This window comes from Micromonospora sp. NPDC057141 (assembly GCF_042670805.1).
Lineage (GTDB): Bacteria > Actinomycetota > Actinomycetes > Mycobacteriales > Micromonosporaceae > Micromonospora.
On record NZ_JBHUVA010000005.1, the window covers coordinates 13498 to 104537 of the forward strand.

A 91040-nucleotide genomic window follows, 5' to 3' on the forward strand; every position below is an offset into this window, starting at 1 on the left:
CGTAGCCCCGACCGGATTCGAACCGGCGCTACCGCCTTGAGAGGGCGGCGTCCTGGGCCACTAGACGACGGGGCCAGAACTTTCCTGCTTCACCGCCCGACTGGACGATGCCGCTGTAGTCTAGCGACGGGCCCCGGGCCACCGCGCAGGGGGTGGACTCTCGCGTCACGGCACAACGGCACCGGCGGCGCAACGGCAACGGCCTCCCGGGAGAACCTGACCCGGACGCCAAACAGCCCGCCTCACCGCAGTGAGACGGGCTGGACGGAACTGTAGCCCCGACCGGATTCGAACCGGCGCTACCGCCTTGAGAGGGCGGCGTCCTGGGCCACTAGACGACGGGGCCAGAACTTTCCTGCTTCACCGCCCTACCGGGCGGCGCCGCTGAACTTTACCAGAGATCATTCTGGCCCGCTCGCGCGGGCCGGAGCGCCCTCCGACTTGATCCAGCGACCGACATTCTCGCGAACACCGGTTGCTGGGGTACCAGGACTCGAACCTAGACTAACTGAACCAGAATCAGTTGGGCTGCCAATTACCCCATACCCCATAGGCACCGCGCGGTGCCGTTCGGCACCTTGCGGCACCGGAGAGAAACTTTACCCTCCCGCCCCCCACAGGCCAAATCGGGGGCCCGAAACCGCATCTGGCCTGCGGCTTCGGGTTTCCCGACGACTCAGGTGACCGGGACGACCGGGTTGCTCAGCTCCCCGATCCCCTCGATACGCACAGTCACCGTATCCCCCTCCGTGAGCGGGCTAACCCCCGCCGGAGTGCCCGTGAGCACCACGTCCCCGGGGAGCAGCGTCATCACGTGCGAGACGTACGACACCAGGGCCGGCACGTCAAAGAGCATGTCCCGGGTACGGCCGAGCTGCCGTACCTCCATCTCCTCCGGATTGCGGCCGACCTCGCACCGGATCTCCAGGTCGGTCACGTCGAGCCCGGTGGTGATCCACGGTCCGATGGGACAGAACGAGTCGAAGCCCTTGGCCCGGGTCCACTGCCCGTCGGAACGCTGCAGGTCCCGCGCGGTGACGTCGTTTGCGCAGGTGTAGCCGAAGATGGCCCGCTCGGCGGCGGCCCGGTCGGCCCGGCGGGCCCCCGGCGCGCCGATCACCACGGCCAGCTCGGCCTCGTGCTCGACCTGCTTGGAGAAGATCGGCAGCCGGATGGCGTCCCGTGGCCCGATCACTGAGGTGGACGGCTTGAGGAACAGCAGCGGCTCCCTGGGCACCTCGCTGCCGTGCTCGGCGGCGTGCTCGGCGTAGTTGCGCCCGACGCAGACCACCTTGCTGGGCAGGATCGGGGAGAGCAGCCGGACGTCGGAGAGCGCCCATCGGGCACCGCTGAACTGGATCTGGCCGAACGGGTGGCCCTCGATCTCGGCGATGGTCAGGCCCTCCGGACCCGCCCCCGGTTCGCCCTCGACGACCCCGAACGACATTCCCTTGGCATGAGCGAAACGAGCGATACGCACCAGGCCAATCTAGCCCCGCCCGCGCGGGCCGACGCGGGCACCGGCCGACGACCCCGGTGCGCGGCGCGCCAGCGTACGCCGTGCGCCGCCGTCGGGGGCGGGGTTCGCCGCTTCGTACCCGCACGGCGGGTCGCCGCCCCTAGCGTCGGCTACCGGAGGTTCGTTCGCATGCCTGCATCGAGACGACACCACAGGGCCCTCGCAGTGTTCGTACACTGCCTCGGCATTCTCGCCGCCGTGCCGGCGCTGCCCACGGTCGCGCCGCAGCCGGCGGCTCCGGCGGCACCCCGGGAGGCGTTGCGCCCGGCGGCGGTCACCGTGCCGCCGACGCCGACCTCGACGCCGACGCCGACGGGCACCGCGGCGACGCCCGCGGCCCCCGCGCCGCCGCCGCTGGTCTCCCCGTCCGTGATCGTGCCGACGGGGGGCGGGCCGCGCCCGGTGACGGTGGAGGTCACGCCGGCCGGCACGCCGACCCCGGGCTACCAGGTCCAGGTGCGCAACGCCGGCAGCCTGCCCGTGGCCACCACCGTACGTCAGGAACTGCCGGCCGGGACGTCGGCGACCTGGGTCACGCCCGGTGGACGGACCACCCGCTCGGCCACCGCCACCGAGGTGACCTGGCAGCTGCGGCTCCCGGCGCGCAGCACCACGACCCTGCACACGGCGCTCACCACCGCCGCACCGGGCCGCGCCCTGTCCGCGCCGGCCTGTGCCTTCGCCGCCGGCGGCGACCGGCCGTACGACTGCGCGACCGCGACCTGGGATCACGCCACGGTCCCGGCGGCCCAGGCCACCGACGCGCCGCCCTGGCGACGGCCCGCGGCGCTGCTCGCCGCGCTGGCCGGGGTGCTCCTGCTCACGGTCGGCGGACTCTGGTGGTGGCAGCGGCACCGCCGCGCCCGGGCCACGGCCGGGTCCACCGGCGCGGGGACCGTCTTCGCCGGCACGGGCGCGGGATTCGCCGGGTCGGGCGGGCCGGCGGCACCCGGCCCGGCCGGCGGGCAGCCCCGGCCGGTCGCGCCCGTCGCCGTGGCCCGCCGCCGCGGGCCCCCGGCGTGGCTGGTGGTGGGGGCGGCCGTCGCGGTCCTGGCCGGCGTGGTCCTCGCCGCGACGGTGACGGCCACCCGGCGGGTCGCCGCGATCGACACGACCAAGCAGCCGAGCAACGGCGCCTGGGTGGGCACGAGCACCACGGGCGCGGTCGGCGTGCCGCTGCGGGAGCAGGCGCTGGAGTTCACCGTCTACCGGGTCGCCTGCCCGGCGACGCCATCCGCCGCCGGGCGGCAGTGCCAGGCCACGGTCGGGGTGCGCAACCTCACCCCGGAGCAGCAGACCTGGCACGGCCAGATGCAGCGGGCGTACCTGCCGGGCGGCACCTGGGTCAGCACCGACGAGGCCGCCACCCGGCTGGCCAACCAGGGGCGGGACGTCTTCGGTCAGCCCCTCGCCGCGGGCAGCCGGCTGGTGCTGCCGTTGGTGTTCACGGTCGACGGCGCGGACCGACCGAAGCAGCTGGAGCTGCGCAGCGGCGTGTTCTCCGCCGGGGTCCGGGTCGACGTGCCCTGACGCGGGGCCGCCGGGGGCAGCCGGGCGGCGGTCGTACGCTGGTCGGGTGACCGCCGCCCTCGCTCCCGCCGCGCCGCTCGACCTGGCCGACTGGCAGGCGCGGCGGCGGGCCCACGAGGAGCGGGTCGACGCGTGGCTGGCCCCGCACCTGGCCCGCCGCCGCGCCGGGCGCCGGCACCCCGTGGAGGACTTCCTCTTCACCTACTACTCGCACCGTCCCGCCCAGCTGCGCCGCTGGCACCCGGGCGCGGGGGTGGTGCTGCGCGGCGCGGACCCGGCCGAGTTCGGCCGGGACTACCGCGCCACCGCCGCCGGGCTCACCCTCGACACCGGTTCGGTACGCGCCCGGCGGGCCGAGTCGGTCGGCTGGATCCGTGCCCTGCTCGCGGCGACGGCGGGCCGGCCGGCGCACCTGGGCTGCTTCGGGATGCACGAGTGGGCGATGGTCTACCGGCAGACCCAGGAGGAGGTACGCCACAACGCCTGGCCGCTGCGGCTGAGCCCGGCGCGCACCGCCGAGGTCGTCGAGGAGCGGGGCGTGCGGTGCAGCCACTTCGACGCGTACCGCTTCTTCACCGCGCCGGCCCGGCCGCTGAACGTGCTCGCCCCGACCAGGGAGCGCCAGCACGAGCTGGAGCAGCCGGGCTGCCTGCACGCCAACATGGACCTGTACAAGTGGGCGTACAAGCTCTCCCCGCTGGTGCCGAGCGAGCTGGTGGCGGACGCGTTCGCGCTGGCCCGCGAGATCCGCGCGCTGGACATGCGGGCCAGCCCGTACGATCTCGCCGCGCTCGGGTACCCGCCGGTGCGGGTGGAGACGCCGGAGGGGCGGGCCGAGTACGCCGCCGCCCAGCGGGGCTTCGCCGAGCGGGCCGCCGGCCTGCGGGCCCGGCTGCTCGCGGCGCTGGGCACCGCCTGACCGTCCCCATTTCGCACCTTTCATCACCTTTCATGCTTGTCGTTCGTTGGCTCCCTGTACGCGCGAGACCGAGGAACGGGAGCACCATGACCAGACGATCACTCGCCGGACGGGCGCGGGGCCTGATCCGACGCGCCGCGCCCGGCATTCCGCGCTCCCGGCGGGAGGCACAGACGTCGCTGGAGGCCCTCGCCACCCTGCGCGGGCAGGGCTGGCACCGGTCGGTGGGCGCGGCCCCCGTCGACGGCCGAGGCGAGCCGCTGCCCTGGCTCAGCTACGCCGCCGTGCGGTGGCTGGACGAGGTGCTGCACCCCGGGGTGCGGGTGTTCGAGTACGGCTCGGGGTCCTCGACGTCCTGGTTCGCCCGGCCCGGCCGGGTCGGCGAGATCGTCTCCGTCGAGCACGACGCCGCCTGGTTCGCCCAGCTCCCCCAGCCGGCCAACGGGGAGATCCGGCACGTGCCCTGTGCCGACGGCTGGTGGGACGGCTCGGCCGACTCCCCGTACGTGGCGGCGATCGCCGACGGGGCCCCCTGGGACGTGGTGGTGATCGACGGCGCCTCCCGCACCGTCTGCGCCCGGGTGGCGCCGAAGCACCTCGCCCCGTCCGGCCTGGTGGTCCTCGACGACACGGACCTGCCGACGACCGACCCGGCGGCGGCGGAGCTGGCCGCCCACGGCCTCGGCCGGCTCGACCTGTGGGGCTTCAAGCCCGGTGTCCAGCGGATGACCTGCACCTCGGTCTTCAGCTGGGACTTCAACCACTGGCTGTTGCCGGGGCGGACCCACCTCACCCGGTGACGCCGGGCCGCTGACCGGGCGCCACCGGTCCACACGGCCCCCGCTGCCCGCCCCGCCCCATCCCCTCCTACCCCACCCCCTCCCACTCTTTCTCCGCCCTTTGCTCTGCACCCACAGACGCAGCGGTCACCAAGAGTGACTGTTGCGCATTGGGGTGCAGAGCAAAGAGGCGGAAACGAAGGGTGGGCAGCGGCACGCCGGTCACCGCGAGTGCGCGACCGACCCGCCTCAGGGAGTGACGCAGCTCGCCTGCGGCACCGGGTTGGTGGACCCTGAGCTGCCGAGGAACCCGAAGGTGGCCTCGGCACCGGGGGCGAGAGCGCCGTTCCAGCTCACGTTCCGCGCGCTGACCGTGGACTCACTCTGCGTGACCTCGGCGTTCCACGCCTGGGTGATCCGCTGGCCGGCGGCGTAGGTGAACCGGACGGTCCAGCCGCCCAGCGCGGCGGTGCCCGTGTTGCGGACGGTCACCTCGCCCTGGAAACCGCCCTGCCACTGCCCCACGATCCGGTAGGCGGCCGTGCAGCCGCCGCCGGGGGTCGAGGTCGGGGTGACCGGCGGCGACAGCGTAGGCGTCGGTGTGACGGGCGGGGTGGGCGTCGGCGTGGCCGTCGGGGTGGCGCCGGTCAGCGCGGCGACCACCGCCGGATACCAGCGGTCCGACATCTTCTGGTCACCCGCGGCGTTCGGGTGCACCCCGTCGTAGGTGTCGGCGGCAGTGCTGAAGCCCGTCCACTGGTCGACGACCACGATCGGGGACTGCGCCGTGGTCTTCCCCGCCGCCCAGCCGTCGATCGCGCTGTTGAGCGCCACCACCCGCTGCCCGCACTCGGCGCAGGTGGCGGGGGCCATCGGGATGATCTTCGCGACGATAACCCGCATCGCCGGGTTGCTGGCCCGCATCTGGTCGACCAGCTTGGAGTACGCGGCCAGGATGGTCGCCGGCGCGATGTTGCTCCACACGTCGTTGGTGCCGAAGTGCATGAGCACGACGTCCGGGTCGGTGGCGGAGAGCCAGCCCGGCAGCAGGTTCTGGTTGGCGACGTTCGTCACCAGGTACCCGCCGTGGCCCTCGTTGTCGCCGTCGTACGGCTGGCCGCAGCCCTGCGGGCCGAGGGTGCCGACGAAGTCGACGTTCGTGTGGCCGGTGGACTGGAGGCGGTTCCAGAGGATGGAGCGCCAGCAGCCGGGCGAGCCGGTGATCGAGTCGCCGAGCGGCATGATGCGCACCGGCTCGGCGGCGGCCGGCAGGGCGGGCGGCGCGGCGACGAGCCCGAGCAGCAGCGTCAGCGGCACGGCCGCCAGGGCGGCGAGAACGGCGGAGAGGAACGGCTTTCGGAGCATGGTGGAGGGACTCCTGTCACGTGACGTCGTACGCGGTCGGTGACGGCCCTGTTGCTCCCGGATCCATTCCAGCAGACCCCGGTGTTCGGCTCAACCTCCTCCCGCATAACACCCCCGCCGGCGCGTCACGGGTGGCCGCGGTGCGCCGCCCACTCGGGGGCGAGGATCGACATGACCGTGGCGTCGATCCAGTCGTCGCCGTCGCGCAGGACCTGGCGCAGCACCCCCTCGGCGACGAAGCCGACCTTCTCGTACGCCCGGCGGGCCCGGGGGTTGAAGGCGAACACCTCCAACGAGACGCGGTGCAGGCCGAGCCGCTCGAAGCCGTACCCGACGATCAGCCGGACCGCCTCCGTGCCCAGCCCCCGGTCGCGGCCGTGCGCGGCGAGCAGGGTGCGGAAGTTGCAGCTGCAGTTCGGCTCGTCCCACTGGTTGAGGACGACCTCCCCGACGCACCCGCCGGTGGCGCGGTCGACCACGGCGAGGTCGAGCCGGTCGGTCTGCACGTTGCGGCTGCCGTACCACTCGCGCAGCCGCTGCTCGTCGGGCTCTGCGGGCGGGCTGCCGGTCAGCCGGCACACCTCGGGGTCGGCCACGGCGGCGCGGAAGGTCGCCACGTCGTCGGCGACGAACGGGCGCAGGAGGACACGTTCCCCGGTGAGGGTCGGTTTGACGGAGAGGTCGGGCGTCGGTGCGGTGCTCATGACCGGGCAGGCTACGGGGCGCCGGCCGCGCACCACCCGCCATTTCGCCCCGGCCCCACCGCGCGGCGCGGTCAGTCGCCGTCGACGCGGCGGTCGCGCTTGCGCTGCGCCTGGCGCTTCTTGTCGGCGAGGCGGCGTTCCTTCGCGCCCCGCGACGGACGGGTCGGGCGGCGCGGCGGGGGCGGCGCGGCGACCGCCTCGCGCAGCAGGGCCGCCATCCGCTCCCGGGCCGCCTCCCGGTTGGCGAGCTGGGCCCGGTGCTCGCTGGCGGAGATGGTGAGCACCCCGTCGACGAGCCGGCCGGCCAGGCGGTCCAGGGCCCGGGCGCGCAGCGGATCGGGCAGGCTCGGCGAGCCGGCGACGTCGAAGCTCAGCTCCACCCGCGAGTCGGTGGTGTTGACGCCCTGCCCACCCGGGCCCGACGAGCGGGAGAACCGCTCCCGCAGCTCGGCGGCCGGCACGATCAGCCGGTCGGTCACCCGCAGTCCGTCGTCCACGCCAGAAGGCTAGCGCCCCACCCGGGCACCGTGGGTGGCCGTGGGGCGCCGAGGGGCCCGGCGCCGGCCCGGATCAGCCCGAAGGCGACTCTTCCGTTCCGCCCGGCATCGCGGCCCAGCCCAGGTCAGCCGCCCTTTCCGATGATCGCGTCGGCGCTCTGCTGCACCTGCTCGATCGGGATGGCGAAGCCGATGCCGATCGAGCCGTTGCCGTCGATGGTGGCGATGGCGGTGTTCACGCCGACCACCTCACCTCGGGCGTTGACCAGCGGGCCGCCGGAGTTGCCCGGATTGATGGACGCGTCGGTCTGCACGGCGCGGTGCCGGTTCGCGCCGAGGCGTACCTGACGGTCGAGCGCGCTGACGATACCCGCAGTGACGGTCCCGGCCAGCCCGAGCGGGGAGCCGACCGCCAGCACCGGCTCGCCGACCCGGGTGGTGCCCGGCTTGGCCAGCGGCAGCGGGGCCAGGCCGGCATCCGGCGGCACCCGGAGCACGGCCAGGTCGCTGCCCGGTTCCCGGCCGACCACCTCGGCGGCGAACCGCCGGCCGTCCGGCAGCTCCACCGTCACCGCTGCGCCACCGCCCTTGGCGAGGATGTGGTCGTTGGTGATCAGGTGCTGCTGGTCGTCGATGGCGAACCCGGAGCCGGTCGCCGAGCCTCCGGTGGCGCCACCGACCAGCACCGACACCACCCCCGGCACGGTCCGCTCGGCGGCGGTCACCAGCTCCGCCGGCACCGGCGCGGCCGACGCCGCCTCCGGACCCGGTGCGCCGTCCGAGTCGGCGACCCAGGCGCCGGCCGCCGCCCCGGACAGGGCGGACAGCGCCACCACCCCGGCGGCGGCCAGCAACCGGCCCTGCCAGCTCCGCCGCCGGTCGGCCCCGCCCCCACCGGGTACGTCCCGACGGCCACTCCCGTCGGGGTCGAGCTCGGGCGAGACGAACCACGGCCCGCGCGGCTCGCCCAGTCCGGTCTGTACTGCCATCCGCTGCTCCTCACGTCCAGGTCACTCCGGGAGGTCCGGCCGGCTCAGGCCGGCCGGTCAGGCCGCCGTCTTCAGGGCAGCCGGGAGAACCACCGCATCGATCCCGCCGCGGCACCCATGGCCAGCACCAGTCCGAGCCCGATGAACCGGGCGGAGACGTCCTGCCGCTGGGTGCGGTAGCCGACGGAGGTGCCGATGTCCTCGTACACCGCCCGCAGCTCCTCGCGGCTGGTCGCCTCGTGGAAGCCGCCGCCGGTGGAGTCGGCGACCGCCCTCAGGGTCTGCCCGTCCACCGGCACCTGGATGGGCCGGCCGCCACGGTCGACGAACCCGGACGGGGTGCCGAACGAGATGGTGTGCACCGGCACCTTGGCGTCGACGGCCTCGGCCGCGGCCTCCATCGGGTCCATGCCGGAGGTGTTCGCGCCGTCGGAGAGCAGGATGATCCGGGCTGGCGGCAGGTCCTTCGCGGCCTGGCTGTCCAGCCCCTTCACCGCGCCGAGGGAGGTGTTGATCGCCTCCCCGATGGCGGTGCCCTGCACGCCGGTGCTGCCCTCGGCGAGGCGTTCGATGCCGTCGTGCAGGGCCTCCCGGTCGGTGCCGGGCGGCACCATCACGGCGGCGCTGCCGGCGAACGCGACCAGCCCGACGTTGAACTCGTCGGGCAGGCCGTCGACGAAGCGCCGGGCCGCGTCCTTGGCGGCGCTGAGCCGGTCCGGTTCCACGTCGGAGGCGAGCATCGAGGTGGACACGTCGACCGCCACCATCACGGTGGCGCGTTCCCGGGGCACCCGGACCTCGGCGCTGGGCCGGGCGAAGCCCACCACCAGCAGCGCCAGCATGGCCAGGAACAGGCCCGCCGGCACGTGCCGCCGCCACGCCGGGCGGTGCGGGGCCACCCGGTCGAGCAGCCGCAGGTTGGTGAAGCGGACCGCGTACCGGCTGTGGCGGCGCTGGGCGAGCAGGTAGCCGACGGCGAGCGCGGCGACCCCGAGCAGCAGCCAGAGCCGCAGGGGCGACTGCCAGGTCACGCGGCACCTCCCGACAGCGCGCCGGGGCGGGGCGTCGGGCCGTGGCCGCCGCTGGCCGCCGGGGCCAGGGCGAGCCGGCGCTGGGCGTGCACGTGCCGGACGATGTCGGCGCACCAGTCCCGGTCGGTGCGCAGCGGCAGGTGGGCCGCCCCGCACCGGCGCAGCACCTGGCGGACCTGGTCGCGCTGGGCGAGGGCCGCCTCGGCGTACCGCTCGCGCAGCCGGCGGTCGCCCGTGCAGACCTCCCTGCGCCGGCCGGTCTCCGGGTCGACCAGGGTGATCAGGCCGACGTCCGGCAGTTCCAGCTCGCGCGGGTCGGTCACCTCCACGGCGAGCACCTGGTGCCGGACGGCGAGGCGGCGCAGCGCCGCCTCCCAGGGCGGCGGGTCGGCCGGGTCGTCCGGCAGCCCGTCGAGGAGGTCGGAGACCACCACGACCAGGCCGCGCCGGGTGGCGACCCGCCCCACGGCGGCCAGCCCATCGGCCAGCCCCGGCGCGGCGGACGGGTCGGTCCCGGCGGCGCGGGGCGCGGCCAGCAGGGTCCGGAGCAGCCCGAGCAGATGGGTACGCCCGCCCCGGGCGGGGAACCGGCGCAGCCCGTGCGGGCCGAGCAGCTGCGCGCCGAGCCGGTTGCCGGAGCCCGCCGTGAGAAAGCCGACCGCCGCCACGGCGGCCACCGCCAGCTCGCGCTTGTCCAGCTCGGCGGTGCCGAACTCCATGCTGGGGCTGGCGTCGACCAGCAGCCAGGTGGTCAGCTCCCGGTCGGCGTCGACCTCGCGGACGTGCGGGACGGCGGTCCGGGCGGTGACCGCCCAGTCCATCCGGCGTACCTCGTCCTCGCCGGGCCGGTACTCACGGCTGCCGGCGACCTCGCTGCCGGGGCCGGGCAGCAGGCCCCGGTGCTCGCCGTGCAACAGCCCGTCGAGGCGACGGGTGACGGTCAGCTCCAGCCGGCGCAGCCGCCGGTCCGGCGCGAGGTCGGCCAGGGTCGGATCGGGCGGCACCGACCCGGCGCCCCCGGCGGCCCGCGCTCCCCCGATGGCCCGCGCGCCCCCGGCGGCGCCGGCGAACGGGGCGGCCGGGCCCCTCACGCCGCCGCCAGGTCGGTGGCGTACCCGGTGTGGTGGGCGGCGATCCGGGGCGGGGGCACGGCCTCGATCAGCCGGCGGACCACCACCTCGGCGCCGACCCCGTCGGCGACCGCGTCGAAGGTGAGCACCAGCCGGTGGGCCAGGACGGCCACCGCCAGCTCCCGGACGTCCTCGGGCAGCACGTGGTCGCGGCCCCGCAGCAGCGCCTGGGCCCGGGCGGCGGCGACCAGGCCGAGGGTGGCCCGGGGGCTCGCCCCGTACGCCAGCAGCGGCGCGATCTCGGGCAGCCCGAACCGGCCCGGGTCCCGGGTGGCCAGGATGAGCCGGACGACGTACTCGGCGACGGCGTGGTGCACGAAGACGTCGCCGGCCCGCCGCTGGAGCGCCCGCAGCCGGTCGGGGTCGAGGACCCGGCGCGGGGTGGGCCGGTCGGTGCTCATCCGGTAGAGGATGGCCAGTTCGTCGGCGTCCCCGGGGTAGTCGACGACGATCTTCATGAGGAACCGGTCCCGCTGCGCCTCGGGGAGCTGGTAGACCCCCTCCGACTCGATCGGGTTCTGGGTGGCCAGCACGAGGAACGGCGCGGGGACGGGCCAGGTGCGCCCGCCGATGGAGACCTGCCGCTCGGCCATCGCCTCCAGCAGCGCGGACTGCACCTTCGCCGGGGCCCGGTTGATCTCGTCGGCGAGCACGAGGTTGGCCATGATCGGGCCGAGTTCGACGTCGAAGTTCTCCTTCGACGCCCGGTAGATGCGGGTGCCGACGATGTCGGAGGGGACCAGGTCCGGAGTGAACTGGATCCGGGAGAAAGTCCCGCCGACCACGGTGGCGAGGGTCTGGGCGGCGAGGGTCTTCGCCACGCCGGGGACCCCCTCCAGCAGGCAGTGGCCGCCGGCGACGAGGGCGGTGAGCAGGCGCTCGACGAGCCGATCCTGCCCGACGATCACGCGTTTGACCTCGAAGAGGGTCTGTTCCAGCTCGACGCCGCTCGGATCGGGATCGACCGCGGTGGGCAGGCTGGCCAGGGTGTCCGAGATGTCCGTCACGGTGCTTGCTTCCCGTGCCGGTGCCGGGGCAAACGTCGGAATCCCAGCCCCTTACCGGCCCGAACCGGGACGAGAGGTGTCAACCCTCCCGAAGACCGCAGCGGTCGCGGACGGCACGGGGGTGCCGGCCCCGTCGCCGGGACCGGCACCCCCGTCTCGCGTACGGGTCAGGGAGTGAACACGGCCAGGTGGAACGGCCGGTCCGCCGGTGCGCCCGTGGAGTCGTACGTCTGCACGAAGACCCCGTTCGGCGTTCCCAGCCGCGGCGCGACCGAGATCTCGCCGGCCGGCGGGATGCAGCAGGAGTCCGTGGTGCCGATGGTCGCCACGAAGGCGGCGCTGGTCAGGCTGCGGTTGAAGATGACCTGGTACTGGCCGGGGCCGTACTTGGTCGCGGAGACGGCGTCCCGCCAGCGGAGCAGGGTGCCGGTGCTGCTGACGACGGCGAACGACGTCGAGCCGTTGACGTAGGAGGGGCTCACCCCCTTCTTCAGCGCCGCCTTGGCCGCCGCCGCCTCGGCCGGCGTCACCTGCGGCTGGCCGGACGACGGCGCGGTGTTGCGATCGCCCGGCTGGCCCGTCTGGGCCGCGGGCTTGACCGCCGTGGTGGTCTGGGCGGCGGCGATCCCGCCGCCGGCCAGCGTCAGCACCAGCGCGCTGAACGTGACCGCGACCGCCCTACGGGAAATGAATCTTGCCATGACAGGTCCCCCTTTTGTTGACCGTGTCGACACGACCGACTCGCGAAACAACGAGCCGGTTTTATCCGAGCCTGCCAGCACCGCGAAATGTCGCCGCAGCGACCACCCTAGAGCGGGCCAGAGGAGCACTCACACCCACCTTGAGCAGCTATTACTACCGTCCGAATCGGGGCTGGAACCAGGTGGAAAGTAGCACCGGCGAAAGCGCTGGGTCAATGGCAGGAGGCGGCGTTTCAGATTGCTTCAGCCCGCCCCGTAAATTGCGAAACATGAACGCTCGACAATTCATGATGCCGGCTGGCCGGGCGCCGGCGGCGGCGCCGGTCGAGTGGTGCCGCTACGGTGTCGACCGTGCTCACCTACGACGACGCCCGCGCCGCCGCCGGTCATGCCGCCCGGATCCGGACCTGGCTGTGCTGGCTCGCCGTGGCCCCCGGACTGGTGTGGGCGGCGGTGCGCCTGCCCGGCCTGGAACGGGGGCCCGCGGTGCAGGCGGTCGCCTTCACCCCGTACGTCGCGGCCTGGACGCCCGTGCCGCTGCTGCTCGCGCTCGCCCTGCGACGCCGCCGGCCCGCGGTGGTCGCGGCCCTGGTCGCGGTGACGCTGCTCGCCGTCGTCGCACCCCGGGTGGTGGCCTCGGCGCAGCCGCCGGCCGGTGGGCCGGCGCTTCGGGTGCTCACCGCCAACCTGCTGGCCGGTGCCGCCGACGCCGGCACCGTGGTCGGCCTGGTGCGCGACCACCGGGTCGACGTGCTGGCCGTGCAGGAGTTCACCCCGGGCGCGGCGGCCGAGCTGGACCGGCTCGGCCTGGCCACCCTGCTGCCGCACCGGCAGCTCAACCCGCAGGTCGGCACCGTCGGCTCGGGGCTCTACGCCCGGTTCCCGATCGCCGGGGGCGGCGTCCGGCACCATCGCGGCGGCTGGGGCTTCACCCAGGCGTACGGGACGATCACCCCGCCCGGCGGGCCACCGGTACGGGTCGAGTCGGTCCACCCGGCGGCCCCGCACGCGGTCGACCAGGTCGGGTTCTGGCGCACCGACCTGGCGGCGCAGCCGCCGGCCACCCCCGGCGCGGAGCTGTCGATCCTCGCCGGGGACTTCAACGCCACCCTCGACCACGCCCCACTGCGCGACCTGCTGGCCACGGGATACGTCGACGCGGCCGACGCCACCGGCACCGGGCTCGTCGGCACCGGGGCCCGTACGACGGCGACCCGATCCCGCCGGTGACGATCGACCACGTGCTGGTGGACCGGCGGATCGCCGTCCGGTCCGTGTCGGTGCGCGCGGTGCCGGGCAGCGACCACCGCGCGGTCCTCGCCGAGCTGCGCCTACCCGCCGCCTGAGCCCCTCCTTACACGCGGGCGCGGTCCAGGCCGTAGGTGAGGGCGTCGACGAGGGCGTGCCAGGACGCCTCGACGACGTTGGGGTGCACGCCGACGGTGGTCCAGTCACGGCCCGCCCCGTCGGCGGTCTCCACCAGCACCCGGGTCACCGCGCCGGTGCCGTGGCTGCCCTCCAGGATGCGCACCTTGTAGTCGGCCAGCTCGAAGTCGCGCAGCTCCGGGTAGTGCCGGGACAGGCCGACCCGCAGCGCCTCGTCGAGGGCGTTGACCGGGCCGTTGCCCTCGGCCGTGGCGATCAGCCGCTCGCCGCGTACCCGGATCTTGACGGTGGCCTCGGAGACCACCGCGCCGTCCTCCCGGTGCTCGACCAGCACCCGGTACGACTCCAGGGCGAACGGCCGGGCCGGGGCGGCGTCGGGCAGCTCCGAGCGGACCAGCAGCTCGAACGAGGCGTCGGCGGCCTCGAAGGACCAGCCGCCGGCCTCCAGCTCCTTGACCCGCCTGGTCACCCGGGACAGGGTCTCCGGATGGCCGGCCAGGTCCAGGCCCAGCTCGCGGCTCTTGAGCTCGACGCTGGCCCGGCCGGCCATCTCGGTGATCAGGATCCGCATGTCGTTCCCCACCACGGCGGGGTCCACGTGGTTGTAGAGCAGCGGATCCACCTTGATCGCGCTCGCGTGCAGCCCCGCCTTGTGGGCGAAGGCGGCGGCCCCGGCGTACGCCTGGTGGGTGTCGGGGGCGATGTTGGCGATCTCGGCGATGGCGTGGGAGACCCGCACCATCTGCTCCAGGCAGCCCTCCGGTAGGACCGGCAGCCCGAGCTTGAGCTGGAGGTTGGCGACGACGGCGAAGATGTCGGCGTTGCCGGGGCGCTCGCCGTAGCCGTTGGCGGTGCCCTGCACGTGCCGGACCCCGGCCTCGACGGCGGCGATGGTGTTGGCCACCGCGCAGGAGGTGTCGTTCTGGGCGTGCATGCCCAGGCGGGCGGGGTCCACCCCGGTGCGGGCGACCAGATCGGCGATCGCGGCGGTGACGCGGGAGGGCAGCATGCCGCCGTTGGTGTCGCAGAGCACCATCACCTCGGCGCCGGCGGCCAGCGCGGTCTGCACCACCTCCGCGCCGTACGCGGGGTCGTGCCGGTAGCCGTCGAAGAAGTGTTCGCCGTCGACGAAGACCCGCCGCCCCTCGGCGACGAGATGGCGCACCGTGTCCCGGATCATCGCCAGGTTCTCCTGCGCGGTGGTGCGCAGCGCCCGCTCGACGTGCCTCAGGTCGGCTTTGGCGACCAGCGCGACGGCCGGGGTCTGCGCGTCGAGCAGCGCCCGCACCTGCGGGTCGTCGGCGACGGCGACGCCGGCCTTGCGGGTGGCCCCGAACGCCACGAGCAGGGCGTGTTTCAGGTCGAGTTCGGTGCGGGCTCGGCGGAAGAACTCGGTGTCCTTGGGCACCGCGCCCGGCCAGCCGCCCTCGATGAAGCCCACGCCGAACTCGTCGAGCAGCCGGGCCACCGCGAGCTTGTCGACCACCGAGTAGGTGAGCCCCTCGCGCTGGGCGCCGTCGCGCAGCGTCGTGTCGTACACCTGGAACGTCATGGGGAGTCCTTTCGGGCGCGGGCGGGACGGGTGGGGTGGCGGAGGGGGACCAACAAAAAGACCCCCCGCGGATGCGGGAGGTCTGCGCGCTCGGCGGTTCGGGGCCGGGCGCGCTAGTTGCCGATAATGACGACGGTGCTGGTCACGGTCGCCACTCTGCCACCCGCACCCGGGTTCCGGGAGGCAAAATCCACATGGCGGGACGGTCACGGAGGGTGGCATACCGCACGGCGGGTCGCACGCGGGTCAGAACTCGCCATCGGTGATCGACTTCACAAGTCATCCGGCCGCTATCGAGCCGAAACACCGCTGCGGCAGTATCTGGAACCGATCCAGTTACCGGCCCCGTGCCGCTATCAAGGAGGACCCCGTGCTCACTGTCGGTGACCGCTTTCCCGAATACGAACTCACCGCCTGCGTCTCCCTGGACGCCGACCGGGCGTTCGAGTCGATCAACCACAAGTCGTACAAGGGCAAGTGGCGGGTGGTCTTCTTCTGGCCGAAGGACTTCACCTTCATCTGTCCGACGGAGATCGCCGAGTTCGGCCGGCTCAACGGCGAGTTCGCCGACCGGGACGCCCAGGTGCTCGGCGTCTCGGTGGACAACGAGTTCGTCCACTACGCCTGGCGCAAGGACCACCCCGACCTGCGCGAGCTGCCGTTCCCGATGCTCAGCGACATCAAGCGCGAGCTGACCGCCGCCTGCGGCGTGCTCGGCGCCGACGGCGTGGCCCAGCGGGCCACCTTCGTCGTCGACCCGGACAACGAGATCCAGTTCGCCATGGTGACCGCCGGCTCCGTCGGCCGCAACGTCTCCGAGGTGCTGCGCGTGCTCGACGCCCTGCAGACCGACGAGCTGTGCCCGTGCAACTGGAAGTCCGGCGGCGCGACCCTCGACGCCACCAAGCTGCTCGCGGGCGCCGGGGCCTGACGATGGGCCTCGACGCGGTCAAGGTGGCCCTGCCCGAGTACGCCAGGGACATCAAGCTCAACCTGGGCTCCACCGTCGGCACCTCCACCCTCAAGCCGGAGCAGGCGTGGGGCACCGCGCTGGCCTGCGCCGTGGCCGCGCGTAACCCGGTCGTGCTGCGGGAGATCGCCGCCGAGGCTGCCACCCACCTCACCCCCGAGGCGGTCGAGGCGGCCAAGGGCGCCGCGACGATCATGGCGATGAACAACGTCTACTACCGGGCCAAGCACCTCATCGGCGACGAGCACTACGCGTCGATGCCGGCCCGGCTGCGGATGCAGATCATCGCGCGGCCGGGCGTCGAGAAGGGCGACTTCGAGCTGTGGTGCCTCGCCGTCTCGGCGATCACCGGCTGCGGCGTCTGCCTGGAGTCGCACGAGAAGACCCTGCGGGCCACCGGGTTCACCCGGGAGCAGGTGCACGAGGGGCTGCGCATCGCCGCCGTCGTGCACGCCGCCGCCGTGGCCCTCGACGCGCAGGCCGCGCTCGCCTGAGCCGTACGACCGGGACATCCGCCGGCGCCGCGCACCCCGCAGCGCCGGCGGATGTCCGCGTGTAGGCGGCCCGGGCCCTGGGTAGGTGCTTCCTCGGAGACGACCCCTCCGAAACGACCATGACGGTCGGGGCAGGAGCACCCATGGACAGGCTCGACCCGCACGCCGCCACCGGCACGCCCGACCCGATGCGCCACGGCGACCAGGGCGCGATCGCCGGCGGTGCCCCCGCCGGGGCGTTCGACCCGTGGAGCTACCGCGACCGGCCCTCGGTCGCCGACGCCGACCTCGTCGGCTATCACGTCGAGGCCACCGACGGCGGCATCGGCAGGATCGACAGCGCGAGCCACGAGGTCGGCGGCAGCTACCTGGTGGTCGACACCGGACCCTGGATCTTCGGCAAGAAGGTCATGCTCCCCGCCGGCACGGTCAACCACGTCGACCACGACGCCCGCACGGTGCACGTCGACCGGGAGCGCGACCAGATCAAGGCCGCCCCCGAGTACGACGAGGGCAGCCACAGCGACCCGACGTTCCGGGACCGGCTCGGCGGTTACTACGACGAGAGCTACGGCAACCTGCCCCCGGGCACCGCGCGCTGAGCCACTGCGCATCGTCCGCGCCGAGCCGCCTCTCACCGTGACGGCCGGTGGGGCCGCGTCCCACCGACCGTTACCGTGTCAGGGTGGACACGACCGAGGACAAGCGCAGGATCCCCTTCTCCGCCCTGTTCAACTTCCGCGACGTCGGCGGCTACCCGGCCGGCGACGGACGCGCGGTGCGCTGGGGCCGGCTCTACCGCTCCGACTCCCCGCACCGCATCGACGGCCCCGACCGGGACGCGTTCGTCGCCCTCGGCGTGCGCACCGTGATCGACCTGCGCCGCCCCGCCGAGGTGACCCGGGACGGCCGGGTGCCGGAGCTGGCCGGGCTCACCTACCGGCACATCCACCCCGAGCACGCCGCGTGGGCGGAGGCCCAGTACGAGCCCGGCTCCAGCCTCGCCCGCTTCCTCGCCGACCGGTACGCCGACCTCGCCGGCACCGGCGCGGCGGGGCTCGCCGAGGCGGTGGGGCTGATCGCCGACAGCGCTTCGGCACCGGTCGTCGTGCGCTGCGTGGCCGGCAAGGACCGCACCGGCATCGTCTGCGCGCTGACCCTGTCGGCGCTGGGCGTGAGCGACGCCGACATCGCCGCCGACTACGCGTTGAGCACCGAGGCGTCGCAGCGGTTCAGCGCCTGGGTGGCCGCCACCATGCCGGAGGCCCGGGAGCTGCCGGCACCCTATCTGGCCTCGCCCGCCGAGGCGATGACGCTGTTCCTGACCGAGCTGCGGGAGGGGCACGGCTCGGTGGAGGGATACCTGCGGCACGCCGGCGTCACCGATGTCCAGCTCGCCGCACTGCGTGACCACCTGCTGGACTGAGCCGCCCCGCCCCGGCCCCTACAGGCGGGTCACCCAGCCGTGCGGGTCGGCGGCCCGGCCGCGCTGGATGTCGATCAGCCGCTGCTGCAACGCCGCGGTCACCCGACCCGGCTCGCCGCCCCCGACCAGGAACTCACCGTCGGGGAACTTGACCCCGCCGATCGGCGTGATCACGGCGGCGGTGCCGCACGCGAAGGCCTCGCGCAGCCGGCCGCTGGCCGCGTCGGCCTGCCAGTCGGCGAAGCTGACCGGCCGCTCCTCGACCCGGTGGCCGGCCTCGGCGGCCAGGGTGAGCAGCGCGTCCCGGGTGATGCCGGGCAGGATCGTGCCGGTCAGCGGCGGGGTGACCAGCGTGTCGTCGTCGTAGACGAAGAACACGTTCATCCCGCCCAGTTCGTCGACGTAGCGGCGCTCCACCGCGTCGAGGAAGACGACCTGGTCGCAGCCGGCCTCGATCGCCTCGGCCTGGGCGGCGAGCGAGGCGGCGTAGTTGCCACCGCACTTGGCCGCGCCGGTGCCACCGGGGGCGGCGCGGGTGTAGTCCGGCGAGACCCAGACCGTCACCGGCTTGACCCCGCCCGAGAAGTACGACCCGGCCGGGGAGGCGATGACCACATAGAGGTATTCGTTCGACGGGCGGACGCCGAGGAAGACCTCGCTGGCGATCATGAACGGGCGCAAGTAGAGGCTGGCCCCGTCGCCCTCGGGGATCCAGTCCCGGTCGATGTCGACGAGCCGGCGCAGCGAGTCGACGAACAGCTCCGGCGGCAGCTCCGGCATCGCCATCCGACGGGCCGAGTCGACGAACCGGGCGGCGTTGGCCTCCGGCCGGAACATGGTGACCGACCCGTCGGCGAGCCGGTATGCCTTCAGCCCCTCGAAGATCTCCTGCGCGTAGTGCAGCACGGCGGAGGCCGGGTCCATCGGGATCGGCCCACGCGCCTCGATGCGAGCGTCGTACCAACCCTTGCCCTCGGCGTACCGGATCGTGACCATGTGGTCGGTGAAGATGCGGCCGAACCCCGGGGCCGCGAGGAGGGCCGCCCGTTCGGCGGCGGATACCGGCGTGGGATTCGGACGGATCTCGAAGTCGAGCATGTCACCACCGCTCATCGCGCGTGCCTCCCTGGGGTACGACGGCGCGCGGGACCGCACGCCGGAGAAGGTGCTGCCAGAAACCTACCCCGAACGGTCGTTCAGCGAGTAGCACCAACCGGCGGGGGGTGGCCTCCGACCGGGGTGCCTGCGGACCACCGGGTGCGCGACGGCTACCCGGTGGTTCAGGCCACCGCGTAGCCGGCGAGCCGGTCGCCGACCTCGGCGGTGCGCAGCGGTACGCCCGCGCCCCGGCTGGCCAGCTCCGTGCCGACGGCGGCGGTCACCCGGGCGGCGGCCTCGGCGTGCCCGAGCTGGTCGAGCAGCAGTGCGGCGGAGAGCACGGCGGCGACGGGGTCGGCGACGCCCTGGCCGGCGATGTCCGGCGCGGAGCCGTGCACCGGCTCGAACATCGACGGGTACGCCCCGGACGGGTTGATGCAGCCGCTGGCGGCCAGCCCGATCCCGCCGGTGACGGCGGCGGCGATGTCGGTGAGGATGTCGCCGAAGAGGTTGTCGGTGACCACCACGTCGTAGCGCTGCGGCTGGGTGACGAGGAACATCGCGGCGGCGTCGACGTGCTGGTATTCCGTGGCGACGTCCGGGTGCTCGGCGGCCACGGCCTCGAAGGCACGGGCCCACAGCGACCCGGCGTGGGTGAGCACGTTGGTCTTGTGCACCAGGGTCACCTTGCGCCGCTCGCGGCGCGACGCCCGGGCGAACGCGTCGCGGATGACCCGCTCCACGCCGTGCCGGGTGTTCAGGCTCTCCTCGGTGGCCACCTCGGCCGGGGTGTCCCGGTGCAGGGAGCCGCCCGCCCCGGCGTAGAGCCCCTCGGTGCCCTCGCGGACCACGACCAGGTCGACCTCGCCGGGCTTGACGCTGGCCAGCGGGCCGGCCACGCCGGGCCACAGCCGCGACGGGCGCAGGTTGACGTACTGGTCGAAGGCGAAGCGGAGCTTGAGCAGCAGGCCCCGCTCCAGCACTCCCGGCGGAACGGTCGGGTCGCCGACGGCCCCGAGCAGGATCGCGTCGTGCCCGGCCAGCTCGGCGAGGACCGAGTCCGGCAGCACCTCGCCGGTGCGGTGGTAGCGGGCCGCGCCGAGGTCGTACGCGGTGGTCTCCACCCCGGGGAGCACGGCGTCGACGACCTTGAGGGCCTGCGCGACCACCTCGGGTCCGATCCCGTCCCCGGCCACCACCGCGATGCGTGCCACGTCCTCAGCTCCCTCGCCTCGTCGTCTCCCCCACGGTACGACCCTGTCCCGCCTCCCGGTACGAGCCTTCCACAATTCGGGAAAGCGGAATGCACAGCAGGCTCCCAGGTGAGATTCATGATGCGGTCAACTTCCCTGCCTAGGGTCGGTGGTGAACGGGTCACGGGGGCCCGGACGGGTGGTCGCCGCGGTGCTGCGGCGCCGTCAGCAGAAGGAGCGGCAGCGATGCGGATCGACGAGCAACCCCGGCAGCGGTGGGTCGACGAACAGCCGCACACCCGCTGGGTCGACCAGTCGGCCTTCGCCAGCCGCCGCCCCGACCTGCGGCTGGGCACCCGCAGCCACCGCCTCGACGCCGCAGGCGGCAGCGCCGTCGACCGGATCACCGTGCAGCACACCGTCCGGACCGGCACCGCCGAATACTCGCTGCTGCTCAACGCCCCGAGCTGGCTGGGCCGGCGCGGGGTCGGCGCGGCACTGGCCGACGCCGTCGCCGAGCTGCGCGCCGTCGACCTCACCTACGGCCCGACCCGCCCCGACAGCCTGGTCTCCCGGCTGCGCCGCGGAGAGATCAGCCCCGAGTCGTACGCGCCGCTGGCCGACCTGGTCGACCGGTGCGCCGCGATGCGGGCGGCCACCGACGGCTGGTTCGACGCGTGGGCGGTGCCCGGCGGCTTCGACCCGGGCGGCCTGCTCGGCGGCTGGGCGGTGGAGCGGGCCGCAGCCCGGCTGCGCGCCGCCGGCATCCACGACTACGCCGTGCTCACTGGCGCCGACCTGGTCGTACGCGGCCACGCCGCGCACGGCGGCCCGTGGCGGGTGGCGGTGCACCACCCGACCGACCCCCGCCGGGCCCCGCTGGCGCTGGAGATGACGGCCGGCGCGGTGGGCACCTCCGGGGTGACCGGGCGGCGGGGCCACGTGGTCGACCCGCACACCGGGGAGCCGGCCGACCAGCTCGACGCCGCCACCGTGATCGGCCCCGACCTGGCGGTGGCCGACGCCTACGCCACCGCGCTGTATGCCGCCGGCCCGGCGGGGCTGGCCTGGTTCCGCACCGGGTCGGACTACCGGGCGCTGTTCGCCCACCGCGAGCGCTGAACGCGCCGGCCGGTCTTCGCATCCCGGCCGTCGGGCGATCGGCGATCGGCCCCCACGGTCTCGGCAACGACCGTGGGGGCCGATCAGCGACGAGTGCGCGTGGCTCGCGCAATCGAGGGGTGCGGGACCGGCTGGGCCCGAGGTCAGACCTCGCCACCCGAAGACGGGCCGACGACCGAACTCAGCCAGTGACCGCACGAGTACGCTAGCGAATCGACGCAACTCGACGCAAGAGTCTCCACAGCGGACCGTCTCCGGGGGACGGTCGGAAGATTCGCGGTTGACCTGCGGTGGGGTCGCGGTGACTTCCCGGCCACAAGATGGCACGCTGTCCGCCGTGAGTTTCGATCTGAGCGTGTGGGCCCTCCCGGACGGGGCCACGCCCGCGGACGTGCGGGCAGCGGTGCAACGGTGCCGGCAGGGGCAGCACGGCGAACGTTACCCGGACCCGCGGGTCGTCGCCTTCTACCGGGCGATCACGGCCAGGTATCCCGACCGGCCGGCCGGCCAGGGTTCACCGTGGGAGGTCGCGCCGCTGCACGCGGCGAACGACCACATCGAGATGAACCTCAACCCCGCCTGCGAGGACCAGGTGCTGCTCGACATCGAGCGGCTGGCCGGCGAGTACGACCTGATGCTCTTCGACTACCAGGACGGTTCGGTCTACCCGCCACCGGCCCGCGCCCGGCGCTGACCCGAACCCCGACCCCGAACCCGACCCGATCTGATCCGACACGACACGACACGACACGACCGCGGGGCCCGGCCGATTCGGCCGGGCCCCGCGATCGTCCCAGGTGGACCGCGCCGGGCGGTCCAGGGTGGACGTGGCTACTCGTCGCGCAGGTCGGCGGCGCTGGCCGAGGTCGCGCCGATCGAGTCGGCCGCCGAGGTGAGCAGGTCGGCGCCGAGGGCCTGGTCGACCGTGAGGGTCATCAGGGTCTCACCGCCGGCCTCCCGGCGGGCCACCTGCATCGCGGCGATGTTGATGCCGGCCTCGCCGAGCAGGGTGCCGACGGTGCCGACCACGCCCGGGCGGTCCACGTAGCGCAGGAAGAGCAGGATGCCCTCCGCGCCGATCTCCACGTCGAAGCCGTCCACCTCGGTCAGCTTGAACAGGTCGCGGGCGCCCGCCGAGGCGACCGTGCCGGAGACGCTGACCGTGCGGCCGTCCGGCAGCGCGCCGCGGACCGTCACCAGGGTCGGGTGGTCGGCCGTCTCGGCCTGGCTGGCCAGGTGCACCTCGACGCCGCGCTCGGCGGCCAGGTGCGGCGCGTTGACGTAGGTGACCTGCTCCTCGACCACCGAGCTGAACAGCCCCTTGGTGGCGGCGAGCTTGAGCACCGAGACGTCGTGGGCGACGACCGCACCACGCACCTCGACGGTGACGCTGGCGGCCACCCCGCCGGCGACGGCGGTGAACGCCCGGCCCAGCTTCTCGGCCAGCGGCAGCAGCGGGCGGACGTCCTCGGCGACGACGCCGCCGGCCTGGACGTTGACCGCGTCCGGCACGAACTCGCCCTGCAGCGCCAGCTTCACGCTCTTGGCCACGGCGAGGCCGGCCTTGTCCTGCGCCTCGGCGGTGGACGCGCCCAGGTGCGGGGTGGCCACCACGTTGTCGAAGGCGAACAGCGGCGAGGAGGTGCAGGGCTCCTTGGCGTACACGTCGACGCCCGCGCCGCCGACGCGGCCCTCGGCGATCGCGTCGGCGAGGGCCTGCTCGTCGACCAGCCCGCCCCGGGCGGCGTTGACGATCCGCACGCCCGGCTTGACGATCGCCAGCTCCTTCTCGCCGATCAGGCCCATGGTCTCCGGGGTCTTCGGCAGGTGGATCGAGATGAAGTCGCTCTCCCGCAGCAGCTCCTCCAGCCCGACCAGGCGCACGCCGAGCTGGGCGGCGCGGGCCGGCTGGATGTACGGGTCGTACGCGATCAGCCGGGTGCCGAACGCGGCGATCCGGGATGCGAAGAGCACGCCGATGCGGCCGAGGCCGACGACGCCGACGGTCTTGCCCTGCACCTCGACGCCCGTGTACTTGGACCGCTTCCACTCGCCGGCCTTGAGCGCGGCGCTGGCGCTGGCGGTGTTGCGGGCCACGGCGAGCAGCAGCGCGACGGCCTGCTCGGCGGCGGAGACGATGTTGGAGGTGGGGGCGTTGACGACCATGACGCCCCGCGCGGTGGCGGCCGGCACCTCGACGTTGTCCAGACCCACGCCGGCCCGGGCGACCACCTTCAGCCGCGGGGCGGCGGCGATCGCCTCGGCGTCGATCTGCGTGGCGCTGCGCACGATCACCGCGTCGGCCTCGGAGAGCGCGGAGAGCAGGGCCGGGCGGTCGGTGCCGTCGACGTGGCGGACGTCGAAGTCGTGGGCGAGCACCTCGATGGCGGCGGGGGCGAGTTCTTCGGCGATCAGTACGACAGGATTCATCGGTCCTCGTAGAGGTCGTGTGGCGGTCGGCCGGGGCGACAGGGCGCCGCGCTGCGCCCTGCGCTGGTTCGTGCCATGGCCGTCAGGTGCCGGCTACGCACCTACCCGCGATCGTAGGGCGCGGCTAGGCCGGCGCGCCCCGGACGCTGGGGTGAGTGCCCTCACAAACCCGACATGTCAACGGTGTTAAGGCCAGGTGAAAAGACAGCAGCGACCCGCCCGACGCCGGGGAGAGCGTCGGACGGGTCGCCGCTTGCGGGCAGTGCTCAGGCGGTCTCGGTGATCGGCCGGTCGACCCAGCTCATCATGGACCGCAGTTTCTGGCCGGTCGCCTCGATCGGGTGCGCCGCGCCCTCGGCCCGCCACTTGGCGAAGTTCGGGCGGCCGTTGTCGTCCTCGGCGATCCACTCGCGGGCGAACTCGCCCGACTGCACCTCGGACAGGATCTTGCGCATCTCCTCCTTGACCCGGGCGTCGACGACGCGCGGGCCACGGGACAGGTCGCCGTACTCGGCGGTGTCGGAGACGCTGTAGCGCATCCGGGCGATGCCGCCCTCGTACATCAGGTCGACGATCAGCTTCAGCTCGTGCAGGCACTCGAAGTAGGCGATCTCCGGGGCGTAGCCCGCCTCGGTGAGCACCTCGAAGCCGGTCTGCACCAGCGCCGCCGCGCCGCCGCAGAGGACCGCCTGCTCGCCGAACAGGTCGGTCTCCGTCTCCTCCTTGAAGGTGGTCCGGATCGCGCCCGCGCGGGTGCCGCCGATGCCCTTGGCGTACGCCAGGGCCAGGGCGAACGCGGTGCCGCTGGCGTCCTGCTCGACGGCGACGAGGCAGGGCACGCCCTTGCCGTCGACGTACTGGCGGCGGACCAGGTGACCCGGGCCCTTCGGGGCGACCATCGCCACGTCCACGTCGGCCGGGGGCTTGATCAGGTCGTACCGGATGTTGAAGCCGTGGCCGAAGAAGAGCGCCTTGCCCGGGGCCAGGTTCGGGGCGATCGCCTCGGTGTAGAGGCCGCGCTGCGCGGTGTCCGGGGCCAGGATCATGATCACGTCGGCCTCGGCCGCGGCCTCCGCCGGGCTGAGCACCCGCAGGCCCTGCTCCTCGGCCTTGGGCCGGCTCTTCGAGCCCGCCGGCAGGCCGATCACCACGTCGACGCCGGAGTCGCGCAGCGACAGCGCGTGGGCGTGGCCCTGGCTGCCGTACCCGATCACCGCGACCTTCTTGGCCTGGATCAGGCCGAGGTCGGCATCGTCGTCGTAGTACACCTCAACGCTCATTGACTTCCCTTTCGTACGGCGGCCCGGGTGTGGCCCGTCGTGGCTTGTGCGGTCGGTAGTGGCAGGGGATCAGGCGGCCCGCAGGGCCGGGCCTGCGGTGATCGAGCGCGAGCCGCGCCCGATCGCCACCGTCCCGGACTGGACCATCTCCTTGATCCCGTACGGTTCGAGGTCGCGCAGCAGCGCGTCCAGCTTGTCGGGGGTGCCCGTGGCCTCGATCGTCAGCGTGTCGGGCGCGACGTCGACCACCCGGGCGCGGAACAGGTTGACCGTCTCCAGCACCTGGGAGCGCGCCGCGCGGTCGGCGCGGACCTTGACCAGCAGCAGTTCCCGGGCGACCGAGACCTGCGGGTCCAGCTCGACGATCTTGAGCACGTTGACCAGCTTGTTGAGCTGCTTGGTGACCTGCTCCAGCGGGGACGACTCGGCGTTGACCACGATGGTGATCCGCGAGACGTCCGGGTTCTCGGTCTCGCCGACGGCGAGGCTGTCGATGTTGAAGCCGCGCCGGGAGAACAGCCCGGAGACCCGGGCCAGGACGCCCGGCTTGTTCTCCACCAGCACGGAAAGCGTGTGCATCGTCATAGCTGTGCCTCTCTTGTCATGCCCTCATGGCCCTCGCTGCGCTCGGCGCATTCGGTCATGACTAGATGTCGTCCTCGTCGAAGGCCGGGCGGACGCCGCGGGCGAACATGATCTCGTCGTTGCTGGTGCCGGCGGCCACCATCGGCCACACCATCGCGTCCTTGCCGACCACGAAGTCGATCACGACAGGGGCGTCGTTGATCGCCATCGCCGCCTCGATGGTCTTGTCGACGTCGGCAGCGTTCTCGCAGCGCAGGCCGACGCAGCCGAGGGCCTCGCCGAGCTTGACGAAGTCGGGGATGCGGTGCTTGTGGGTGCCCAGCTCGGTGTTGGAGTAGCGCTCGTTGTAGAACAGCGTCTGCCACTGCCGGACCATGCCGAGGTTGCCGTTGTTGATCACGGCGATCTTGACCGGGATGCCCTCCAGCGCGCAGGTCGCCAGCTCCTGGTTGGTCATCTGGAAACAGCCGTCGCCGTCGATCGCCCAGACCACCGTGTCCGGCCGCCCGACCTTGGCGCCCATCGCGGCCGGGACCGCGTAGCCCATCGTGCCGAGGCCGCCGGAGTTGAGCCAGGTGCCCGGCTTCTCGTACGAGATGAACTGCGACGCCCACATCTGGTGCTGGCCGACGCCGGCCACGTAGACGGCGTCCGGGCCGACGATCTTGCCCAGCCGCTCGATCACGTACTGCGGGGAGAGGGTGCCGTCGGCCGGCTCCTCGTAGCCCAGCGGATACCGCTCGCGCAGGTCGTCGAGCTGGGTCCACCAGTCGCCCAGGTCGGCCGGCCGCCCGGCCGCCCGCTCCGTGGTGACCGCCGCGATCAGCTCCTCGATCACGTGCCTGGCATCGCCGACGATCGGCACGTCCGCGTGCCGGTTCTTGCCGATCTCGGCCGGGTCGATGTCGGCGTGCACGACCGTCGCGTCCGGGGCGAAGGAGTCCAGCCGGCCGGTGACCCGGTCGTCGAACCGGGCGCCCAGCGCCACGATCAGGTCGGCCTTCTGCAGGCCGTAGACGGCCGCCACGGTGCCGTGCATGCCGGGCATGCCCAGGTGCTGCTCGTGCGAGTCGGGGAACGCCCCGAGCGCCATCAGCGTGGTGACCACCGGGATGCCGGTCAGCTCCGCCAGCCGGCGCAGCCCCTCGGTGGCCCCGGCCTTGAGCACGCCGCCGCCGACGTAGAGCACCGGCCGGCGGGCGCTGGTCATCAGCCGGGCGGCCTCCCGGATCTGCTTGCCGTGCGGGTGCAGGGTCGGCCGGTAGCCGGGCAGGTCCAGCGTCGGCGGCCAGGAGAAGGTGGTCTGCGCCTGGAGGACGTCCTTGGGGATGTCCACCAGCACCGGGCCGGGGCGGCCCGTCGAGGCCAGGTGGAACGCCTCGGCGAGCACCCGCGGGATCTCCTCGGCCGTCTGGACCAGGAAGTTGTGCTTGGTGATCGGCAGGGTGATGCCCTGGATGTCGGCCTCCTGGAAGGCGTCCGTGCCGATCGACGGCCGCGGGACCTGGCCGGTGATCGCCACCATCGGCACCGAGTCCATGTACGCGTCGGCGATCGGGGTGACCAGGTTCGTCGCGCCCGGGCCGGAGGTGGCCATGCAGACGCCGACCCGGCCGGTGGCCTGGGCGTAACCGGTGGCGGCGTGGCCGGCGCCCTGCTCGTGCCGGACCAGGATGTGCCGGACCGTGGAGTCGTAGAGCGGGTCGTACGCCGGCAGGATCGCCCCGCCCGGGATGCCGAAGACGACGTCGACGCCGAGCGCCTCCAGGGACCGCACGAGGGAACCGGCCCCGGAGAGCTGGACCGGCTCGGGCGGCCGTACGGCCGGCGCGGCCGGGACGGCGCGGCCGGCCGGGGCGGCGTCGGTCGCGGGCTCGCCGCCGGCGCGGGCCCGGCGGGCGGAGTGGGCGAGTGTCTCTGGCGTGGGTCTCGTCATTGCGGTTCAGGCCTTCGGCTGGAGTGGCTGGTGCTCTGCAGGCGTGCGGCGCGGGCGGGTGCCCGCCCCGATGCGATGGGTCCGACGGCAATAAAAACGGCCCTCGTGCAGATGCACGGGGCCAGCGCACTCTCGACGACGGAGAGTGCGCTCAGGTAAGTACTCGCGGAGACCGGTTCGACGACATGCGGTCAAGCCTGCCGCATCTCACGCGATGAGTCAACTGATCCCACATTTTGGTTAACGGACGTCGGCGCGTCCTGCCCCGACGCGCCGCCGGCACCCGTCGCGAGCTGCGCGGACCCCTCCCAGTCGGCGCGCTCGCCGGCCCCGTCCCAGTCGGCGCGCTGCGCGGGCAACCGCGCCGGCCGCACCGGTGGTGCCGGCGAGGCCGGCGGGGTCGACGAGGTCGACGAGGTCGACGAGGCGGGCGGGGCGGGTGGGCTCGACACCGGGGACCGGCGCGCCCCGGGCGACGTCGCGGCCTCCAACATCGCCTCCAGGTGCTCGGCCGGCACCCCCCAGCCGAAGAGCGCGCCCTGGCCGAACCGGCAGCCGGCGGCGACCACGGCGGCCAGCTCGGCGGGGGTGGTCACCCCTTCGGCGATCACCTCCAGCCCGAGCTGGTGCCCCAGGCGCATCACGATGTCCACCATCGGGGCGAAGGGCGGGCCGTCCACGCCGGCCGGGCGGACCGGCTCGTGCTCGGCCACCAACCCATGATCGATCTTGAGAATGTCGATCGGCAGCCGGCGCAGCTGGCCGAGTGACGAATATCCCGCGCCGAAGTCGTCGAGTGCGATCCGGACGCCGGTACGCCGCAGCGCGGTCAGCCGCCGGATCAGCTCGTCGAGGTCGGTGGCGACGGCGTGCTCGGTGACCTCCAGCACCAGCCGCTGCGGCGGCACGTGGTGGGCGCGCAACGCGTCGGCGACCTGGACGACGTACTCCGGGGCGTGCAGCTCCCGGGGCGAGACGTTCACCGACACCCAGACGTCGTGCCCGTCGGCCAGCCAGCGGGAGAGCTGGTAGCACGCCTGGTGCAGCACCCACGCGCCGAGCTTGGCGATCATCCCGCACTCCTCGGCCAGCGGGATGAACTCGTCCGGGCGCACGTTGCCCAGCTCCGGGTGGTGCCAGCGCAGCAGCGCCTCCGCCCCGACCGGGCGCACCGACGGCAGCGACGCCACCGGCTGGAAGACCAGCCGCAGCTCGTCGCGCTCGATCGCCCCGCGCAGCTCGTGCTCCAGCGTCGTGCGGCGGCGCAGCAGCTGATCGTACGCGCCGTCGTAGTGCTCGATCCGGTTCTTGCCGCGCTGCTTGGCATAGCGCAGGGCCAGGTCGGCGTGGCGCAGCAGCAGCTCGGTGTCCGGCTCGTCGGGCAGCCCCGCCACCCCGATGCTCACCGACAGGAAGACCGGCCCGCCCGCCTGGTCGTACGGGCGGCCGAGCACCCCGAGCAGCCGCTCGGCGACCCGCCCCGCCTCGGCCAGGCGGCCGGGCACGAGCACCGCGAACTCGTCCCCGCCGAGCCGGGCGGCCAGGTCGTCGGGGCGCAGGTTGCCGCGCAGCCGCCGGCCCACCTCCGCCAGCACCTCGTCGCCCACGTCGTGCCCGCGCATGTCGTTGACGTTCTTGAAGCCGTCCAGGTCCAGCCCGAGCAGCACGCACGGGTCGCCGGAGCCGGTGGCCTGGTGCAGGGCGCGCAGCAGCCCCCGCCGGTTGGCCAGCCCGGTCAGCGGGTCGGTGTGCGCCAGCTCGCGGAAGTGCGCCTCCCGCTCGGCCAGCCGGCCCGCGTACCGGCGCACGTCGTGCAGGGCGAGGTATTGCCGGGCCACCAGCGCGAAGCCCTCGACGCTGCCGGCGACGATGCCCAGCGCGTCGAAACTGCCACCCTGGAGCAGGTGGTACATCGCGGAGGCGGCCATCGCCCCCATCGGGACGAAGGCGTACGCGCCGTCGCGGGCGATCAGGTCGACGTCGAGCTGCCCCGGCGGGTCGGGCCGGCGCACGGCCAGCGCGGCGGTCAGCAGCCCCGCCGCGAGCAGCGCGGCGCCGGACAGCACCAGGCCCGGCACGGCCTGGCAGATCCCGCCGGCGATGCCGAGCCCGCCGGTGGTCACCGCCGTGATCCCGGTGCCGAGCAGGGCCAGCCGGCGGCGGGGCCGGGCGGCGCGCAGGAGCACGATCAGGGTGAGCCCGGCGGTGAGCGCGACGCTGACCGTGGCCACCAGGATCGGCGCGCAGGCCATCGGGGTGGCGGCGCCGAGCAGCCGGGTCGGCTCGGAGAAGAGGACCCAGCCCACGAACCAGAGCGCGGTGGCCATGGTCACACCGTCGAGGACCAGGCGGGCCGTCGCCGCCCGGGTGGCCCCCGCGCCGGGCAGCCGCAGCAGGCCCGCGCCGAAGGCGAGCGCGCTCGCCGCGACCCCGGCGGAGACCAGGGTGGCCCAGCCGATGCGCTGCCCCTGCCGGTGGGCCAGGTGCTCGCCGGTCAGCGCCACGGTCAGCCCGACCAGCAGGCCGGCCAGCGCGAAGCCCCCCGCCACGGCGACCAGCGCGACGGCCCGCCCGCAGGGCCGCCGGGCCCGCCGGGCGAAGACGACCAGCAGTGCGGTCGCACCGGCGGCGACGAGGCCGCTCAGCACCACGACGGCGATCATGCCCGGGGGGAAGCGCACGTCCTCAACTGTGCCGGATGCCCGCTGTCCGTGGGGGGCGGGGGTGTGCATCTGTCGGGACAGGTGTGCATCTGTTGGGACACGGGCCGCGTCCCCGGCGGCGGGCCGGGCGGCGGTGCAAGACTGGTACCCATGCCTGAGCTGCGGTCGAGGACCTCCACCCACGGTCGGACGATGGCCGGCGCCCGGGCCCTGTGGCGGGCCACCGGGATGACCGACGACGACTTCGGCAAGCCGATCGTCGCCATCGCCAACAGTTTCACCCAGTTCGTCCCCGGCCACGTACACCTCAAGGACCTCGGCGGCCTCGTCGCCGACGCGGTCGCGGAGGCCGGCGGGGTGGGCCGCGAGTTCAACACCATCGCGGTCGACGACGGCATCGCCATGGGCCACGGCGGCATGCTCTACTCGCTGCCCAGCCGGGAGCTGATCGCCGACGCGGTCGAATACATGGTCAACGCGCACTGCGCGGACGCCCTGGTCTGCATCTCCAACTGCGACAAGATCACCCCCGGCATGCTGCTGGCCGCGCTCCGGCTGAACATCCCCACCGTCTTCGTCTCCGGCGGCCCGATGGAGGCCGGCAAGACGGTGGCGATCGAGGGGATCGTCCACTCCAAGATCGACCTGATCGACGCCATGGTCGCCTCGTCCAACGACGCGGTCACCGACGACCAGCTCGGCGAGATCGAACGGTCCGCCTGCCCGACCTGCGGCTCCTGCTCCGGAATGTTCACCGCCAACTCGATGAACTGCCTCACCGAGGCCATCGGCCTGGCCCTGCCCGGCAACGGCTCGACGCTGGCCACCCACGCCGCCCGCAAGGCGCTGTTCGTCGAGGCCGGCCGGACCGCCGTGGAGATCGCCAAGCGGTGGTACGACGGCGACGACGCCACGGTGCTGCCCCGGCAGATCGCCAACCGGGCCGCGTTCGAGAACGCCATCGCCCTCGACGTGGCCATGGGCGGGTCGACCAACACGATCCTGCACCTGCTCGCCGCCGCCCGCGAGGCGGAGCTGGACTTCTCCGTCGCCGACATCGACGCCGTCTCCCGCCGGGTGCCCTGCCTGGCCAAGGTCGCGCCGAACTCCCCGCAGTACCACATGGAGGACGTGCACCGCGCCGGCGGCATCCCCGCCATCCTCGGCGAGCTGGACCGCGCCGGGCTGCTGCACCGCGACGTGCACTCCGTGCACTCCCCCAGCCTCGCGCAGTGGCTCGCCGACTGGGACGTGCGGGGCGGCTCGCCCACGGCGGAGGCGGTCGAGCTGTTCCACGCCGCCCCGGGCGGGGTGCGCACCACCGAGCCGTTCTCCACCACCAACCGCTGGTCCACGCTGGACACCGACGCGGCCGGCGGCTGCGTGCGGGACCGCGAGCACGCGTACAGCGCCGACGGCGGGCTGGCCATCCTGCACGGCAACCTCGCCCCGGACGGGTGCGTGGTGAAGACCGCCGGCGTGCCCGAGGAGTGCCTGACCTTCCGCGGCCCCGCGAAGGTCTACGAGTCGCAGGACGACGCCGTCACGGCGATCCTGGCCAAGGAGATCGTGGCCGGCGACGTGGTGGTGATCCGCTACGAGGGCCCCCGGGGCGGCCCCGGCATGCAGGAGATGCTCTACCCCACCTCGTTCCTCAAGGGACGGGGGCTGGGCCGATCCTGCGCGCTGCTCACCGACGGCCGGTTCTCCGGCGGCACCTCGGGGCTGTCCATCGGGCACGCCTCCCCCGAGGCGGCCTCCGGCGGGCTCATCGCCCTGGTCGAGCCCGGCGACGAGATCGTCATCGACATCCCGGGCCGGTCGATCGAGCTGAACGTGCCGGACGACGTGCTGGAGGCCCGCCGGATCGCGCAGGAGAAGCGCGCCAAGCCGTACACGCCGGCCGACCGGCAGCGCCCGGTGTCGGCGGCGCTGCGCGCGTACGCGTCGATGGCCACGTCGGCCAGCGACGGCGCGTACCGCCGCGTCCCGGAGTAGAAGGAAGGGCCCATTGTCAACGCCTGGCGTATAGAAGGGCCCCGTCTCACCGCCCCGCTGCCGGGTCCGGCCCGCGCCGCACGCCGGGCGTGGCCGATCGTGGACAGTTCCCGCTTGCGGCGAACGGCAACTGTCCACGATTCACTCCCAGGCCAGCGGGGCGGCCGGCCGCTGGCCGGTCGGCGATGAACTCCGGCCCGCACGCGTCGCACGTCTGCTCCCCGGCACGTCACGTCAACTGCTCCCCGGCACGTCACGTCAACCGGCGATCGGGCAGGTCGACGCCGTCGGCGAGCAGCCGCACGCCTTCGTCGTCGTGGCGGTGGACGGTGCGGCCGGTCCGGGTGAACCGGACGCTGAGCGGGCGGCCGGCGTGCCGGGCGGCCAGCCGCCGCAGCCCCGGCACCTGGTCGGGCGGCAGCGGGCGGGGCACCGACCGGGGCACCGGGACCGGCACCCGGGGGTCGGCCGGCAGGGTCTCCGGCAGGGTGACATCCAGGCACTCCAGGCAGTGCGCCACGGCCGCCGCGAGGCTGGGCCGGTCCGGCAGGTCGTCGGGACGCACCGGGGCGGCCGGCGGGCGCAGGTCGACCGACCAGAGCACCCCATGCGCCCGCATCGGCGCGGCCGGGTGCCGCCGCAGGTCCAGCACGTTCACGAGCAGCGCGAGGTCGAGCCCGTGGGCGAGCCGGAGCAGCTCGGCCAGCGGCGGCGCGTCGGGGCGTACGGCGGTGACCAACAGGCGCGCGGCGGGCAACGCCGGACCGACGGCGGCCACCTGCTCCCCCACCGGATCCGCGCCCGCCCAGGGCAGGGCGACGTAGCCGTCGCGCACGTCCGGCTGGAGGGCGTGGCCGCCGTCGGCATCGGCGAGGTCCTCCGGGCGTACGCCGAACACGGTCGCCCAGGCACCCAGCCGGTAGCGGTCGGGGAGCCGGACCACCGACCGGCCGCCGGGCCTGACGCTGACCGCCGCCACGGGTTCCGGCACGCCGGCCCGCCATGCGAGGTGCACCACCCGGCACCGCAGGTCGGTCAGGGTGACCAGCGCGGCCCGGTGCACCCGGCCGGTGCCGGCGCACGTGACGCAGGACGGCGCCCACCCGACCCGACGAGCGGCGGGGCGGCAGGCCGGGCAGGGCCGCGACGGCACCGGCTCGCCGAGCCACGGCGGGTCCGGCGGCTCGACGGCCCGGCGCAGCGGCGTCCGGCTACGGGGTATGCCGTCGGGCCGGTGCGGCCGGCTGCGGTGCGGGCCGGTGGGCTGCCCGAACAGGTCGGATGCGGGTTCGCCGGGGCGCAGGCCGGTGTGCCACCAGCGGCCGTCCCGCCACACGGCCTGCGCGCCGGGCAGCCGCCCGCCGCCCGCCCGGCCCGCGCAGTCGGCGCGCACCCGCCGGGCGACCTGCGCCACGTTGACCGCCGCCGCCATGTTCGCCGCCGGGGCCAACGGCCGGAGCGGGTCGGGGCGGAGCAGCCGCGCGGGGGCGTTCCGGCCGCGCTCGCCGAGCCCGGTCAGCGCGTCGGCCACGTCGGTGCCGGCCAGGGCCGCCGCCAGGTCAGCGAAGCTCGGCTCCGGCGGCAGGCTGGGCACCGGGGAGCCGGGCACCTCGTACCGGACGGCCCAGCGCAGGGCGTCGCCGTGCCGGCGGGCCTCCACGACCAGGTCGAGCAGGAGCAGGTCGGCCAGCGCGCACAGCCGGCCCAGCCGCCGCGCCGGGTCGACCGGGGCCGGGGCGGTCGACCGGCCCACCCACACCCGCCACGCCGGCCGGGCCGCCACGGCGAGGGCCCGCGCCGCCAACTCCCGCCGCTCGGCCGCCGGCAGGTCGGGCCGCCAGGCGTCCGGCATCGGTACGACCACCGGCTCCACCGTGGCGGCGATGCCGGCCTCGGCGGCCAGCTCGCGTACCTGGGGAGTCAGGTCGACCGCCCAGCCGCCCGCCGCCTCCGGACGGGGGTCGAGGTTGCTCGGCACGACCTCGTGGGACGCGACCGCGCCGGTGTCGAGGTTGGCCACGGTCAGCACGAGCTGCGCGCGCCGCCGCCCCCGCCGCCCGCAGCGGTGGCAGGCAGCCGTGGCGGTGCCGTCGCAGTCCGGGCAGGCGACGGTGGGTGCGCCGGTCACCGGGGCGGCCGGGCCGTGCAGCGCCCGTCGTGGTCGACGCGGCGCACGCAGCGCGGCCCGCCGGGCAGCGGCAGGTCGCAGAAGACCCGATGGCGTACGCCCTGCTCGTCCTCGGCCGAGACGGTCGCCTCACCGGCGTCCACCTGCGACAGGAACGTCACCGAGCGGGCCAGCGCCGCCGCGAACCGGTGGGCGGCACTCAGGTCGGCGGCGGTGAACGGCAGATGCGCCACCCAGCGCCCGCTCACCGGCGGGTCGCCGGGTGGGTGGCGGCCGGGCGGACCTGATGGGGAATCGCGCGCACGGCGCACCTCCTCGACGACCATTCGATGCGGCAATCAATGGGCCGTGGAAATTCCACGACCATCGCCTTTGACAACGTCATCTTGTAAGGTCGGAGGCGCTATCACAACGAATGTCCCCGCACACTGTTCCGCTAATCGTCCGCAACATTCGGTGTTCCAGAACGGGGCGTCGAGATGTTGCAGAATGCAACGGGGAAGGAGGCCGGATGGCCGAGGACATGGGATCGACGGTGCCCCGTCGCCGGCTCGGCAGGGCGCTGCGTGACCTGCGCACCGAGGCGGGGATCACCCTGGACGCCGCCGCCGAGGCGCTGGAGTGCAGCCGGCAGAAGGTGTGGCGCATCGAGAGCGGGCTCGGCTCGGCGCGCAGCATCGACGTCCGGGCCATGTGCGAGCTGTACCGGGCGAAGAACGAGCTGACGCGGGCGCTGATCGCGCTGGCCGGTGAGACGAAGGCGAAGGGTTGGTGGCACGCGTACGGCGACGCCATTCCCGACTGGTTCGAGCTGTACGTCGGCCTCGAATCCGCCGCGTCACACATCCGGCGATACGACGAGGCGTTGATTCCTGGGCTGTTCCAGACTCGCGGCTACGCGCTCGCCGTCTATCAGCATCGCGCGGAGGTGACCGAGGACGAGCGCGAGCGGCTGGTCCAGGTGCGGCTTCAGCGGCAGTCCCTGCTCACCCGTCGGCTGCCGGCGGCTCCCCGGCTGGAGGTCGTCATCTCCGAGGGGGCGCTGCTGCGGATCGTGGGCGACCGACCGACGATGGCCGAGCAACTGCGCCACCTGCTCGACGTCGGCGAGCGGGATCGGGTCAGCATCCGGGTCCTGCCGCTCTCGGTCGGCCTACACCGAGGCGTCGAGGCCGGCACGTTCGTCATGCTGGAGTTCCCCCTCGGCAACCGGGCGACACCCGACCCCCCGGTGATCTACAGCGAGTCCTGGACCGGGGCGCTCTACCTCGACCGGCCGGACGAGTTCGCCGCCTACGAGAGGGCGTGGGCAAGCCTGGATCAGCTCGCCCTCGATGAAGGACAATCGAGGCAACTGATCAACAAGATCATCGGGGAGGTCCACCATGGCTGATCTGACCGGCGCTCGCTGGCGCAAGAGCACCCGCAGCGGCAGCAACGGCGGCGACTGCGTCGAAGTCGCCGACAACCTGCCCGGCCTCGTCGCCGTACGCGACAGCAAGAATCCTGCCGGCCCGTCCCTCACCTTCACCCCCACCGCCTGGACCACCTTCGTCCGATCCTCCCGCCGCTGACGTACGCCGAAATCGCACTGCCCCTCGGCGAACCCGCCGGAGGCCGGCTGCTTCGGGCCAACGCCACGAGTTTTCGCTTCATGTCGGGGAGATGGGGGTGTCCTGGGCTGGGGATACCGCTATGTCCCCGACATGAAGTCGATCAGGGGATGGGGCGGACCTGGGTGGCGCCCCGGTAGCAGCCCGTGCGCCCCGGCGGCGACGCCCACCCTTCGCCGGTGATCCGCACCTGGGCCCAGACGCAGCTCCGGGTGCTGGTCAGCAGGTTGCCGTAGGCCGAGATCCCGGCGTAGTCGATGGTGAAGTCCCGGCTGCGGGCCGGGGCGTCGCCGTCGGTGACGGTCAGCACCACCCGGGCCGGCCGGGGCACGGTCGGGGTGCCTGCCGGGGCCGGCATGAACCGGGGCCAGCTCGCCCCGCAGGCGGGCGAGTAGCGAAGTTCCACCATGCCGATGACCCGCTCGTCGACCAGGACGGCGGCGCTGTCCACGGTCGCCACGGCGGGGTCGGCGGCGCAGCCGGCGTCCTTCGGGTCCGCCCCGTCGCGCACCTCGACGGCCGGGGCGGGCCCGGCGGACGTCGGCGACGCGGCCCCGGCCGGTGGGGTGGCGGCGGGCGGCGGGCGGTCCGCGGAGCGCCAGCCGAGTGACACCAGCCCGACGACGAGCGCCAGCAGCAGGCCCGCCCCGGCGGCGGGGAGCAGCAGCCGGCGGCGGGACCGATCAGCCGGCACCGGAGACCGGAACAGCTCGACGGGCGGCCCGGCCTCCTCGTCAGCAGCGCTCGGACCGCCGGTCGTGGCGGCACTCGGACCGCCGGCCACAGCAGCGCTCGAACCACCGGTCGCGGCGGACCCGGGGGCGGCTGCGGCGACCTGCCGCCAACGGCTGGCCCACGCCGCCTCGTCGCCGCCGAGCGCGCGGACGTACGCGAGGGTGGTGTCGAGGGTGGGCAGCTTCCGCCCGCCGGCCGCCTCGGACAACGAGCTGGAGGAGCGGTGCGCCCGGCGGGCCAACGCCTGGTAGGTGGGCCGGCCGGCCTGCTCGCGCAGCCCGCGCAGCTCGGCGGCGAACGCCTGCACCGGGTCGGCGTCAGTGTCGAGGGGTCGCTCCGCCCGGGCCATCGGTGACTCCTCGGATTGATTGACCAGCGCCAGCATTGATTGTCCAGCGCCAAAAGCGTAGAGACGACCGCCGACGGAAGATAGAGATGAAAGTCGATTGATCGCCGAAGGTCGGCCATCCACTGTGGAGGAAAGATGACTACCGCACCCCGTACGCCGAGGGCCGCCCGCCGGGCGCTGGCCGTCGTGGCCGCCGGCACGCTGGTCGCCGCCAGCCTGCTCGTAGGTAGCCCGGCGAGCGCCGCCTGCCCCACCTCCGGCTGCGACGGCACCGACCCGATCAGCACCGGCTGCTCGGCCGACGCCCGCAACGCGACCAGCCAGCCGGCGTACATCATGAAGGGCGCGACGACGCTGGCCGTGGTGGAGCTGCGCTACAGCGCTTCCTGCGGCACCAACTGGGGCCGGATCAACAACCGGGTGACCCCGAACAGCGTCAAGGTCAGCGCCTACCGGGAGAGCCCGCACAAGTCGACGCCGTGGTACGGCGGCACCGGGGCGCAGTACTACGGCGACCAGCTCCAGGGCGACAACGCGGTGGTCTGCGCGGTCGGCGAGGTCGTCTACGGCGGCGTCACATACACCAGCACGCCGCTCTGCGCGTGATCGCCGGGACCGTCGGCGCGGACTGAGCGGCGCGGCGTCAGGCTGTGACCACGCCCCGGAGCAGGCCCCGGGCGTACGCGATCGCCGCCGGGGTGTCCGGGAAGACCAGCCCGTCGCGGCGCAGCTCGTCGGCCACCCCCAGCGTGGCGAGCACCTGGTCGTGGCCGGGGGTGATGCCGGAGATCAGCACGGTGATCCCCCGGCCGCGCAGCCGCCGGATCGCGTCGCCCAGCACGTGCGCCCCGGTGGCGTCCAGCGCCGACACCCGGGACATCCGCAGGATGACCACCCGCACGTCGGCGACGTCGGAGAGCTGGAGCAGGAAGGTGTGCGCGGCGGCGAAGAACAGCGGCCCGTCCAGCCGGTACGCCACGATGTGCTCGGCCAGCAACGCGTGCTCCTCGGCGCTGTGCTCACCCCGGTCGAGGGGAACCTGCTCCAGCTTGGCGCTGCGGGCCACCGCGCGCAGCGCGATGACGATCGCGACGGCGATGCCGACCGCGACGGCGGTCACCAGGTCCCAGATCACCGTGACGGCGAAGGTGAGCACGAGCACCAGCGCGTCGCCCCGGGTGGCGCGCGCGAGGGCCCAGAGCGAGCCGGCCTCGACCATCCGTACGGTGGTGGCGAGCAGCACCCCGGCGAGCGCCGCCAGGGGGATGCGGCCGACCAGCGGCGCGGCGGCCAGCACGATGGCGGCGAGCGCGACGGCGTGGGTCAGCGCGGCCAGCTTCGACGACGCCCCGGCGCGCACGTTCACGGCCGTGCGGGCGATGGCGGCGGTGGCCGGGATGCCGCCGAACAGCGGGGAGGCGAGGTTGGCCAGCCCCTGCCCGAACAGCTCCTTGTCCGGGTCGTGCCGCTCGCCGACGGTCATCCCGTCGGCGACGGTGGCCGACAGCAGGCTCTCCAGCGCGGCGAGGGCGGCGACCGCGAGCGCGGAGGGCAGCAGCACACCGACCGCGCCGAGGTCGAGGAAGCCCAGCGACGGCGCGGGCAGCCCCTGCGGCAGTGCGCCGATGCGGATCAGGTCCACCGGCGCGGCCTCCGCGAGGATCGTCGCGGCCGCCACCCCGAGCAGGGAGAACGGCACGCCGGGCCGCCAGCGGCCACCGAGCAGCATCAGCGCCGCGACGCCGAGGGCCACCGCGAGGGCCACCGGCCGGGGGTGTGCGACGAACCGGGCGACCGCGTCGGCGGCCACCGCCCACACCCGGTCGCCGTGCGCGTCGGTCACGCCGAGCGCGGCGGGCACCTGCTGCAGGGCGATGACCACGGCGATGCCGGCGGTGAAGCCCTCGATGACGGGGGTGGGCAGGTAACGGACATACCGGCCGAGGCGGGCCAGCGCCAGGGCGATCAGGACGACGCCGGCCATCGCACCGACCATCAGCACCCCGGCCGGGCCGAACTGCTGCACCACGGGCACCAGCACCACGGTCATCGCCCCGGTGGGGCCGGAGACCTGGAGGTTGGAGCCGCCGAAGACGGCCGCCACGGCACCGGCGACGACGGCGGTGACCAGCCCCGCCTGTGCGCCGAGCCCGGAGGTGACGCCGAAGGCGAGGGCCAGCGGCAGGGCGACGATCGCCACGGTGAGGCCGGCGAGCAGGTCACGGCGGGGCGAGCGGCGTACGGCCTGCCAGTCGGCGCGGTCGGGCAGCAGGCCGAGGACGCGGTCGCGGACGGCGGCGGTCGCGGCGCTCACCGGCTCTGCTCCTGCCGGGCCTGATCCTGCCGGGCCTGATCCTGCCGGGCCTGATCCTGCCGGCTCTGCTCCTGCCGGGGGATAGCCGGCTCGTCGGCGCGCAGCTCGTCGAGGAGGGCGTCACGGTCGGTGAGGACCGCGCCGAGGATGCGCCGCCCGGCCGCCAGCAGGTCGGCCACGTCGGGGGTGCTGAGGGAGTACACGACGAGGGGGCCGTCGCGGTGGGAGGCGACCATGCCGGCACGGCGCAGCACGGCGAGCTGCTGGGAGAGGTTGGACGCCTCGACGTCGATGGCCGCGAGCAGGTCGCGGACGGGCTTCGGGCCGTCCTGGAGCAGTTCGAGCACGCGGATGCGTACGGGGTGCCCGAGGGTGCGGAACAGCTCGGCCTTGGCCTGGTACAGCGGCACGGACACCTGGTTCTCCCAGCTCGACGACGCGTACCTGAAAACTTTATCACTTGCAGAAGTCTTCAAGTCGTCGCCCGCTTTCGCCCTGCCCGGGGTGATTGGAGGGGACCCTTCCTATACAGAAAGCGTCAACAAGGGGCCCCTCCTTACCTCAGTTCACCGTGCGCAGGGTGGGGCGGGTGGTGAGGGCGGCGGCGGGCAGCGGGTGCGGGGCGCGGACCGTGAACGTCGCCGACTCCCCCGGCAGCAGCGTCACCAAGGCCTCGTCGACCTCGGCGGCCGGGTCGAGCCGGTCCGGGAACAGGGTCAGGTCGCGCAGGAACGTGCGGGCGGTGACGCGTACCCGCTGCCCGCCGTCGACCTGCTCGACCGTCGCGTCGTACTCGGCCGCCGGCCAGTCGGCGTCGCGGTCCTCGGCGAAGAACCAGAACGCCCGCTCGGCGTCGCCGCCGGCCTCGGCGACCAGCAACTCACGCCGGGCCTGCTCCGGCCGGGCCAGGTCCGCCGGCAGCGCCAGCTCCACCGTCGCGTACGCGGGCACGTCGAGGTCGTACGCCGACTTCGCCCTCGGCTCGCCGGCCGCCGTGACCCGGGTGACGGTGGCGGCGGCGCGCCACGGCTGGCCGGTCTCGTTGACGGCCACCAGCGCCAGCCCGCCGTCGCGGGGCTGGACGGTGAGCAGCCGGTCGGCGTACGCGCGGCGCAGCGCGTACCACAGCGGTTTGCGCCGGCCGTCGCCGTCGACGGCCGCCCAGGACGTGACCGGCCAGCAGTCGTTGAGCTGCCACACGATGGTGCCCATGCAGATCGGCCGGTGCGAGCGGAAGTGCTCCACGCCGAGTTGGATGGCGCGGGCCTGGTTGAGCTGCGTGAAGTAGTGCCACTCGGCGAAGTCGGCCGGCGGTGGCAGGTGGGCGTCGAGCCCGCGCTGGAGCTTCGCGTCGCCGTCGATCGCCTTCTGGTGGTGGGCCATCCCGGGCGAGTCGGGCGCGAGGGGGTCGTCGGAGATGGCCCGGCGCAGCGTCGCGTACGCCGGGGGCGCCTGGTAGCCGAACTCGGCGACGAACCGGGGCACGTACTCGCGGTACCTGGTGTAGTCGTCGGTGTTCCACACGTCCCAGATGTGCATGGTGCCGTGCGCCGGGTCGTTGGGGTGGATGTCCTCGCTGCCCGACCAGGGGCTGCCCGGCCAGTACGGGCGGGTCGGGTCCAGCTCGGCGACGACGCGGGGCAGCAGGTCCAGGTAGTAGCCCCGGCCCCAGGTGCGGCCGGCGAGCGGCTCCTGCCAGCCCCAGTCGTGCCAGCCCCAGATGTTCTCGTTGTTGCCGGTCCACAGCACCAGCGACGGGTGGGCGGCCAGCCGGGTGACCTGCTCGCGCGCCTCGGCCTCGACCTCGCTGCGGAACGGCTCCTCCTCCGGGTACGCGGCGCAGGCGAACAGGAAGTCCTGCTGCACCAGCAGCCCGAGGGAGTCGGCCAGCTCGTAGAAGTCCGCCGACTCGTACCGGCCGCCGCCCCAGACGCGCAGCAGGTTGATGTTCGCCCCGACGGCCTGGTCGAAGCGGTGCGCCAGCCGCCGTCGGGTGACCCGGTCGGGGAAGGCGTCGTCGGGGATCCAGTTGACCCCCCGGACGAAGACCGGCACGTCGTTGACGACCAGGGTGAACGCGGAGCCGTGCTCGTCGGCGGCGGTGTCCAGGCGCACCGTGCGGAAGCCGATCCGGCGGGACCAGGCATCCAGCTCCCGGCCGTCGGCGGCGTGCAGGGTCACGTCGAGGGGGTGCAGCGGCTGGTTCCCGTACCCCCGGGGCCACCACAGCGCGGGGTCGCGGACCTCGACGGTCAGCGCGGCCGTGCGCTCCCCGGCCGCGACGACGGCCTCGGCGGCGGCCCCGGCGACCGTCGCGCGGACGGTGACCGGCTCGGCGGCGCCCTGCTCGGCGGCGGACCGCTCGATCTCGACGACCACCTCGACCCGGCCGACGCCGTCGGCGACGGTGACCAGCGGCCGGACCGTCGCTAGCCGGGCCGTGGACCAGGCGTGCAGGCCGATGTCCTGCCAGATGCCGGCGGTGACGACCGTCGGCCCCCAGTCCCAGCCGAAGTTGCAGGCCGTCTTGCGGATGAAGTGGAAGGGCTCGGGGTACGCGTTGGGCCGGTCGCCGAGCCGGTCGCGGTGCGCCTCGGCGTAGCGGTACGGCGAGTCGAACCGGACGGTCAGCGTGTTCGCCCCCGGCCGCAGCGCGCCCGCCACGGCGAACCGGTGGCCCCGGTGCATGTTCTCGGCGCGGCCGACCTCCGTGCCGTTGAGGGTGAGGGTGGCGACCGTGTCGAGGCCGGCGCAGACCAGGTCGACCCGGTCGGCGACGCCGGCCGGGGCGGCGAAGGTCGTCTCGTAGGCCCAGTCGGTGCGCCCGATCCAGGCCAGCGTCGTCTCGTTGTCGTCGAGGTACGGGTCGGGGATCAGGCCGGCGGCGAGCAGGTCGGTGTGCACGCAGCCGGGCACGGTCGCCGGGATCGACCGGCCGGCCACCTGCGGCGGCACCTGCGGGCCGGCGACGGCGCGCAGCAGCCACCCCTCGTGCAACGGTTGCCGGATCAAGACTTCACCGCTCCTTCCATGATTCCGCGGACGATCTGACGACCGCCGACGAACAGCATCACCAGCAGGGGGATGGTGGCGACGAACGCGCCGGCCAGCACCCGTCGGTAGATCACGTAGTTGCCGCTGGCCAGGTCGGAGATGGCCACCATCGAGGTGGGGAAGTCGGTGCCGCTGAGCGTGATCAGCGGCCACTGGAAGTCGTTCCAGGTGGCCACGAACGTGAGCAGGCCGAGCACCGCGAGCGCGGGCCGGATCGCCGGCAGCACCATGCTCCGGTAGATCCGCATGGTGGTCGCGCCGTCCACCCGGGCCGACTCGACCAGCTCGTCGGGGACGGAGTTGACGATGAACTGCCGCATGTAGAACACGCCGAACGCGGTGACCAGGCCGGGCGCGATGACGGCCAGCAGGGTGCCGTTCCAGCCGAGCTTGCCCATCACGATGTAGAGCGCCACGATGCCGAGCTGGTTGGGCACGGTGAGGGTGAGCACCACGAACAGCATCAGCCACCCGCTGCCCCTGAACCGCAGCTTGGCGAAGGCGAAGCCGGCCAGCGAGCAGAAGAACAGCACCGAGGCGGTGACCACGGTGGAGACGATGAAGCTGTTGATCAGGCCGGCCGCGAAGAAGACGTCCTGGAGGGAGAAGACCTCCGCCAGGTTGACCAGGAACTGGTTGCCGGGCACGACCGCCGGCGGGAGCTGCGCCAGGGCCTCGTCGTCGCTGGTGGCGATGACGAACATCCAGTACAGCGGGAAGACCGAGAACAGGATCGTCACGGCCAGCAGCAGGTACGTCCCGAGGCCGGCGGGGGTGTCCTGCGGGGCGCGGCCCATCAGCCGGGCCCGCCGGCCCCGGGGCGCGGGAGCCTGCTCCACGGCCTTCGGCGCGGTGTCGACGCTCATGTGCGCCCTCCGGACAGGCGGCTCGTCAGCCAGGTGTTGATGCCGGCGACGACGAGGATGATCAGGAACAGGGCCCAGGACATCGCGGCGGCGTAGCCGAGGTTGAGGTCCTTCCAGCCCACCTTGTAGATGAGCTGGGCGATGGTCTGCCACTCACCGTTCGGGCCGCCGGTGGCCGCCTGCGCGTTCAGGTCGAACAGCATCGGCTCGGTGAACAACTGGAGCCCGCCGATGGTGGAGAGCACGACCGTGAAGACGACGACCGGCTGGATCATCGGCACGGTGATCCGCCAGAGCTGCTTCCACGGGCCCGCGCCGTCGATGGCCGCCGCCTCGTAGACGTCGCGGGGAATGGACTGCATCGCCGCCAGGTAGAGCAGCGCGTTGTAGCCGATCCACTTCCAGTTGACCATGGTGGCGACGGCGATCCAGGAGTGCAGCTTGTCGGCCCGCCAGTCGATCGGCGCGTCACCCCCGCCGAACGGGCCGAGCAGCCAGTTGGCCATGCCGAAGTCGCGGGAGAAGAAGACGCTGAACACCATCGTGGACGCGACGATCGGCGTGACGTACGGCAGCAGGATGCCGACCCGCCACCAGGTCTGGGCGCGCAGCCTGCGGTTGAGCAGCGAGGCGATCACCAGGGCGAGCAGCAGCTGCGGCAGCGAGGAGAGCAGGAAGATGCCGAAGGTGTTGTAGAGGGCGTTCCAGAAGTCCTCGTCGCCGGCGAGCCGGGTGAAGTTGTCGAGTCCGGCCCAGTACGGCAACGTCGGGTCGTCGAGCTCGTAGTTGCGCAGCGACACCACGCCGTTGAAGAGCAACGGGAACAGGCCGAAGACGGCGAACAGCAGGAAGAACGGCGCGATCATCAGGTACGGCATGTAGCGCATGTCGAAGCGGTACAGCCGGTTGCGCCAGGCGAGCCGCCGGGTGTCGGGCATGTCAGGACCTGCTGGCCTTCTCGGCCTCCTTGACCGCCTCGGCCCACGCGGCGTCCGGCTTGAGCGTCCCGTTCTCCACCCGCCGGATGACGTTCTCCACGTTCACCCGCGTCGGCCCGTTCTTCTTGCCCTGGTACTGCGGAGTGAGGCCCTGCGCCATCTTCGGGAAGATCTGCCCGACCGGGGCGTCGTTGAAGAACGGGTTCTTGAACTCGGCGATCGCCGGGTCGGCGTAGAGGGCCGGCTGCGAGGGCAGGTTGCCGACCTTCTTGAAGATCTCGATCTGCTGCTCCGGCTGGACCAGCCACTCCAGGAGCTTGTACGCCTCGTCGACGTTCTTGCTCTGCTTGGGGATGGTCAGGAACGAGCCGCCCCAGTTGCCACCGCCACCGGGCACGGCCGCGATGTCCCACTTGCCCTCGGTGCCGGGGGCGGTGTCCTTGATGTGGCCGAGCATCCACGCCGGGCAGGCGAGGACGGCGAACGCGCCGCTGGTGAAGCCCTTGTCCCAGTCGGCCTGGAAGCTGACCAGCTTGGCGGAGATGTCGGCCTGCAGCGCCTTGACGGTGTAGTCGAAGGCGACCTTCGGGCCGCCGTCCATCTGCAGCTGCTCCTGCTCGTTGTAGAAGCCGGTCTGCTGCTGGCCGAGGATCGGGTTGAACAGGTTCGTCCCGGAGTCGATGAACTTCTTCTTGGTCTTGCCGGTGTACTGCTGGCCGACCTCGATGAACTTGTCCCAGGTGGGCCAGAGCGCGGAGACCTGGTCGCGGTCGGTGGGCAGCCCGGCGGCCTTAAACAGGTCGGTCCGGTAGCACATGGCCAGGCCGCCGACGTCGGTGCCGAGGCCGATCTGGGTCTTGCCGTCGGCGGAGAGCGTCTGCTTCCACTTCCACGGCAGGTACTTGCTCTCGAACGACCCGGCGCCCTTGTCCAGCAGGTTGACGAACTTGTCGGACTGGCCGCGGAACTGCACGACGTAGCCCTCGTCGATGGCGGCGATGTCCGCCGCGCCCGAGCCGGCGACCAGCTTCTTCTGCAGGTCCTCGTGCTGGGCGTTGTACTCGCCCGAGTTGAGCTGGATCTTGACGTTGGGGTGCTCGGCCTCGTACTTGGCCTTGAGGTCCTGAAGCCCGAAGTCACCCCAGAAGTTGATCTTAAGGGTGACCGCGCCGCCACCCGCGTCGTCACCGCCGGTGGTGCTCCTGCCGCTGCACGCGGCCACCATGGTCAGGCTGACCGCGCCCACGGCGACCGCGCGGGCCCAGTGACTCCAGGACCGTCTCATGTCATCCTCCGAGCAAGATGGGAACGCTCCCGACATCGAGAGACGTTGACTGAACCGGATAAGTGACGCCACCGTACGGGCCGACCTGAACAGTGTCAACGGCTGGTTAACGACGTGCCCGTTCCGTAACTTTCCGGCCGCCCTCCGAGGCTTAACCGCGCAAGCATCGCCCCGGCCGGCACGGCGGGACGGTCCCGGCCCCGACCGGCGGCCGACCCTGTTGCAGTAGCGTGAGGGCCGCCGGTCACCCCGGCACCGCGCACCCGCCGCAGGGGCGGGCCGAGCAAGTGGAGGAACACGCCGGTGAAGCGGCCGACCATCGCCGACGTCGCGCGGCGGGCCGGGGTCTCCAAGGGCGCTGTCTCGTACGCGCTGAACGGGCAGCCCGGCGTCTCCGAGGCGACCCGCCAGCGCATCCTGGCCATCGCCGCCGAGATCGGGTTCAGCCCGAGCAGCGCCGCCCGGGCGCTCTCCGGTGCCAGCGCCAACGCCGTGGGCCTCGCCCTGTGCCGGCCGGCCCGGATACTCGGCATCGAGCCGTTCTTCATGGAGCTGATCAGCGGCGTCGAGGCCGAGCTGTCCGCCCGCTCGTACGCGCTGACCCTCCAGGTGGTGGCCGACCAGGACGCCGAGATCGCGGTCTACCGCCGCTGGTGGGCCGAGCGCCGCGTCGACGGGGTCTTCGTCTGCGACCTGCGCACCGACGACCGGCGGGTGCCGGCGCTGGAGGAGCTGCAACTGCCGGCCGTGGTGATCGGCGGCCCCGGGCACACCGGCGGACTGGCCCACGTCTGGTCCGACGACGCCACGGCGCTGGTCGAGACCGTGGAATACCTGGTCGCCCTCGGTCACCACCGCATCGCCCGGGTCGGCGGCCTGCCCTCGCTGCTGCACACCGAGGTCCGCAGCGACGCCTTCACCGAGGTGTGCGGGCGGCTCGGGCTCGACGAGTCGGTCACGGTCTGGTCGGACTACACCGGCGAGGAGGGGGCCCGCGCCACCCGGCGGCTGCTCAGCTCCCCGCACCGCCCCACCGCCGTCATCTACGACAACGACGTGATGGCGGTGGCGGGCCTGTCCGTGGCCCAGGAGATGGGCCTGGCGGTCCCCGGCGACCTGTCCATCGTCGCCTGGGACGACTCGCCCCTGTGCCAGCTCGTGCACCCGCCGCTGACGGCGCTGGGCCGGGACATCCCCGCGTACGGGGCGCACGCCGCCCGGCAGCTGCTCCAGGTGATCGCGGGCGAGCCGGTCAGCGGCGTGCAGGGCGAGACGGCGCACCTGACCCCCCGGGGCAGCACCGCACCGCCCCGGGTCACCACGCCGCCCCGGGCGCGGTGACCCGGAGCCGATCGGACCAGGAGCGACTGAACCGGTTAAGTGGTCACTGGGAGGCGGACGGGAACTCCGCGAAGTACGCCTCCACCCGCTCGGCCGTCGCCGGGCGGGCCAGCGCGTGGCCCTGCCCGTACCGGCAGCCGGCCCGCGCCGCCGCGTCCACCAGCGCCGGGGTCTCCAGCTCCGCCGCGACGACCTCCAGGCCGAGCCGTTCGCCGAGGCCGACCACCACGTCGGTCAGCAGCAGCCGCCGCCCCGCCCCGGCCGCGCCGGCCCCGGGTGGGCACGACGCCGCCGGGGCCAGCTTCAACAGGTCGACCGGGAGCCGGCGAAGCTGGGCCAGCGAGGCGTACTCGGCCCGGAACCCGTCCAGCGCCGTGCGGACGCCGAGCGACCGCAGCCCGGCGAGCCGGGCCACCACCACGGGCAGCTCCGGGCCGACGCGCGGCTCGGCCACCTCGACGACCAGCCGGTCGGCCGGCACCCCGTGCGTGGCCAGCACCGCCGCTGTGCGCTGGAGGAAGTCGGGCGCGGCCAGCTCCCTCGGGGTGACGTTCACCGACATCCACAGCCGTCGGCCGCCGGCCGACCAGTCGGCGAGCTGGCGGCACGCCCGGTCCAGCACCCAGCGGCCCACCTCGCCGATCAGGTCCAGGTCCTCGGCGACCGGCAGCAGCTCGGCCGGCAGCACCGTGCCCAGCACCGGGCTGCGCCAGCGCAGCAGCGCCTCCGTGCCCACCGGCAGCCGGTCGGCCAGCCCCAGCACCGGCTGGTAGACCAGGTCCAGCTCGCCCCGGGCCACCGCGCCGGGCAGCTCCCGCTCCAGGTCGAGCCGGCGCACCAGCTGTTCCTCCAGGTACGCGTCGTACCACTCGATGCGGTCCCGCCCGAGCTGGGCCGCCCGGCGGCGGGCCAGGTCCGCCTGGCGCAGCACGTCGTCGGGCCCCGCGCCACAGGCCTCGGCCAGGCCGATGTTCGCCTGCAACCGGACCTCGCCGTCGCCCCCCATCCGGTACGGCTCCGCCAGCGCCGTCAGCAGCCGGGTGCCCAGCGCGTACGCGAGCACCGGGCCCGCGTCGGTGAGCACCCCGAACTCGTCGCCCACCAGCCGGGCCACCAGGTCCTCCGGGCCAGCCACCGCGCGCAGCCGGCGGGCCACCTCGACCACGACGACGTCGCCGAACGCGTGCCCGTGACCGTCGTTCACCGCGCCCAGGCCGTGCAGGTCGACCACCAGCAGCGCCCCCGACCCGCCCCGGCGGGCGCGCAGCTCGCGCAGCAGCTCCCGCCGGTTGGCCAGCCCGGTGAGCTGGTCGGTCGCGGCGAGCTGGTGCACCGCGCGCTCCAGCCGGCGGCGCTCGCCGACGTCGCGCACGTGCAGCACGAGGGCGTGGACCTCGGGCACCGCGCGCTGGTCGCTCACCGTGGACTCGGTCTCCCGCCACGCCCCGTGCCCGTCGCGCATCCGCGCCGGCAGCAACGTCGGCCGGTCGCCGGCGAGCACCCGATCGAGCAGCCGCGCGACCCGCGGCGCGTCGTCCGGGTGCAGCAGGTCGGCGAAGTGCCGGCCGAGCACGTCGGCGTCGGTGAAGGCGAACAGCCGGGCCGCCGCCGGGGACTGCCAGCGCACCCGCAGCGCGCCGTCCAGCAGCAGGATCAGGTCGTTACCGCCGGAGACCAGGGCGCGGAAGTGCGCCTCCTGCGCGGCGAGGCGGCCGGCGTACCGGCGGTTGTCGGTGGCGGAGATCAGCTCCCGGACGACCAGCGGGGGGATCACCGCGAGCCCGAGCAGGACCGTGCCGGGGGTGAACGCGCCGTACATGGCCAGGTGCGCGCCGGCGGCCAGGGTGGCGATGCCCGCCGGCGCGCTGACCCGGGGCCAGACCGGCGGCGGGCACCCCGCCCGCCTCGGGTCGCCACCGGCCACCCGCTCGACCCCGGCGGCGGTGAGCAGCACGCCGGCCACCAGCGGCGGCACGGCGGCCAGGGCCGCCCGGTCCGGCGCGTCGTAGGCCAGCAGCACGATCAGCGCGAGCAGGCCGAACTGGGCGGCCCCGGTGCCGAGGAGGCAGATCGCCGCGCCCGGGCGGCGCCGCCAGTCGGCCAGCGCCGCCACGCCGACCGCCGCGAAGCCGAACCCGCCGGACGCCACCGCGATCCGGGCGGCGAGCGGGGCCTGCTCCGTCGGCAGCAGCACCCAGGCGGCGAAGTGCAGGCTCACGCCCAGGCTGACGATGTCCGTCGCGTGGCGCACCCGGGCGCGCACCGCCAGCCGGGAGCGGCCGGGCAGCAGGAGCAGCCCGACGGTGTGCAGCACGGCGGCGAGGCCGAGCCCCGCCGCGCCGACGGCGACCCGCAGGCCGGCGGCGGTGAGCGGCAGCACCGCGACGGTCAGCCCGACGGTAAGCACCGCCGCGTGGAGCAGCCCGGCGGCGGGCCGCACCCGAGGGCCACGCCGTGGGCCGGGCGGGTCGCCGCCGCCCCGGGGCGGGACGACCAGCCGGGACAGGCGGGCCCCGGCGAGGGCGCTGCCGGCCGCCCCGGCGAGCGCCACCACGGCCAGCGGCGGAACCACGCCGGCCAGCCCGGCGGCGACGAGCAACGCCACCGCCGCCAGCACCAACAGGTCGGCGGGGCGCAGGCGGGAAACGCCTGAGGGGTACGCGACGGGCACGGCGGTCGCCTTCGGGAGGGGGCACGGGCGGGCGCGACGCGGCGGGTCAGCCCGCCCAACAAGAGTGAACGATTCATCGTCACCGGCGGACGCGGGCGCGGCGGGCCGGGCGGGCGTGATTCGAGTCACTGCGGCCCGCCGGCACCCGACGCCCGCCCGGTGGGCCACACCGGCCGGATGGGATCATCTCCGGGTGCCTACCGAGACCGTCCGCTTCCGCCACAACCAGGCGATCCTGGTCGCGGCGGTGATCGCCTTCATCGGGGCCCTGCCGCTGGCCAGCGTCGGGTGGTATTTCGGGCCCGTGCTGCTCGTCCCGCTGGCGGCCGGGGTCTGGGCCTGGCGGGCCGGCACCGAGGCCGACGCCCGGGAGCTGCGCCTGCGCGCGCTGGCCGGGCAGCGCCGCGTCGCCTGGGAACGGATCGTCGAGCTGGGCGCCGACGCCCGGGGCCGGGCGGTCGCCCGGCTCGACGACGGCGAGCTGCTCGTGCTGCCCGGGGTGCGCGGCACCGAGCTGCCCCGGCTCGTCGCGGTCACCGGCCAGACCCTGCCCGGCCGGGCCGCCTGACGCCGTCTCCCGGTGGGCCTGCGGGGCCGGCGGTTCAGTAGCCGTCCGCCACCGTGTTCACCAGCGGCTCCCCCGCGGCGAGGCGCCGGACCTGCTCCCCCACCAGCCGGTACGCCCGGGGCAGCAGCCCGCGCACCGAGCCGCCGACGTGCGGGGTGAGCAGCACGTTCGGCAGCTCCCACAGCGGATGCCCGGCGGGCAGCGGCTCCGGGTCGGTGACGTCCAGCGCGGCCCGCAGCCGGCCGGTGACCAACTCGGCGACCAGCGCGTCGGTGCGGGCCACCGGGCCGCGCGCGGCGTTGACCAGCAGCGCGCCGTCGGGCATCGCGGCGAGGAACTTCTCGTCGACCAGGCCGCGCGTCGCGTCGGTCAGCGGCACCAGCAGCACCACCACGTCGGCCTCGGGCAGCAGCGTGGGCAGCTCGTCGACCCCGTGCACCCCCTCGGCGGGGCGGGGCGTCCGGGCGACCAGCGTGAACGTCACCTCGAACGGGGCCAGCCGGGCCCGCACCGCCGCGCCGATCGAGCCCGCGCCGACGATCAGCACCCGCTTGCCGGCCAGCTCGTCGGTCGGGCAGAACCGGTCGTACGCCCACTCACGGCGGGACTGGGCGAGGGCGAAGGCGGGGAAGCCGCGCACCTGCGACAGGATCGCGGCGGCCACCCACTCGGCCGTGCCCGAGTCGTGCACACCGCGCGCGTCGCAGAGCGTCACCCCGGGCGGCACCCGGCCCGCCCAGACGTCCGCGCCGGCCGAGAGGAGCTGCACCACCCGCAGGTCGGGCAGCTCGCCGAGCAGGGCGGTGGTGTTCCCGGTGGAGAGGAACGGCGGCACCCAGAACCGGACGCCGGCCGCCCCGGCCAGGAGCCGCGACGGGTCCTCGGCGACCTCGACGGTGACCCCGGGCGGCACGTCGCCGAGGAGGGCGCGGCCGGCGGGGTGCGGGATCCATACCTTCACGGACGCCGACGATAGCCGGTGCGGGCCCCGTCACGGCACGGCCGGGGCGGCTAGGCTGGGCCGGGTGAGCACCGGAGCCCCGTACCCCCGCAAGAACCCGCTGCGGGCGGTCGTCGCGGCGTCCTGCGCGGCGCTGCTGCTGGCCGCCGCCGGGTGCAGTTTCGGCGAGCCGGAGCCGGACCCGGCCGGCGAGCCGCCCAACCTGCCCACCCCGTCGGCCTCCGTGCCCACCGGCGCCGGCCAGCAGGTGGTCACCACCGTGCTGGCCAAGGGGCTGCGGGTGCCGTGGGGCCTGACGTTCCTGCCCGACGGCGGCGCGCTGGTCACCGAGCGGGACAGCGGCCGGATCCTCCAGGTCGGCCCCGGGTCCGGGCGCGACGGGCTGACGGTCACCGCCGTGCGCACCGTTCCCGGCGTGGTGCCCGGCGGCGAGGGCGGGCTCATGGGGATCGCCGTCTCCCCCGACTACGCGACCGACCAGACGATCTTCGTCTATCACACCGCCGAGGACGACAACCGGATCGTCAAGCTGGACCTGGACGGGGCGCCCACCCCGATCCTGACCGGCATCCCCAAGGCCGGCATCCACAACGGCGGCGGGCTCGCCTTCGGCCCGGACGGCTTCCTCTACGCCAGCACGGGCGACGCCGGCAACCGGGAGGCCGCGCAGAACCAGAAGAACCTGGGCGGCAAGATCCTGCGGATCACCACCGCCGGCAAGCCGGCCCCGGGCAACCCCTTCGCCGGCTCCCCGGTCTGGTCCCTGGGCCACCGCAACGTGCAGGGCCTGGCCTGGGACACCGGCAAGCGGATGTACGCCGTCGAGTTCGGCCAGAACACCTGGGACGAGATCAACCTGATCACCAAGGGCGGCAACTACGGCTGGCCCCAGGTCGAGGGCCAGGCCGACGACCGGCGGTACGCCGACCCGCTGGTGCAGTGGCGCACCTCCGACGCCTCCTGCTCGGGCCTCGCGGCGGCCGAGCGGCTGCTGGTCACCGCCTGCCTGCGCGGGCAGCGGCTGTGGCTCGTCGAGCTGACCGACACGGGCACCGTGCTCGGCCAGCCCCGGGAGCTGCTCACCCGCCGGTACGGCCGGCTGCGCGGCGCGATCGCCGCCCCCGACGGGTCGATCTGGGTCACCACCTCCAACCACGACGGGCGGGGCCAGCCGGCCCCCGAGGACGACCGGATCCTGCGCCTCGTCTTCACCGACGGGGGCGCGGGCCGCAGCTGACCCACCGCCGGACGCGCCGGTATCCCGGGTTTGCCAAGATCCTTCACTGGGCAGGTCAGAATCTCAGCATGGACGGGCAGGAGAACGAACAACGCAGCGCCGGCGAAGCCGCGCCCCGGGCGGCCTGGCGCGGCCGGGTCCGCCGGGTCGGGGTGGTCCTCGCCGTCCTGGTGATCGCCCTGGCCGGGGCGGTCATCGGCACCCTCGCCGGCGGGCGGGTGCACACCGACATCGGGCCGTTCCGCGCCGAGCTGAGCCTCACCCCGGCGCTGGAGGGCGGCACCACCGTCGACATCCCGCCGCTGGGCGCGCTCCAGCTCGACAGCCACGACGGGCCCACCCACCTCACCGTGGGCCTGGGCGCGCTCGACCAGGGGCGCACCGAGGCGCTGATCGACGACCCGGCGAGCATCAGCCGGGCCAGCCAGTCCGCCGTCACCGACGTCCGCAACGGGGTGCTGCGCCTCGGGCTGCGCACCGTCGGCGCGGCGGTGCTGGTCACCCTCGTCCTCGCCGGGCTGGTGTTCCGGAACACCCGGCGCACCGCCTGGGCCGGCGGGCTGGCCCTGGCCGTCACCGCCGGCAGCCTCGGCCTGGCCGCGTCCACCATCCGCCCGCAGGCGATCGAGGAGCCCCGGTACGAGGGGCTGCTGGTCAACGCCCCCGCGATCGTCGGCGACGCCCGGCGGATCGCCAACGACTACACCAAGTACGCCGAGCAGCTCCAGCGCCTCGTCGGCAACGTCAGCCAGCTCTACACCACCGTCTCCGCGCTGCCGGTGTACGAGCCGGCGCCCGGCACCACCCGGGTGCTGCACGTCTCCGACATGCACCTCAACCCGACCGGCTGGCAGCTCATCCGCACGGTCGTGGAGCAGTTCGGCATCGACGTGGTGATCGACACCGGCGACATCACCGACTGGGGCAGCGAGCCGGAGGCGTCGTTCGTCGGGTCGATCGGGCTGCTCAAGAAGCCGTACGTCTACATCCGGGGCAACCACGACTCGGGCAAGACGGCTGCGGCGGTGGCCCAGCAGCCCAACGCGATCGTGCTGAACAACTCGACCACCACCGTCGCCGGGCTGACCATCGCCGGCATCGGCGACCCCCGGTTCACCCCCGACAAGGAGACCTCGCCGGCCGGCAGCGGCCTCACCAGCGAGGTGGCCGCCCAGGTGATCGGGGCCGGCGAACAGCTCGCCACCACCGTGCGTAAGTCGCCCAGACCGGTGAACATCGCGCTGGTGCACGATCCGGCGTCGGCGGGGCCGCTGTCGGGCACCTGCCCGCTGGTGCTCGCCGGGCACACCCACGCCCGGCAGGTCTCCAAGCTGCCGCAGGCGGCGGGCCAGATGCCGACGCAGCTCATGGTGGAGGGGTCCACCGGCGGCGCGGGCCTGCGCGGCCTGGAAGGCGAAAAGCCCACCCCGCTGTCCATGACGGTGCTCTACTTCGACAAGGACAAGCTGCTCCAGGCCTACGACGACATCACCGTCGGCGGGACCGGCCAGGCGCAGGTCAACCTGGAGCGGCACGTGGTGCAGAACCCGAAGGCCGGCGACCAGGTGCCGGTCACCCCGACCCCGACCCGCTGACCCCGCGGTAGCCGCTGCACCCCTCCCCCGCAGGCTTGCGGCTTGCAGGCTTGCGGCCTCTGGCCTGCGGCCACAGCCGACCGTGGCATTGCGTAGCCGGGCCACGCCTACCAACCAACCTCGTCGGCCGCTTTGCTCTGCACCCATCGACGCAACAGTCACCCTCGGCAATCACCTCCCGCCGAGGCCAGCTCGGGGGCCGCCGACCTTTCCGCTGGTCACTGGCAGTGTTGCGTCAGTGGGTGCAGAGCAAAGGGAACACGGGGCGGGGTGGGGTCGACCGGGAGAGTCACAGAAGGCGACGGAACGGCACAGAACACGGAGCGCGACGAACCAGGGGCCGGCGAGGCGGGGCGCAAGCGGGGGCGGGAGCGGGGGGCGAGGGGCGAGGCGGGGTCAGCGCAGGGAGAGGGCAGCCAGGGCCGCGTTGACGATGCTGCCGGGCAGCAGGTCGTGCAGCTCGTACAGCTCGCGGACGCTGCCGGACTGGCCGAACTCGTCCACCCCCAGCGGCACCGCCGGGGCGCCGACGGCCGAGCCGAGCCAGGCCATCGCGTGCGAGGCGGCGTCGTGGACGGTCACCACCGGCACCCGGTCGGCGAACGCCGAGCGCAGCGCGCCCGGCACGCTCGGCACGGTGGCCGTCCGCACGCCCTGCCGCAGGGTGCGCTGCCAGGCCCGGTAGAGGCGGTCCAGGCTGGTCACGTCCACCACGTGCGCGGCCACGCCCTCCTCGGCCAGCTCGGCGGCGGCGGCCAGCACCTCCGGCAGCACCGCGCCGGAGGCGGCGAGTTGCACCACCGGCGCGTCGGCCAGCTCCGGATGCGCCGCGTGCGCGTCGACCAGCCGGTACGCCCCGGCGACCGCCTGCCGGCGCAGCACGGCGTCACCGAGCCGGGCCCGGGCCGCCTCGAACGGCGCCTGGTCGATCGGGCGGGTACTGAGCCGGAAGTAGTACGCCCCGTCCTCGGCCGGCGCGGCGGTGCTGGCCGGCGTCCCCCCGGCGGCGATCTGCCCGAGGGCGTCGCAGAGCAGCCAGTCGAGGGTGGCCGCGTACGCGGGCTCGACGAACGTCACCCCGGGCAGCTCCAGCCCCACCGACGCGGTGATCGTGGACTGGTGCGCGCCGCCCTCGGGAGCCAGGGTGATGCCCGACGGGGTGCCGGCGACCACGAACCGGGAGCCCGAGTAGGTGCCGTAGAGGAACGCGTCCAGGCCGCGCAGCACGAACGGGTCGTAGACCGTGCCGACCGGCAGCAGCGGCTGCCCCGACAGGTCCCACGACAGGCCGAGCTGGCCGAGCAGCAGGAACAGGTTCATCTCGGAAATGCCCAGCTCGATGTGCTGCCCAGCGGGGCTCTCGGTCCAGCGCAGCATCCGGTCCTCCGTCCAGGACCGCTGCTCGGTGGGGGCGAACACCCCGGTCTTGTTGATGAACCCGGCAAGATTCGTGGAGGTGGCCACGTCCGGCGCGGTCGTCACCAGGTAGGGGGCGACACCCTCGTCGCGGGCCAGCTCCACCAGCACCCGACCGAAGACCTCCTGGGTGGAGACGGGCCGGTTCGCGCGTACCCTCGTGGTTTCCGGGACGGTGACCGGCAGCGCCCGCTCGGCCGGCGGTCGGGACAGCGCCTCCCGGCGCGCGCCGGCCCGGATGCCGGCCGCCGACCCCGGGTCGAGGCGGTCCCACTCGGTGGCGGGGGTCAGGCCGTGGGCGGCGCGCAGCGCGTCGACCTGATCGGTCGTGAGCAGCGCCGAATGGTTGCGCGGATTGCCGGCGATGGGCAACCCCCAGCCCTTGACCGTGTACGCGAAGACGACGCTGGGCCGGTCGGTGACCGCGTCGCACTGGGCGTACGCGTCGAGCATCGCCGCCAGGTCGTGCCCGCCCAGGTCGGTGACCAGCGGGGCCAGCTCGGCGTCGGCGACGTCGGCGATCAGCTCGGCGATCCCGGCCGGCGCGCCGTCGCAGAACCGTTCCCGCAGCGCCGGCCCGGCCAGCCCGAACAACGACTGGTACTGCTCGTTGGGCATCGCGTCGATCCAGTCGCGCAGCGCCTCCCCGCCCGGCCGGGCGTACGCCCGCGCGAGCCGACGGCCGTACTTGACCTCGACGACATGCCAACCGGCGGCCTCGAACTGGCCGCGCCACTGGTTGATCCGCACCCCCGGGACGACCCGGTCGAGGGACTGCCGGTTGAAGTCGACCAGCCACAGCACGTTGCCCAGCCCGGTGGTCGCCGGGTCGGCGACGGCCTCCCAGATGTTGCCCTCGTCCAGCTCGGCGTCGCCGATCAGGGCGACGAACCGGGAGCGGGGGCGCGCGCCGAAGTGCGCGTCGACGTACCGGCGGGTGACGGCGGCGAACAGCGGCGCGGCGGCGCCGAGGCCGACCGAGCCGGTGGAGAAGTCGACGCCGTCGGGGTCCTTCGTGCGCGACGGGTACGACTGGAGGCCGCCCCGGGCGCGCAACCGCGTCAGGTACGACCGGTCGAGGTTGCCCAGCAGGTACTGGATCGCGTGGAACACCGGCGAGGCGTGCGGCTTCACCGCGACCCGGTCGGCGGCGTCGAGGTGGGCGAACCACAGCGCGGTCATCGCGGTCACCAGCGACGCGCTGGACGCCTGGTGCCCGCCGACCTTCACCCCGTCGCCGGTGTCCCGGTCGTGGTTGGCCGAGTCGACGATGCGGGTGGCGAGCCAGAGCACCCGCCGCTGGATCTCGTCGAGGACGTCGAGGTCGTACTGGTTCACGGTGGCTCCATCCGGGCGTCGCCGTTGACGCCCTTCGAGGGGGAATGCAGCGCTCGTTACGCCTCAGGCGCTGAGGCGGGAGAGGATCAGGTCGCGGACCGTCTTCGCGTCGGCCTGGCCGCGGGTGGTCTTCATGACCGCGCCGACCAGCGCGCCCGCCGCCGCGACCTTGCCGCTGCGGATCTTCTCGGCGATGTCCGGGTTGGCGGCGATCGCCTCGTCCACGGCGGCGGTGAGCGCGCCGGTGTCGGAGACGACCTCCAGGCCCCGGTTGGTCATGATCTCCGTCGGCGAGCCCTCGCCGTCCACCACGCCCTCCAGGACGGTGCGGGCCAGCTTGTCGTTGAGCTTGCCGGCGTCGACGAGGCCCTGCAGCTCGGCGACCTGGCGCGGGGTGGCCCCCACGTCGGCCAGCTCCCCGCCGGTCTCGTTGGCCCGGCGGGACAGCTCGCCCAGCCACCACTTGCGGGCGGCGGCGGGGGTGGCCCCGGCGGCGACGGTGGCCTCGATCAGCTCGACCGCGCCGGCGTTGAGCACCGACTGCATGTCCGCGTCCGACAGGCCCCACTGCTCCTGGAGGCGGCGGCGGTGCAGCCGGGGCAGCTCCGGCAGGGCGGCCTTCAGCTCGGCCACCCAGGCCGCGTCCGGGGCGAGCGGCACCAGGTCCGGCTCCGGGAAGTAGCGGTAGTCCGTCGCGGTCTCCTTCGACCGGCCCGGGGTGGTGTCGCCGGTGTCCTCGTGGAAGTGCCGCGTCTCCTGGGTGATCCGGCCGCCCGCGTCGAGCACCGACGCCTGGCGCAGCATCTCCGAGCGGACCGCCCGCTCCACCGAACGCAGCGAGTTGACGTTCTTGGTCTCGGTGCGGGTGCCCCACTCGTCGCCGGGCAGGTTGAGGGAGGTGTTGACGTCGCAGCGCAGCGACCCCTCCTCCATCCGCACGTCGGAGACGCCCAGCGAGCGGATCACGTCGCGCAGCTCGGCGACGTACGCCCGGGCCACCTCGGGGGCCAGCGCCCCGATGCCGGGGACCGGCTTGGTGACGATCTCGACGAGGGGAATCCCGGCCCGGTTGTAGTCGACCAGCGACTCCGTCGCGCCGTGGATGCGACCGGTGGCCCCGCCGACGTGCAGGGTCTTGCCGGTGTCCTCCTCCAGGTGCACCCGCTCGATGCCGATGCGGACCAGCTCGCCGCCCACCTCGACGTCGAGGTAGCCGTCGACGCAGAGCGGCTCGTCGTACTGGCTGATCTGGAAGTTCTTCGGCATGTCCGGGTAGAAGTAGTTCTTCCGGGCGAACCGGCACCACGAGGCGATCGAGCAGTTGAGCGCGAGGCCGATGCGGATCGTCGCCTCGATGGCCGCGGAGTTGGCCACCGGCAGCGACCCGGGCAGGCCCAGGCAGACCGGGCAGACCCGGGTGTTCGGCTCGCCACCGAAGTCCGTCGGGCAGCCGCAGAACATCTTGGTGTTCGTGCCCAGCTCGACGTGGGTCTCCAGGCCGATCACCGGCTCGTAGCGGGCGACGACGTCGTCGTACGCGGGCAAGGTCGTCGTGGTCATCGGTGCTCCTACCTCACAGTGCCGGTGGGGTGAACGTGCCGACCGCGGACTCCAGCGCGGCGGCGACCCGGTACATCCGGTCGTCGGCCATCGTCGGGGCCATGACCTGGAGGCCGACGGGCAGCCCTTCGGAGAGCCCGCACGGCACCGAGATGCCCGGCCCGCCATACAGGTTGGTGGGGATGGTGAACAGGTCGGCCAGGTACATCTGGTACGGGTCGGAGGTGCGCGCGCCGATCGGGAACGCCACGAACGGGGTGGTCGGCGAGATCAGCGCGTCGACCCGCTCGAACGCGGCGGTGAAGTCGCGGGTGATCAGGGTGCGGACCTTCTGCGCCTGCCCGTAGTAGGCGTCGTAGTAGCCCGAGGAGAGGGCGTACGTGCCGAGGATGATCCGGCGCTTGACCTCGGGGCCGAAGCCGGCGTCCCGGGTCAGCGACATGACCTCCTCCAGCGACCGGTTGCCGTCGTCGCCCTCCCGCAGCCCGAACCGGACGCCGTCGAAGCGGGCCAGGTTCGAGGAGCACTCGCTCGGGGCGATCAGGTAGTACGCCGGCAGGGCGTACGTGAAGTGGGGGCAGGACACCTCGACGATCTCCGCGCCGAGCTTGGCCAGGGCGTCGACCGAGTCGCGGAACGCCGCCACCACGCCCGGCTCCGCGCCCTCGCCGGAGAACTCGGTGACCACGCCCAGCTTCACGCCGGTCAGGTCGCCGGTCGCGCCGAGCCGCGCGGCGGCCACCACGTCGGGCACCGGCTGCGGGATGGAGGTGGAGTCGCGCGGGTCGTGGCCGCCGATGGCCGCGTGCAGCAGCGCCGCGTCGAGCACCGTACGCGCGCACGGGCCCGGGGTGTCCAGGGAGGAGGAGAACGCCACCAGTCCGTACCGGGAGGTGCCGCCGTAGGTCGGTTTCGCGCCGACGGTGCCGGTGACCGCGCCCGGCTGGCGGATCGAGCCGCCGGTGTCCGAGCCGATGGCCAGGGGCGCCTCGTACGCGGCGAGGGCGGCGGCGCTGCCGCCACCGGAGCCGCCGGGGATACGGTCGGTGTCCCACGGGTTGCGGGTCGGCCCGTACGCCGAGTATTCCGTGGAAGAGCCCATCGCGAACTCGTCCATGTTGGTCTTGCCGAGCATCACGGTGCCGGCGGCACGCAGCCGCTCGACGATCGTCGCGTCGTACGGTGGGCGCCAGCCCTGAAGGATCTTCGACCCGACGGTGGTCGGTACGCCCTTGGTGGTGAGCACGTCCTTGACGGCGACCGGCACGCCCGCAAGGGGGCCGAGGTCTTCCCCGGCGGCCCGGCGCTCGTCGACGGCGCGGGCGGCGGCGAGCGCGCCCTCGTCGTCGACGTGCAGGAAGGCGTTCACCCTGCCCTCGACGGCGGCGATCCGGTCCAGGTGAGCCCGGGTCACCTCGACGGCCGAGGCTTCCCCGCCGGCGACCAGCGCGGCGATCTCCGCCGCGGTCTTCGTGATCAGCTCGCTCATGACGCCACATCCTCGTCCAGGATCCGCGGGACGCGGAACCGCTGCTCCTCGGCGTCGGGCGCGCCCGACAGGGCCTCGGCCGGGGTCAGGCCCGGCACCACCACGTCCTCGCGCAGCACGTTGGTCAACGGCACGGAGTGGGAGGTCGGCGGGATGTCCGCCGCGGCGACCTCGCCGACCTGGGCGACCGCCTGGAGGATCGTGTCGAGCTGGCCGGCGAAGGTGTCCAGCTCCTCCTCCGTGACGGCGAGCCGCGACAGTCGCGCGAGGTGCGCGACCTCCTCGCGGGAGATGGCGGCCATCAGTGCCCCCTTCTGGCTGTCCTGCTGCATCTGGCGGTGGCCCGCCGCACGCCGACAACGACGATGACGCGCGGTGACCGCAGCGAGTCTATTGCCCGGCACCGGCCGGGCGTCCCCGACTCCCCCCGCGACGGGCGCGGCGGCGGGGTCAGCGGGCCTGCGGGGGGCGGCTCTCCGCCTCGCGGGCGGCCGGCCGCAGCGGCCGGTAGCGGGCGAGCCAGGCGGTCAGCTCCCCGGCGGGCATGGGCCGGGCATAGAACCAGCCCTGTGCCACGTCGCAGCCGGCGTCGTGCAGCAGCCGCCACGTCCGCTCGTCCTCCACGCCCTCGGCGACGACCCGCAGGCCGAGCGCCGCGGCCAGCTCGATCATCGACCGGACGATCGCGGCGTCGTCGGCGTCCTCGGCCATCCCGAGTACGAACGACCGGTCCACCTTGACCTCCGACAGCGGCAGCCGGCGCAGATGTTGCATGGAGGAGTAGCCGGTGCCGAAGTCGTCCAGGGCGATGGCCACGCCGATGGCGTGCAGCCGCGAGATGGTGGCCAGCACCCGGCGGGGGTCGGCCATCAGCGCACCCTCGGTGATCTCCAGTTGCAGCCGGTCGGGCCGCACCCCGTAACGGGTGAGCCGGTCGGCGATCTGGTCGGCGATCTCGCCGGTGTGCAGGTCCCGGACGCTGACGTTGAGCGCGGCCCGCAGCGTGATCCCGGCCGCTGACCACTTCGCCAACTGCTCCACCACGTCGTCGACGACCCGGCGGGTGAGCAGCCGCATCACGGCGCTCTGCTCGGCGACCCGGATCAGCTCCTCCGGGTCGACCATGCCCCGGCGCGGGTGCCGCCAGCGCAGCAGCGCCTCCACGCCCACCACCTCACCGGTGGCGATGGCGACCTGGGGCTGGTAGTACATGGTGATCCGCCCGGCGCCGTCCGCGCCGTGCGCCGGCTCGACCTGAGGCACCGGCCCCGCCCCGTCCGCTCCGTCCGGCTCGGCGGCGGCCTCGGCGGCCCGCCGGCGGATCGGGTCGGCGGCGGTGACGATCCGGTTGATCAGGTCGTCGGGGTGGCTCGGCTCCGCGCGTTGCCGGTGCCGGCGGGCCCGCCACCGACCCGGTCCGCCGGGCGCCGGCCGTCCCGCGTCGGCCGGGCCGCCCGCCGGCGGAGGGAGGGCCGCCGGCAACGCGGCACCGTCCCCACCGCGCGCCCCGACCGGCGCGTCGCGCTCCGCCGACCCGGCCGGCCCCGCCTCGAGTACGCGCCGCAGGTCGGCCAGGAGCCCGAGGCGCTCGGCGGAGTTGTGGTCGGACTCGGCGGCGTACACGGCGACGGTGTCGTTGCGGTGCTTGGCGTCGTACATGGCCACGTCGGCGTGGCGCATCAGGGTGGCGAAGTCCTCGCCGTGCTCGGGATACACGGCGATGCCGATGGAGCCGCCGACGTCCAGCGGCAGCCCGTCCAGCGGCACCGGCTCGGCGAGCGCGGCGACCAGCCGCTCGGCCGTCGCGCGGGCGGCGTCCACGCCGGTGAGCCCGGTGCTGACGATGGCGAACTCGTCCCCGCCGAGGCGGGCGAGCAGGTCCCGCTCCCCCACCGCGCCGGCCAGCCGGGCGCTGACCTCGATCAGCAGCCGGTCGCCGACGGCGTGGCCGAGCGCGTCGTTGACGTTCTTGAACCGGTCCAGGTCGATCAGCAGCAGCGCGAGGTGGGCGTCCGGTTCGTTGCGGGCGGACCGCTCGGCGTGCAGATGGACCTGCTCGGCGACCTCGGCCAGCAGCGCCTTGCGGTTGGGCAGGCCGGTGAGCGGGTCGAGCGCGCCGAGCTGTTCGGACTCGGCGGCGAGCCGGGCCATCCGGTATACCGCGAACAGGGGCACCAGCACCAGCGGGATCAGCGCGGCGCTGGCCCGGGCGGCGGCCACCAGCACCGGGGCGAGCAGCAGCAGCGACCCGGTGGAGAGCAGCTCGTATCCCAGGCCGGACCGCACGCCGGGCCACCAGCGGTCTGCGAAGCGCAGCCGGATGGCGGTGCTGACCAGGCCGTAGTTGACCGCGAACCAGACGGCGGTCGCCCCGCCCACCGCCAGCACGTCGACCGCGCGCAGCCGCCCGCCGTCGAAGATGCCACCCGGCCCCAGCCCGGTGACCGCCGAGGCGGCGGCGAGGGCGCAGGCGTACTGGGCGGCGTTGAAGCCGGACCGCCACGCGGCGTGCCCCATCCGCCAGCCGGAGACGACCACCGCCACGGTCTGCACGGCCACGGCGGGGCCCAGCCCCCAGCCGAGCAGGATGGCGAAGGTGAAGCAGGTGGACGGGAAGACCGCCGACGACTGCCGCCGCCCGGACGGCACGAACGGCCGCGCGTCGCAGACGATGGCGAGCGCCGCCATCGTCCAGAACGCCGCCGGCAGCTCGGCGAGCCGGCCCGCCAGCGCGGCCAGCGGCCCGGCGGAGAGCAGCACCGCCAGCGCGGCTACGGCGGCGACGAAGCCGAAGAAGGGCGTCACCCGCCCCGGTGGGACGGAGTTTCGCGGATCGGCGGCCTCCATCGCACCTCCCGAGCAGCGGCCACGGCGGGCCCTGCGCCCGCCGTGCCACCATGAAACGCCCTGGGTGCTGCTTTTCCGCGATGACAGCCACGAATCGGTCGTAGTCGTAACTAACTTGGTATACGCGGCCAGGTCCGGTCAAGGTGTACCAGCGCCCGCCCGTCGCGGGCCCGCCGCGCTCCCGCCCGGGTCACTCGCCGACCCGGGCCACCTCCCGGGCCGCGTCCGGGCCCTGGTCGAGCAGGACCCGGAAGCCGTCCTCGTCGAGCACCGGCACCTTCAGGGTGGCCGCCTTGTCGGCCTTGGAGCCCGGGTTGTCGCCCACCACCACGAAGCCGGTCTTCTTGGAGACCGAGCCGGTGACCTTGCCGCCCCGGACCTGGATCGCCTCGGCCGCCTGGTCGCGGGAGAACCCGCTCAGGGTGCCGGTCACCACGACCGTGAGCCCCTCCAGCGGGCGCGGCCCCTCGTCGCCGGCCTCCTCGGCCATCCGTACGCCCGCCTCGGCCCACTTGCGGACCACCTCGCGGTGCCAGTCCACCGTGAACCACTCGACGATGCTGGCCGCGATCGTCGGGCCGACGCCGTCGACCGAGGAGAGCTCCTCCTCGCCGGCCGCCTGGATCGCCGCCATCGACCGGAAGTGCCGGGCGAGGGCCTGGGCGGCGGTCGGGCCGACGTGCCGGATGGAGAGCCCGACCAGCACCCGCCACAGGTCGCGTTCCCGGGCCACGGCGAGGTTGTCGAGGAGCTTGGCGGCGTTGCTGCCGAGGCTGCCGTCCTTGTTGACGAAGAACGGCGACTGGGCCAACCGCTGCGCGTCGAGGCCGAACAGGTCGCCCTCGTCGGCGATGACCTGCGCGTCGAGCAGCGCCGCCGCGCCCTTGTAGCCGAGCACCTCGATGTCGAACGCGCCCCGGCCGGCCAGGTGGAAGACCCGCTCGCGCAGCTGCGCGGGGCAGCTGCGGCTGTTGGGGCAGCGGATGTCGACGTCCGCCTCCTTCTCCGGCCGCAGCGGGGTGTCGCAGGCCGGGCAGGTGGTCGGCATGACGAACGCGCGGGCGTCGGCGGGGCGCAGGTCGACCACCGGACCGAGCACCTCGGGGATCACGTCGCCCGCCTTGCGGATCACCACCGTGTCGCCGATCAGCACCCCCTTGCGCTCCACCTCGTGCGCGTTGTGCAGGGTGGCCTGGGCCACCGTGGACCCGGCGACCAGGACCGGCTCCAGGATGGCGTACGGGGTGACCCGGCCGGTGCGCCCGACGTTGACGGCGATGTCGAGCAGCTTGGTGTTGACCTCCTCCGGCGGGTATTTGAAGGCGATCGCCCAGCGCGGGGCCCGGCTGGTCGAGCCGAGCCGGCCCTGGATGGAGACCGGGTCCACCTTGACCACCACGCCGTCGATCTCGTGCTCGACGTCGTGCCGGTGCTCGGCGTAGTACGCGATGAACCCGGCGACGCCGGCCAGGTCGGGCACGACCCGCCAGCGGTCGCTGGTCGGCAGCCCCCACGCGCGCAGCGCCGCGTACGACTCGGACTGGGCGGTCGGGGTGTAGCCGCGCCGGGCGCCGATGCCGTGCACCACCAGCCGCAGCGGCCGGGACGCGGTGATCCGGGGGTCCTTCTGCCGCAGGCTGCCCGCGGCGGCGTTGCGCGGGTTCGCGAAGGGTGCCTTGCCCTGCTCGACCAGGCTCGCGTTGAGGTCGGCGAAGCCGGCGATCGGGAAGTAGATCTCGCCGCGCACCTCCACGAACTCGGGCACGTCGGGAAACTCGTCGGACGGCGTCAGCCGGGCCGGCACGTCGCGAATGCTGCGGACGTTGGCCGTGACGTCCTCGCCGGTGCGCCCGTCGCCACGGGTGGCGGCCCGGACCAGCCGGCCCTTCTCGTAGGTGAGGTTGATAGCCAGCCCGTCGACCTTGAGCTCGCAGAGGTAGGGCACCGGGCCGCCCGCGTCCCGCTCCACCCGCTCGGCCCAGGCCGCCAGCTCCTCGTCGGCGAACGCGTTGTCGAGGGAGAGCATCCGCTCGGCGTGGGTGACCGGCGTGAAGTCGGTGGAGAAGGTGCCACCCACCCGCTGGGTCGGCGAGTCGGGGGTGCGCAGCGCGGGGAACTCGGCCTCCAGGGCCTCCAGCTCGCGCAGCTGCCGGTCGAAGTCGGCGTCGGAGACGGTGGGGGCGTCCAGCACGTAGTAGCGGTACTGGTGTTCGGTCAGCTCCTGGCTGAGGGTGGCGTGCCGCTCCCGCGCCCCGGGGGTCGGTTCGGGGCCCGCCGCCGCCTCCTGCGCCGGGCTCACCTGCTGTGGAACGGCTTCCTCGGACATGCTGCCGGCTTCGGACACCGCATCGACCTCCCTGTTCACGCTACCCCCGCACCGTATCGGGACGGTGGGACAATCCGCGGCCTGCCCGCCCTTTCCCCTGCTGCTTCCCCGCCGCCCCGGCCTTCGCGCGCCGCGGCTGGTCCCCGGCTGGGTCCCACTGCTGCCGGCCCCTACGCAGCTGCCCCGTTCGTGCGCCCGGAGCCCGGCAGGGCATGCCGAGCCGAGCCGGGTGAGCCGGCCCCCAGCCCGGTGAGCTGACACGGCGTGCCCGGCCGAGTGGGCCGGCCTGCGCGAGCCGGCCCCCGTCGCGGCCCCGGTGAGCCGATCCACACCGCACGCGTCGCCACGCCCACCGCGGGCCGGCACCGCACACTATGCCGAAGACGCCTTCCAACCGGGCCAGCCCGCTGGCGGTAGCGCAAACGGGGCAGCTCCGTAGGGCGCGCATCAGCCTGTCTGCCCCGCGCCCCACCCCCGCGCACGTGAGCGGGGCGGCAACGGCCGGGACGGGCCGGCAGCCAGGGAGCCGGCAGTCGGGGGCCGGCCGAGGATCAGTCGAGGGGGGCGGCGAGGGCGGCGAGCTGGTCGGCGTACTCGATGCGGGTGGCCCAGTCGGCCGGCCAGGCCGGCAGGCCGTGCGCCGCGCCGACGAAGGCGCCGGCCAGGGCCGCGATGGAGTCCGAGTCGCCGGCGGTGGTCGCGCCTCGCGCCAGCGCGCCGACCGGGTCGTCGGCGTGCCACAGCGCGCAGAGCAGCGCGGTCGCCAGCGCCTCCTCGGCCACCCACCCCTCGCCGGTACGCCGGCACGGGTCGTCGCCGTCGTCCGGGCGGGTCAGGGTGGTGGTCAGGCGGCCCAGGGCGCCCAGGCACTCGTCCCAGCCGCGGGCGATGAACTCCTGCGGCGAGTCGACGCCGGGGCGCTGCCACAGGTCGCCGAGCCAGTCCGACCGGTAGACCCGGCGCTGCTCCCGGGCCCGGTCGGTGAGCAGCGCCGGCAGCTCGGCCAGCGCCGCGCCGTCGCGCAGCAGGCGGACCGCGTAGGCCGTCAGCTCGCTCGCCGCCAGCCCGGTGGGATGGCCGTGGGTCAGGCCCGCCTGGAGCTGGGCGAGACCGGCCAGGGTGTCCAGGTCGACGGCGAGCAGCCCGACCGGGGTGACCCGCATGTTGGCCCCGCAGCCCTTCGAGCCGGCCACGGTGGCCTCCTGCCAGCGCACCCCCCGGGACAGCTCGCCGCAGGCCCGCAGGCAGGTCATCCCGGGCGCACGGTTGTTGTCCGGGCTGACCGCCCAGGCCAGGAAACGCTCCCGCAGCAGCGGCTCGACCGCCGTGGGGGTGAACGCCGGCGCGTCGTGCAGCGCCCAGCCCACCGCGAGCGCCATCTGGGTGTCGTCGGTGACCAGCGCCGGGTCGCCCTCCAGCTCGCGGGGGCCGGACGGGCCGTACCGGCGGTGGATCTCGGCGACGGTCAGGAACTCGGTCGGGCGGCCCAGTGCGTCACCGTAGGCCAGGCCGAGGAGCGAGCCGGAGGCCCGCCGGAGCGAGGAGTCGATCACCCATGTGATCATGCCCCGCCCCGGCGATCCCCGCCATGCGACAGGGGCACCCGGCAGTGCGCGGGCAGGCGGGTCGGTCCCTGGAACCTCAGTCCTCGGCGAGTCGCCGGCCGGCGTCCCGGCACGCCGCGAGCACCGCCCGCACGTGCTGCGGGGTGGCCCCGGCCAGGCCGCAGGCCGGGGTGACCACCACCTGTTCGGGCAGCCGGCGGCGGGGAAAGCCGAGGCGGTCCCAGAGCTGACGTACCCGATCGGCGACCTGGGCGGAGGTCGGCGCGCGACCGCCCGGCGGCGGGGTGGCCGGCGCGGCGCCGGCCAGCAGCCCGAGCCCGGCGTCGATCGCCTCGCCGAGCGGGTCCAGGTCCTTGACCAGGCCGAGGTCCAGCGCGATCCCCGCCGCGCCGGTGGAACGGATCAGCTCCAGCGGAACCTCCGGCGCGCAGCAGTGCACCACGACAGGCACCCCGACGGCCTCGACCACCGTGCGCAGCAGGGCCGCCGCGTCGGGCTGCGGCACCGGCCGGTACGTGCCGAAGCCGCTCTCGGTGGGCACCCGCCCGGCCAGCACGGTCGGCAGGGACGGCTCGTCGAGCTGGAGCAGCACCGAGGCCCGGGGCAGCCGGCGGGCGACCGCCGCGACGTGGGCGCGCAGCCCTTCGGCGAGGGAGCCGGTGAGGTCGCGCACCGCGCCCGGGTCGCGCAGCATCCGGCCGCCGATCGGCAGGTCGAGGCCGGCGGCCAGGGTGTACGGGCCGGCGGCCTGCACCTTGACCGGGCCGGCGTACGCCTCGGCCTGCTCGGCGAGCTGGTCGAGGTCACGTTCCATCAGATCCCGGGCCCGGCGCAGGTCCCGCCCCGGGCGGGGGGCGACCCGCCAGCGGGCCGCGTACAGCTCGACGGGCAGCTCGACCAGCAGGCCGGCGGTGCGGCCGATCAGGTCCGCGCCGGGGCCGCGCGCCGGCAGCTCGGGCAGGTGGGGCAGGGCGGGCAGCTCCCCGAGGACGATCCGCTGCGCCTCTGCGATGTCGGTGCCGGGCAGCGAGCCGATGCCGGTCGCCGCGCCGACGGGCCAGGGCCACGCACTAGCTGTCACGGGCGAAGGGTACCGGCGATGGTGGCCGAGCCGAGCACCACGTCGCCGGCCGGGTCCGGCCGGTATGCCACGACGGCCTGGCCGGCGGCGACCCCGCGCACCGGGCGGCGCAGCTCGGCGCGCAGCGTGTCGCCGGCCAGCTCGACGGTGGCCGGGACCACGTCGCCGTGGGCGCGCAGCTGCACCTCGCACTCGATCGACCCGGCCGGTCGCTCGCCGCCCGTCCACACGGGACGCTCGGCGCGCACCGTGGAGACCTCCAGCGCCTCGGCCGGCCCGACGGTGACGGTGTTGGTCTTCGGGGTGATGGAGAGCACGTAGCGGGGGCGGCCGTCGGGGGCGGGCCGGTCCAGGTGCAGGCCGCGGCGCTGCCCCACCGTGTACGCGTACGCGCCGGTGTGGCTGCCGACGACCGCGCCGGTGAGGGCGTCGACCACCTCGCCCGGCGCCTCGCCGAGCCGGCCGGCGAGGAAGCCCCGGGTGTCGCCGTCGGCGATGAAGCAGATGTCGTGCGAGTCGGGCTTGTCTGCCACGGCGAGGCCGCGCCGGGCCGCCTCCTCGCGGACCTGGGCCTTGGTCGAGTCGCCGAGCGGGAAGACCGACCGGTCGAGCTGGGCGCGGGTCAGCACCGCGAGCACGTACGACTGGTCCTTGGCCGCGTCGACGCTGCGGCGCAGCAGCCCGTCGGGGCCGAGCCGCGCGTGGTGGCCGGTGACCACCGCGTCGAAGCCCAGCGCCACGGCCCGGTCCAGCACCGCCGCGAACTTGATCTTCTCGTTGCAGCGCAGGCAGGGGTTGGGGGTGCGGCCGGCCGCGTACTCGGCGACGAAGTCGTCGACCACGTCGGCGTGGAACCGGTCGGCCATGTCCCACACGTAGAACGGGATGCCGAGCACGTCGGCGGCGCGGCGGGCGTCCCGGGCGTCCTCCAGCGTGCAGCACCCGCGCGCCCCGCTGCGGTACGTCTGCGGGTTGCGGGCCAGCGCCAGGTGCACGCCGGTGACGTCGTGCCCGGCCTCCACGGCCCGCGCCGCCGCCACGGCGGAGTCGACCCCGCCGGACATGGCCGCCAACACCCTCACCGCGTCACGCTCCCTTCCCCTGCCCCGAGCCTACCGGCCCCCGCCCGCCGGCCCGGGGCAGCGGGGTCGCCGCAGGGCGCGGTCAGCGGGGGGTGCGCAGGGCGGCGGCGCGGCGGGCCCGCTCCACCGCCGCCGGCAGGGCCGCCACGAGCGCGTCGACGTCGGCCTGGTCGCTGGTGTGGCCGAGGGTGAAGCGCAGCGAGGAGCGGGCCCGGTCGTCGTCGGCGCCCATCGCGATCAGCACGTGGGAGGGCTGGGCCACCCCGGCCGAGCAGGCCGAGCCGGTGGAGCAGGCGATGCCCTGGGCGTCGAGCAGCAGCAGCAGCGCGTCGCCCTCGCAGCCGGGGAAGGAGAAGTGCGCGTTGCCGGGGAGCCGGTCGTCGGGGTCGCCGTTGAAGACCACCTCGGGCACGGCGTGCCGGACCCGCCGCACGAGGTCGTCGCGGAGGGCGGCGACGCGGGCCGCGTACTTCTGCTGGCCCTTGACCGCCGCCTCGACGGCGACCGCGAAGGCGACGATGCCGGCGGTGTCGAGGGTGCCGGAGCGCACGTCGCGTTCCTGGCCGCCGCCGTGCAGCAGCGGGGTGGCCGCGACGTCCCGGGCGAGCAGCAGCGCGCCCACCCCCGCCGGGCCGCCGAGCTTGTGCCCGGTGACCGTCAGCGCGGAGACGCCGCTGGCGGCGAAGTCGACCGGCACCTGGCCGACCGCCTGGATCGCGTCGGTGTGGAACGGCACCCCGTGCTCGGCGGCGACCGCGGCCAGCGCGGTCACCGGCTGGAGGGTGCCGACCTCGTTGTTGGCCCACATCGCGGTGACCACGGCGACGGCGTCGCCGTGCCCGGCCAGCTCGGCGCGCAGCGTCTCCGGGTCGAGCCGACCGGCGGCGTCCACCGGCAGCCAACCCACCTCGGCGCCCTCGTGGCCGGTCAGCCAGTCGACCGCGTCGAGGACGGCGTGGTGCTCGACGGCGCTGGAGACCACCCGGCGGCGGGCCGGGGAGTCGACCCGGCGGGCCCAGAAGATGCCCTTGACCGCGAGGTTGTCGCTCTCCGTCCCGCCACCGGTGAAGATCACCTCGGAGGGGCGGGCCCTCAGCGCGGCGGCCACCCGCTCGCGGGACTCCTCCACCAGACGGCGGGCGCGCCGGCCCGCCGCGTGCAGTGACGACGCGTTGCCGACCTCGCGAGCGGCGGCCACGTACGCCTCCAGTGCCTCGTCGAGCATCGGAGTCGTCGCCGCGTGATCCAGGTATGCCATCGCCGGTCAGCCTACTGACCGGGGTCGCGCCGGCCGGAGGCCGGAGGTCGCCCGGGTGTTCACCGACGGCCAACTGCACGTGGCGAATCTCCCGGCGGTCCCGGGGGACGCGCTGCTACCGTTGCCGCCGAGCAGTACGACGACAAGCCCGCCCGCTCCGGCGACAGCCTGCTCAGGGGCACCCTGACGGGCTGATCGGCGGGCCGGATCAGCTCCCCGGCCCGCCGATCAGCTCCCCTCGGCGTTGCGCCCGGGTCGCCCCGGGGCGCGGCTCACTTACGCTTGCGGATCTCCTCGGCAGCCTGCGGCACGACCTTGAACAGGTCGCCCACCACCCCGAAGTCGGCCAGCTCGAAGATCGGGGCCTCGCCGTCCTTGTTCACGGCGACGATGGTCTTCGAGGTCTGCATGCCGGCCCGGTGCTGGATCGCCCCGGAGATGCCCAGCGCCACGTAGAGCTGCGGGGAAACCGTCTTGCCGGTCTGCCCCACCTGGAACTGGTGCGGGTAGAAGCCGGAGTCGACGGCCGCGCGGGACGCGCCGACGGCCCCGCCGAGCAGGTCGGCCAGCTCCTCGACCAGCTTGAAGTTGTCGGCGTTGCCGACACCGCGACCGCCGGAGACGACCACGGACGCCTCGGTCAGCTCGGGACGGGAGCCCTTCTGCTCGGCGACCCGGTCGACGACCTTCGCCAGCTTGTCGGCCTCACCCACGGTCACGGTGAGCTGCTCGACGGCGGGCGTGGCGGCGGCCGGGGTCGGGGTGAGCGAGTTCGGCCGCACGGTGACCAGCGGCAGGCCCCGGGTGACCTTGGACTTGACGATGGTCGAGCCGGCGAACGCGACCTGCGTGGCGGTGCCGTCGGTGGCGAGGGCGACCACGTCGGTCAGGATGCCGTTGTCCAGCTTGACGGCCAGCCGGGCGGCGATCTCCTTGCCCTCCTGGGCGGAGGCGAGCAGCACGGCGGCCGGCTGCACCCGCTTGACCAGCTCGGCCAGCACGGTGGCCTTCGGGGCCACCAGGTAGCCGTCGATCTCCTCGCTCTCGGCGGCGTAGATCTTCTCCGCGCCGTACTCGCCCAGCTTCGCGCTCAGCGCCTCGGCCGCGCCGGGGCCGCCGAGCACGACGGCGCTGGGCGTGCCCAGCTCGCGGGCGAGGGTGAGCATCTCCAGGGTGACCTTCTTGACGCCGAACTCGCGGGTGGCTTCGACGACGACGAGAACCTCAGACATGTCCGGACCCCTCACACGAACTTCTCGGTGGCGAGGAACTCGACCAGCTGCGCGCCGCCGGTGCCCTCGTCGGTGACCTTCGCGCCGCCGGAGCGCGGCGGGCGCTTGCTGTGCTCCAGCACGGCGCTGGTCGCGCCGTCGAGGCCCACCTCGGCCGGGGCGACCCCGAGGTCGGCCAGGGAGAGGGTCCGCACCGGCTTCTTCTTGGCGGCCATGATGCCCTTGAACGACGGGTAGCGCGGCTCGTTGATGGTGTCCCACACCGAGACCACGGCCGGGGTCGAGGCGGTGACCACCTCGTAGCCCTCCTCGGTCTGCCGCTCCACGGTCAGGGTGGACCCGTCGACGGTGAGCTTGCGCGCGCCGGTCAGCGCGGCGACGCCGAGGCGCTCGGCGATCATGTGCGGCATGACCTGGACCCGGCCGTCGGTCGACTCGGCGCCGCAGATCACCAGGTCGGCGGCGAGTTGGCCGAGGGCGGCGGCGAGCACCTTCGAGGTGGCCACGGCGCAGGACCCGTGCAGGGCGTCGTCGACGACGTGCACGGCGGCGTCCGGCCCCATGGACAGCGCCTTGCGGATCGACTCGGTCGCCCGGTCCGGACCCATGGTCAGGACGGTCACCTCGCCGCCGTGCGCCTCCTTGATCTTCAACGCCTCCTCGATGGCGTACTCGTCCATCTCGTTGATGACGTTGCTCGCCGAGCCGCGGTCGACGGTGTTGTCGTCAGGACGCAGGTTGCGGTCCGCGCCCGAGTCGGGCACCTGCTTGACGAGTACGACGATGTTCATCGCGCTTCGACGACCCCTCCTGTTGGTGTGGCGATCGCTCGCCAGGTCACGGGCGCAGCCTCCCGCGTGACTTAACGATCGGTCAACCGCGGGCTGCTGTGCACTTGCCCACGAGCCAATGTTACCCACAAGTAGCATCGGCTCCCGGAGGCCCCAGGGTGACACAGCTCACCGCGCACCCCGACCCCGGGGCGCGGGCTCAGGCGGGCTCGGCCAGCGCGCCCCGGATCCGGTCGATCACTGCGGCCTCGGCCGGCGTCACCCCCCGGTGCGCCCTTGCCACCCGGTCGGCGGCGGCCAGCACCAGCGACCGGTACGCCGCCACGTCCCCCGGCGACTTCGCACGCAGGATCTCCACCGCCCGGCGCAGCGCCGGCAGCACCACCGACTCGACCTCCAGGGCCGAGTCCCGGGGCAGATTCGGCAGCGGACCCGTAGTCAGCGCCTCCTTCACCGGGCCGCTCGCCCCCGCCATCACCCCGGACGCGGCGAAGCTCTCCCGCAGCATCGCGAACATGCCCGGGTCGGCGTTCGACACCAGGAAGACCGCGCCGAACGCGCCCGTCTTCAGGGTGAGTCGTTCCTCGTCCGTCAGCGGCTGCTCCATGGTCACGGAGTGTAAACGTAGGGCGTGGTGGTGGTGATCGGGACGAGACCCAACCGCTCCAGGATCGGCCGGCTGTCCTCGGAGGCGTCCACCTGGAGCAGGGTCCGGCCCCGCTGGGCGGCCAGCCGCGCCCGGTAGCCGACCAGCGCCCGGTAGACGCCCCGACGACGCCACTGCTCCAGCGTCGAGCCGCCCCACAGCGTCGCGAAGCCGGTGCCCGCGACATAGCGCACCCAGCCGGCACTGACCACGGTCTCCCCCGCCTCGGCGACCACCACCGTGATCGACTGCGGATCGGCGGCGATCTCCTTCTCCAGCCCGTCGGCGAGGTGGCCCCGGCTGTCGCCCCAGACCTCCTCCTCCATGGCCACGATCCGGTCCAGGTCGGCGCGGGCGGTGACCTCACGCAGGCGTACCCCGTCGGGGAGCACCGGGAGCGTCGCCGCCAGCGGCGCGACCGGGCCGATCACGACGGTCTCCCGCTCCTCCGGCACGAACCCGGCGGCCCGCAGCCGGTCCGGCAGGTCGGCGGGCTCGTCGTGGCCGTGCAGCTTCCACTCCACCGACTCGCCCCGGGCCCGGAAGAACTCCACCTGGCGGGCGATCAGCTCGTCCAGCGCCGCTCCGGTCAGGCCGCCCAGGTCGCGGTAGCCGAGGAAACCCCCATGGTCCAGGCCGAGGATGCGCACCAGCGGCCCGTCCCGCTCCACGGTCGCCCCGGCCGGCAGCGGGTCCGGCACCCACGCCTTGAGCTGGTTGTCGTAGGCCTCGCGCAGCGTCATCACGTCAAGATCAGTCACCCGGCCAATCTATGCCCCGGACAAAGCGGATAATCGACGTCGTGTGGGAGACGGTACGGCGGTGGTTCGACCCGCGGGAGCTGCGGTCGGTGGGCAGCACGCCCGACTACCGCTTCTCCCTGGCCAACGAGCGGACGTTCCTGGCCTGGCTGCGCACCGGGCTGGCCCTGGTGGCCGGCGGGCTGGCCGCCGCCCAGTTCCTCCCGCCGCTGCCGCTGGTCCACCTGCGCGAGGCGATCGCCGTCGCGCTGCTGCTGCTCGGCGGCACCGTCGCCGTGCGGGCCGTCGACCACTGGGCCCGCACCGAACGGGCCATCCGGCTCGGCGAGGAACTGCCGGCGTCCCGCTTCCCCGCCGTGCTCGCCCTCGCCGTGGGGCTGGGCGCGCTGCTGCTGGTGGTCGCGGTGCTGGCCCGCGCGATCGGCGGCCGGTGACGGTCGGCGACCCGGGGCTGCAACCCGAACGCACCCGGCTCGCCTGGCGGCGCAGCCTGCTCGCGCTCACCGCCGTCACCGTGCTGACCGTCCGGCTGGCGCTCACCGGGGACGCGGCCGGGGCGGTGCTGGCCGGCGCGGCGGTCGCCGGCTGGGCCGTGACCCTGGCCCTGTGCTGGGGCCGGGCCGTCGGGTCCGGCCCGGTCCGCGCCACCTCCCGGACCATGCCGGCGCTCGCCCTCGCCGCCGCGTGGCAGGCCACGCTGGGCGTGCTGCTGGTCCTGCGCGGACTGGGGTGACGGGCTCGGGTAGGCCATGATGGGGAGATGGCCCGCCTGTACGTCCTGCTCTTCCTGGTCCAGATCGCGCTCGCGGTCTGCGCGCTGATCAGCTGCCTCTCCGCCGAGGAGGGGGCGATCCGCGGGCTGCCCCGGATCGCCTGGGTGCTGATCATCCTGTTCTTCCCGCTGGTCGGCCCGATCGCCTGGTTCCTCGCCGGCCGGCAGCGCCCCGTCGCAGGGCCGGGCGCGCCCCGGACGGCCCCCGGCACCCGGGGCGGCCCACGCCGGCCCCTCGCCCCGGACGACGACCCGGAATTCCTCGACTCCCTCGCCGAACGCTCCCGGCGGCAGGACAACGAGCTGTTCCGCCGCTGGGAGGAGGACCTGCGCCGCCGCGAGGACGACCTGCGCCGCCACGAGGGTGACCCGCCCCGGGAGGAGAACCGCCCCGAGGTGTGACCGCGCGGTCGGCGCTCAGGCCAGGTTCGACGAGCGGGGGTACGCGTCCGCCGGGTCGGTGAGCACGTTGACCAGGTACGGCACGCCGGAGGCGAACGCCCGGTCCAGGGCCGGGGCGAGGTCGCCGGCCTTCTCGACCGTCTCGCCCGCTCCGCCGAGGGCCTCGACGACCTTGTCGTAGCGCAGGCCGGGCTGGAGGTCGGCGGCGACGTCGTAGCCGTACATGGCCCGCATCGGGTGCTTCTCCAGGCCCCAGATGCCGTTGTTGCCGACCACGATCACCACGGGCAGCTTCTGGCGCACCAGGGACTCCACGTCCAGCAGCGAGAAGCCGGCCGCGCCGTCGCCCATCAGCACGCAGACCTGCCGGTCCGGGTGGCTGACCCTGGCCCCCATCGCGTAGCCCATGCCGGTGCCGAGGCAGCCGTACGGGCCGGGGTCGAGCCAGGTGCCGGGCTGCGCGGGCTCCAGGTATTTCCCGGCGTACGAGACGAAGTCGCCGCCGTCGCCGATGGTGATGGCGTCGGGGGCGAGCGCCCGGCGCAGTTCGCCGTAGACGCGGGCCGGGCGGATCGGGTCGGTCTCGGCGGCCATCTCCTCGGCGTCGCGGGCCTTCGCGGCGTCCTCGGCGACGCGCAGCTGCGCGACCCAGTCGTCGTGGTCGGCCCGGTCGCCGGGGTGCTCGGCGAACGCGGTGAGGATCAGCCGCAGGTCACCGGCGGGCGACGCGGCCGGGGTGACGTGGCCGGCGCGCTGGCTGGGCGCGTCCACCACGTGCACCACCCGGGCGTCGCCGAAGGCGCCGAAGGCGAGCCGGAAGTCCAGCGGGGTGCCGACCACGACGACGACGTCGGCGTTGCGCAGGGCGAGCCGGCGGGCCTTGGCGAAGGCCAGCGGGTGGGCCGGGGGCAACGCGCCGCGCCCCATCCCGTTGGTGAACACGGGCACCCGCAGCGCCTCGGCGGCGGCGCGCAGTGCGGCGACGGCGTCCCCGGCGTACACGTCGGAACCGGCGATGATCACCGGGCGGCTGGCGGCGGCGATCAGCCCGGCGGCCCGCGCCACCTCCTCCGGGTCGGCCTCGATCGGGGCGGGCGCGACCGCCTCGGGCAGCTCGGCGTCGCCGACGGAGAAGAGGGCCTCCAGCGGGAAGTCGAGGAAGACCGGGCCCCGGTGCGGGGCGAACGCGGTGGTCAGCGCGGCGCTGACCGCGCGCGGGATGTCGTCGGCGCCGAACACCGTCTCGGCGTGCTTGGTGACGGGGGCGACCAGCGGCAGGTGGTCCATCTCCTGGAGGCTGCCGGAGCCCCAGCGGAACTGTGGGGCCCGCCCCCCGAGCACCAGCACCGGCGAGGCGTTGAAGAAGGCGCTGGTCAGACCGGATACGCCGTTGGTGACGCCGGGGCCGGCGGTGAGCACGGCGAGGCCGGGGCGGCGGTTGAGCTTGGCCACCGCCTCGGCCGCGAACACCGCCGACTGCTCGTGCCGCACGTCGTAGAGCGGGAAGCCGGCGGAGTGCGCCGCGTCGTAGAGCGGGAAGACGTGCCCGCCGGAGAGCGTGAACATCTCGCGTACGCCGTGTGCGCGCAGCGCCGCGAGCGCCAGCTGTCCGCCGTGACCTTCGACCCGCTCCGTCATCGTCGCTCCCTCCGCCGTGGCCGGAGTCACACGTTACTGGCCGGTAGGCTGAATGTGAACCACGCTCGGCTCAGCGGCCGGTGAAGTCCGGCTTGCGCTTCTCGACGAAAGCGGCCATGCCCTCGCGCCGGTCGTCGGTGGCGAACAGCGCCGCGAAGAGCTGGGTCTCCCAGGCCAGGCCCGAGGTGAGGTCCATGTCCAGGCCGGCGTCGACCGCGAGCTTCGCCGCCCGCAGCGCCTGCACCGGCCCGGTCAGGTACGGGGTGACCAGCTCGACCGCGGCGGCGTACACGTCGGCGGCCGGCACGACCCGGTCGACCAGGCCGATCCGCAGCGCCTCCTGGGCGTCCACCATCCGGCCCGACATGACCAGGTCCTTCGCGCGGGCCGGGCCGACGAGCCGGGCCAGCCGCTGGGTGCCGCCCGCGCCGGGGATGACGCCGAGCTTGATCTCCGGCTGGCCGAGCTTCGCGTCGTCGGCCACCACCCGCCAGTCGCACGCGAGCGCCAACTCGCAGCCGCCGCCGAGGGCGTACCCGGTGATCGCGGCGACCACCGGCTTGGGGATCCGGGCGAACGCACCGAGCGCGCTGGACAGGCCCGCCGCCCGCTCCGCCATGTCCACGTAGGACATGACGGCCATCTCCTTGATGTCCGCGCCCGCCGCGAAGACCCTCTCGCCGCCGTACACGATGACGGCGCGGACCCCGGGGTCGACGGTGGCCTCCGCCGCGGCGGCGCGCAGCTCCTCCTGGACCTGCTTGTTCAGCGCGTTCATCGGCGGCCGGTCCAACCGGATGGTGCCGATGCCGTCCTTGGTCTCCAGCCGCACGAACTCGCTCACGCTGCCCTCACTTCCTCGTCGAAGTCGCGTGCCAACCTTACGGCCCGGATCGTTGGGGCAGATAGTCTGATGTCTGTCCCGTCTCCCCGGAGCCCGCCATGGTCACGTACTACGACGACAGGTCGGTGCAGGTCACCTCCACCGCCGTGCGGGTGGACGGCCGGACGTACCCGCTGGCCGAGATCAGCATGGTCTGGCACCTGCGCGGCAGCCGGTCCTGGCGGGTGCTCGCCGGCCGGGGCGCGATCGGCGCCGCGCTCGCCGGCCCGCTGGTCGCCGCCGCGCTGGGGGTGGCGCTCGCGCTCTGGCTGCACCGCTCGCTGACCGTCACGATCGCCATCGTGGGGGCCTCCGTGCTGGTCGGGCTCGCCGTCGGGCCCGTCGCCGACTTCCTCTTCGAGCACCTGGACCGCTCGTACGCCCGGGGCAGCCGCCAGTTGGAGCTGTGGGTTCGTTGGCGCGGCCAGCCGGTGCGGCTGGTGTGCACGGGCGACGCGCTGCGCTTCGGGCAGATCTACCGGGCCGTGCAGCGGGCGGTGGAGGCCAGCCAACCTCCCCGGCGCCCCTCGGCAGCCCTCGGGCAGTGACCCTCGCGTCCCCTCGGGGCGTGAGCGGCGCTGTCCGTCGCCTAGGGAGCTGCCCGCACGGACGGGGCGGGCGCACGGACGGGGCAGCTCCACAAGGGCCCGCGCGCATGAAGTGAACCCCGCCCCCGGCGGCGGGAAGAGGAGATTGTCTCGTACGCGGAGGCGTCGAACGGCGACCGTCGGTTAAGCTTGGTGATGGCCATCTATTACCGGGACGACGCGGTGCAGGTGACCTCCGAGTCGATCCAGGTGGGCGTCCACGCCATCCCGATCGCCGACGTGACGTACGTCTGGCACGCGCGCGGGCGGACCACCCTCGCCGTGCGCGGTCGGGTGATCGGCCGGGGCGTGCTGGTGCTCCTGCTGTCGCTGCCACCGCTGGTCGCGCTGGTCTGCGTGGTGTCGCTCACCTGGTCGGCGCAGGACCGGGGCAACTGGACGCTGGCCCTGATCATCCTCGCCGCCTGCGCGGTCGGCGCGCTGGCCCTGCTCCCGTTCCTGGAGGTGCCGCTCGGCTGGCTGGACCGCTCGTACGAGCGGGGCAACCGGGTCAACGAGCTGTGGGTGCAGCACCACGGCCGCGAGGTGATGCTGCTGAGCACGCCGGACGCGCTGCGGTTCGGGCAGATCTACCGGGCCGTGCAGCGGGCCGTGGAGCAGCAGGGCGACCGGGGCTGACCCGAGCTGACCGGAGGGCCGGGCCGGCGGGTGAGTCAGGCCGGCGGGGCATAGAGCTGGTCGATCTCGGCCCGGCTGGGCAGGGCCACGGACGCGCCGAGCCGGCGTACGCAGGCCGCGCCGGCCGCCGCCGCCCAGTGCACCGCCGCCCGCAGGTCTCGCCCCTCGCCCCAGGCCACCGCGAGCGCGGCCGTGAACGCGTCCCCGGCGGCGGTCGAGTCGACCACGTCGACCTGCACCGCCGGGACGTGCACCGGCGCGGCGTCGCGCTCGACGTACCGGGCGCCCTGGCCGCCGAGGGTCAGCACCGCGCGGGGCACGAGCGCGAGCAGCGCCCCGGGGTCGTCCCGCCCGGCCCCGGTGAGCGTCCGCGCCTCGTTCTCGTTGACCACCAGCAGGTCCACGGCGTCGAGCAGTTCCGCCGGCACGTGCCGCGCCGGCGCGGCGTTGAGGATCACCCGGGTGCCGGCGGCGCGGGCGGCCACCGCCGCCTCGGTCACCGTCGCCACCGGGATCTCCAGCTGGGCGACCAGGACGTCCGCCTCGCGTACGGCGGCCAGCTCGCCCCCGGTGAGGCCGGTGAACGCGGCGTTCGCGCCGGGGGTGACCAGGATCGCGTTCTCGCCGTCGGCGCTGACCATCACCAGGGCGACGCCGGACGCCCCATATACCACCCGGAGGTGACCGGTGTCGACGCCGGCCGCCGTGATCCGGGCCCGCAGGGTCACCCCGAACGCGTCGGAGCCGATCGCGCCGAGAAAGGCGCAGGACGCGCCGGCCCGCGTGGCGGCGATCGCCTGGTTGGCCCCCTTCCCGCCGGGGACCATGACGAAGTCGCTGCCGAGCACCGTCTCGCCGGGGCGGGGCAGGGCCCCGGCGGTGGCCACCAGGTCCATGTTGGCGCTGCCCACGACGACGACGCGCGGCTGCCGCACAGTTGCCTCCCTTGCTCCGGTCTCTCCTGACCCGGCCTCAGGCGGCGCGGGCCGTCCAGCGGTCGCCGTAGCGCTCGACCGTCAGCGGCAGGCCGAAGGTCTTGGAGAGATTGTCGGCGGTGAGGGCGTCGCCGAGCAGCCCCTGGGCCACCACCGCGCCCTCGCGCAGCAGCAGCGCGTGGGTGAAGCCGGGCGGGATCTCCTCGACGTGGTGGGTGACCAGGACCAGGGCCGGGGCGTCCGGGTCGTGCGCCAGCTCGGCCAGCCGGGCCACCAGGTCCTCGCGCCCGCCCAGGTCGAGCCCGGCGGCGGGCTCGTCGAGCAGCAGCAGCTCGGGGTCGGTCATCAGCGCGCGGGCGATCTGCACCCGCTTGCGCTCCCCCTCGGACAGCGTGCCGTAGGCCCGGTCGGCGAGGTGCCCGACGCCGAGCTGACCGAGCAGGGCGCGGGCCCGGGCCTCGTCGCTGGGGTCGTAGCTCTCCCGCCAGCGCCCGACGACCGCCCAGGCGGCGGTGACCACCACGTCGGTCACCCGCTCCTCGGCGGGCAACTGCCCGGCGAGGGCTGCGGTGGACAGGCCGATGCGCATCCGCAGCTCGTTGACATCGGTGCGGCCGATGCGCTCGCCGAGCACGTGGGCGACGCCGGTGGTCGGGTGCAGCCGGCCGGCGGCCAGGCTCAGCAGCGTCGTCTTCCCGGCTCCGTTGGGGCCCAGCACGACCCAGCGTTCGTCCAGCTCGACCCGCCAGTCCACGTCGTGCAGCAGCGCGGTGCCGGACCGGCGTACGCCGACACCGTCGAGGCTGACCACCAGATCCGCGTCCACGGGGGTGGCGGCGGGGGCGGCGCCGGGGGCGCCGGGGATCAGGTCACCAGTCACCCGCCCATCCAACCACGCACCGCCGTACCGCCCCCCACGGGCGGCGTCCACACCCTAGGGTTGGGCGCCGTGTCGTTGGTCACCGCACGGGGGAGGACACGGATGCCGCACCGGGAGCACGTCGGATGAGCGCGGTCATCGAGATCGAGGTGCTGCGCAAGACGTTCCACGGCCCGTACCGGAGCCGGCACGTCGCCGTCGACGGCTTCGACCTGCTGGTGGGGCGGGGCGAGGTCCACGGCTTCCTCGGGCCGAACGGCTCGGGCAAGACCACCACGCTGCGCGCCCTGCTCGGCCTGGTCCGCGCCGACTCCGGCCGGATGCGGCTGTTCGGCGAGGACCTCCCGCGCGCGCAGGCTCGGGTGGCCGCCCGGGTCGGCGCGATCGTGGAGACCCCGCAGTTCTTCGGCAACTTCACCGGGCACCGCACGCTGCGGCTGCTCGCCCTGGCCGGCGGGGTGCCGACCCGGCGGGTCGACGAGGCGCTGGCGCAGGTGGGGCTGCTCGACCGGGGCGAGGACGAGGTGCGGGGCTACTCGCTGGGCATGCGGCAGCGGCTCGCGGTGGCCTCGGCGCTGCTCAAGGAGCCGGAGCTGCTGATCCTCGACGAGCCGGCGAACGGGCTGGACCCGGCGGGCATCCGGGAGATGCGGGACCTGATGCGGTCGCTGGCCGCCTCGGGGGTGACGGTCCTGCTGTCCAGCCACATCCTCGGGGAGATCCAGCTGATCTGCGACCACGTGACGATCGTGGCGGCGGGGCGGCGGGTGGCCGCCGGCCCGGTGGCGGAGGTGCTGGCCGGCCACGACCAGCACGAGTGGCTGGTCCGCGTGCCGGAGCCCGACCGGGCGGCGGAGCTGCTGCGCGCCGCCGGGCTGGCGGCCGACGAGCGCCCCGACCACCTGCTGGTCGGCGGGGTGTCCGACGCCGGCGAGGTCAGTCGGCTGCTCGGCGAGCAGGGGCTGTGGGTACGCGAGCTGGCGCCGCTGCGGCCGGACCTGGAGAGCGTCTTCCTGGAGCTGACCGACGGCGGCGCGCGGGACGGGGAGGCGGGGGAATGAACCTGGTCCGGGCCGAGTGGGAGCGGCTGGCCGCGCGCCGCTTCGTGCGACTCATGCTGGTGCTGCTGGTGCTGGCGTTCGCGGTCACGGCGGTGACCACACTGGCGGGTTCGCACCGGCCGTCGCCGGACGAGATCGTCGCGGCGCAGCAGACCGCCGCCGAGCAGCGGCAGGCGCTGGAGGACACGTTCCAGCAGTGCCTGGCGGCCGTACGCGGGACGCTGCCGCCGGAGGCGGCCGAGGAGTACCCGCCGGACTGCTCGGCGTTCGACCCGGGCCAGCGGGACCGACTGCCGGTGGCCGCCGACCACCTCCAGGGGGTGTTCACCTTCGCCGACCAGGCCCGGCCGCTGCTCTACTTCCTCGTCGCGTTCCTGGTGCTGTTCGGGTTCCTGGTGGGCGCCTCGTACATCGGGGCGGACCTGTCCACCGGCGGGGTGGTGAACCTGCTGATCTGGCGGCCCCGGCGGCTCGCCGTGCTCGGCGCGAAGCTGGGCACCCTGCTGGGGGCGCTGACGCTGCTGTCGGCGCTGGCCTCGGCGGCGTACCTGGGCGCGTTCTGGCTGATCGGGCAGGGCGCCGGGCTGCCCGGGGCGACGGGCGGTGAGTTCTGGCCGTCGCTGGGGCTGATCTGGCTGCGCGGGTTGGTGCTGGTGCTGCTCGCCTCGGCGGCCGGCTTCGCCCTCGCCACGCTGGGCCGGCGGACGGCGGCGGCGCTCGGCGCGGTGACCGCGTACGCGGTGGTGTGGGAGCTGGGCCTGCGGGTGGTGGTGGAGGTGGTGGGGCTGCCGCGCGGCGAGGACTGGATGCTCTCCACGTATCTCGACGCCTGGCTGACGGGGCAGGCCCGGCTCTCCGACGCCACCGCCTGCCGGGGGGTGAGCGGCTACTGCGACGCCAGCTACGAGGTCGGCTGGGGGTTCGCCCTGGTGGTGCTGCTGACGCTCGTCGGCGCGCTGACGGCGGCGGCGTTCGGCGCGTTCCGCCGCCGCGACCTCGTCTGAGCCACCCGCCAGGCGCGGCAACGCCTTGCAGCACCCATGGCAGTGGTGAAGAATTCCTTCACATGAACCGCGCGGGGTCAGCCAACGGTGCTGCCGAACACCTCGTCGCGCACCGCGTCCAGGGCGGTGCGCAGGGCCCCGTGCAGGATCGGCTCCTCGGTCAGCCCGGTCGGCACCACCCGGGGGCGGACCAGGGTGATGGCGGCCACCTCGTGCTGCACCCGCTCGGCCAGCGCCGCGCCGCCGGCCTGGCCGACCTCGCCCGCGAGCACCACCAGCGGCGGGTCGAGCACCACGCAGGTGCTCGCCACGCCCAGGGCCAGCCGGCGGGCCAACTCGTCGAGCAGCGGGCCCCCGGCGGTGCCGGCGGCGATCGCCGCGCGCACCGCGTCCGCCGCCGAATCGGCCGGCAGCCCGTGCTCCCGGGCCACCGCGAGCACCGCGTCCGCCCCGGCGAGCTGCTGGAAGGCCGGCTTGGCCCGGCGCGACACGTCGCGCGGGATGGGCACGCCGGGCACCGGCAGGTAGCCGATCTCGCCGGCCGCGCCGCTGCTGCCGTGGTGCAGCCGGCCGCCGAGCATGATCGCCAGGCCGACGCCCGCACCGACCCAGACCAGCACGAAGTCGCGGTTCTCCCGGGCCGCCCCCGACTGCGCCTCGGCCACGGCGGCCAGGTTGACGTCGTTCTCGAAGACCACCGGGGTTGCCAGGTCCTCCCGCAGCGCGGCGAGCAGGCCCCGGTGCCAGCGCGGCAGGTCGAACGCGAACGTGATGTCGCCGCTGGCCGGGTCGACCAGGCCGGGGGTGCCCAGCACCACCCGGCGCACGCTGGACAGCTTAGCGCCGGCGCCGCTCGCGGCCTGGACGACGGCGTTGTGCACCACCCCGACCGGGTCGTCGGTGTCCCGGGTGGACTGCTCCACCCGGGACACGACCGCGCCGGTGATGTCCGCGCAGGCGGCCACCACCCGCTCGGCGCCGACGTCCACCCCGACCACGTACGCCGAGCCCGGCCGGACGGCGTAGAGCTGGGCGTTCGGGCCCCGCCCGCCGGCCTGCTCGCCGACCCGGGCGACCAGGCCGCGCTCCTCCAGCCGCTCGACGAGCTGGGAGGCGGTGACCTTGGACAGGCCGGTCAGCTCGCCGAGCCGGGCCCGGGTCAGCGGCCCCTGCTCCAGTAGCAGCTCCAGCGCCGCGCGGTCGTTGAGCGCCCGCAACAGGCGGGGGGTGCCGGGCAGCCGGGTCGCACTCATGCCACGTCCTCTATTTTTCGTAAACTTTGCTAACCAAACCGACACGCGGGTGACCGTAGCGTAACGGCCACCCCGAACCGGGGTACTCGGACGACCCGGCACCAGCCGACGCCTCCGGTACGACGCTCGTGCCCGGCCGGGCACGACAGAGGGGAGACCTCCGTGGGGACCGATCCTGGACTTCGCCGGCTCGCGCTGGGCACGCTGCTCGCCGCGTACCCGGGGCCGGTCCCGCCGGACTGGGCCGTCGACCTCGTCGCCGAGGGGCTGGCCGGGCACACCCTGTTCGGCACGAACGTGCACGACCCGGCCCAGGTGGCGGCCAGCACCGCCGCGCTGCGCGCCGCCCGCGCCGAGGTGCTGATCGCGATCGACGAGGAGGGCGGGGACGTGACCCGCCTCGCCCATGCCACCGGCAGCCCGTACCCGGGCAACGCCGCCCTCGGCGCGGTCGACGACCCGGCGCTGACCGAGCGGGTGTACGCGGCGATCGGCGCCGAGCTGGCCGCCCTGGGGATCACCGTCGACCTCGCCCCGACCGTGGACGTGAACACCGCCGACGAGAACCCCGTGATCGGCACCCGCTCCTTCGGCGCGGACCCGACCCGGGTGGCCGCCCACTCGGCCGCCGCCGTCGCCGGCCTCCAGTCGACCGGCGTCGCCGCCTGCGCCAAGCACTTCCCCGGCCACGGCGCGACGGTCGCCGACAGCCACCACGAGCTGCCCACCGTGGAGGCGTCCCCGGCGGTGCTGCGCGAGCGCGACCTGCCCCCGTTCGCGGCGGCCGTCGACGCCGGGGTCCTGTCGATCATGACCGCGCACATCCGGGTGCCCGCGCTGACCGGCGACGGCCCGGCCACCTTCAGCCGTACGGTCCTGGTCGACCTGCTCCGCCGCGAGCTGGGCTTCACCGGGGCGGTGATCACCGACGCGCTGGAGATGAAGGGCGCGGCGCTGGCCGCCGGCGGCGTCGGCCCGGCCGCCGTCCTGGCGCTCGCCGCCGGGGCGGACCTGCTCTGCATCGGCGCGCGGGTCGACGCCGGCCTGGTCGGGCGGGTCGCCGCCGAGATCGTCGCCGCGCTCGGCGACGGCCGGCTGGACCGGGCCCGCGTCGAGCAGGCCGCGGGCCGCGCCGCCGCGCTCGCCGCCGCGACCCAAGCCGCCGGCGCGCCGACCCCCGCCCCCACCGACCTGGGGTACGCCGTCGCGCGGCGCGCCGTCCGCGTGGAGGGCGACGTCGCCGGGCTGGGGCGCCCCCTCGTCGTGCAGCTGCACGCCGCGACCACGATCGCGCAGGGGCGGGTGCCGTGGGGCCTCGGCCCGCACCTGACCGAGCTGGAGGAGATCCGGGTGGTGGCCGCCGAGGCGGACGCGGCGACGCTGCGCGCCCTCGCCGGGGACCGGCCGATCGTGCTGGTCGGCCGGCACCTGCACCGGCTGCCGGGCGGCGCGGGGCTGGTCGACGCGCTGGCCGCCGCGCACCCGGTGGTCGTGGTCGAGATGGGCTGGCCGGGGCGGTGGCGGCCGGCGGACGTGCGCGCGTTCGTCACCACGTACGGCGCCAGCCACGCCAACGGCCGCGCGGCGGCCCAGGCCCTCGGCCTGACCGTCTGACCCGAACACCGCCACCGGCCCGGGACGGGGCCGCGATCGGTCGACCCATCTTGAACGCGTTCAAGTTCTGCCCTACAGTAGGGACGACCCGATTTTGAACGTGTTCAAGGAAGGTGCCGGGATGGACGTCAAGGTCTGGATGTACCTGGTCTACCTCGCGGTCAGCATCGGCCTGACCATCTGGGTGGCGCGGTCGCTGTCCCGCAACGGGCTGGTGTTCCTGGAGGAGGTCTTCGCCGACGAGCGGCTGGCCCACGCCGTGAACAGCCTCCTCGTCGTCGGCTTCTACCTGCTCAACCTCGGCTACGTCACGGTGGCTATGCGGCACCGCGACCCGGTCACCGGCACCAGCCAGGCGATGGAGGAGCTGTCCCTGAAGGTGGGGCTGGTGCTGCTGGTGCTCGGCGCGCTGCACTTCTTCAACGTGTTCGCGCTCGGCCGCTACCGCCGGGGCCGGCTGCGTCAGCTCGCCACCCACCCCCCGGTGGCACCCGTCGGCCGGCTCGCCCCGCCGCCCGCCCAGCCCGCCCCGCACGGCCTCCACCCCGTCCCGCACCCCACCGCCCCGTACCCCACCACGCCCCCGGCCGCCCCGCACGGCGGCGCGACCGGCGCCGGCCCGGTTCCGCCGGCCCGATGAGCCAACCGCTCCCCGTCCCGGCGGGCGGGACCGATCCCACCGCACACGGGGGCGGTGGGATCGGCGCCCTCACCGTCCTCTACGACGCGCACTGCCCGCTGTGTCGGGCCGCCCGGCGCTGGCTGGCCACGCGCGCCCAGCTCGTACCCCTGGAGTTCGTGCCGGCCGGGTCGGTCGAGGCCCGGCGGCGCTTCCCGGGCCTCGACCACGACGCCACGCTGCGCGACCTGACCGTGGTGGCCGACACCGGGGAGGTGTACGCGGGCGACGGGGCCTGGTTCGCCTGCCTGTGGGCGCTGGCGGACCACCGGGCCACGGCCGAGCGGCTGGCCCGGCCGCACCTGATGCCGCTGGCCCGGCGGGTGGTGGCCACCGCCTCGTCGGTGCGCGGGCTGATCCGCGAGCCGTGGGACGGATCGACCGGCCCCGACCCGGGATACGGTGAGGACGATGACCGAGCAGACTGCGCCGACGACCGCTGCGGGCGAGGCGGCGACCGTCCGGGGTGAGCAGACCCGGCGGCTGATCCTGGACACCGCGCTGCGGATGTTCCGGGAACGCGGCTACGCCCGCACCACCATGCGGGCCATCGCCCAGGAGGCGGGCGTCGCGGTCGGCAACGCGTACTACTACTTCGGCTCCAAGGACCACCTGATCCAGGAGTTCTACGCGGGCACGCAGCTGGAGCACCGGGCCGCCGCGGCGGCGGTGCTGGCGCGGGAGACCGGGTTCGGGGAAAGGCTGACCGGAGTGCTGCACGCCGGCATCGACGTGCTCGGCCCGTACCACGAATTCGCCGCGACGTTCTTCAAGACCGCGGCCGAGCCGACGTCGCCGCTGAGCCCGTTCTCCGCCGAGTCCGCCGGCCCCCGGCAGGCGTCCGTCGCGCTGTTCCGCGAGGTCCTCGACGGCTCGACCGCGAAGGTCGACCCCGAGCTGCGCCCGGAGCTGCCCGAGCTGCTCTGGCTGGCATACCTGGGGGTGGTCCTGTACTGGGTGCACGACCGCTCGCCGGGGCAGGCGAAGACCCGGCAGCTCATCGACGGCGCGGTGCCGCTGGTCGACCGCCTCGTCGGCCTGTCCCGGCTGCGGGTGCTGCGGCCGGCGACCCGCCAGGCGATCGCCCTGATCCGCACGCTGCGTCACTGAACCTCAGGCGGCTGGTTTCGCTTATCCGCAGGTCAAGTCCGCTAGACGACACCGCCGACCCGCCGGCTCCCCCTTGCCCACCTCGATTCCGATACGTAGCGTCATGAGCGGGACGGCGGCGGGTGGTGAGCGACCGACCGCCCCACGGGGAGGACCTGGGGGGAGGCCGCGCGGACCGTGGATCCGGCCCGGGATCCACGGTCCGCGTCCTACCGTCACAACTTGCCACCTTTTATGGATAGCTGTCGTTGATTCGACAGCTTTTCGGTATCGACGTGAGAGCTGACCTTTGGCATGCTTTGCACTATTGGCGCTCTCTGATCCATCGGTTTCCGAGCCTTCCCATCGCAGGAGCCCGCTGCTTCCCGGCGGGCGGATGGAAGAGCGCCCCCGGCCCGCCAGGCTTTGGCTTCGTCCTGTCCACCTGCGGGTCCGTCCCGTCCGGCAAGACAGACCGAAGGGAGCCATCGTGCGTCACGTCCGCAGGGTTCTTGCACTCGTCCTGTCCACGGTGACCATGAGCGGCGCATTCGTTGTCGCCCTCGCGTCACCCTCGCAGGCCGCCGTGTCCTGTTCCGGGACCATCAGCTACAGCGAGAGCTACGGTCCCGGCGAGTTGACGATTTTCTACAACACCTCCAACGGCGGCACGAACAGCGCGTGCTTCTACCACAAGGGCGCGGCATACGGCGTCGCCGCACCGACCTCCGTACGCGCGTACCGATGCACGCAGCAGTCCGGCGAGGGGCAGCCGTGCACGGTCGCGGCCAGCTCCAGTGAGGACCTCGGCAACTACGCCTACTATGCGGGGCCGCGAGGTGTCACCGGCACCGCGAACTACTGCGTCGCCGCGGTCGGCTACATCGACTGGCAGGGTTACCGCTACACGATCAGCAGCGGGCGACAGGGCTGCTGACCGGGCTGGGGTCCCACTGACCGGTGACCCGGGTCGGGGCTGGGGACGCCCGCCTACGGCGGATAGACCCCGTACGACCGCCAGCCCCGGTCCGGGAAGCCGGCGGCCTCCGCCACCCGCGCCGACGCGCCGTTGGCCGGGTCGTGCCGGTACGTCGGCACAGCGCCCTCGTCGAGGACCCGCCGGGCGGCCTGGGCCACCAGCCGGCGGGCCAGCCCCCGGCCCCGGGCGGCCCGCACGGTGCCGACGGCCAGCTCGTGGCCGTGGGCGTCGTGCCGCTTGATCGCCACGCCGGCCAGGTACCGCCCGTCGGCCTCCCGCACCACCAGCACCTCGCGGTCGAACAACCCCAGCCACCGGGGCAGCCCCGGCTCGGTCGGCGCGACCCACTCCCCGACCGCCGGCAGCGGGGCCGGGGCCAGGGTCCACCGGAACACGTCGTCGTTTGGCACCCACCGGGGGTGGGCGACGGCGGCAGGCAGGCCGGCGAGCAGCCGCCGCTGCGACCGGGCGGCGAGGGCCCGCACCTCCGCCACGTGCCGGGGCGCGACCGAGAGCACCGTGCCGCGCCCGTCGCCCACCGCGATCGCCGGGCGGAGCCGGCCGTCCCAGGCGGGCAGGTCACGCCGGTACGAGCCGACCACGTGCAGCCCGGGGCCCGGCGGCCACTGCCCGAGCCAGCTCACCAGGTGCAGGTACAACCGCCGGTCGCCCACCGGTCGCCTCCCTCCGCCGCGCCCGCCGGGGGGCGCCGACATGATCACGGTACGCCGCCGGGCCGGCGATCGTGCGCCGGCCGGTCGAGGTCCGGGACGGCGGGAACCGGAGGCACCGCGACCACGTCATATCTATTTCCATACATGTACAAATTTCTCTGGGACGGTATGGTCATGCCGAATCTGCCTGAGGACCGACACGAGCAGGACGCCGAGCGGCGCTGGCGGGTGGCGCGGGGATGGTTCCTTGCCCAGCCGGCGTACCGGGAGGCTCGCAACGTGCGCGGCGTGCAGCCGGCGCTGTCCTGGGCGGAGCTGAACCGGCTGCCCGCCGGCGTCTCCACCCGGCGCGGCCTCACGGCCCGCTGACGGCCGAACGCGCGTCCGGTGGCGGGTGCCGTCCCCGGGGCGACCGGGTCGGGCGGGCCACGAGGGCCCGGGCTCAGAGCAGCAGGGCTGCTCAGAGCAGGGCTCAGAGCTGCGCGGCGATGGCCTTCGCGCTGTCCACGTCGGGGCCGGGCAGCGGGACGAAGATCGTCCGCCGGTAGTATTCCAGCTCGCGGATGCTCTCCCGGATGTCGGCCAGCGCCCGGTGGGCCAGCCCCTTGCGCGGCTGCCCGAAGTAAACCCGCGGATACCAGCGCCGGCACAGTTCCTTGATGGAGGAAACGTCGATCATCCGGTAGTGCAGGTGCGCGTCGAGGCGCGGCATGTCCCGGGCGATGAATCCCCGGTCGGTGGCGATCGAGTTGCCGCACAGCGGGGCGGAGCGCGGATCCTTCACGTGGCTGCTGACGTAGTCGAGCACCAGGTCCTCGGCCTCGGCGAGGGTCACGGCGGAACGCCGGACCTCCTCGGTCAGCCCGGACTTGCCGTGCATGGTGCGGACGATCTCCGGCATCGCCTCCAGCGCCGCCTCGTCCGCGTGGATCACCACGTCGACCCCGTCGCCGAGCACGTTGAGGTCGGGGTCGGTGACCAGCGCGGCGACCTCGATCAGGGCGTCCCTGCCGAGGTCCAACCCGGTCATCTCACAGTCGATCCAGACGAGGAGATCAGCCACGGGCACAGCCTACGCGCAGCCCACGCCCTCGCGCCTCGGCACCGTACGCCGGATGGGCCGCTAGGGTTTCCCCGTGCCAGCTGAACCGATCGCGCTACCCTCCGTAACCGCCGACGAGCCGGGCGGCCGCCGGGTCCGCCGGCTGGTCACGGTGCTGGCCCTGGCGGCCGTGCTGCCGGCGCTGTACCTGCCGGGCCTGAAGCACGACTTCCTCGACCTCAAGATCTACATGCGGGCGATGGACTGGTGGGTCGCCGGCCACCCGCTCTACGACTACGTGCAGCCGGACCGGGTGCAGGGCGAGCTGTACTTCACCTACCCGCCGGTGAGCGCGCTGCTGCTGCGCCCGTTCGCGCTGCTGCCGCTGGGGCTGACGATCGCGGTCTTCACGATCCTCACCGCGCTCGGCGTGGTGGTGACCACGCGGTGGCTGCTCGCCCCGGTCGTCGCCCGGCACGGCCTGCCCCGGGTGTTCACCCTCACCGTCGGGGTGCTGCTGGTCTTCGCCGTGGAGAGCACCCGGGAGACGATCACCTTCGGCCAGATCAACATGCTGCTGGTCGTGCTGATCCTGGCCGACCTCCTCTTCGCCGTGCCGCAGGGGCGACGCTGGGCGGGCGTGGGCGTCGGGCTGGCCACCGCGCTGAAGCTCTACCCCGGCATCTTCATCGTCTACCTGCTGGCCACCCGGCGGTGGCGGGACGCGGCCGTGGCCTCGGCGACCGCCGCCGGGGCGACCCTGCTCGCGGCGGCCGTGGCCCCGGCGGACTCGTGGCGGTTCTTCACCCACGAGCTGTGGGCGACCGACCGGGTGGGGCGCACCGACTACACCGGCAACCAGTCGCTGTTCGGGCTGCTCAGCCGGCTCACCGCGCCGGCCGAGCCGAGCCGGCTGCTGTGGCTCGCGCTGGCCGCGCTGATCGCCGGGTACGGGCTGTGGCGGGCCGCCCGCGCCGCCCGCGCCGGGGACGCGCTGACCGGCCTGACGCTGACCGGCCTGGTGGGGGCGCTGGTCAGCCCGATCACCTGGACCCACCACATCTACTGGTTCGTGCCGGCGGTGGTGCTGCTCGTCGACGCGGCGCTCGGCACCGACCCGGCCACGCCGGCCGGGACCCGACGGCGACGGTGGCTGACCGGCCTGGCCTTCGGCACCGGCGCGCTGATCACCTACGGGGTGGTGTCGTTCCACGACTGGGGGGTGGCCCCGGTGCCCACCGACTCGCCCGGCGAGTTCCTGGTCCGCAACACGTACGTGCTGCTGAGCCTGCTGCTGGTGGTGGCCCTGCCCGTCGCCCGCCCCGGCCGGAGCGAGAAATCGCACCAACTGGACAGTTCTCCCGAGTAGCGTCGTTAGCGGCTAATCTGACCCATACCTCGGGCATCCCCCGTGGCACCGATCCCCCGGTGCAGGCGGGCCGCCCGGTGGGCCGCACCGGGGGCCCCCCGCGGGGGGGGAAGGTAGGGCCCCCGGTCAAACCCAGAGGGGGTGTGGGCGTGCCAGCGAACCACCCCCCCCCCCCCCCCGGGGCCGGGG

The 91040-nt window shown here is 74.3% G+C and carries 80 protein-coding genes, 3 tRNA genes and 1 pseudogene; 32 read left to right on the top strand and 52 right to left on the bottom strand.

Translation table 11 applies throughout. The features are described 5' to 3' along the window. Positions 1–2: 2 nt before the first annotated feature. The 4 genes from ACFT41_RS05585 to ACFT41_RS05600 all read right to left on the bottom strand — a co-directional run bounded on the left by ACFT41_RS05585 (position 3) and on the right by ACFT41_RS05600 (position 1480). Positions 3–75, bottom strand: a tRNA-Glu gene (locus tag ACFT41_RS05585). A 198-nt stretch (positions 76–273) separates the two neighbouring features. Beyond that, a tRNA-Glu gene (locus ACFT41_RS05590) sits at positions 274–346 on the bottom strand. A gap of 132 nt (positions 347–478) precedes the next feature. Further along, positions 479–550, bottom strand: a tRNA-Gln gene (locus ACFT41_RS05595). A 126-nt stretch (positions 551–676) separates the two neighbouring features. After that, the gene (locus ACFT41_RS05600) at positions 677–1480 is read right to left on the bottom strand and encodes a fumarylacetoacetate hydrolase family protein (RefSeq protein WP_377588561.1); all 804 of its coding nucleotides are present in this window, start codon (positions 1478–1480) and stop codon (positions 677–679) included. A gap of 168 nt (positions 1481–1648) precedes the next feature. On the opposite strand from ACFT41_RS05600, the gene ACFT41_RS05605 reads away from it, so the two are divergent. The 3 genes from ACFT41_RS05605 to ACFT41_RS05615 all read left to right on the top strand — a co-directional run bounded on the left by ACFT41_RS05605 (position 1649) and on the right by ACFT41_RS05615 (position 4768). Next, positions 1649–3049, top strand: coding sequence for a hypothetical protein (locus ACFT41_RS05605; RefSeq protein WP_377588560.1), 1401 nt, complete (start codon positions 1649–1651; stop codon positions 3047–3049). A 46-nt stretch (positions 3050–3095) separates the two neighbouring features. Next, the gene (locus ACFT41_RS05610; protein WP_377588559.1) at positions 3096–3968 is read left to right on the top strand and encodes a 3-methyladenine DNA glycosylase; all 873 of its coding nucleotides are present in this window, start codon (positions 3096–3098) and stop codon (positions 3966–3968) included. Positions 3969–4054: 86 nt separating this feature from the next. After that, positions 4055–4768, top strand: a complete 714-nt coding sequence (locus ACFT41_RS05615) for a hypothetical protein (RefSeq protein ID WP_377588558.1) — start codon at positions 4055–4057, stop codon at positions 4766–4768. 228 nt (positions 4769–4996) lie between these two features. Here ACFT41_RS05615 and ACFT41_RS05620 read toward each other — a convergent pair whose 3' ends face one another. The 8 genes from ACFT41_RS05620 to ACFT41_RS05655 form a co-directional block, all read right to left on the bottom strand. After that, positions 4997–6112, bottom strand: a complete 1116-nt coding sequence (locus tag ACFT41_RS05620; RefSeq protein ID WP_377588557.1) for a cellulose binding domain-containing protein — start codon at positions 6110–6112, stop codon at positions 4997–4999. Positions 6113–6237: 125 nt separating this feature from the next. Continuing rightward, the gene (locus ACFT41_RS05625; protein ID WP_377588556.1) at positions 6238–6816 is read right to left on the bottom strand and encodes a GNAT family N-acetyltransferase; all 579 of its coding nucleotides are present in this window, start codon (positions 6814–6816) and stop codon (positions 6238–6240) included. 71 nt (positions 6817–6887) lie between these two features. Beyond that, positions 6888–7313 (bottom strand): alternative ribosome rescue aminoacyl-tRNA hydrolase ArfB, encoded by a 426-nt coding sequence (gene arfB, locus ACFT41_RS05630; RefSeq protein WP_377588555.1) that lies wholly within the window; start codon positions 7311–7313, stop codon positions 6888–6890. 125 nt (positions 7314–7438) lie between these two features. Next, on the bottom strand, positions 7439–8302 hold the full coding sequence (locus tag ACFT41_RS05635) for a S1C family serine protease (RefSeq protein WP_377588554.1): 864 nt from the start codon (positions 8300–8302) through the stop codon (positions 7439–7441). 71 nt (positions 8303–8373) lie between these two features. Beyond that, positions 8374–9333 carry a VWA domain-containing protein gene (locus ACFT41_RS05640; RefSeq protein ID WP_377588553.1) on the bottom strand — a complete coding sequence of 320 codons (960 nt, stop codon included), beginning with the start codon at positions 9331–9333 and terminating at the stop codon, positions 8374–8376. Beyond that, on the bottom strand, positions 9330–10337 hold the full coding sequence (locus ACFT41_RS05645; protein WP_377588564.1) for a DUF58 domain-containing protein: 1008 nt from the start codon (positions 10335–10337) through the stop codon (positions 9330–9332). Before ACFT41_RS05645 ends, ACFT41_RS05640 begins: the two co-directional genes overlap by 4 nt. An 83-nt stretch (positions 10338–10420) precedes the next feature. Then, complete coding sequence (locus tag ACFT41_RS05650) at positions 10421–11470, bottom strand: AAA family ATPase (RefSeq protein WP_377588552.1); 1050 nt, start codon at positions 11468–11470, stop codon at positions 10421–10423. A gap of 167 nt (positions 11471–11637) precedes the next feature. Next, positions 11638–12171, bottom strand: a complete 534-nt coding sequence (locus ACFT41_RS05655; protein ID WP_377588551.1) for a hypothetical protein — start codon at positions 12169–12171, stop codon at positions 11638–11640. A gap of 399 nt (positions 12172–12570) precedes the next feature. On the opposite strand from ACFT41_RS05655, the pseudogene ACFT41_RS05660 reads away from it, so the two are divergent. Then, a pseudogene (locus tag ACFT41_RS05660) lies at positions 12571–13517 on the top strand (endonuclease/exonuclease/phosphatase family protein). A gap of 8 nt (positions 13518–13525) precedes the next feature. On the opposite strand, the gene cimA reads toward ACFT41_RS05660, so the two are convergent. After that, the gene (gene cimA, locus ACFT41_RS05665; protein WP_377588550.1) at positions 13526–15109 is read right to left on the bottom strand and encodes a citramalate synthase; all 1584 of its coding nucleotides are present in this window, start codon (positions 15107–15109) and stop codon (positions 13526–13528) included. A gap of 370 nt (positions 15110–15479) precedes the next feature. On the opposite strand from cimA, the gene ACFT41_RS05670 reads away from it, so the two are divergent. The 4 genes from ACFT41_RS05670 (at position 15480) to ACFT41_RS05685 (ending at position 17999) form a co-directional block, all read left to right on the top strand. Beyond that, positions 15480–16040 (top strand): peroxiredoxin, encoded by a 561-nt coding sequence (locus ACFT41_RS05670; protein ID WP_377588549.1) that lies wholly within the window; start codon positions 15480–15482, stop codon positions 16038–16040. A gap of 2 nt (positions 16041–16042) precedes the next feature. Then, positions 16043–16573 carry a carboxymuconolactone decarboxylase family protein gene (locus tag ACFT41_RS05675; RefSeq protein ID WP_377588548.1) on the top strand — a complete coding sequence of 177 codons (531 nt, stop codon included), beginning with the start codon at positions 16043–16045 and terminating at the stop codon, positions 16571–16573. Between the two features lie 143 nt (positions 16574–16716). Continuing rightward, entirely contained in the window at positions 16717–17175 is a 459-nt protein-coding gene (locus ACFT41_RS05680) for a PRC-barrel domain containing protein (RefSeq protein ID WP_377588547.1), read from the top strand. A gap of 83 nt (positions 17176–17258) precedes the next feature. Then, positions 17259–17999, top strand: coding sequence for a tyrosine-protein phosphatase (locus tag ACFT41_RS05685; protein ID WP_377588546.1), 741 nt, complete (start codon positions 17259–17261; stop codon positions 17997–17999). A gap of 18 nt (positions 18000–18017) precedes the next feature. On the opposite strand, the gene ACFT41_RS05690 is transcribed toward ACFT41_RS05685, so the two are convergent. Together ACFT41_RS05690 and ACFT41_RS05695 are read right to left on the bottom strand one after the other, a co-directional pair. Beyond that, positions 18018–19112, bottom strand: a complete 1095-nt coding sequence (locus ACFT41_RS05690; protein WP_377588545.1) for a branched-chain amino acid aminotransferase — start codon at positions 19110–19112, stop codon at positions 18018–18020. Between the two features lie 167 nt (positions 19113–19279). After that, on the bottom strand, positions 19280–20311 hold the full coding sequence (locus ACFT41_RS05695; protein WP_377588544.1) for a 3-isopropylmalate dehydrogenase: 1032 nt from the start codon (positions 20309–20311) through the stop codon (positions 19280–19282). A gap of 225 nt (positions 20312–20536) precedes the next feature. On the opposite strand from ACFT41_RS05695, the gene ACFT41_RS05700 reads away from it, so the two are divergent. Continuing rightward, positions 20537–21412 carry an FAD:protein FMN transferase gene (locus tag ACFT41_RS05700; RefSeq protein WP_377588543.1) on the top strand — a complete coding sequence of 292 codons (876 nt, stop codon included), beginning with the start codon at positions 20537–20539 and terminating at the stop codon, positions 21410–21412. Between the two features lie 337 nt (positions 21413–21749). Beyond that, positions 21750–22106, top strand: a complete 357-nt coding sequence (locus ACFT41_RS05705) for a hypothetical protein (protein WP_377613755.1) — start codon at positions 21750–21752, stop codon at positions 22104–22106. 137 nt (positions 22107–22243) lie between these two features. Here the strand turns inward: ACFT41_RS05705 and serA are convergent, their stop codons facing one another. The 5 genes from serA to ACFT41_RS05730 form a co-directional block, all read right to left on the bottom strand. Next, positions 22244–23842, bottom strand: coding sequence for a phosphoglycerate dehydrogenase (gene serA / locus ACFT41_RS05710; RefSeq protein ID WP_377586969.1), 1599 nt, complete (start codon positions 23840–23842; stop codon positions 22244–22246). A 266-nt stretch (positions 23843–24108) separates the two neighbouring features. Beyond that, positions 24109–25122 (bottom strand): ketol-acid reductoisomerase, encoded by a 1014-nt coding sequence (ilvC, locus tag ACFT41_RS05715; RefSeq protein ID WP_377586968.1) that lies wholly within the window; start codon positions 25120–25122, stop codon positions 24109–24111. A gap of 69 nt (positions 25123–25191) precedes the next feature. Then, positions 25192–25707: an acetolactate synthase small subunit gene (gene ilvN, locus ACFT41_RS05720; RefSeq protein ID WP_043962263.1), complete on the bottom strand. Its 516-nt coding sequence runs from the start codon at positions 25705–25707 to the stop codon at positions 25192–25194. A gap of 61 nt (positions 25708–25768) precedes the next feature. Continuing rightward, positions 25769–27643 (bottom strand): acetolactate synthase large subunit, encoded by a 1875-nt coding sequence (locus ACFT41_RS05725; protein ID WP_377586967.1) that lies wholly within the window; start codon positions 27641–27643, stop codon positions 25769–25771. A gap of 191 nt (positions 27644–27834) precedes the next feature. Further along, complete coding sequence (locus ACFT41_RS05730; protein ID WP_377586972.1) at positions 27835–30306, bottom strand: putative bifunctional diguanylate cyclase/phosphodiesterase; 2472 nt, start codon at positions 30304–30306, stop codon at positions 27835–27837. Positions 30307–30456: 150 nt separating this feature from the next. Between ACFT41_RS05730 and ilvD the strand changes: the two genes are divergently transcribed. After that, a complete protein-coding gene (gene ilvD / locus ACFT41_RS05735; RefSeq protein ID WP_377586966.1) occupies positions 30457–32304 on the top strand; it encodes a dihydroxy-acid dehydratase in 1848 nt (615 codons plus the stop codon). A 253-nt stretch (positions 32305–32557) separates the two neighbouring features. Here the strand turns inward: ilvD and ACFT41_RS05740 are convergent, their stop codons facing one another. Then, positions 32558–34432 carry a hypothetical protein gene (locus ACFT41_RS05740; protein WP_377586965.1) on the bottom strand — a complete coding sequence of 625 codons (1875 nt, stop codon included), beginning with the start codon at positions 34430–34432 and terminating at the stop codon, positions 32558–32560. Further along, a complete protein-coding gene (locus tag ACFT41_RS05745; RefSeq protein WP_377586964.1) occupies positions 34429–34680 on the bottom strand; it encodes a hypothetical protein in 252 nt (83 codons plus the stop codon). The genes ACFT41_RS05740 and ACFT41_RS05745 overlap by 4 nt, the downstream gene beginning before the upstream one ends. A 263-nt stretch (positions 34681–34943) precedes the next feature. On the opposite strand from ACFT41_RS05745, the gene ACFT41_RS05750 reads away from it, so the two are divergent. Both ACFT41_RS05750 and ACFT41_RS05755 read left to right on the top strand, forming a co-directional pair. Further along, entirely contained in the window at positions 34944–35825 is an 882-nt protein-coding gene (locus ACFT41_RS05750) for a helix-turn-helix domain-containing protein (protein WP_377586963.1), read from the top strand. After that, positions 35818–36006, top strand: a complete 189-nt coding sequence (locus ACFT41_RS05755) for a DUF397 domain-containing protein (protein ID WP_377586962.1) — start codon at positions 35818–35820, stop codon at positions 36004–36006. Before ACFT41_RS05750 ends, ACFT41_RS05755 begins: the two co-directional genes overlap by 8 nt. Positions 36007–36148: 142 nt before the next feature. Here ACFT41_RS05755 and ACFT41_RS05760 read toward each other — a convergent pair whose 3' ends face one another. After that, positions 36149–37129: a helix-turn-helix domain-containing protein gene (locus ACFT41_RS05760; RefSeq protein ID WP_377586961.1), complete on the bottom strand. Its 981-nt coding sequence runs from the start codon at positions 37127–37129 to the stop codon at positions 36149–36151. 135 nt (positions 37130–37264) lie between these two features. On the opposite strand from ACFT41_RS05760, the gene ACFT41_RS05765 reads away from it, so the two are divergent. Next, positions 37265–37735 (top strand): DUF2690 domain-containing protein, encoded by a 471-nt coding sequence (locus ACFT41_RS05765; RefSeq protein ID WP_377586960.1) that lies wholly within the window; start codon positions 37265–37267, stop codon positions 37733–37735. A gap of 37 nt (positions 37736–37772) precedes the next feature. On the opposite strand, the gene ACFT41_RS05770 is transcribed toward ACFT41_RS05765, so the two are convergent. The 6 genes from ACFT41_RS05770 to ACFT41_RS05795 all read right to left on the bottom strand — a co-directional run bounded on the left by ACFT41_RS05770 (position 37773) and on the right by ACFT41_RS05795 (position 45586). Further along, on the bottom strand, positions 37773–39443 hold the full coding sequence (locus ACFT41_RS05770) for a SulP family inorganic anion transporter (RefSeq protein WP_377586959.1): 1671 nt from the start codon (positions 39441–39443) through the stop codon (positions 37773–37775). Continuing rightward, the gene (locus ACFT41_RS05775; RefSeq protein ID WP_377586958.1) at positions 39440–39859 is read right to left on the bottom strand and encodes an ArsR/SmtB family transcription factor; all 420 of its coding nucleotides are present in this window, start codon (positions 39857–39859) and stop codon (positions 39440–39442) included. Before ACFT41_RS05775 ends, ACFT41_RS05770 begins: the two co-directional genes overlap by 4 nt. Positions 39860–40004: 145 nt before the next feature. Next, positions 40005–42455 (bottom strand): glycoside hydrolase family 2 protein, encoded by a 2451-nt coding sequence (locus ACFT41_RS05780; protein WP_377586957.1) that lies wholly within the window; start codon positions 42453–42455, stop codon positions 40005–40007. Continuing rightward, positions 42452–43294, bottom strand: coding sequence for a carbohydrate ABC transporter permease (locus ACFT41_RS05785; protein ID WP_377586971.1), 843 nt, complete (start codon positions 43292–43294; stop codon positions 42452–42454). The genes ACFT41_RS05780 and ACFT41_RS05785 overlap by 4 nt, the downstream gene beginning before the upstream one ends. Before the next feature lie 65 nt (positions 43295–43359). After that, entirely contained in the window at positions 43360–44301 is a 942-nt protein-coding gene (locus tag ACFT41_RS05790; protein WP_377586956.1) for a carbohydrate ABC transporter permease, read from the bottom strand. A gap of 1 nt (position 44302) precedes the next feature. After that, positions 44303–45586 (bottom strand): extracellular solute-binding protein, encoded by a 1284-nt coding sequence (locus ACFT41_RS05795; RefSeq protein ID WP_377586955.1) that lies wholly within the window; start codon positions 45584–45586, stop codon positions 44303–44305. Positions 45587–45889: 303 nt separating this feature from the next. Here ACFT41_RS05795 and ACFT41_RS05800 point away from each other — a divergent pair, with 303 nt between their 5' ends. Beyond that, the gene (locus ACFT41_RS05800; RefSeq protein WP_377586954.1) at positions 45890–46927 is read left to right on the top strand and encodes a LacI family DNA-binding transcriptional regulator; all 1038 of its coding nucleotides are present in this window, start codon (positions 45890–45892) and stop codon (positions 46925–46927) included. Positions 46928–46970: 43 nt separating this feature from the next. Here the strand turns inward: ACFT41_RS05800 and ACFT41_RS05805 are convergent, their stop codons facing one another. After that, positions 46971–49598: a putative bifunctional diguanylate cyclase/phosphodiesterase gene (locus ACFT41_RS05805; RefSeq protein WP_377586953.1), complete on the bottom strand. Its 2628-nt coding sequence runs from the start codon at positions 49596–49598 to the stop codon at positions 46971–46973. 193 nt (positions 49599–49791) lie between these two features. Between ACFT41_RS05805 and ACFT41_RS05810 the strand changes: the two genes are divergently transcribed. Next, positions 49792–50166 (top strand): PH domain-containing protein, encoded by a 375-nt coding sequence (locus ACFT41_RS05810; protein ID WP_377586952.1) that lies wholly within the window; start codon positions 49792–49794, stop codon positions 50164–50166. A gap of 34 nt (positions 50167–50200) precedes the next feature. Here ACFT41_RS05810 and ACFT41_RS05815 read toward each other — a convergent pair whose 3' ends face one another. Next, positions 50201–51127: a 2-hydroxyacid dehydrogenase gene (locus ACFT41_RS05815; protein WP_377586951.1), complete on the bottom strand. Its 927-nt coding sequence runs from the start codon at positions 51125–51127 to the stop codon at positions 50201–50203. A 55-nt stretch (positions 51128–51182) separates the two neighbouring features. Here ACFT41_RS05815 and ACFT41_RS05820 point away from each other — a divergent pair, with 55 nt between their 5' ends. Both ACFT41_RS05820 and ACFT41_RS05825 read left to right on the top strand, forming a co-directional pair. Further along, positions 51183–52364 (top strand): PQQ-dependent sugar dehydrogenase, encoded by a 1182-nt coding sequence (locus ACFT41_RS05820; protein WP_377586970.1) that lies wholly within the window; start codon positions 51183–51185, stop codon positions 52362–52364. A 68-nt stretch (positions 52365–52432) separates the two neighbouring features. Then, positions 52433–53959: a metallophosphoesterase gene (locus ACFT41_RS05825; protein ID WP_377586950.1), complete on the top strand. Its 1527-nt coding sequence runs from the start codon at positions 52433–52435 to the stop codon at positions 53957–53959. Positions 53960–54355: 396 nt separating this feature from the next. Here ACFT41_RS05825 and ACFT41_RS05830 read toward each other — a convergent pair whose 3' ends face one another. The 14 genes from ACFT41_RS05830 to ACFT41_RS05895 form a co-directional block, all read right to left on the bottom strand. Then, entirely contained in the window at positions 54356–56713 is a 2358-nt protein-coding gene (locus tag ACFT41_RS05830) for a pyruvate dehydrogenase (protein ID WP_377586949.1), read from the bottom strand. A gap of 63 nt (positions 56714–56776) precedes the next feature. Beyond that, positions 56777–58273, bottom strand: coding sequence for an Asp-tRNA(Asn)/Glu-tRNA(Gln) amidotransferase subunit GatB (gene gatB / locus ACFT41_RS05835; RefSeq protein ID WP_377586948.1), 1497 nt, complete (start codon positions 58271–58273; stop codon positions 56777–56779). Between the two features lie 13 nt (positions 58274–58286). Continuing rightward, positions 58287–59762 carry an Asp-tRNA(Asn)/Glu-tRNA(Gln) amidotransferase subunit GatA gene (gene gatA, locus ACFT41_RS05840; protein WP_377586947.1) on the bottom strand — a complete coding sequence of 492 codons (1476 nt, stop codon included), beginning with the start codon at positions 59760–59762 and terminating at the stop codon, positions 58287–58289. Continuing rightward, the gene (gatC, locus tag ACFT41_RS05845) at positions 59759–60064 is read right to left on the bottom strand and encodes an Asp-tRNA(Asn)/Glu-tRNA(Gln) amidotransferase subunit GatC (protein ID WP_007075103.1); all 306 of its coding nucleotides are present in this window, start codon (positions 60062–60064) and stop codon (positions 59759–59761) included. Before gatC ends, gatA begins: the two co-directional genes overlap by 4 nt. A 148-nt stretch (positions 60065–60212) precedes the next feature. Continuing rightward, complete coding sequence (locus ACFT41_RS05850; protein ID WP_377586946.1) at positions 60213–62609, bottom strand: putative bifunctional diguanylate cyclase/phosphodiesterase; 2397 nt, start codon at positions 62607–62609, stop codon at positions 60213–60215. A 190-nt stretch (positions 62610–62799) separates the two neighbouring features. Continuing rightward, a complete protein-coding gene (gene ligA, locus ACFT41_RS05855) occupies positions 62800–64935 on the bottom strand; it encodes an NAD-dependent DNA ligase LigA (RefSeq protein WP_377586945.1) in 2136 nt (711 codons plus the stop codon). A 551-nt stretch (positions 64936–65486) separates the two neighbouring features. Further along, positions 65487–66500: an ADP-ribosylglycohydrolase family protein gene (locus ACFT41_RS05860; RefSeq protein ID WP_377586944.1), complete on the bottom strand. Its 1014-nt coding sequence runs from the start codon at positions 66498–66500 to the stop codon at positions 65487–65489. A 76-nt stretch (positions 66501–66576) separates the two neighbouring features. Beyond that, the gene (locus tag ACFT41_RS05865; protein ID WP_377586943.1) at positions 66577–67581 is read right to left on the bottom strand and encodes a methionine synthase; all 1005 of its coding nucleotides are present in this window, start codon (positions 67579–67581) and stop codon (positions 66577–66579) included. Then, complete coding sequence (mnmA, locus tag ACFT41_RS05870) at positions 67578–68663, bottom strand: tRNA 2-thiouridine(34) synthase MnmA (RefSeq protein WP_377586942.1); 1086 nt, start codon at positions 68661–68663, stop codon at positions 67578–67580. The genes ACFT41_RS05865 and mnmA overlap by 4 nt, the downstream gene beginning before the upstream one ends. A gap of 82 nt (positions 68664–68745) precedes the next feature. Further along, entirely contained in the window at positions 68746–69921 is a 1176-nt protein-coding gene (locus ACFT41_RS05875; RefSeq protein ID WP_377586941.1) for a cysteine desulfurase family protein, read from the bottom strand. Between the two features lie 272 nt (positions 69922–70193). Further along, complete coding sequence (locus ACFT41_RS05880) at positions 70194–71153, bottom strand: electron transfer flavoprotein subunit alpha/FixB family protein (protein ID WP_377613757.1); 960 nt, start codon at positions 71151–71153, stop codon at positions 70194–70196. A gap of 11 nt (positions 71154–71164) precedes the next feature. After that, positions 71165–71944, bottom strand: a complete 780-nt coding sequence (locus ACFT41_RS05885; protein ID WP_377589273.1) for an electron transfer flavoprotein subunit beta/FixA family protein — start codon at positions 71942–71944, stop codon at positions 71165–71167. 199 nt (positions 71945–72143) lie between these two features. Further along, the gene (locus ACFT41_RS05890; RefSeq protein ID WP_377589272.1) at positions 72144–72557 is read right to left on the bottom strand and encodes a hypothetical protein; all 414 of its coding nucleotides are present in this window, start codon (positions 72555–72557) and stop codon (positions 72144–72146) included. After that, positions 72554–73351, bottom strand: a complete 798-nt coding sequence (locus tag ACFT41_RS05895; RefSeq protein WP_377589271.1) for a GNAT family N-acetyltransferase — start codon at positions 73349–73351, stop codon at positions 72554–72556. The genes ACFT41_RS05890 and ACFT41_RS05895 overlap by 4 nt, the downstream gene beginning before the upstream one ends. Positions 73352–73362: 11 nt before the next feature. Between ACFT41_RS05895 and ACFT41_RS05900 the strand changes: the two genes are divergently transcribed. Genes ACFT41_RS05900 through ACFT41_RS05910 form a run of 3 tightly spaced genes read left to right on the top strand, consistent with a single transcriptional unit; the run spans position 73363 to position 74525 of the window. Beyond that, positions 73363–73785, top strand: a complete 423-nt coding sequence (locus tag ACFT41_RS05900) for a YidH family protein (protein ID WP_377589270.1) — start codon at positions 73363–73365, stop codon at positions 73783–73785. Then, positions 73782–74084: a DUF202 domain-containing protein gene (locus ACFT41_RS05905; protein WP_377589269.1), complete on the top strand. Its 303-nt coding sequence runs from the start codon at positions 73782–73784 to the stop codon at positions 74082–74084. Before ACFT41_RS05900 ends, ACFT41_RS05905 begins: the two co-directional genes overlap by 4 nt. 27 nt (positions 74085–74111) lie before the next feature. Further along, the gene (locus ACFT41_RS05910; protein ID WP_377589268.1) at positions 74112–74525 is read left to right on the top strand and encodes a PLD nuclease N-terminal domain-containing protein; all 414 of its coding nucleotides are present in this window, start codon (positions 74112–74114) and stop codon (positions 74523–74525) included. A 15-nt stretch (positions 74526–74540) separates the two neighbouring features. On the opposite strand, the gene ACFT41_RS05915 is transcribed toward ACFT41_RS05910, so the two are convergent. Then, on the bottom strand, positions 74541–76163 hold the full coding sequence (locus tag ACFT41_RS05915; protein ID WP_377589267.1) for an acetolactate synthase: 1623 nt from the start codon (positions 76161–76163) through the stop codon (positions 74541–74543). A gap of 70 nt (positions 76164–76233) precedes the next feature. Then, positions 76234–77007 carry an enoyl-CoA hydratase-related protein gene (locus ACFT41_RS05920; RefSeq protein ID WP_377589266.1) on the bottom strand — a complete coding sequence of 258 codons (774 nt, stop codon included), beginning with the start codon at positions 77005–77007 and terminating at the stop codon, positions 76234–76236. 98 nt (positions 77008–77105) lie between these two features. Between ACFT41_RS05920 and ACFT41_RS05925 the strand changes: the two genes are divergently transcribed. Both ACFT41_RS05925 and ACFT41_RS05930 read left to right on the top strand, forming a co-directional pair. Then, a complete protein-coding gene (locus ACFT41_RS05925) occupies positions 77106–77594 on the top strand; it encodes a DUF6232 family protein (protein WP_377589265.1) in 489 nt (162 codons plus the stop codon). Positions 77595–77789: 195 nt separating this feature from the next. Further along, complete coding sequence (locus ACFT41_RS05930) at positions 77790–78272, top strand: DUF6232 family protein (RefSeq protein WP_377589264.1); 483 nt, start codon at positions 77790–77792, stop codon at positions 78270–78272. Between the two features lie 35 nt (positions 78273–78307). Here ACFT41_RS05930 and ACFT41_RS05935 read toward each other — a convergent pair whose 3' ends face one another. Both ACFT41_RS05935 and ACFT41_RS05940 read right to left on the bottom strand, forming a co-directional pair. Then, positions 78308–79207 (bottom strand): ribokinase, encoded by a 900-nt coding sequence (locus tag ACFT41_RS05935; RefSeq protein WP_377589263.1) that lies wholly within the window; start codon positions 79205–79207, stop codon positions 78308–78310. Between the two features lie 37 nt (positions 79208–79244). Continuing rightward, positions 79245–80087: an ABC transporter ATP-binding protein gene (locus ACFT41_RS05940; RefSeq protein ID WP_377589262.1), complete on the bottom strand. Its 843-nt coding sequence runs from the start codon at positions 80085–80087 to the stop codon at positions 79245–79247. A 125-nt stretch (positions 80088–80212) separates the two neighbouring features. Here ACFT41_RS05940 and ACFT41_RS05945 point away from each other — a divergent pair, with 125 nt between their 5' ends. Beyond that, positions 80213–81148 carry an ABC transporter ATP-binding protein gene (locus ACFT41_RS05945; RefSeq protein ID WP_377589261.1) on the top strand — a complete coding sequence of 312 codons (936 nt, stop codon included), beginning with the start codon at positions 80213–80215 and terminating at the stop codon, positions 81146–81148. Further along, positions 81145–82152 carry an ABC transporter permease subunit gene (locus ACFT41_RS05950; RefSeq protein WP_377589260.1) on the top strand — a complete coding sequence of 336 codons (1008 nt, stop codon included), beginning with the start codon at positions 81145–81147 and terminating at the stop codon, positions 82150–82152. Before ACFT41_RS05945 ends, ACFT41_RS05950 begins: the two co-directional genes overlap by 4 nt. Before the next feature lie 77 nt (positions 82153–82229). Here the strand turns inward: ACFT41_RS05950 and ACFT41_RS05955 are convergent, their stop codons facing one another. Next, positions 82230–83405, bottom strand: a complete 1176-nt coding sequence (locus ACFT41_RS05955) for an ROK family protein (protein ID WP_377589259.1) — start codon at positions 83403–83405, stop codon at positions 82230–82232. Between the two features lie 162 nt (positions 83406–83567). Between ACFT41_RS05955 and ACFT41_RS05960 the strand changes: the two genes are divergently transcribed. The 5 genes from ACFT41_RS05960 to ACFT41_RS05980 all read left to right on the top strand — a co-directional run bounded on the left by ACFT41_RS05960 (position 83568) and on the right by ACFT41_RS05980 (position 87724). Beyond that, positions 83568–85019 carry a glycoside hydrolase family 3 N-terminal domain-containing protein gene (locus ACFT41_RS05960; RefSeq protein WP_377589258.1) on the top strand — a complete coding sequence of 484 codons (1452 nt, stop codon included), beginning with the start codon at positions 83568–83570 and terminating at the stop codon, positions 85017–85019. A 121-nt stretch (positions 85020–85140) separates the two neighbouring features. Beyond that, positions 85141–85659, top strand: coding sequence for a hypothetical protein (locus ACFT41_RS05965; RefSeq protein WP_377589257.1), 519 nt, complete (start codon positions 85141–85143; stop codon positions 85657–85659). Beyond that, positions 85656–86168 (top strand): thiol-disulfide oxidoreductase DCC family protein, encoded by a 513-nt coding sequence (locus ACFT41_RS05970; RefSeq protein ID WP_377589256.1) that lies wholly within the window; start codon positions 85656–85658, stop codon positions 86166–86168. The genes ACFT41_RS05965 and ACFT41_RS05970 overlap by 4 nt, the downstream gene beginning before the upstream one ends. After that, positions 86110–86808, top strand: coding sequence for a TetR family transcriptional regulator (locus ACFT41_RS05975; protein WP_377589255.1), 699 nt, complete (start codon positions 86110–86112; stop codon positions 86806–86808). The genes ACFT41_RS05970 and ACFT41_RS05975 overlap by 59 nt, the downstream gene beginning before the upstream one ends. 469 nt (positions 86809–87277) lie before the next feature. Then, on the top strand, positions 87278–87724 hold the full coding sequence (locus tag ACFT41_RS05980) for a hypothetical protein (protein WP_377590393.1): 447 nt from the start codon (positions 87278–87280) through the stop codon (positions 87722–87724). 53 nt (positions 87725–87777) lie between these two features. Here the strand turns inward: ACFT41_RS05980 and ACFT41_RS05985 are convergent, their stop codons facing one another. Continuing rightward, positions 87778–88440, bottom strand: coding sequence for a GNAT family N-acetyltransferase (locus ACFT41_RS05985; RefSeq protein WP_377590391.1), 663 nt, complete (start codon positions 88438–88440; stop codon positions 87778–87780). A 174-nt stretch (positions 88441–88614) separates the two neighbouring features. On the opposite strand from ACFT41_RS05985, the gene ACFT41_RS05990 reads away from it, so the two are divergent. After that, positions 88615–88809 carry a hypothetical protein gene (locus ACFT41_RS05990; protein WP_377590389.1) on the top strand — a complete coding sequence of 65 codons (195 nt, stop codon included), beginning with the start codon at positions 88615–88617 and terminating at the stop codon, positions 88807–88809. A gap of 103 nt (positions 88810–88912) precedes the next feature. On the opposite strand, the gene orn is transcribed toward ACFT41_RS05990, so the two are convergent. Further along, positions 88913–89509, bottom strand: a complete 597-nt coding sequence (gene orn, locus ACFT41_RS05995) for an oligoribonuclease (RefSeq protein ID WP_377590388.1) — start codon at positions 89507–89509, stop codon at positions 88913–88915. Positions 89510–89576: 67 nt separating this feature from the next. On the opposite strand from orn, the gene ACFT41_RS06000 reads away from it, so the two are divergent. After that, positions 89577–90851 (top strand): glycosyltransferase family 87 protein, encoded by a 1275-nt coding sequence (locus ACFT41_RS06000; protein ID WP_377590386.1) that lies wholly within the window; start codon positions 89577–89579, stop codon positions 90849–90851. Positions 90852–91040: the final 189 nt, after the last annotated feature.

Excerpts from the sequence above, each read along its gene's own strand:
- gatA (WP_377586947.1), bottom strand. The coding sequence starts at position 59,762 with ATGAGCGAGCTGATCACGAAGACCGCGGCGGAGATCGCCGCGCTGGTC.
- ACFT41_RS05785 (WP_377586971.1), bottom strand. The coding sequence starts at position 43,294 with ATGGGCCGCGCCCCGCAGGACACCCCCGCCGGCCTCGGGACGTACCTG.
- ACFT41_RS05950 (WP_377589260.1), top strand. The coding sequence starts at position 81,145 with ATGAACCTGGTCCGGGCCGAGTGGGAGCGGCTGGCCGCGCGCCGCTTC.
- ACFT41_RS05925 (WP_377589265.1), top strand. The coding sequence starts at position 77,106 with ATGGTCACGTACTACGACGACAGGTCGGTGCAGGTCACCTCCACCGCC.
- ACFT41_RS05760 (WP_377586961.1), bottom strand. The coding sequence starts at position 37,129 with ATGGCCCGGGCGGAGCGACCCCTCGACACTGACGCCGACCCGGTGCAG.
- ACFT41_RS05990 (WP_377590389.1), top strand. The coding sequence starts at position 88,615 with ATGCCGAATCTGCCTGAGGACCGACACGAGCAGGACGCCGAGCGGCGC.
- ACFT41_RS05825 (WP_377586950.1), top strand. The coding sequence starts at position 52,433 with ATGGACGGGCAGGAGAACGAACAACGCAGCGCCGGCGAAGCCGCGCCC.
- ACFT41_RS05915 (WP_377589267.1), bottom strand. The coding sequence starts at position 76,163 with ATGACGGAGCGGGTCGAAGGTCACGGCGGACAGCTGGCGCTCGCGGCG.
- serA (WP_377586969.1), bottom strand. The coding sequence starts at position 23,842 with ATGAATCCTGTCGTACTGATCGCCGAAGAACTCGCCCCCGCCGCCATC.
- ACFT41_RS05750 (WP_377586963.1), top strand. The coding sequence starts at position 34,944 with ATGGCCGAGGACATGGGATCGACGGTGCCCCGTCGCCGGCTCGGCAGG.
- ilvN (WP_043962263.1), bottom strand. The coding sequence starts at position 25,707 with ATGACGATGCACACGCTTTCCGTGCTGGTGGAGAACAAGCCGGGCGTC.
- cimA (WP_377588550.1), bottom strand. The coding sequence starts at position 15,109 with ATGACGTTCCAGGTGTACGACACGACGCTGCGCGACGGCGCCCAGCGC.
- ACFT41_RS05625 (WP_377588556.1), bottom strand. The coding sequence starts at position 6,816 with ATGAGCACCGCACCGACGCCCGACCTCTCCGTCAAACCGACCCTCACC.
- ACFT41_RS05885 (WP_377589273.1), bottom strand. The coding sequence starts at position 71,944 with ATGAACATCGTCGTACTCGTCAAGCAGGTGCCCGACTCGGGCGCGGAC.
- ACFT41_RS05850 (WP_377586946.1), bottom strand. The coding sequence starts at position 62,609 with ATGGAGGCCGCCGATCCGCGAAACTCCGTCCCACCGGGGCGGGTGACG.
- ACFT41_RS05680 (WP_377588547.1), top strand. The coding sequence starts at position 16,717 with ATGGACAGGCTCGACCCGCACGCCGCCACCGGCACGCCCGACCCGATG.
- ACFT41_RS05790 (WP_377586956.1), bottom strand. The coding sequence starts at position 44,301 with ATGCCCGACACCCGGCGGCTCGCCTGGCGCAACCGGCTGTACCGCTTC.
- ACFT41_RS05730 (WP_377586972.1), bottom strand. The coding sequence starts at position 30,306 with ATGATCGCCGTCGTGGTGCTGAGCGGCCTCGTCGCCGCCGGTGCGACC.
- ACFT41_RS05700 (WP_377588543.1), top strand. The coding sequence starts at position 20,537 with ATGCGGATCGACGAGCAACCCCGGCAGCGGTGGGTCGACGAACAGCCG.
- ACFT41_RS05795 (WP_377586955.1), bottom strand. The coding sequence starts at position 45,586 with ATGAGACGGTCCTGGAGTCACTGGGCCCGCGCGGTCGCCGTGGGCGCG.
- ACFT41_RS05615 (WP_377588558.1), top strand. The coding sequence starts at position 4,055 with ATGACCAGACGATCACTCGCCGGACGGGCGCGGGGCCTGATCCGACGC.
- ACFT41_RS05690 (WP_377588545.1), bottom strand. The coding sequence starts at position 19,112 with ATGAGCGGTGGTGACATGCTCGACTTCGAGATCCGTCCGAATCCCACG.
- ACFT41_RS05930 (WP_377589264.1), top strand. The coding sequence starts at position 77,790 with ATGGCCATCTATTACCGGGACGACGCGGTGCAGGTGACCTCCGAGTCG.
- ACFT41_RS05900 (WP_377589270.1), top strand. The coding sequence starts at position 73,363 with ATGCCCCGGACAAAGCGGATAATCGACGTCGTGTGGGAGACGGTACGG.
- ACFT41_RS05965 (WP_377589257.1), top strand. The coding sequence starts at position 85,141 with ATGGACGTCAAGGTCTGGATGTACCTGGTCTACCTCGCGGTCAGCATC.
- ACFT41_RS05605 (WP_377588560.1), top strand. The coding sequence starts at position 1,649 with ATGCCTGCATCGAGACGACACCACAGGGCCCTCGCAGTGTTCGTACAC.
- ACFT41_RS05620 (WP_377588557.1), bottom strand. The coding sequence starts at position 6,112 with ATGCTCCGAAAGCCGTTCCTCTCCGCCGTTCTCGCCGCCCTGGCGGCC.
- ACFT41_RS05675 (WP_377588548.1), top strand. The coding sequence starts at position 16,043 with ATGGGCCTCGACGCGGTCAAGGTGGCCCTGCCCGAGTACGCCAGGGAC.
- ligA (WP_377586945.1), bottom strand. The coding sequence starts at position 64,935 with ATGTCCGAGGAAGCCGTTCCACAGCAGGTGAGCCCGGCGCAGGAGGCG.
- ACFT41_RS05765 (WP_377586960.1), top strand. The coding sequence starts at position 37,265 with ATGACTACCGCACCCCGTACGCCGAGGGCCGCCCGCCGGGCGCTGGCC.
- gatC (WP_007075103.1), bottom strand. The coding sequence starts at position 60,064 with ATGGCCGCCATCTCCCGCGAGGAGGTCGCGCACCTCGCGCGACTGTCG.
- ACFT41_RS05725 (WP_377586967.1), bottom strand. The coding sequence starts at position 27,643 with ATGACGAGACCCACGCCAGAGACACTCGCCCACTCCGCCCGCCGGGCC.
- ACFT41_RS05755 (WP_377586962.1), top strand. The coding sequence starts at position 35,818 with ATGGCTGATCTGACCGGCGCTCGCTGGCGCAAGAGCACCCGCAGCGGC.
- ACFT41_RS05860 (WP_377586944.1), bottom strand. The coding sequence starts at position 66,500 with ATGATCACATGGGTGATCGACTCCTCGCTCCGGCGGGCCTCCGGCTCG.
- ACFT41_RS05975 (WP_377589255.1), top strand. The coding sequence starts at position 86,110 with ATGACCGAGCAGACTGCGCCGACGACCGCTGCGGGCGAGGCGGCGACC.
- ACFT41_RS05955 (WP_377589259.1), bottom strand. The coding sequence starts at position 83,405 with ATGAGTGCGACCCGGCTGCCCGGCACCCCCCGCCTGTTGCGGGCGCTC.
- ACFT41_RS05970 (WP_377589256.1), top strand. The coding sequence starts at position 85,656 with ATGAGCCAACCGCTCCCCGTCCCGGCGGGCGGGACCGATCCCACCGCA.
- ACFT41_RS05945 (WP_377589261.1), top strand. The coding sequence starts at position 80,213 with ATGAGCGCGGTCATCGAGATCGAGGTGCTGCGCAAGACGTTCCACGGC.
- ACFT41_RS05635 (WP_377588554.1), bottom strand. The coding sequence starts at position 8,302 with ATGGCAGTACAGACCGGACTGGGCGAGCCGCGCGGGCCGTGGTTCGTC.
- ilvC (WP_377586968.1), bottom strand. The coding sequence starts at position 25,122 with ATGAGCGTTGAGGTGTACTACGACGACGATGCCGACCTCGGCCTGATC.
- gatB (WP_377586948.1), bottom strand. The coding sequence starts at position 58,273 with ATGACCACGACGACCTTGCCCGCGTACGACGACGTCGTCGCCCGCTAC.
- ACFT41_RS05655 (WP_377588551.1), bottom strand. The coding sequence starts at position 12,171 with ATGGCAAGATTCATTTCCCGTAGGGCGGTCGCGGTCACGTTCAGCGCG.
- ilvD (WP_377586966.1), top strand. The coding sequence starts at position 30,457 with ATGCCTGAGCTGCGGTCGAGGACCTCCACCCACGGTCGGACGATGGCC.
- ACFT41_RS05910 (WP_377589268.1), top strand. The coding sequence starts at position 74,112 with ATGGCCCGCCTGTACGTCCTGCTCTTCCTGGTCCAGATCGCGCTCGCG.
- ACFT41_RS05880 (WP_377613757.1), bottom strand. The coding sequence starts at position 71,153 with ATGTCTGAGGTTCTCGTCGTCGTCGAAGCCACCCGCGAGTTCGGCGTC.
- ACFT41_RS05875 (WP_377586941.1), bottom strand. The coding sequence starts at position 69,921 with ATGGCATACCTGGATCACGCGGCGACGACTCCGATGCTCGACGAGGCA.